The sequence below is a fragment of the Streptomyces sp. NPDC088733 genome (assembly GCF_044751185.1).
In the GTDB taxonomy this organism is placed as follows: domain Bacteria; phylum Actinomycetota; class Actinomycetes; order Streptomycetales; family Streptomycetaceae; genus Actinacidiphila.
The window spans coordinates 113,166-228,508 of the sequence record NZ_JBIVLH010000013.1 but is presented as its reverse complement, the minus strand read 5'-3'; the positions used below and the strand labels follow the sequence as shown (position 1 = coordinate 228,508).

Here is a 115,343-nt window from a genome sequence, read left to right as displayed (position 1 = left end):
GCCGGGCGGGAGGCGGTCTCCGCCTGGTTCGAGGAGCCGTCCAGCGAGCCCCGGGTGCGCGACGAGTTCTTCATGAAGCTCGCCCTCGCCCCCGCCACGGGAATGGCCGACCAGGTCTCCCTGATCAACAAGCAGCGCCGCCACTACCTCAACCTGATGCGGGCCATGTCGCGGCTCGCCTCGGCGGAGGACCGGGACAACCGCATCGCGCAACTGCTCATCGAGGGCGCGACCCTGCATCTGCAGGCCGACCTCGACTGGCTGGAGCGCTGCCAGGAGGAGCTGGAATGAGACGGGCCGAACCGCCCCTCCCGCAGGCGTCCCACATGCTCCGGGTCGAGGGACTGGTCAAGACGCACCGCGTGGACGGCAACGAGGTCAGGGCGGTGCGCGGGGTCGACCTGGAGGTCCGGCCCGGCGAGTTCGTCGCCGTCACCGGGCCGTCGGGCGCGGGCAAGTCGACCCTGCTGCATCTGCTCGGCGGGCTGGAGCGGCCCGACCGCGGGCGGATATGGCTGGACGGGCAGCGGGTCGACCAGCTCAGCGAGGCGCGCTGGGCGGTGCTGCGGCGGCGCGGCGTCGGCATCGTCTTCCAGTTCTTCAACCTCGTCTCCACCCTCACCGTGGCCGACAATATCGAACTGCCCGCCCTGCTGGCCGGCCGCTCGCCGCGCCAGGTACGCGCCGCCCGGCAGGAGCTGCTGGCCGAACTCGGCCTGGAGGGCAAGGAGGACAGCACCCCCGCCGACCTCTCCGGCGGCGAGCAGCAGCGCGTCGCCCTCGCCCGTGCCCTGGTCAACCGCCCGGCGCTGCTGCTGGCCGACGAGCCCACCGGCAGCCTGGACAGCAGGGGCAGCCGGGAGGTGCTGCGGCTGCTCGCCCGCTGCCACGAACGCGGCCAGACCATCCTGCTGGTCACCCACGACGCCAAGGTGGCCAGCGCCGCGGACCGGGTGATCAGCCTCTTCGACGGCCGGATCGTCGACGACGTCGTCCTCGACGCCCCGTCGGCCGCCGCCCGTCCCTCCCGCGCCGCCGCCGACGTCGTGAAGCTGCAGGGCTGACCGCCGTGCGCGCCACCGTCCGCTGGGCCCTCGCCGATCTGCGCACGCACCGCGGGCAGGCCCTGTCCATCGTCCTGGCCACCACGGGGATCACCGTGGCGCTGCTGCTGTCGGTCGCGCTGCTGGTCTACGCGGCCAACCCCTGGCAGCGGATGTTCGCCGCCACGCAGGGCGCGCACGTGTGGCTGCGCACCGACGGCACGGCCACCGGCACCGCCTCGCTGTCCCGGCTGGACGGCGTGACCGGCGTCTCCGGCCCCTACCGCACGCTCACCGTCACCGCCCAGCACGGCCGGGAGAAGGCCGCCCTGGACCTGCGTGCCGCCGGCCCGACCCCGCCGGAGGTGGGCCGGCCGCTGCTGGACCGCGGCCGCTGGCTCGACGGCGGCGCCGGCGACGGGGTGGTGCTGGAACGGTCGGTGGCCACCGCGCTGTGGGCCGAGCCCGGGGACGAGATCACCGTCACCGGCGGCGGACGGCGCGGCACCGTGCGGGTGGTGGGCGTCGCGGAGACCGCCGAGCCGCACTACACGCCGGGTGACGGGCCGGGCACCGGCTGGGCCTCCTCCGCGCTGGTCGGCGCGCTCGGCCCGGGCGCCGGACGCCCCGGGGAGACGGTCGGGCTGCGGCTCGCCGACCCCGCCGACACGGCCTTCGTCGTGCAACGGGCCGTCACCGCCGTGGGCTCGGACCATGTGCTGACGGTCTCCACCTGGCGCGAGGCGCGCGCCGACGCCGAGGGCGACAACCACCTTCTCGGGCTGCTGCTCGGGCTGTTCGGCCTCGCCGCGCTGCTGGCCGCGGCGATCGCGGTGACCGGCGGCATCGGCACCCGTGTGCTGGCCTACGTGCGCGACATCGCGGTGCTCAAGGCTGTCGGCTTCACCCCGGCGCAGGTCGTGCGGATGTTCCTGGTCCAGCATGCCGTGCTCGCCACCGCCGGGGTGCTGCTCGGCGCGGTGGCGGCGGAGACCCTGGCACCGGGCATCCCCGGCCCGATGGGCGAGGCCGTGGCACTGTGGCGGGGGCTGCCGCAGCACACCTGGGCGCTGCCCGGCACGGCCGCGGCGACCGTGCTGGTCATCGCCCTGGCCACCGTGCTCGCCGCGTGGCGGGCCGGCCAGGTGCCGCCGATTCCCGCCGCGCGCGGGGCCGTTCCCGGGCGGCGGCGGATGTCGGGTGCGGCCAGGGCCGCGCTGCGGCTGCGCACCCCGCCCGCCCTCGTCCTGGGCTGCCGCGGGGTGCTGCACCGTCCGCTGCGCTCCGCGGTCGCGGTCGCCCGGCTCGCGCTGCCGGTACTGATGATCACCGTCGCGCTGGGGACCTGGGCCACCCTGGACCGGTTCGAGCGCCACCCCGAACAGGTCGGCCAGGCCGGGGCGTTGACCGCCCGGCCGAACGGGCTGACCGACGCGGCCGCGCGCCGGCTGCTGGCCGCGGACCCGGCGGTCGGCGCCGTCCACCCGGGCGCGGAACTCACCGCGCTGGCGCCCGGCCAGTCGCAGTCCGTCACGCTGCGCGGCATCGGCACCGCCGCGGACCCCTACCCGTTCGCCGTCGTCGAGGGCCGCCGCCCCACCGGGCCGGACGAGGCCGTCGCGGGGCAGGGACTGCTCGACGCGCTGCACGCGGGCGTCGGCCAGTGGGTGCGGGTGACGGTCGGCGGGACCCCGCACATCCTGCACATCGTCGGGCGCAGCATCGAGACCGCGCACGGCGGCCGGGTGATCTCGGCGCCGCTGGACGTGCTGCGCGCCCAGGACGACACGATCCGCCCGGAGTACTACAGCCTGGCCCTGCGGCCGGGCGCGGACCGGACGTCGGTGCGCACCCGGCTGTCGGAGGCCTCGGGCGGCGCGCTGGAGGTCCGCGAGGTCGCCGGCCCCGGCGCCGAACTCTCCCCGGTGCGGGGGGTCGTCATCGGCCTGGTGACCGTGCTGGCGCTGATCGCGCTGGCCGAGCTCTCCACGGCGGTCGGCACCGGCATCCGCGACCACGCCCGCGACATGCGCGCCTACCGCGCGGTGGGCCTGACGCCCCAGCAGACCGTGGCGACGGTGGTGACGGGCATCGGGCTGACCGCGCTGACGGCCGCGGTCGCCGGTGTCACGGCCGGGGTGTACGCGTCGGACTGGCTGATCGACCTCCAGGGCCGCTCCAGCGGCGTCGGCGCGGGCATCGCCCAGTCGCCGCCGTGGACCGCGCTCCTGCTGGTCGGCTTCGTGTGCGTGGCGGTCGCCGTGACGGCCGCGCTCCTCCCGGCCGCCCGCGCGGCGGGCGACCGGAGTGCGCGGCTGCTGCTGCACACCGGCTGAGGGGCGAACACCCCGCCGTGCGGCGCCCACCGGGAAGATCCCTGGTAAGAATGGACGCGGCCGGCCGGGCTGTGCGGTCCTTGACCGCCCTGTCCGCGGTCGCCGATGCTTGCGGTGCGATATGCGCGTTGTGTGCCGCGTCGAGAAACGTCCGTCCCAGGATCAGCAGCAGCCGAGGAGTGCCCCATGGCCCACCAGGTCCGTGCCGTCGTCGCCCGGGAGAAGGGTTCCCCCGTCAGCCTGGAAACGATCGTCGTGCCCGACCCGGGGCCGGGCGAGGCGCTGGTCCGCGTCCAGGCGTGCGGGGTGTGCCACACCGACCTGCACTACCGCGAGGGCGGCATCAACGACGACTTCCCCTTCCTCCTCGGCCACGAGGCGGCCGGTGTCGTGGAGTCCGTCGGCGAGGGCGTGACCGACGTGGCCCCCGGCGACTTCGTCGTCCTCAACTGGCGCGCGGTCTGCGGCCAGTGCCGCGCCTGTCTGCGCGGCCGCCCCTGGTACTGCTTCAACACCCACAACGCCAAGCAGAAGATGACCCTGCTGGACGGCACCGAGCTGTCCCCGGCCCTGGGCATCGGCGCCTTCGCCGAGAAGACCCTGGTCCACGCGGGTCAGTGCACCAAGGTCGACCCCGCCGCCAGCCCGGCCGTCGCCGGACTGCTCGGCTGCGGCGTCATGGCCGGCTTCGGCGCCGCAATCAACACCGGCGCCGTCGGCCGCGGGGACAGCGTCGCCGTCATCGGCTGCGGCGGCGTCGGCGGTGCGGCCGTCATGGGCGCGCGGCTGGCGGGCGCGTCGAAGATCATCGCCGTCGACATCGACGCGCGGAAGCTGGAGACGGCCAGGAAGCTCGGGGCCACCCACACCGTCAACTCCAAGGAGACCGACCCGGTCGAGGCGATCCGCGAGCTGACCGGCGGCTTCGGCGCCGACGTCGTCATCGAGGCGGTCGGCCGCCCCGAGACGTACAAGCAGGCATTCTACGCCCGCGACCTGGCCGGCACGGTCGTGCTGGTCGGCGTCCCCACCCCGGAGATGAAGCTGGAGCTCCCGCTGCTGGACGTCTTCGGCCGCGGCGGCGCCCTGAAGTCCTCGTGGTACGGCGACTGCCTGCCCTCCCGCGACTTCCCCATGCTGATCGACCTGTACCAGCAGGGCCGGCTCGACCTGGCGGCCTTCGTCACCGAGACCATCGCCCTGGACGAGGTGGAGAAGGCGTTCGAGCGCATGCACGGCGGCGACGTCCTGCGTTCGGTGGTGGTCCTCTGATGGCCGCCCGCGTGGACCACCTCGTCACCTCCGGCACGTTCTCCCTCGACGGCGGCACCTGGGACGTCGACAACAACGTCTGGATCGTCGGCGACGACAGCGAGGCGATCGTCATCGACGCCGCCCACGACGCCGAGGCCATCGCCCGCGCGCTCGGCGGACGGCGCCTGCTCGCCATCGTCAGCACCCATGCGCACAACGACCACATCGACGCGGCACCCGCGCTCGCGTTGCTGACGGGGGCACCGGTCCTGCTGCACGGCGACGACCTGCCGCTGTGGAAGCACACCCACCCCGACCGCGCCCCCGACGGCGAGTTGACGGACGGTCAGGAGATCGCCGTCGCCGGCACCGGCCTCACCGTCCTGCACACCCCGGGCCACGCCCCGGGCGCCGTCTGCCTGTACGCGCCCGGGCTCGGCACGGTCTTCACCGGCGACACCCTCTTCCAGGGCGGCCCGGGCGCCACCGGGCGGTCCTTCTCGGACTTCCCCACCATCGTCGACTCGATCCGCGACCGCCTGCTGACGCTGCCGCCGGAGACGGTCGTCCGCACCGGGCACGGGGACAGCACGACGATCGGCGCCGAGGCGCCGCATCTCGACGAGTGGATCGCCCGCGGCCACTGAACCGCACACGGCGGGGGAGGACCGGTCGCCGGTCCTCCCCCGAGCCGTGTCCCGCCCGCTGTCAGGACGTCAGCACCCGCAGCGGCGTCCCGTCGCGGAAGGCCGCGATGTTCTCGGCGGCCTGACGGTAGAAGACGTCGTACGTGGCCTCCGTGACATAGCCGAGGTGCGGGGTGAGCAGGGTGTTGCGCAGGGTGCGCAGCTCGTCCCGCGGGGGCAGCGGCTCGGTGTCGTACACGTCCAGCGCCGCGCCCGCGATCTGGCCCTCGCGCAGCGCGGCGACCAGCGCGGGAGTGTCGACGAGCGGACCGCGGGAGGTGTTCACCAGCAGTGCGGACGGCTTCATCCGGGCCAGTTCCGCTGCACCGACCAGGCCCGTGCTGCGCTCGCTCAGCTTGTAGTGGACGGTGACGACGTCGGAGGCCGAGAACAGCTCCGCCTTGTCCACCGCCACGGCGCCGTGCTCGGCCGCCCGGTCCGGGTCGAGGTGGGTGCTCCACGCCAGCACCCGCATGCCGAAGGCACTGCCGATCGCCGCGACACGCGCCCCGAGCCGGCCGAGGCCCACGACGCCGAGGGTGCGGCCGTACAGGTCCCCGCCGATGCTGTGCTGCCACTCGCCGCGCCGCATCCCGGCCGCCTCCTGGTGGATGTGCCGGGTGAGCGACAGGATCAGCCCCCACGTCAGCTCCGCCGTGGCGTGCGAGGGGCTGTCGGTGCCGCAGACCGTCACCCCGTGCCGCCGGGCCGCCTCCAGGTCGATGGACGCGTTGGCCATGCCCGTCGTCACCAGCAGCCGCAGCGCGGGCAGCGCCGCGAAGCGCTCGGCGGTGAACGGGGTGCGCTCCCGCATGGCCACCACGACGTCGAACCCGTCCAGCGCCGCGGCCAGCGCCTCGGTGGTGTCGAGGTGGTCCTGGCGGAAGACGACCTCCGCGCCCAGGGCCTTCCAGTCGGCGAAGCGGTGGGCCGCCCTCTGGTAGTCGTCCAGCACTGCGATGCGCATCGCTCGGCTCCTTGGCTCGGGACCGGTGCTGCGCCGGCCGGTTCTTGATCGCTGCCGCCGAGGGTAATCCGCCCGGTCGCGCCGCCCGCCTCAGGGTTCGCGCAGCGTGTCCGGAGCCGGGATGGCCTGCTCGGTCCAGATGCTCTTCCCGTACGGGGTGTAGCGGGTGCCCCACCGCAGGCAGAGCGCGGCGACCAGCTGCAGCCCGCGGCCGCCCTCGTCGCTGGGGGCGGCGTGCCGGATGCGCGGGGTGGTGAGGCTGCCGTCCGAAACCTCGCACACCAGGGACCGGCTGCGGATCAGCCGCAGCACCACCGGCCCCCGCGCGTGCCGGACGACGTTGCCGACCAGCTCGCTGGCGATCAGTTCCGTGGTGGTGACCAGGTCGTCGAGGCCCCACCGCTCCAGCTGCCGCCGCACGTGGTCGCGGGCCTCGCCGGCGGCGACCGGGTCCTCGGGCAGCGACCACGAGGCCATGTCCCCGGGGGCCAGCGCGTGGGTGCGGGCGATCAGCAGCGCCGCGTCGTCGCCGGCGTGCTCCTTGCCGATGTCGAGGGCCGCGGAGACCTCCTCGCACAGCCGCTCCAGACGGTCCACCTCCTCCCGCCGCTCGTCGTGCCGGCCGCCGCCGGACGGGGCGGGCGCCTGCGCGAGGGCCCCGGTCAGGGCAGCGGCGAGCTCGGCCATGCCGGTGTCGATGTCCCGCTGCGAGGACTCGACCAGGCCGTCGGAGTACAGGGCCAGCAGACTCCGGTCCGGCACTGCGAACTCCACGAGGGCGAAGGGCGGGGTGGCCGCCCCCAGCGGGGGGTCGGGCGGGCCGCCGACGAAGTGGACGGTGCCGTCGGGACGGACCAGCGCGGGCGGCGGATGGCCCGCCCGCGTCAGGGCGCAGCGCCCCGCCGCGGGGTCGTACACGGCGTACAGGCAGGTCGCGTAGAAGTCGTCGCCGAGATCGCTGACCAGGTCGTTGAGATGCGCCATCAGCTCGTCCGGCGGCAGTTCGAGACCCGCCAGGGTGTGCACGGCGGTGCGCAGCCGGCCCATCGTGACGGCCTCGGAGATCCCGTGGCCCATCACGTCGCCGATGACCAGCGCGGTGCGGTCGGCGGAGAGCGGGATGACGTCGTACCAGTCGCCGCCGGCCGTCGTCCCCTCGGTGGCCGGCAGGTAGCGCGCGGCGGCGGTGACCGCGGGCAGCACCGGCAGCGTACGGGGGAGCAGGCCGCGCTGCAGTTCCTGGGCCCTGCCGTGCTCGGCGTCGTACAGCCGGGCGCGCTCCAGCGCCTGGGCGATCAGCCCGGCGAGCGCGGTGAGCAGGGTCCGCTCCTCCTCGGCGAAGGGGCGCGGCTCGGAGAAGGAGACGACGCAGCAGCCGACCGGCTTGCCGGAGACGATCAGCGGCAGGAACGCCCAGGCGTGCTTCTGCGCCCACTCGCGCAGTTCGGCACGGGCCGGGTAGAGGGAGTCGTACTCGCGGGCCGAGGTGATGTAGAGCGGCACCCGGCCGCGGAGGGCGTCGGCGCCGGGGGTTCCGGGGTCGAGCCGCTCCAGTCCGGTGCGCCGCAGGAGGTCCGGGGGGTAGCCCACGAAGCCGACGGCGTGCAGGAGGTCGCCCTCCAGGGTCTGCACGATCAGCCCGGTCGCGTCGAACAGCGGCAGCACGCGCTCGGCGACGGCGTGCACGACGTCGTTCACGGTCACCGCCTCGGCGAGCGCCGTGGTCAGCCGTCCGATGTGCGCGGCGCGGTCGGCGGCGGCCTGCGCGGCCTTGGCCCGCGCCTCCTCGGCCCGGCGCTGCTCGGACACGTCGGTGAGGTAGACGGTCAGTCCGTCGGGCACGGGCATCACCCGCACCCGGTACCTGCGGTGCGCGCCGTCCCAGGCGATGTCGCCGCTGACCGGGTGCCCGGAGTCGGCGGCCTCCCGGCAGCGGGCCTCCAGCCCCGAGGGGCGGACCCCGGGCAGGTCCCACAGGATCCGGCCGCCGGTCCTGCCGTGGACGCCGAGCAGCCGCTCGGCCTGGGCGTTGGCGAAGACGATCCGCCCGTCCGGGGCGAGGGCGAGGAAGCCGTCGCTCATGTGCCGCAGCGCGCGTCCCACGGTGTCCATCGCGACCCTGGTCTCGGTGCTGTCCCACAGCACCCCGCGCAGCAGCAGCGGCCTGCCGTCGTCGCCGTGCACGCTGCGCCCGCGCGCCTGGACCCAGCGGAAGCCGCCGTCGGGGCGCCGGACCCGGTACTCGGAGGCGTAGCCGCCGACCGCCCGGGCGGCGTCCTCGGCGTCGGCGATCACCCAGGGCAGGTCCTCGGGGTGGACGAGTTCCACCCAGGTCTCGATACGCCCGTCGTACATGTCGGGGGACATGCCGAAGACGTGCTGGGCGGTGTCGTCGAGGAAGGCCTCGCCCGTGCGGACGTTCCACTCCCAGGTGCCCACGCCCACGTCGGTGGCGGTGCTGGGGAGCCGGGTGCCGGGCCTGCGTTCGGCCAGCCGCCAGCGCTCGCGCGACTCGGCCGGTTCGGGACGCCCGAGCCGGTCGGCCACCCAGGCCGCGATCCGTTCGAGCAGGTCCCACTGGCTGTCGGTGGGCGGCAGATCGCCGGTCGTCACCACGGACAGCGCGCCGAGCGGACCCTCGGGGCCGGGCAGCGGGACCGCCGCGACGCCGGAGCGGGGCGGGAGGGGGCCGGGGGTCACCGCGGTCGTGGGCAGCCACAGCCGGGTGTTCTCCGCGGTGGCCCGGCCGGGTGCGGTGCGGTCGTGGTCGGCGAGGTAGACCCAGCCGCGGGTGAGATTGCGGGGGAGCCCGATGCTGGTGGCCAGTCGCAGCGGGATCCCGCCGCGGGCCTGCCGTCCGCGCAGGTGCACCAGCCCGCCCAGCCCTGCCAGGGCGCCCACCGCCTGTTGCAGCCCCAGCCGCAGCGCATCGCGTTCGCCCTGGTCGTCGCCCGTGGACAGGAGCAGCCGCAGCCTGTCCTCTCCGGGCTGCTCCGATGGCGCTCGCGGTTCCTGGGCGGAGGCTTCGTTCGGGATCATGCCCTCATTCCGTCGGATGTTCCTCCGGAGGCCAACATAGCGCCGAGCGCGCGCGCCGTCAGTGCGAGGCCGCCGTGCGCGGCGGGGCTCGTGTGACATGGGCCGCAGCAGGCCCGCCTTAACTTGAATCTCAGATGCGCATTATCTAGCCTCGACGTATGCGCCTCACCAAGTCCACCGACCTCGCGCTCCGCGCGGTGATGGCCCTCGCCGTCAAGGGCGAGCCGTCCACCGCGCGGGACGTCGCCGACGCGGTACGGGTCCCGTACTCGCACCTCGCCAAGGTCGTGGCCCGGCTCCAGCACCTCGGGATGGTCGAGACCCGGCGCGGCCGCGGCGGGGGCCTGACCCTCACCGCCGCCGGGCGCACGGCCTCGATCGGCGCCCTGGTGCGGGAGCTGGAGGGGGCCGGGGACGTGGTGGACTGCGAGGGGGAGGTGCCGTGCCCGCTGGCCGGCGCCTGCCGGCTGCGCGGGGCGCTGCGCCGCGCGCAGGAGGCCTTCTATGCCTCCCTCGACCCGCTCACGGTCGAGGACCTGACGGCCGCGCCGACGGGGCCGCTCCTGGTCGGGCTGGTCGGGCGGGGTCCGTCCGGTCCCGGCGCCTGAGGCGGTCCGTTCCGCGTCCCCTTCGCCAATGCATCGAGGGCGGGCCTTCGCGCGCCCTTTAATGCGAATGTCATATGCCTATTAAGGAGCCGTCCATGCTCAGCGAGAAGTCCGCCACGATCGTCCGCGCCACCCTGCCCGCCGTCGGCGCGGCGATCAACGAGATCTCCGAGCGCTTCTACGACCGGCTCTTCACCGCCCACCCCGAGCTGCTGCGCGACCTGTTCAACCGCGGCAACCAGGCCGACGGCACCCAGCGGCAGGCGCTCGCGGCGGCCATCGCCCACTTCGCCACCGCCCTCGTCGAGCACCCCGAGCAGCGGCCGGACGCCATGCTGGCCCGCATCGCGCACAAGCACGCCTCCCTCGGCATCAGCCCCGGCCAGTACGAGATCGTCCACACGCACCTGTTCGCCGGCATCGCCGAGGTCCTGGGCGACGCCGTCACCGAGGAGGTCGCGGCCGCCTGGGGCGAGGTCTACTGGCTCATGGCGAACGCCCTCATCGCCATCGAGGAGCGCCTGTACGCCGAGAAGGGCGTCCTCCTCGGCGACACCTGGCGGCCGTGGGAGGTCGTCGAGCGGGTCCGCGAGACCGAGGACGTCGTCACCTTCCGGGTGCGCCCCGCCGACGGCCGCCCCCTGCCCGACTTCGGACCCGGCCAGTACGTGTCCGTGCGCGTCGAACTCCCCGACGGCGCCCGGCAGATCCGCCAGTACAGCCTGTCCGGGGCCCCGGGCGAGGCCACCCGCCGGTTCAGCGTCAAGCGGGTGCGCGGTGACGCCGGCAACCCCGCGGGCGAGGTCTCGGGGCACCTCCACGACCACGTGGCCGAGGGCGCGCGGCTCGAACTGTCCGCCCCCTACGGCGACGTCGTCCTGCGCGACGAGGGCGCCCCGCTGCTGCTGGCGTCCGCCGGCATCGGCTGCACCCCGATGCTCGCGATGCTCCACCGGCTCGCCGGGACCGGCTACGAGGCGCCCGTCGCCGTCGTCCACGGCGACCGCTCGCCGGCCGACCACGCACTGGCCGACGACCACCGCGCCCTGACCGGCAAGCTGCCCCGGGGCAGCGCCCACTTCTGGTACGAGGACCTCCAGGGGGCCCTGTCCGGGGACCGGAGCGGCCGGGTGGACGTCGGCGACGTCCCGCTGCCCGACGGGCTCCAGGCATACCTCTGCGGCCCGCTGCCGTTCCTGCGCGCCGTCCGCACCCAGCTGCTGGAGCGCGGAGTCCCCGCCTCCGCCGTGCACTACGAGGTCTTCGGCCCCGACCTGTGGCTGGGCCGGGACTGACCGGCCAGACTGGTCGGATGACAGCAGCGGGGAAGGCCGGCGGCAAGGCGGTCAAGCGCAGCGCGGGAATCCTGCTCTTCCGTGGCACCCCGGGCCCCGGGCCCGAGGTGCTGCTGGGGCACATGGGCGGCCCCTTCTGGGCGTCGAAGGACGTCGGGGGATGGACCATCCCCAAGGGCGAGTACGAGCCGGACGAGACCGCCGAGGCGGCCGCCCGGCGCGAGTTCCTGGAGGAGCTGGGCCTGCCCGTCCCGGACGGCGAGCTGCTGCCGCTGGGGGAGACCACCCAGCCCAACGGCAAGATCGTCACTATCTGGGCCCTGGAGGGCGACCTCGACACCGCCCTCGTCGTACCCGGCACCTTCACCATGGAGTGGCCCCGGGGCTCGGGGAACCTCCGGGAGTTCCCCGAGGTCGACCGCGCCGAGTGGTTCGCCCTCGACGTGGCCGCCGACCGCATCCTGCCCGCGCAGCGCACCTTCCTCGACCGGCTCGGCGGGTTCCTCGCGGGGGACGGCGGGGCCGTCGTCATCTGAGCTCCGCCGGTCGCGGTGCGTCGCGGGGCGGGGGGTCGTTCCCGGGCGGGCGCGGTCGGACGATGCGCCGCGCGGTCCCTCCCCCAGCGTGGCCGGGGGAGTTGCGAGTCGGGGGCACCTCCCCGGTGGCGGTGCGGGGTCTCGACCGGCTCCGCGGGTTCCTCGCGGGGGACGGCGGGGGCGTCGTCATCCGAGCTCCGCCGGTCCGGTGTGTCCCGCGGCGGGTCGGGCTGCCCGGACGACGCGGCGTGGGGGCACCGCGGCCCGGGCGGTGCCGCTGGGAGGTGCCGGCGCCCGGAGGGCGGGACTCGCGGCCGCCGGCGTCGCGGGGCGGGGAGTCGGCCCGCGGCCGGTCGGGCTGCCCGGACCACGCGACGACGCGGCGTGGGGTCCCGGCGGTGGTGCCGGGTCCGGCCCGGCCACGCGCGGCCGGGGAAGCCTCAAAGATCCCCGCCCGGGCCCCCATTGCCGCGCTGGGAGGAGTAGATCGACTCGATCTGCGTCGCGTACTCACGCAGGATCGCCTCCCGGCGCAGCTTCAGGGACGGCGTGAGCAGTCCGTTGGCCACGGAGAACTCCTCCGGCAGGACGCGGAACGCGCGGATGGACTCGGCGCGCGAGACGGCGGCGTTGGCGACCGACACCGCGCGCTGGAGCTCGGCCCGCAAGTCGCGCTCGGCCATGTTCGCCCCGAATTGCGCGGCGTCCCGGTCCAGCGTGATCAGCGCGGCGATGAACGGGCGGTTGTCGCCGATGACGACGCACTGCGAGACGAACGGGTGCGCCCGCAGCCGCTCCTCCAGCACCAGCGGGGCGACGCTCTTCCCGCTGCTGGTGATGATGATGTCCTTCTTGCGCCCGGTGATCGTGAGATAGCCGTCCGGGTCGAGCCGCCCCACGTCGCCGGTGGCCATCCAGCCGCCGGGCCGCCAGACGGCCTGGTTCGCCGCCGGGTTGGCGTGGTACCCGGCGAAGACCGTGCTCCCGCGCACCAGCACCTCGCCGTCCGGGGCGATCCGCACGCTGCAGCCCGGCAGGGCGCGGCCCACCGTGCCGAAGCGCACCCGGCCCAGCGGCTGGGCGGTGACGGCCGCCGTCGTCTCGGTCAGCCCGTAGCCGTCGGAGATCGTCAGCCCCGCGCCCGCGAACAGCAGGGCCAGCTCGCGGCTGAGCGGGGAGCCGCCGGAGACGGTGTAGTGCACCCGGCCGCCCAGGATCTCGCGGATGCGGCTGTAGACCATGCGCTCGAAGGCCGAGTGCGCGGCCCGCAGCAGCGGACCGGGGCCGGGCCCGCCGTCCACGGCGTGCCGCTCCACGGCCTCGGCCCAGCGCACGGCGACGTCGGCGGCCCGGTCGAACAGCTGCGCCTTGCCGGCCCCCTCGGCGGCCCGGCGGGCCCCCTGGAGGACCTTCTCGAAGATGTACGGGACGGCCAGGACGATCGTCGGCCGGAAGGTCGCGAACGCCGGCAGCAAGGCGCGCGGGGACAGGTCCGGCTGATGGCCCAGCAGCACACCGCCGCGCAGTGCGCAGACCGAGATCATCAGGCCGTAGATGTGCGACATGGGGAGGAAGGCCAGGACCGACGGCCGCCGCCCGGGCGGCGCGAACAGGGAGCCGTAGCCCGCCAGCAGGGTGTCGCACTCGGCGGCCAGGTTGGCGTGCGTGATCAGGCAGCCCTTGGGCGGCCCGGTGGTGCCCGAGGTGTACGCCACGACCGCGACCGACTGCGGCTCCACCTCCCAGCGGCGCTGCTCCACCAGCACCGAGGGAACCGCCCCGCCGAGTGCCCCGAGCCACCGCACGCAGTCTGCGTCGAGCTGCCAGATGCGGCGCAGCGCGGGCAGGGTGCCGATGACGGCGCCCACGGTCATGGCGTGGTCCTCGTGCTCCACCACGACGGCCACGGCCCCGGAGTCGGCGAGGATCCAGCGGACCTGCTCGGCCGACGACGTCGGGTAGACCGGCACGATCCGTGCGCCCACCGACCAGAGGGCGTAGGCGAACAGCGTCCACTCGTACCGGGTCCTGGCCATCACCGCGACCGGGTCGCCGAACCTGATCCCCTCGGCGAGCAGCCCCTTCGCGAGGTCGACCACCTCGTCGCGGAAGCCGGCCGCGGAGACCTCGTGCCAGACCTGGCCGTCCGGTGCGTCGCGCCGGGCGAGGGCGGACGCGCCGGGCCGCTTCCAGGCCGCCTCGTAGACCGATTCCGCCAGTCCCCCCGACCGCAGCGGCTCCGCCAGGGGCGGAAGGCCGAATTCGCGCAAGGTGCCCCCTTCCCCGAGCCCGTGCCACGCCGCACCCGGATCCGGCGTGGACGGAAGATATCCGGCCAATGGGCCACCTGCCTAGAGGTGGGGCGGAAGCGGCGGTCCCGGTGCGAAGGGGGAACCTCCGGTCGGCGCGGACGTCCGACCGGGGGGCCACCCGGCGGGGGCCGGGGGCCCCGGCCCCCGCGCCCCGACGCCGCCTCAGGCGGGCAGCCCGTCCAACCAGTCGGTCAGGATCCGGTTGACCTCGTCCGGCCGTTCCTGCTGGACCCAGTGGCCGCAGTCGTCGAGGAGGTGGGAGGCGGCCAGGCCGGGCAGGGTGTCGGGGAAGGCGCTGATGGCGTCGGCCAGCCACGCGACGGAGGCGTCCTGGGCACCGGCGACGAAGAGCGACGGCTGGACGAGGGGAGCGCCGTCGAAGGCGGCGAGGTCCTCCCAGTCGCGGTCCATGTTCCGGTAGCGGTTCAGCGCCCCGGTCGTCCCGGTTCGCTCGAACTCCCCGGCGCAGACGTCGAGCCCTTCCTCGCCGAGCCACGCCGGAAGCGGTCCGGCGGGAAACCGGTCGCGGAGCGTGCCGCCGCTGCCGACGAAGTACGGGCTCGCGGCACCCGGCGGCGGCATGGTGCCGGCGGACAGCGCCGCGTAGAAGCCGGCCAGCCAGCCCCGTACGTCGGGTTCGATCTCGGCCTCCGCGCGGCCCGGCTCCTGGAAGTACGAGACGTAGAACTCCTCCTGCCCGGCGTCCCCGCCCATCCGCGCGAAGACCTCGGCGGGCCGTGGTCCGCCGCGTGGGGTGTAGGGGACGCCGAGCATGCCCACCGCGCGGAAGACGTCCGGTTCGGCCAGCGCGGAGTTGGCGGCGATGGCCGAACCCCAGTCGTGGCCGACCACCACGGCGCTCTCCTCGCCCAAAGCCCGTACCACCGCCACGTTGTCGGCCACCAGGTCGAGCATCCGGTAGGCCGCCACGGCGTCCGGCCGGGAGGACCGGCCGTAGCCGCGGACGTCGACGGCGACCGCGCGGTACCCGGCCGCCGCGAGTGCCGGCAACTGGTGGCGCCAGGAGTACCAGCCCTCCGGGAAGCCGTGCACGAGCAGCACCAGCGGCCCCTCGCCCTGCTCCACGAGATGGGTCCGGCCCGCCGGCGACGGGACCAGACGATGCCTTGCGGAACCGCCCTGTTGCGTCATACATCCTCCACGACCACTGATCCGGAATGTCCTGGCACGCGGCCCTTCGGCCGTTGCGTGCCCAGGGCCGATCATGTGCGGAGTCCCGTGCGGCGGGCGAGTTTTCTTGCCGTTCCCGCAAGAGAAGGGGCGCGGGGGGCGCCCGCTGACCGGTGCCCGCTCCGGCGTACCATGGGAGCGCCCTTGACCTGCAATCACGCGGGCAGGGAGCCGAGTCCGGGAGTATCGCGATGCTGCGCACCATGTTCAAGTCCAAGATCCACCGTGCCACGGTGACCGAGGCCGATCTCCACTATGTCGGATCCGTCACCATTGACGCCGAGTTGATGGAGGCCGCGGACCTTCTCCCCGGTGAGCTCGTCCACATCGTCGATGTCACCAACGGTGCACGGCTGGAGACCTACGTCATCGAGGGCCGGCGCGGTTCCGGGGTCATCGGGATCAACGGTGCCGCTGCCCATCTGGTGCACCCGGGCGATCTGGTGATCCTCATCAGCTACGCGCAGGTGGACGACGCGGAGGCCCGTGACCTGCGGCCCAAGGTCGTTCATGTCGACACGGGCAACCGCGTGGTGGGCCTCGGGGACGACCTCGCGGAGCCCGTTCCGGGGGGTGGCGCCACGGCGAGTCCGCACGTGGCGTATGGGGCCTGAGGGGGTCATGTGAAGGCTGTGCTATTGTCCGCTCAACTTCGAGGTATCCGTCTCGGTACAGCCCGTGACCACGGGCGGTACACCGGTGGGGGAGCACGGCCGGCGGCCGTACCCGCACAGCACGCCTCGGGCCTGACGTACCAGCAGCTCTCCGTGCCCCGGTGAACCGGCTGGGCGCACACGGAATCCTCGTGCCCGGGCCCGGACACCGCCATCCGCGTGAGCGGGTGGCGGAGCACCGTTTTGTTCGGCCCGAAAGGAACTGAGTCCCATGCACGCTGGCAGAGCTGCCAGACTGCGCACCGCGATATTCGTGGTCCTCACTCTCACCGCGTCGACCGCCGTCACGGCCTGCGGCGGCGGGTCGGGGAGCGACGGGGGCCCTGTCACGGTGGGCATCGCGCTTCCCACCAAGAAGCAGACGCGGTGGATCGCCGACGGCCAGAATATGGTCAAGCAGTTCGAGGCGAAGGGGTACAAGACCGACCTCCAATTCGCCGATGACAACGTTGACACGCAGGTCGAGCAGATCCAGAAGATGGTCGACGCGGGCGACAAGGTCCTCGTCATCGGCGCGGTCGACGGCTTCGAGCTGGGCGAGGTCCTGCAGCAGGCCCACCGGGCCGGTGTCAAGGTCATCGCCTACGACCGCCTGCTGCTCGGCACCGGCAACGTGGACTACTACGCCAGCTTCAACAACGACAAGGTCGGCCAGCTCCAGGCCGACTACATCGTCGACAAGCTCGGTCTCAAGCAGCACCCGGATAACACGTACAATCTCGAGATCTTCGCCGGTGACACCGACGACAACAACGCGCAGTTCTTCTTCAACGGCGCGATGAACGTCCTCCAGCCGTACATCAAGAACGGCCAGCTGGTCATCAAGAGCGACCAGGCCCGGCTCAGCCAGGTCGCCACGCTCAAGTGGGACGCCGACATCGCCACCGAGACGATGACGACCCGGCTCCACAACTACTACAAGTCGGCCACCGTCGACGCCATCCTCGCGCCCAACGACGGTCTCGCGCGCGGTGTCATCAAGTCCCTCAAGGCGGACGGCTACGGGACCGACTCCAAGCCGATGCCGGTCATCACCGGTCAGGACGCCGAGGTCGAGTCCGTCCAGGCGATCATCGACGGCGACCAGTCGATGACCGTCTACAAGGACACCCGCAAGCTCGCGGCCCGTGCCGTCGAGATGGCCGGCGCGGTCCTCTCCGGTGCGAAGCCGGAGATCAACAACGACACGGACTACGACAACGGCAACAAGGTCGTGCCCGCGTACCTGCTCACCCCGGTCAGCGTCGACAAGTCCAACTACAAGAAGCTGCTTGTCGACAGCCACTACATCAAGACCTCCGACTTGAAGTGAACCCACGACGCGGGGCCGGGCGGAACACAATGTTCCGCCCGGCCCTCGTTGTTTTTGCCGTGGACGAGTGTCAGAAGATCACGTTGAGCAGACCGAAGTTCGAGAAGCCGCGGCCGTAGCCGAAGCCACCGCCGTAGCCGCCACCGTGGCCGCCGAACTTGTGGCCCTTGCCGCCACCGTGGCCACCACGGCCACCGCGGCCGCCCTCGCCGAAGCCGCCGCCGAAGCCGCGGCCGCCCTCACCGAAGCCGAAGCCGCGACCCAGGCCGAACCCGCCGAGGCCGTAACCGCCCAGGCCGTAGCCGCCGAAGCCGAAGCCGCGACCCAGGCCGAACCCGCCGAGGCCGTAGCCGCCGAAGCCACGGCCCAGGCCGTAGCCGCCGAAGCCGAACCCGCGGCCGAAGCCGCCGCCAAAGCCATAGTCGTCAATCCGGATCACGCTGTACCCGAAGCCGTTGTTCCGGCCGCCGTGCCCGTTCCGCCCGTGACCACCGCCCTTTCCGAAGCCGCCGCCGAAGCCGCCGCCGAAGTTGCCGCTGCCGATGTTGCCCCGGCCGAAGTTGCCGCTGCCGATGTTGCCGCGACCGAAGTTGCCGCTGCCGATGTTGCCCCGGCCGAAGTTGCCGCTCCCGATGTTGCCGCCGCCGAAGCCGCCTTCGCCGCCGAACCCACCGCCGAAGCCGCCGCCGCCGAAGCCGCCACCGCCGAAGCCGCCTTCGCCACCGCCGAAGCCGCCGCCACCGAAGCCACCGCCGTTGCCACGGCCGCCTTCGCCGCCGCCGAAGCCGCCACCGTTGCCGCCGCCGAAGCCGCCGCTGTTGCCGCCGAAGCCTTCGCCGCCGCCGCCGAAGCCGCCGCTGTTGCCGCCGAAGCCCTCGCCGCCTTCGCCGCCGAGGCCGCCGCCGTCGCGGGCGCCGAGGTCGTCGCCGCCGTTGTCACCGAAGTTGTCGTCGGCGCCGTTGTCGGCCGGGTCGTCCGCGGGGTCGACAGCCGCGTTGTCCGCGGGGTCGGCGGCCGGGTCGACGGCCGCGTTGTCCGCGGGGTCGGCGGCGGGGTCGACGGCCGCGTTGTTCGCGGGGTCCGCGGCCATGTTGCCGGCCGGGTCCGCGGCGGGGTCGACGGCCGCGTTGTCGGCGGGGTCGAGGTTGCCGCCGTTGTCGGCCGCGTCGTCGGCCGGGTCGAGGTTGCCGCCGTTGTTGGCCGGGTCGGCCGCCGGGTCGATGTTCCCGCCGTTGTCGGCCGCGTTGTCGGCGGCGTTGTCGTTCCCGCCGTTGTTGTCATCCTCGTCGAGCAGCCGCGTCTGGCTGCTGCTGTCGCGGAGCACCGTGTGGCCGGCGGCGGCGGCCGAGCCGGCGCTCGCGGCGATCAGGCCGGTGGCCAGGAGTCCGGTGGCGACACCGAGAGCGGTGCGGCGCGTCAGACTGGTTCGCATGAGGGTCCTCTCCTCGGACGCGTGGTCGGCGGCGGTCGCCGCCTCTGCGATCAGTCGTACGTCCCCCCGCCGGAGCCCGCCCGTCGAGCGAAGCGTCCGGGCGACAACGTGGCCAAGGAAGTGACGCGCTGCCACGAAGTGATCAGGGCGTTCCTGACTCGGCGACAGGGCGTCCCGGCGGCCCACCGGCCCCCGTCGTGCGGCCGTGGGATCGTGTCCAACTGCGCTTCAATCCAAGGGAACTGGCCCTCCGTGACCCGGTCCTGGACCTCGGTACCCGTGACCGCGGCGGCCCGGTCCGCGGGTCGTCCGGGAGGTGCGCCCGCCTCCCCGTCCAGCCGTATGAGGGACCGTCCGGCACATTCATCCCCGTCGCCGCGCGCCGCGCCGAAGCCGTCCGCCGATGGCCCGGGCCCGCCGGTGCAGCCGGGCAGGCATTCCCTTCGAGGAGGGCGCGGCGGCGACCAACTGCTCGGACAGCCAACGGGAGCGCTGTTCGAGGTCCAGCTCGTTCAGCAGCCGGTCGATGTTCGCCAGCAGTGCCCCGTACAGGTCCCAGTTCTCCCAGCGCCGTTCGGTCTCCGACCGGAGCAGCACCGCGATCCGGTCGCGCTCCTCGCGGCCGCGCCGCAGGGCGTCCGCCAGCCGTGCCTCCGCCTGCTCGGCGCCCGCGGTCACCTGCGCCGCGATCAGCCGGCCGTAGCTGTCCACGGCATCGGCCATGTCGGCGAAGAGCTCGTCCATCCCGTCCGCGAGCTCCCGGGAGAAGAGCGGTTCCCCTGGCCCGCGCTCGCGCTCCATCTCCGTCAGGGACCGGCACAGCGTGCGCAGCAGGACGGTGGAGACCTCCAGGGTGTCCAGGCCGCTGCGCAGGATCAGCCGGGCCATCGCCCCCTCCGCCGGCCTCACCCGCGGATTGAGCCGGGTGCCCTCCTCCGCCCGGCGCAACGACGCGTCGAAGCGGGCGATCTCGTTGTCCAGCCGCCGGGCCTCCATCAGCCATGCGCGGGCCCGTTCGGCGGTCGCGCCGGCGCGCAGCTCGCCCCCCATACGGATCATCAGCAGCCGCATGTGCTCGGCCAGCTCCCGCACCGCCTCACCCGCCGGCTCGACGAACGCCGGCGGGGGCACGACCACGTTCAGCAGCACGCCCACGGCCGCGCCGACCAGCGTCTCCATGACGCGGTCCACGGCCTCCCCGGACGGCGCCGGCACCGCCAGGATCAGCATCGCGCTGATCGCCACCTCGGCGACGAACTCGTCCACCCGGATGAAATGCCCCGTCACCAGCGAGGCCAGGATGATGAGCCCGAGGCTCCACCAGGTGAGCCCGATCAGCTCACTGAACCCCACCGCGATGAGCACGCCCGCCACCACGCTGAGCACCCGGCGGATTCCCGTCGTCACCGTCGTGAAGAGGGTGACCTGGACGACCAGCAACGCCGTCAGCGGGGCCGTCAACGGCGCCGGGTTGGGCAGCACCCAGACGGCGACGGCGTAGGACAGGACCGCGGCCACCGTCGAGCGCACCGTCTGCACGGCGATCGGGTCGCTGTTGAGCCGCACGAGGTCGGCGAGGCGTGGGGGGAGGCCACCGGACACACAGTCACTATCCCCGGCCGTGCTGCCGGGGGAGCGGACCGCGGGCGGTGCGCCAGGCGTGTTGCCGAACGTGCCCGGGCGCGGGCACCGCGCGGTGGCGCGAGGCCGGGTCGTCACATCGCCGGGAGGTGCCCCCGGGCACGGCACTCACGCAGCCCTCGGCCCGGGGGAGTGGTCGCATCGTCCGAGCGGCCTGGCCACGCCGATCGTGAGACGACTCCGCGCCTTGGGACGCACCGCACTTGGGGACACCTCCGGCGGTAGCCGGGAGCTCATGCGACGACACGGCCCGGCTAGCCCGCCGGTGTGAATCCCTTGCCCGACACGCCCCGGGAGCCGGGTCGCCCGCCCCGGCTCGGCGCTTCATGGTGCGGCGCGGAATTTGTCCGGTCCCGGCGAGCGAGGTGCCCATGGCGCGAGCGGTACAGCCCGTGCGCGGGAGCGGAGTCCCCGCCGACGGGTGGGAGTCGGGTGGCGCGGGGGCCCGGTGCGGGACCGGGGCGGCCGGCCGCGCCGCCGTACGGTGAGGATGGGCGGGCCGCCTCCGCTGCCCGGGCCACTGGCCGGGCTGGCGCCGCTCCTGGACGACTACGGCTACCTGGCGGTCGGCGTGCTCGTGCTGCTCGACAACTGCGGTATCCCCGTGCCGGGCCAGACGGTCCTGGTCGTTGCCGCCGCCTACGCCGGCACCGGCCGCATGGACCTCGCCGGTGTCGTCGCGGTCGCCCTGGCCGCCGCCGTGCTGGGCAACAGCCTCGGCTACCTCATCGGGCGCAGCGGCGGGCGGGCCTTCGTGCACCGCTGGGGCCGCTACGTGCTGCTGACCCCGGCACGCTTCGCGCGCGGGGAGGCGTTCTTCGCCCGCCGCGCCGACCTCGTGATCGTCTTCGCGCGTTTCGTGGACGTCCTGCGGCAGACGAACGGCATCATCGCCGGCACCGCGCGCATGCCCTGGTGGCGGTTCCTCGCCTGCACGACGCTGGGGGCGCTGCTGTGGGTCGGGGCCTGGGCGGCGGTCGGCTACGCGGCGGGCACCCGGCTGGGCTCGGTCTACTCCTGGGTCACCCGTTCGCAGCTGTACCTGCTGATCGCCCTCGGCGTGCTGGTCGCGGCACTCGTGGCCCGGCACCTCCTCCGGCGCCGCCGTCGCGACGGCGGCGCCCGGTGAACTCCCCGCTACCGCAGGGAAGTCGAGCTCCGTGCCCCGGCCGGTTCAGGCGACGCAGAACTCGTTGCCCTCGGGGTCCCGCAGCACCACCCCGTAGTGGTCGATGTCCGGTGTGGAGAGCACCCGCAGCCGGGAGGCACCCGCCGCGAGCAGGCGTTCCCCCTCCGCGTCGACACGCTCCTTGCGGACCGGCAGCGGTACGTCCTCCCGCCGGCCGCCCACCTTCACGTCCAGATGCAGGCGGTTCTTGACGGACTTGCCCTCGGGCACCTGCTGGAACCAGATCCGCGGGCCCGCCCCCTCCGGGTCCACGATGGAGTCGCAGCAGTCGGAGTCGCCCAGCTCCTCCTCGGGAACACCGATGCTCAGCCAGTACTCCCGCCAGGTGGGGAAACCGCCGGGTGCCTCCTCCGGCGTGTACCGCAGCGCCGCGGCCCAGAAGCGCACCTGCGCCGCCGGATCCGCGCAGTCGACCGTCAGCTGGAACGCGACCATGGGCAGTCCCTCCCGGGGATACGGCCGGCCCGAGGCGGTGCCGGTGACCGCCATGCTCCCCCACGGCACCGACAACGGCCGCGGCCGTCACGTCCGCCGCCGGATCAGCCGGCGGACTCCAGGCGGAAACCGACCTTCAGCCCGACCTGGTAGTGGCCGACCTGCCCGTTCTCGAAGTGGCCGCGGACCTGGGTGACCTCGAACCAGTCCAGGTTGCGCAGGGTCTCCGACGCGCGGGCGAGCCCGTTGCGAATGGCCGCGTCGATGCTCTCCTCCGACGAGCCGACGATCTCGGTCACCCGGTAGGTGTGGTCGGTCATGGCGGTCTCCTTGGGCCGTGGGGCGGATCGCTCCCTCCACCGTGCCTCACGGCCCGTCCCCCCGCGAGGGGAGGCGACAGCCGCGGCGCGTTAGCGGGCGGCGGTCGCCGGGAAGGCGTCCTTCATGGCCAGGGCCAACGACGAGGTCGAAGCCCTGCTCCATGAGTACGCCGACCTCATCCGGATCACCGGGGGCGACGCCTTCAAGGCGCGCGCCTACGAGAAGGCCGCCCGCGCCATCGGAGGCCACCACCAGGACGTCTCGCGGCTCGACGGCAAGGCGCTGCGCGAGATCCCCGGCGTCGGCAGGTCCGTCGCCGAGAAGGTCGCCGAGTACCTGGGCACCGGTGCGGTCTCGGCCGTCGAGGAGCTGCGGGCCAGGATCCCGCCGGGCGTCCGGGAGATGACCGCGATCCCCAGCCTCGGTCCCAGACGCACGATGACGCTCTACAAGGAGCTGCACATCGCCTCCGTGCGCGAACTGGCCGTCGCCATCGAGCAGGAGCGGCCGCGTGACCTGCCCGGCTTCGGCCCCAGGACCGAGGAGAACATCCTGCACGGCATCGGCCTGATGCAGTCCTCCGGCGGCCGGGTCCCCCTGAACGTGGCCACCGAGGTCGCCGAGGAGGTCGTCGCCGCCCTGTCGGAGGTCACCGGCTGCCGGCGCTGCGCCTTCGCGGGGTCCCTGCGCCGGATGCGGGAGACGATCGGCGACGTCGACGTCCTCGTCGCCGCCGCGCGGTCCGCCCCGTTCATGGAGGCGTTCACCCGACTGCCGTACGCCGCCGAGACCGTCGTGCGCGGTGAGAAGAAGACCTCGATCCGTACGACCAAGGGCCTCCAGGTGGACCTGCGGGTGGTGCCGCCGGACTCCTGGGGTGCCGCGCTGCAGTACTTCACCGGCTCCAAGGCGCACAACATCCGCACCCGAGAACTGGCCGTCCACCACAAGCTCAAGCTCTCCGAGTACGGACTCTTCGACGCCGGGACCGGGGAGCTGATCGTCTCCCGCACCGAGGAGGAGGTGTACGCGCGGCTCGGCCTGCCGTGGATACCGCCGACGCTGCGCGAGGACCGCGGGGAGATCCAGGAGGGGCTGGCGGGTGGACTCCCGGAGCCGGTGGACATCCGCGACGTCCGCGGCGACCTGCACACCCACACCGACCTCACCGACGGTCTCGCCGGCCTGGAGGAGATGGTCGAGGCCGCCGCGGCCCGCGGCTACACCTACTACGCCGTCACCGACCACGCGCCCGACCTGGCCATGCAGCGGATGACGGACGAGAAGATCCTCGCCCAGCGCGAACGCGTCCGGGCCCTGGACCGCGCCCACCGCGGTATGCGCGTCCTGCACGGCACCGAGCTCAACATCGGCCCGGACGGCGGCCTCGACTGGCCCGACGACTTCCTGGCGGGCTTCGACCTGTGCGTCGCCTCGATCCACTCGCACTTCCGGCAGAGCCGCGAAGCCCTCACCCGGCGCCTGGTGCGGGCCGCGGAGAACCCGCACGTCAACATCATCGGCCACCCCACCACCCGGCTGCTCGGCAGGCGCCCCGCCGTCGACGCCGACTTCGACGAGGTCTTCGCCGCCTGCGCCCGCACCGGCACCGCGCTGGAGGTCAACGCCCAGCCCGACCGGCTGGACCTCGGTGACGAGCTGATCCTGCGCGCCCGCCGGCACGGCGTGCGGTTCGCCGTGGACAGCGACGCGCACTCCACGCTCCACCTGGACTTCATGCGCTACGGCGTCGGCACCGCCCAGCGCGGCCGGCTCACCAAGGACGACGTGATCAACACCTGGCCCCTCACCCGCCTGCGCCGTTTCCTGCGCAAGGAGGGCGGGACGCATCCGTGACCCCGCTCGGGGTAGGCGAGCGACAACGGACCAGATTCACGGCCAGGACATCGAGGAGAGCACGATGCTGCTGCTGGGACTTCTGCTCATGGGCGCGACAGCCGCCTTCACCGGGCTCCTGATCTCGGACAACCTTTCCGGAGGGCCCGACTACACGGTGACGATGTTCGGAACCGACATCGCCACCCTCAACACCCTCGGCGTCTTCCTCGCCGGCATCGCCCTCGGCCTGGTGTTCTGCCTGGCCGCGGGCATGGCGATGGCGGGCGCCGGGCGCTCGCGCAGCCGCCATGCCGAGCTGCGCGCCCTGCGCCGGCGGGCACGGGCACACGAGGCCGCCACCGCCGCCACCGCGGCCCCTGCCGACACCACCACCGGCGACCGGACCGCCGACACCACCACGACCACCACCGGGAAGACCACCGCCACCGTCCCCTCGCGCCGCAGTCGCATGCACCTGTTCGGACACTGAACCGCCTGCGCCGCGCGCGCGGCCGCTTCGGCCGTCCCCGTGCGGCGGACCCGTCGAAGATGCCCACCTGACCCACTGCCCCCATCCTTGGAACGGGCGAGGATCAAGGAGGCCAGGACGTGTCCACCACGAAGATCTGCTGCGTGGCCGGCGCACCCTGCTGGGTCAGTCTGATGGCGCGCGACCTGGACGTGGCGAAAGCGTTCTACGGGCCGCTGCTCGGCTGGACCTTCGAACCGGGCCCGTCGCGCTGGGGTGCGTACGAACGGGCGATGATCAACGGCACCGAGGTCGCGGGCATCGGTGCCATCGCCCGCGACTGGGAGACCTCCGTCGCCTGGACGACCTACTTCGGCGTGGAGAGCGCCGACGCGACCGCCTCCGACATCCGCGACCGCGGCGGCACGGTCGCCGTGGGCCCGCTGGACTTCGACGCCGGGCGCCTGGCGCTCGTCGCCGACTCCATGGGCGCGGCTTTCGGCATCTGGGAGGGCGAGCAGGGCCCGCCGCGCAAACTGCGCATGCACGGGGCACCCACCTGGATCGAACTGCGCACCCGTGACGCCTTCGCCGCCGCCCTGTTCTACGGCGAGGTCTTCCACTGGGACCGGCGCGGCCCCCGCTACATGGTGGAGTGGGAGAACGACCGTGTCGTGCTCTACGTGGACGGGCACAGCGTGGCGGGTATCCGGGGCGGCGGGGTCGAGGCCGCGGCCGACCCGAAGGTGCGGCCGCGCTGGCATGTGTTCTTCGCCGTCGACGACGTCGACGCGGCCGTCACCCGCGCCAAGGAACTGGGCGCCGAGATCACCGGCGAGCCCATCGACAGCGCCTACGGGCGCGTCGCCGGCATCCGCGATCCCGAGGGCGGGCTGCTGTCGCTGGTCAGCGATCACCCCTGACCGGCCGGGAGCGCCATGGAGTGGTTCACGGCCCCCGAGTACTGGCTGAGCCGCGTCGTCATCCAGCGCGGCCTCGCAGTGCTGTACTTCGTCGCCTTCACCGGCGCCGCGCACCAGTTCCGCGCCCTCATCGGCGAGCACGGGCTGCTGCCCGTGCCCCGGTTCACCGCCCGCGTCCCCTTCTCTCAGGCGCCCAGCCTCTTCCACTGGCGCTACTCCGACCGCCTCTTCGCGTCCGTCGCCTGGGGTGGCGCCGCGCTGTCCGCCGCCGTCGCCGCGGGGGCCGCCGACATGGTCCCGCTGTGGGCGGCGATGCTGATGTGGACTGCGCTGTGGCTGCTCTACCTGTCCGTCGTCAACGTCGGCCAGACCTGGTACGCGTTCGGCTGGGAGTCCCTGCTGCTGGAGGCCGGCTTCCTCGCCGTCTTCCTCGGCAACGACGACACCGGGCCCCCGGTGCTCGTCCTGTGGCTGATGCGCTGGCTGCTGTTCCGTGTGGAGTTCGGCGCGGGACTGATCAAGATGCGCGGCGACGCGTGCTGGCGCGACCTGACCTGCCTGGACTACCACCACGAGACGCAGCCCATGCCCGGCCCGCTCAGCTGGTTCTTCCACCGGCTGCCCCGGCCGGTGCACCGTGTGGAGACGGCGGCCAACCACTTCGCGCAACTCGTCGTCCCCATCGCACTGTTCACACCGCAGCCGGTCGCGAGCATCGCCGCCGCGATCGTGATCGTCACCCAGCTGTGGCTGGTCCTGTCCGGCAACTTCGCCTGGCTGAACTGGCTCACCATCGTGCTCGCCGTCTCCGCGTTCGACGGCTCCCTGCTCGCCGCGCCCCCGGCGCGGGCGGCCGCCCCGGCGCCCGGCTGGTACGAGGGACTGGTGCTCGCCGCCACCGCGCTGGTCGTCGTGCTCAGCTGGTGGCCGGCACGCAACCTGGTCTCGCGCGGCCAGATGATGAACGTCTCCTTCAACCGGCTGCACCTGGTGAACTCCTACGGCGCCTTCGGCAGCGTCAACCGCGTGCGCATGGAGGTCGTCGTCGAGGGCACCGACGCCGCAGAACCCGGGCCCGGTGCCGTCTGGAAGGAGTACGGCTTCAAGGGCAAACCCACCGACCCCCGCCGGCTGCCCCGCCAGTTCGCCCCTTTCCACCTGCGCCTGGACTGGCTCATGTGGTTCGCCGCCATCTCCTCCTCCTACGCCTGGCCCTGGTTCCTGCCGTTCGTCGGCAAGCTCCTCGACAACGACCCGGCGACCCTGCGGCTGCTGCGCGGCAATCCGTTCCCGCAGGCGCCGCCCACGCATGTGCGGGCGCGGTTGTACCAGTACCGCTTCACCGATTGGCGCACCCTGCGCAGCACCGGTGCCTGGTGGGACCGCACCTTGGTGCGCGATTTCCTCCCGCCGGTCGACCGCGACAGCTTGGGCCGCCACGGGTAGGGCAACCCCATGGCGGGTGTCAGCGGATCCGTACGCCCGCGCGGAAGACGGCGCGTATGTCGCGGAGCGAGGTGAGCCCGGCGAGCGGGTCGCCGTCGATCACGAGGAAGTCGGCGTCCGCACCGGCGCCGATGCGGCCCTTGCGGCCCCCGGCCCCGCACGCGGCCGCCGCCTGGCTGGTGACGGCTTTCAGCGCCGTCAGCGGGGACACACCGAGTGCCGCCAGCTCCATCGCGGCGTCCGGCAGGGTGCCGTGCGGTCGGTCGGGCGCCGTGCCCGCGTCCGACCCCACCGTGATCCGGGCGCCGAGCCGGGCCAGGGCCCGGTACGCGGTGTGGACGCCGTCGGCGTACGCCCCCGCCTCCCGGACCGGCGTCATGCCGACGAAGGTGCCGCTGCCCGCGATCAGGGCCTGGAGCCTCAGTTCCTCGACCGTCCCCCGGCCGCCGAGGAACGACGCGTGCTCCAGGCTGTCCGCCCCCGCGGCCAGCGCGTCCGCGATCGCCTCGGTGGCGTGGGCGTGGGCCGCCACCGGGAGGCCGAGGCGATGGGCCTCGGAGACCACGGTCCGCAGCTCCTCGCGCGTGTACTGGGCCCGGGACGGGTCCGAGCCCGGCGTGCGGGCGTCGCCGCTCGCCATGATCGTCACCAGGGAGCAGCCCCGGGCGTGCCGCTCCCGTACGGCGCCGACCAGCGCGCGCGTACCGGCCGCCGCGCCGCCCAGGAGATGACCGTGCCCTCCGGGTGTGGTGATCGGCGGCCCCGAGGCGAGGATCTCGGGCCCCAGACCGGGATCGGCGGCGGTCTCACGCGCGAGGGCCGCAGCGAGGAAGCCGCGGTCCCCGGCGTCCCTGACCGTGGTGATCCCCGCGCGCAGGGCCGTGCGGGCGGCGACACGCATGCGCGCGAGGAGCCGCTCGTCGTCCGCCGCGAGGAGCGCGCCCGCGGTGTCCGGCCCCGCGTCGAGGGCCAGATGGGCGCGGACGTCCACCAGCCCGGGCAGCAGGCACGCGTCGTCGCCCAGATCGACCAGCGGTACGCCCGGCGGGATCGTCCCCGTCCGGTCCACGGCGACGATTCGGCCGCGCCTGACGTGCACGGTCGCCGCGCCGGACAGGGTGAAGCCGTCGAACATCCGGCCCGCGCGCAGCGCGCAGGTGCCGTCGTCCGTGCCGGTTCCGGCGACGGACCGGGGCCGCGCGGGGGAGAGGGTCATGTCGCCCCCTGCGTGCGGTGGTTCATCGGGAGGGGGCCTCGCTTGCCTCGTGCGGGTGCGGATCGTGGTCGCGTGCCCTGCCGAGGCTGACAGGGGAACACACCGGCGGGCATCGGGAGGATGCCCGATCTTCCGCCGGGACACGGGCGCCCGGCGGGCCGCGGCTCGGGAGAAGTACCGAGCACCGCGCGGAAATCCCCTGGAGCGCGCCGCCCGGATCACCGAGGATGGCCCGCGAGCGGCCACGACCGGACGACCGAGGAGGCCACGGTGACGACGGGTCCCGTCCTGGAGATCGCCTGCGACGAGTCCGGGTCGGACGGCGAGAACCTCATCGGCGGCAACACCGACGTGTTCGCCCACGCCGGCGTGCGGATGGACCCCGCCGACGCGGACGCCTGCCTGCGCGAGATGCGCGACCGGATCCGCTCACCGGCCCAGGAGTACAAGGCCAACCACCTGCTCCGCGAGAAGCACCGGCCGGTCCTGGAGTGGTTCCTCGGCCCGTCGGGGCCGCTCCCGCCCGACGCCCGGGTCCACCTCACCGACAAGGCGTTCCTCGTCGTGCGCCGCGTCGCCGAGGTGCTGCTGGACGACCGGGCCGAGGCCGCACCGCTCTACCGAGAGGGCCGGGCCGCCCTCCCGGCCGCGCAGTGGCGCCGCTTCCTTGAGTCGGCCAACGACCTCGTCCGCACCCGCAACCGCGACGCCGGACCGGCGCCCGTCGACGCCTTCTTCCGCACGCTCGACGCGCTGCCCGGCACGCCTCTCGCGGCGCGCCTGCGGCACACCCGGCCCCGCGCCGAGGCGTTCCGGGCCCGCGTCGCGGACGGGCCGCCGCCGCTGCCGGAGCTCGACCCGCTGCTCCCGTCCCTGGCCCGCACCATCGGCCACTTCGGCCGCGACGGACACCCCGTCTCCGTCGTCCACGACCGGCAGAACACGCTCACCGAGGAACGCGTCCACCGGCTGGAGGCGATCCTGCCGCCGCCGTCCCGGCTCGCGTCGCTCACCCTCGTCGAGTCCCGGTCCGATCCCCGGGTGCAGCTCGCGGACTTCCTCGCCGGGGTGGCCCGCAAGATCGCCTCGGACGCCCTGGGCGGCCGCGCCGACACCCCGCTCACCGCTCTGCTCCGCCCGCACGTGGACCCGCACTCCCTGTGGGCCGACGAGCCCAGCCGGAAACTGCTGCTCAGCCCCGCCACGGAGTCGGGCGGACCTCGAAACCCGTGAGGCCCTCGGGCTCCTCCTCGCGGACGGTGACCCGGTCCACGATCGACAGGGGAGACCCCTCGTGCGCCCATTCCACCATCCGGCCGACCGCGTCGGCGGGGCCCTCGAAGACCGATTCCACCGTGCCGTCGGGCAGGTTGCGGACCCAGCCGCTCACCCCCTCCTCCAGCGCCGTCTGCCGGCAGGTGTCACGGAAGTACACGCCCTGCACGTCACCGGAGACGAGCACACTGCGCCGGATCACGACGGCCTCACCCCGCGGACCGCCGCGGTGAAGGCGTCGGCGTCCAGGACGGCCGCGCCGCCCGGGTCGTTGTTGAAGTAGACGAACACGTCGGAGTCCTTCGGCCAGGTGTCCGCGATGCGGTGGGCCCACGTGGTGAGCGCCCGCGCACCGTACCGCGGCCAGGGACGGGCGATGCCCTCATGGAACCGCACGTAGCCCCAGTCCGCCGTGCGCCACAGCGGGGTCGCGGGGCGGGCCCGCCGGTCGGCCCAGCACAGCGCGACACCGCGCCGCTCCAGCAGGGCCCGGATCTCCGGCGTCCACCACGAGGGGTGCCGGGGCTCGACCGCCACCCGCACCTCGCGCGGGAAGCACCGCAGGCACCCGTCGAGCACGCGCCCGTCCGCGCGCAGGTTGGGCGGCAGCTGGAGCAGCACCGGACCGAGCCGGTCGCCGAGCCCCTCGGCGTGCGTCAGCAGCCGGCGCACCGGCTCCTCGGGATCGCGCAGCCGCTTCATGTGCGTCAGGTACCGGCTGGCCTTGACCGCCACGACGAACCCGTCGGGGGTGTGCTCGCGCCACGCGGCGAAGGTGTCCCGCGACGGGAGGCGGTAGAACGCGTTGTTGCTCTCCACCGTCGGGAAGTGCCGGGCGTACTCCTCCAGCCACAGCCGCTGCGGGACCTCCGGCGGGTACAGGACCTCTCGCCAGTCCTTGTACTGCCACCCGGACGTTCCGACGAGCACGGGCATCGCGCGGTCCCTGCCGTTTGCTTGCTGGACATATTCAGGGTAGGCCGTAAGGAGTCCCGCATGTCCCGCCCGCGGGGGTGAACCATGCACTTCACAGATCGCGCGGATGCCGGACGGCAGCTGGCCGGGAGGCTGCGGCATCTGGAGGACCACAACCCCGTCGTGCTCGGCCTGCCACGCGGCGGCGTCGTCGTCGCCTACGAGGTGGCCCAGGCCCTGCACGCGCCCCTGGACGTCATCGTGGTCCGCAAACTCGGCGTCCCCTACCACCGCGAACTCGGCTTCGGCGCCATCGGCGAGGGCGGCGCCCGGGTGCTCAGTGACGACATCGTGCGGATGAGCCATGTCTCCCCGGACGACATCGACACCGTCGAGCGGCACGAGGAGGCCGAGCTGTCCCGGCAGGCGCACCGCTTCCGCGACGGGCGGCCGGGCACGGAACTGGCCGGCCGCACGGTCGTCGTCGTGGACGACGGCGTCGCCACGGGTGCCACCGCGCTGGCCGCCTGCGCCGTGGCCCGCACCCGCGGCGCCGCACGCGTCGTGCTGGCCGTGCCGGTGGCCGCGTCGCAGGCGATGCCCGCGCTGCGCGCCGCGGCCGACGACGTGGTGTGCCTGTCGGTGCCGCCCGTGTTCTTCGCGGTCGGGGAGTGGTACCACGACTTCTCGCAGACCCAGGACGACGAGGTCTCGGGCCTGCTGAAGCAGGCCGTGGCCCGCGGCCCCCGGACCACCGACGTCGAGGTGGAGACCGCCGGGGTGCGGCTGGCCGGCACGCTCACCATGCCCGCCGACGCGCGCGCCGTGGTGGTCTTCGCCCACGGAACGGGCAGCGGCCGGCACAGCCCCCGCAACCGCGCCGTGGCCGCCGCCCTGAACCAGACCGGGCTGGGCACGCTCCTGTTCGACCTGCTGACCCCCGCGGAGGAGACCGACCGGGCCAATGTCTTCGACGTGGAACTGCTGGCCGAACGCCTCACCGGCGTCACCCGCTGGGCCCGCCGGGAGAACCTGCCCGTCGCCTACTTCGGCGCGAGCACCGGCGCCGCCGCCGCGCTGCGGGCCGCCGCCGACCCCGGGGCCGAGGTCTCCTCCGTGGTCTCCCGCGGCGGCCGCCCGGATCTCACCGGCCCCGGGCTCCGCACGGTGCGCGCCCCCACCCTGCTCATCGTGGGCGGCCGCGACGACACCGTCCTGGAACTGAACCGCCGCGCCCAGGCGGAGCTCACCTGCCCCAGCCTGCTGCATGTCGTCCCGGGAGCCACGCATCTGTTCGAGGAACCCGGCGCACTCGACGAGGTCGCACACCTGGCGCGTGACTGGTTCTCCGGACACCTTCCTGCGACGCCCGGCCCGTGACCGTACCCTGAGGTCAAAGGGCTCGGACGGCACGGGAGGACGTTCATGAGCAGTACGGTGACCATGCTGGACTCATTGCCGCTGCACCACCGACGGGTCTTCCTGGAGCACGCCAAGCGGGTGAGTTTTCCGCAGAACTGGCGGATCTTCGACGAGGGCAGGTTCGCCGACCGCTTCTGGGTCGTGGAGTCCGGCGCCGTCTCCCTCGACATGGACGTGCCCGGCCGCGGCCCGGTCTCCGTGGACACTCTCGGCCCGGGCGAACTGGTCGGCTGGTCCTGGCTGTTCCCGCCCTACCGCTGGCAGCTCGCCGCGCACGCGCTGGGCACGGTGGGCGCGTACGAGTTCGTCGCGGCCGAGGTCCGCGAGCTGTTCAAGGACGATCCCGTGCTCGGCCAGGCCGTGGTGCTCGCCGCCGCCCAGACGATCGCGCAGCGGCTCGGCGCGGCGCGCGCCCGGATGGTCGACCTGTACGGGCCCCGTCTGCAGGAGCACTCCTAGCCCCTGCGGGCCACCACACAGAGGACAATCCGGACGGGCGGGCCGCGCCGCGGCTGCATAGCCTGACAGCGTGAGCCGCCACGAGCCCCCCGTTCCCCGCCCCGTCCTCGGGCCGGCACGGGGCTGGCTGCACGCCCTCGGCGTCGTCGTCGCCGGTTTCGCCGTCATGCTGGTCGTCGCCGCCCTCGGGCTCTGGCTCGCGGGCGCCTCGGAACTGCCGCAGGGCGCCTTCGTCCCCGTCATAGCCGCGACCGTGGTCATGGCCGTCGGCGGACGGGTCGCCCTGGACGGCGGCGCGGGCTTCATCGCCGAGACGCAGGCGGGCATCACCGCCGTCCCGCTCTCCGTGGCGCTGGCGGGGGCCCTCGTGACCGCCTACGCGTTCCTGCGGCCCCTGCGGTCCCACGCCGCGTTGTCGGGCGGCCACCTGCTGTGGCTCGTCCTGCGAACCGCCCTGCTGTGGATCGTCGCCCTGCTGCTGATCGCCTTCGGCGCCCGGCACAGCTTCGCCCTCACCGCGGGTAACGAGTACCTCGACGAGATCGCCCAATTGCTGGGCACCACCCCGACCGTCGGCTTCCACGCCCTCGTCGGCACCACCGTGGGACTGGGCCTGCTGTGGCTGGTCGTCGTCCTCCTGCTGGCCCTCGCCGTGTCCCGGCGCGTCCCGCTGCCGCCCCGGCTCGGGCCGCCCCACGCCGCGGTGCGGCCCGCCGCCCGCGCGATGACCGCGGTGCTCCTGGCGTACGTCGTCGCGGCGCTGATCGCCGCCCTGGTCACGGCCGACACCCGGACGGACGCGGGCGAGACCCTCGCCGTCGTCTTCCTCGGACTGCCCAACCTCGCCTGGCTCGCCTTCGGACTGGGCCTCGGCGCGAGCTGGCACGGCCATGTGAAGGGCGCCCTCGGACTACCGGTGCCCGAGCCGCTCGCCCGGGTCCTGCGCACCGGCGGCGACGGCGACGTCACCCTCGACCTCGCCTCCCTCACCCGGCAGGACGGCCGCGCCTGGTGGCTCCTCGTGGCCGCCGCCGTCGCCATGCTCGCCGCCGGCTGGGCCTCCGCCCGCCGCGCCCCTCCGGGCGCGGGGCACCTCCGCAACGCCGTCCGCCTGGCGCTGGCCGCCGCGGCCGCCATGCTGCTGGTCGGCCTCCTCACCTGGATCGACGCCCACTACGGCCTCTCCCTCTTCGGCATCGGCGACCCCTCGGACACCGGCGGCCTCGGCGGCTCCGTCGTCCTCGTCCCCGACCTGGCCGCCGCGGTCGGCCTAGCCGCGGCATGGGGCGCGGTGACCGGCTTCCTCGGCAGCCTCGCCGCGCGAGCGCGGCGCGACCGGAGACCTCGCCCCCCGCGGTGACGGGCTTGCGTGCGCCTGGCGGCCTTCCCCTGCCGGCACGGCGTCGGGGGTGCCCCGGGCACTGGCGGCTCCGTCGTCGGCGGTTGACCTTGCTGCGGTGTGGGGTGCCGTCACCGCCGTGCGGGCGTGGCGCCGCCGGGGGGCCCGCCCGCCCGGGCCAATACCTGCGTATGACGGCTGGCTTCTGCGGGCGCGGCACGGGCGACGCCTCGGGCACCGCTGGCCTCGGCGGTTTCGTGATCCGCGTCCTCGACCTGGGGGCCGCGTTCGGCGTTGCCGGGGCGTGAGGTGTCGTGACCGGTCTTCTCGGCAGCCTCGCCGTGCGGGGCGCGCCGCAGGGCCGGATAGCGGGGCATGGATGGGGGCCCGTCCGCCGAGGTGGCAGGTCGTCGGGCGTGTCTGCGCACGGCGGCCGGCTTCTGCCGCCCCGGCCTCGGCGGCTCCGTCGGCGGTTGGCCGTGCTGCGGTGTGGGGTGCCGTCACCGTCGTGCGGGCGTGGCGCCGCCGGGGCGGATCGAGGGACGGCCGGGGCCGCCTGCTCAGGCTTACCCGCGTATGGCTGCTTGCCTCTGCCGACGCGGCACCCGCGACCCCTCTGGCACCGGCGGCTCCGTCGTTTGTGGTCGGCCCTGCGGCGGGGCCCGATCGCAGCACGCCGAGGCGCACCGCCCACCGCGGTGACGGGCCTACCTGCGCCGGGCGGCCTTCGCCTGCCGGTGCGGCATCCGGGACGCCTCGGGCACCGCCGGTCTCGGCGGTTTCGTGATCCGCGTCCTCGACCTGGGGGCCGCGTTCGGCGTTGCCGGGGCGTGAGGTGTCGCGACCGGTCTTCTCGGCAGCCTCGCCGTGCGGGGCGCGGCGCACGGCGGCCGGCTTCTGCCGCCCCGGCCTTGGCGGCTCCGTCGTTTGTGGTCGGCCCTGCGGCGGGGCCCGATCGCAGCACGTCGAGGGGCTGGCCCACAGCGGTGACGGGCCTACCTGTGCCGGGCGGCCTTCGCCTGCCGGTGCGGCATCCGGGACGCCTCGGGCACCGCCGTGCGGGCGCAGTGCCGGCCCGCCGGATCCCGGGGCGGGAGACCCCGCCCGCCGGGGCGGACGGGCCGACGGCCTACCGGCGCATCACGGTCGGCTCCTGGCGGCGCAGGAGGCGGGCGACGACGAAGGCCATGACGACCGACAGGGCGGCCATCGCGCCCATGTCCAGGGCCCACACCCAGGGGTCGGGCCGGAACAGCGGGTCGGAGGTGATGCGGCCCGGGACCAGGGCGCCCAGATCGAGCGTCGCGGCCATCGCCGCGAGTCCCCAGCGCGCGGGCACCAGCCAGGAGAACTGCTCCAGCCCCGGCACCCCGTGCAGTTTCAGCAGCGCGCCGCAGAAGACAACCTGCACGAGGGCGACGAGCACCAGCAGCGGCATGGTCACCTCCTCCTTGCGCACCAGCGCCGAGACGACCAGGCCGAGCATCATCGACGTGAAGGCCAGTAGTGCCGCGGCCGCCGTGATCTCCAGCAGCGGGCTGGTGAAGACCCCGCTGCCGCCGCCCGGTCTGAGCCGGGCCCCGACGAGCGCGACCATCGTCAGGACGACCGCCTGGACGACCGTGATCAGCCCCAGCACCGCGATCTTGGAGCAGAGATAGGCCGACCGGGACAGGCCGACCGCCCGCTCCCGCCGGTAGATCACCCGTTCCTTGACCAGTTCGCGCACCGCGTTGGCGGCGCCCGTGAGCACCGCGCCGACACACAGGATCAGCAGCACGTTGAGCGTGTTCTGCTGCGTCAGCGCGCCGCCGGCCAGGGCGCGGGCCATGCCCCCCATGACGAACGGCAGCGCGACCATGATCGCCAGGAAGGTGCGGTCGGCCGCGAGCGACGCCGTGTAGCGGCGCACCAGCGTCCACCACTGGCCGCCCCAGTGCTGGGGCTTGGGCGGTGCCACGGCCGGGCGGGAGGTGGGGCCGGGCGGCTCCATCTGCTCCATCGCGTCGGTGACGTACTCGTCGTGCAGCGTGGAGGACTCGTACTGGCCCGCCCAGTCCCGCCGCCGTTCGTTCTCGAACGCCTCGAAGGCCTCCGGCCACTGCCGGAAGCCGAAGAACGGCAGTGTCTCGTCCGGCGGTCCGTAGTACGCCATGCGTCCGCCCGGCGCCATGACGAGCAGCCGGTCGCAGACCTCCAGGCTGAGCACGCTGTGGGTCACCACGACCACCGTGCGGCCGTCGTCGGCGAGCCCGCGCAGCATCGTCATCACCGAGCGGTCCATGCCCGGGTCCAGCCCCGAGGTCGGCTCGTCCAGGAAGAGCAGGGACGGCTTGGTCAGCAGTTCCAGCGCCACGCTCACGCGCTTGCGCTGGCCGCCGGAGAGGGTGTGGACGGGCTGGCCGGCACGGGCCCGCAACCCGAGTTCGGCGATCACCTCGTCGACCCGGGCCTCCCGTTCCTCCCGGGCGGTGTCACCGGGGAAGCGCAGCTCGGCGGCGTACAACAGGGCGCGACGGACGGGCAGTTGGAGATGCAGGATGTCGTCCTGCGGCACGAGGCCGATGCGCTGGCGCAGATCGGCGTACTCGCGGTACAGATCGCGGCCGTCGTAGAGCACCGTGCCCCGGTCCGCCGGGCGCAGCCCCGTCAGCGCGTTGAGCAGCGTCGACTTGCCGGAACCGCTGGGGCCCACGACGGCGAGCAGGCTCTTCTCGCCGACGGGGAAGGAGATGTTGTCCAGCAGCGTCCTGCTGCCGCCCTCCACCGTCACCGACAGGTCGCGGACGCACAGCGACACCTCGCCGGTGTCGGTGAACTGCTGGAGCTTGTCGCCCACCAGCCGGAAGACCGCGTGGCCGACGTCGATGATGTCGCCCTGGTGCACCGTCGCCCGCTCCACGGGCTGGCCGTCCAGATAGGTGCCGTTGTGGCTGTGCAGGTCGACGATCTCGTAGCCGCCGCCGGCCAGCGCCCGCAGTTCCGCGTGGTGCTGGGAGACCAGCAGGTCCTCGACGACCAGGTCGTTGTCGGGCGCACGCCCGATGTGGATCGTGTCGTCGGGCAGCGGCCGCACCGACGTCGGCTGCCGGAACGTGCCGGTCGCCAGCGGCGAGGCGATCGGGGGCGGCCGGTAGACCGGTGCGGCCGAGGCCCGGGTCAGCCGGGCCCACGGCCCGGTCAGCGGATGGCCGAAGCGGACGACACTGCCCGCGCCCACACCCCACTGGCGGACGTACCTGCCGTCCGCGAAGGTGCCGTTGGAACTCCCGGCGTCCTCCAGGACCCACTGCCCGGCGACCGTGCGCAGGACGGCGTGGTGCCACGAGACACGGGGGTCGTCGAGGACGATGTCGCTGTCCGGATCACGGCCGACGCGGTACATCCTGCCCGGGACCAGGACCAGGGTGTCCCCGGCGGTCTCCAGCACGAGTTCGGGCGCGGACGGCGCGAGTCGGCGCTCAGCCACACCGTCGATCGTAGTCGCGCGCCGCCCGTCCCGCCCGGCCGCGCGGCCTCACCACTCGGTCGGCGCGTAGTCCTTGAGGAAGACCCCGTGCAGGTCCTCGCCCAGTTCGCCGCGGACGATCGGGTCGTAGACCCGGGCCGCGCCGTCGATGAGGTCGAGCGGGGCGTGGAAGCCCTCGTCGGCGAGCCGGGACTTCTCCGGGTGCGGCCGCTCGTCGGTGATCCAGCCGGTGTCGACGCTGGTCATCAGGATGCCGTCGGTCTCCAGCATCTCCCGCGCGCTGGTGCGGGTCAGCATGTTAAGGGACGCCTTGGCCATGTTGGTGTGCGGGTGGCCGGGGCCCTTGTAGCCGCGGCTGAACTTGCCCTCCATGGCGGAGACGTTCACCACGTAGGTGCGGCGCGCGGGTGAGGCGGCCATGGCAGGGCGCAACCGGCTGACCAGGATGAACGGGGCGGTCTCGTTGCACAGCTGCACTTCGAGCATCTCGACCGGGTCGACCTCGCCGACCGCGCGGCTCCAGCTGTTCTCCGCGTCCAGGTCGGGGATCAGGCCGCCGGCGTCGATCGCGGTGCCCGCCTCGATCCGGGCGAGCGAGGCCGAACCGCTGACCAGCGCCAGCTCCGTGACCTCCTGGGCGCGCGCCGCGCCGTCCCGGCGCGGGCCGGGCAGGGCCGGCTGGGCGCCGCTCCCGAACGTGCCGAGGACCTCGGAGACGGGCAGTTCACCGGCGGGCAGCGGCGCCGACTCGGCGGCCACCAGCTCGGCGTACGCCTGCGGGGAACGGCGCACGGTCTGCGCCGCGTTGTTGATCAGGACGTCGAGCGGGCCCTCGGCGGCGACCGAGTCGGCCAGTGCCACGACCTGGGCCGGGTCGCGCAGGTCGATGCCGACGATCTTCAGCCGGCTGATCCACTCGTCGCTGTCGGGCATCGCCTTGAAGCGGCGGATCGCGTCGGCCGGGAAGCGCGTGGTGATCGTCGTGTGCGCGCCGTCACGCAGCAGGCGCAGCGCGATGTACATGCCGATCTTCGCCCGGCCGCCGGTCAGCAGCGCGCGCCGGCCGGTCAGGTCGGTGCGGGCGTCGCGGCGGGCGCGGTTGAAGGCGGCGCACGACTGGCACAGCTGGTGGTAGAAGGCGTCCACCTCGACGTAGCGCTGCTTGCACACGTAGCAGGAGCGCGGCCGCTGCAGCACGCCCGCGATCTCGCCCAGCGTCGACGAGGAGGGCAGCAGCCCCTGGGTCTCGTCGTCGATGCGCTCCGCCGAGCCGGTCGCGGTGGCCTCGGTGACGAACTTGTCGTGGGCGGTCTTGGACGCCCGCCGCTCCTGGCGGCGGCGCTGCTTCACGGTCCGGTAGATGCCCGCCGTGGCCTTGCGGACGGTGATCGCGTCCGGGTGGTCCACCGGCAGGTCGTCCAGTTCCCGCAGGACGCCGAGGCACAGCTCCAGACGCTCCGGGTCGATGCCGGGGACGCCCTCCCACGTCGTTGCCGTGCCCTGCTCGTTCTCGGTCGCCGTCATGCCCGCCGTCGTCCCCGGTTCGTGTGTTCCCGCTGCTTCCTGGGGAACTGTACGAAACGCGGCGGCGGACGGCCAAAAACTCGGCGGCCTTGAGGACTTTGGTCCCGTGCTCCCACGCCGCGCGGTCGCTCCGCGTGACCGCTCACGTGACGTGACGGCCGCCGGGCGCGGGATCACTCGAGGGGCGCGGTGGCCTCGCTCTCGTACGCGTAGTCCCAGGGCTCGTCGGCCATGTGCTCCAGGCGCTTGTAGAAGGCCGCACTGTCGGGCCACGCCTGGTGCAGCCCGGCGTCCTGCACGGTGATCGCCATCGGGTCGTACAGGATGCCCTCGGGGGGCGGGCCCCCGGCTACCAGGGCGATGCCGAGTGTGAGACCGTCCCCGGGGCCGCCGTGGAGTCGGATCCTGGTGGTCATGGAGTCACCTCCTGATCCCATGATCTCTCGGGATCGCCCGTGGGGGGAGGTTTGGTGAAGAAGCCCCGTCCCGCCCGGCCTCGGCCGGACAGTGCGTGAGAGATCGGTTACGTTACGCTCCCGGCCCGCTCCAACCCCACGAGGAGCACGTGTGCGTGCCTTCAGTCTGCCCGCACTGGTCCCCGCGACCCATGTCGGCGGGCTCGCCGACGTCGTGTTCGAGGACGCGGCGCGGGTGCCGGACGAGGTGCGGATGGGCCGCAAGGAGGACGGCCGGTGGCAGGACGTGACCGCCGCCACGTTCCGTGACGAGGTCATGGCGCTGGCGCGGGGGCTGCTCGCGCACGGCGTGCGCTTCGGCGACCGGGTCGCGATCATGTCGCGGACCCGGTACGAGTGGACCCTCTTCGACTTCGCCCTGTGGACGATCGGGGCCCAGCCGGTGCCGGTCTACCCGACCTCCTCGGCCGGGCAGCTGCGCTGGATCCTGCACGACACCGGTGCGGTCGGCTGCGTGCTGGAGCACGAGGACCACGCCATGACCCTCGGCTCGGTGATCGAGCACCTGCCCGCCGTGACGCGGGTCTGGCAGCTGGACAACGGGGCCGTCAAGCAGCTCATGGCGGACGGCGAGCGGATCGGCGAGGACGTGGTGCACCGGCACCGGCTGGCGGTCACCCCCGACGCCGTCGCCACCGTGATCTACACCTCGGGGACCACCGGCCGCCCGCGCGGCTGCGTGCTCACCCACGGCAACTTCATGGCCGAGTGCGACAACGTCATCGCCCACTGGCGGACGATCTTCGAGACCGGCACCGCGGAGCCGCCCTCGGTGCTGCTCTTCCTGCCGCTGTCGCACGTCTTCGGCCGCATGATCCAGATCTGCGCGGTCCGGGCCGGGGTGCGGCTGGGCCACCAGCCGGACATGTCGGCGGCCGCGCTGCTGCCCGATCTCGCCGACTTCCGGCCGACGTTCATGCTCGCCGTCCCGTACGTCTTCGAGAAGGTCTTCAACGCCGCGCGGTCCAAGGCCGAGGAAGGCGGCAACCTCGGCGTCTTCGACCGGGCCGCCGACGTCGCGGTGCGCTTCGCCGAGGCCCGCGAGCGACGCGCCTTCGGCACCGGCCCCGGGCCGAGCGCGGCGCTGCGCGTCCTGCACCGGATCTACGACCGGCTGGTGTACGCCAGGGTGCGCGAGGCCCTGGGCGGCCGGGTCCGCAACGCGGTCAGCGGCGGCTCGACGATGGGGCGCCGGCTGGGGCTGTTCTTCGAGGGCGCGGGCGTGACGGTCTACGAGGGGTACGGACTGACCGAGTCCACCTCCGCCGCCACCGCCAACCCACCCGGCAAGGTGCGCTACGGCACGGTCGGGCACCCCGTGCCCGGCACCTCGGTGCTGATCTCCGAGCAGGACGAGATCCTGCTGCGCGGCCCGACGGTCTTCTCCGGCTACCTCGGCGACCCGCAGGGAACCGCCGAGGCGCTGCGCGAGGGCTGGCTCGCCACCGGCGACCTCGGTTTCCTGGACGAGCAGGGGTATCTGACCATCACCGGCCGCAAGAAGGAGATCATCGTCACGACCAGCGGCAAGAACCTCTCGCCCGCGGTCCTGGAGGAACGCGTCCGCGAGCACCCGCTGATCGAGCACTGCCTGGTCATAGGCAACGACCGGCCCTACGTCACCGCGCTGGTGACCCTCGACGGCGAGGCCGCCGCACGCTGGCTGCGGCTGCGCGGCAGGCCCCCGGCCGGGCTGCGCGAGCTGGTGCGCGACCCGGAGGTGGAGGCGGAGGTGCGGCGCGCGGTGTCGGCGGCCAACACGCGGGTGTCGAAGGCGGAGTCGATCCGTGCCTTCCGCGTGCTGGCCGCCTCCTTCACCGAGGAGGAGGGTCTGGTCACCCCGTCGCGCAAGCTCGTCCGCCGGGCCGTCGAGGAGGCCTACGCTGCCGAGATCGACGCGATGTACGGGCGCTGAGCGGCGCCGGGGGCGTCACGGCTTGGGGAGCGTGCACCCCGCCAGGCCGAGATTGAACTGGTTCCCGGTGGTCACGCACGCGCCGATCCCGTACGTCTCCTCGGCGTAGTTGATGCCCTGGCGGACCGTGACCGTGCCGTTCTGGTCCACCTCGCAGGGGTTGTTGAGGGTGCAGCGGCCGCCGTCCTCGTTGCCCGTGTTGTTGATCGCCACGACCTTGCCGGTCGAGGTGTCGATCACCGGTGAACCGGAGGTGCCGCCGATGGTGTTGCACGCGGAGGTGTAGCGGACCGAGTCCTTCCAGGTCCAGTCGCCCTCCTTGAGCCGGTAGACGAAGCCGTCGATGTTGCAGGTGTAGATGGTCTTCCAGTAGCCGGAGACCACCTTGATCGCGGCGCCTTGCACGGGATGGGCGGCCGAGAGCTCCAGCGCGGAGATGCCGTAGGAGGACTGGATCTGCGCGTAGGTGCGGTTGAGTTGGTACACCGAGATGTCGGTGTCGGTCATCGTCGCGTAGGCGAGCTTGGTGGCCCGCAGCGTGGCGACGTTGCGGCCCGAGGCGTTGAGCAGCCCGAAGGTGCGGGTCGAGGACTGGTTGAGCAGCACCTCGCCGGGGTCCAGGAAGCCGCTGGTGAGGCAGTGGCCGTTGGAGAGCACCAGAGCGGGGTCGGTGGACGCCGAGGCCGGGAAGCGGATGAGTGAGCCGGAGCAGTTGCTGAGCGACACCGTGCCGGCGAAGTTCACGGTGACCGCGGCGGGCGCGGCCGGCGCGGCGTTGCGCACACCGGTGGCGTCCCGGCTCGTGGCCGAGGCGGGCGCGGTGGACAACCCGAGGCAGGCGACTGCCGCGAGGGCGGTCAGAACGGCCGCCAGGGCACCTCTGAGAGGTCGTTTCATGTGGGGGGTCCTCTCGAGACCGAAGTTCTTTCGGTTTTGGCATGGACATTGTCATGACTCGAGAGGGACCGGACAAGAGGGCATGGCGCAGCCCCAACCCGGGGGCCGGCGGCGGCCGTTGCGCACGACGCGACGGTGCCCGTCCCCCCGGGGGCGGGGACGGGCACCGTGGGATTCGCGGGCGCTGGGCGTCAGGGGAGGCTCGCGGCCGGCTCGGCCGCTTGCACGACGGGGGACGGGATGACGACCGGCGGCGCCACCTCGACGACCTCGATCACCTCGGCCGACGCCGGTACCGGTACCGGCAGCAGCTCGGGCTGCCGTGCGGCGGGCACCTCGACCCGGTGCGCCGCCCGGTCCGCCGCGAGGGCGAGGGCGCGGCGGTCGGGCCACGTGCCCGCGGGGATCGCGGGGAGCACCGACACCTCGGCGTTCAGCCCGCGGCCCGCCACCACCCGGTGCACCGAGTCCATCAGCGTGTCCTCCCCGACGAACGCCGGGGCCATGCTGCGCGACCCGTCCGCCAGCCGGTAGTGGATCCGGATGGGCTGCACGTCGGCACCCGCGTCCACCGCCGCCTGGAACAGCGCACGGCGGTAGCGGCCCTCCTCACGGCCGCACCAGGTGCTGCCCTCCGGGAAGGCGACGACCGTGGCCCCGCCGCGCAGCGCCTCCCGCACTTCGCCGACGGTGTCCGGCAGGGTCCGGAACCGCTCGCGGTCGATGAAGATCGTCCGGCCGAGCACGCACAGCGGGCCGAGCACAGGCCAGCCCCGGATCTCCGACTTGGCGACGTTGCGTCCCGGGAGGACGGAGGCGATCAGCAGGATGTCCATCCAGGACACGTGGTTGGCGACCACCAGCAGCCCCCGGCCGCGCTCGCGCGCCGCCGGTGGGACCGGCACCCGGACCTCCATGCCGAAGGCCGTCACCACCGACCGCATCCACGTGCGGACCAGGGAGTCGCGCAGCGCCGGAGGGCAGAGCACGGCCACCGGGACGGCCAGGACGATCCCGATCAGCAGCACCACGGCCACGGTGACGTAGCGCACCGTCCGGCGCAGCCGGCCCACCAGGGGACCTTCGCCGGTCACGCAGGCCTGCGGGGTGCAGGGCGAGACCGGCGACCACCATGTCGCGGCCATCAGGAGCTTCCGAGGGAGCCGAGCGAACCGATTGCGCCGAAGTGGCGCAGGTAGCGCTCGTCCGTGCGCTCCAGCGACAGCAGGATGAACAGGTCGGCGACACCGAACTCCGGGTCGTAGGCGGGCTCGCCGCAGATCCAGGCGCCCAGCCGCAGGTAGCCGCGGAGCAGCGCGGGCAGCGCGGCACGGGCCGGGCGGGTCAGGCCCGTCGGGTCCCAAGGGCGGTGCGGGGTGACCCGGTACTCCTCGGGGGCCATGTACTTGGCCGAGACCCGGTCCCAGACGCCGGCCGCTGTCGAGCCGCCGTCGGCGAGCGGCACCGAGCAGCAGCCGGCCAGCCAGTTGTGGCCGGTGGTCGCCATGTAGCGGGTGATGCCGCCCCACATCAGCGCGACGACGGCACCGTCGCGGTGGTCGGGGTGCACGCAGGAGCGGCCGACCTCGACGAGGTCGTGCTGGATCGGGGCGAGCCGGGCGAGGTCGAACTCGCTCTCGGAGTAGGTGCGCCCCGCGCGGCGGGCGTTGGCGGGGGTCAGCAGCCGGTAGGTGCCCACCACGTCGCCGGTGTGGTCGTCCTTCACCAGCAGGTGGTCGCAGAAGGCGTCGAGGGCGTCGACGTCCAGGCCCGGTTCGGGCGTGTCCAGCACGGCGCCCATTTCCCCGGCGAACACCTGGTGCCGCAGACGCTGCGCGGCCCGCACCTCGGCCTCGTCCTGGGCGAGGCTCACCGAATAGCGGGGGCGTTCGACGACGTTGTCGACAACGGGAGCGAGTTCGTACGAAGCGGTCATGGCGCGATTCCCTGGTCAGGGGGACGGGGACACCCCTATCTGTCCCGTCGGCGCCTTGCCTTGGCATGTCCTTTGCGGAGAGTGGAGATGTGCGCTCGCTGAATCACTGGGGGCGCGGTGCCGTTCGGTGCCGCTTCACCCGGAAAGCGCGCCCAAGCGGCCTTCGAGCAGCAGCAGCAGTTCGCCGAGGATTTCGGCCAGCTCGTGGCGCCGTCCGTCCGGCAGCCCGGACAGCAGACCCTCCTCGTACGCGAGCTGCTCCGGGAGCAGGCGGTCCACCAGCGCCAGGCCGGTGGGGGTCAGCCGCAGGTGCGAGACCCGGCGGTCGCGGTCGTCCGGCCGGCGCCCGATCAGGCCGCGCTCCTCCAGCACCTTGATCCGCTTGGTGACCGCCGCCCCCGACGCGAAGGTTTCACGTGCCAGACGTCCGGGCGTCAGTTCGCCGCCGACGCGGCGCAGCGCGCAGAGGATGTCGTACTCCGGTCGGGTGAGGCCTTCGCGGTTCAGTGGCGCGTCGACGGCGAGTTGCAGGAGCGCGGTACTCCGGTTCAGGCGCCCGATCACGGCGACGGGCGCGAAGTCCAGCTCCGGGTGCACGCCCTGCCACTGGCGCAGCACCGTCGCGACGGCGTCCTCCACGCGCGATGTCCTTCCCTCGTACGCCGGCGGCTCCGGCGGCGTCCGCATGATCGTACGCGTCGTCAAGCAGCGGTGACGGACCGGCCACCGCGGCGGCCCGCCAGCGCGAGGTGCCCGCGCCGCTCCGCGTCGGTGATCCGCTCCTCGGGCAGGGGGCCGCTCCACCACTCGCCGGAGGCGGTGTCGGCCGCCTCGCGCAGCTCCAGCAGGGCCGCGGTGAGCCGGGGCTCCCGCGGCAGCGGGGCGGCGAGCTCGTCCTCCAGTCGGTCCAGGGCGGTGCCGACCCGCCGTCCGGCGCGCCGGTTCGGAACCGCGAAGCACACCACGAGCCCGGCGGCCGCGCCCACGACGGTGTCCAGCCAGCGATCGGCGACCAGCCGGCCCGCGGGCTGCATGCCGGCGAACTCGGTCATGATCATGGCCATCGGCGTCACGAACGCGCTGGCCAGCCAGTAGTTGCGGGCGATGGTGGCCTCCGCCGCGAAGTTGCACGCCAGCGCGGTCACGACCAGGGCACCCGCGCCGGCGGCCGTGAAGGGCACGAGCGCGGTGAACAGCAGCACGCCCAGCAGATTGCCCACGACGCGCTGGAGCGCCCGCCGCCAGGACAGGGCGGTGTTGGCGGCCAGCACGGCGGCGGCGGTCACGACGGCCCAGTACGGACGGTCCACGCCGAGCGCCGCCGACACCCAGCCCGCCGCCGCGCTGCCGAGGCCGACCCGCAGGCCGATCGGGGCCAGGTGCCGCATCGAGGGGCCGTGGAACGGCGCCGGCGGCGGCCCGGTGCGGGCTTCCCTGTCCGTCGCGACGCCCGCGGCCCCCGGCAAGGCCCGTGCCGTGCGCAGTTCCCGGGCCCAGGTGGCGAGTCGTCGCGCCCCCGCGGGGCCGGTGGCATCGGCGCGGGCCAGCAGCCGCTCCAGCCCCGCGCGGTGGGCGCCCGGCGCGGCGGCCCGCAGCGTGTGCCACGCGGCGTTCACGGCCGCGGTCGCCTCGTGCCGGGCCCGCGCCGCGCTCCCGTCGTCGGCCAGGACCCGCGCCCGGGCCTCCAGCGCCCGCGCCACGGCGGCGCGCTCGGGACCGTGCGGGCGCACCAGCGCCGGCGCCATGCCCACCAGCCAGGCGACGGCCCCGCCCAGCACCATCAGCCCCACGTGCGCGGGCACCTGCGCCGGGGTCTGCGGCACGAACGCGGCGCTCGCCGCGACGAAGGTGAAGATCACGTTCCCCGGCGGCCCGATCCGCGTCGCGTCGCACACCACCTTGTGCGCCGCGGCAAGCGCCGCCGCGACGGCGACCCGCACCGCCGTCACCTCCGTCAGCGCGGCCGTTGTCAGCGCGACCGCGCCGCCGGCCGCCATGCCCAGCACGACCAGCGCGAGCGTCCGCGCCCGCGCGGCGTACGGCAGCCCGTGCCCGTACAGCGCGCACAGCCCACCGCCCGCCGCATAGAGCACCAGGTCCAGCCGCCCCAGGGCCAGCAGCACCCCCTCCACGATCCCCACGGCGACGACCACGCTGACGGCCCGCTGATGCCAGAGGTCCTGGACCGTGCGCAGCCGCAGGGCGTCGCGGAGGGGGTGGAAGAGGTTCGGCATGCCTACAAGCTTAACAGGTGTTTTACTCGTGAAATAATCCTCGAAGGCTGCACGCGGGCCGGTCGTTCAGGTGAGCAGGCCTCGAAGGACCACCTCGGCCAAGGCGGCGGTCTTTTGCCGCCACTCGTCGGTCGATGAATCTCCCGCTTCATTCATGCGGTGCACGAGTTGTCTTTGGGTCATGACGACCGCGGGCCCGGTGAGTGCACTGAACAGGACGTCCATACTCATGGCCGGCATTCGGCCCGAAGTCATGAGTCGCTGAGCGAGTGGTTCGAGCTTTGCCATGAATCGGCCGGTGTACTCGCTGTAGAGATAGTTCAGCCGGTCGGACGCGAAAACGGACTCGTCGGAGATGATGCGGTTCGCGTGGGGCATGTTCGCGGCCAGGGAGTGGAAGGTTCTGACGGCGCACGTGAACTTCTCGACGTCCTCGAGGTCGCCGTCGAGGATGGTGATGAGCTGCTGGATCGGTGCCCTGAGGGCGTGGTCGAGCGCCGCGCGCCAGAATTTTTCCTTCGATCCGAAGCGGTCGTTGATGAAGTTGTGGTTGACGCCCATGCGCTTGGCCAGTTCGCGGACGGACGCGCCCGAGTAGCCCAATTCGGCGAATGCTTCAAGACCGCGCTGAAGGATCTCGGAATCGTCGAGGTCGACCTGCGGCGCTCTCGTCCGGCGGTGGTGGTCCGACCTGTCGTCCATCGCGCCCTGTTGCGCCACTGAAACCCCAACTCATCCTTCTGATTTCTTACGGGCCGAGCGGCGGAATGCCGGAGGACACCGTAAGTTCCTTCACTTTCCACATGGTTCGCGACGGCCCTCTTCCCGGCGACGAGATGCGGCGTCCGATCGGAAGATTACCGCCGCCCCTTGACGGGGGCAGGTAGCGGTCCGGTCAGGTGTGCTGCGGATCGGGGTGGGACCCCCGCTCCTGACAGCTGTCAGGAGCGGCTGGTCTGACAGCTGTCAGGCGCCGGGGTCGACCGCGCCTGTTTCCCTTATGAGGAGTCCTGGGTGAGCCTTCCCATGCCGCAGATAGACACCGACGACCCTCGCTGGACGAAACGTGGAGCCATCCACGTGCCCGCCGGCGAAGGCATCACCAAGTGGGTGTCCGACAACGTCTACTCCGTCAAGGTCCACACCGACATCACCGACGGGCACTTGGGTTTCGTCGAGGCGGATGTACCGCCCGGCGCGGGGCCGGTGGCACATGTCCACAACCGCAACAGCGAAGCCTTCTACCTGCTGGACGGTGAACTCGAGTTCCTCAACGGGGACGAGAAGATCATCGCGCGGTCGGGGGACTTCCTCTACGTCCCGCCGGGCATCCGGCACCGCTTCCTGAACAAGAGCACCCGTCACGCCAAGATGCTCTTCCTGTTCACCCCCGGCGGCCCCGAGGTCCTCTTCATGCGGGGCGACGAGCCCGTACCCGGCGTGCCGGCGCCCCTGTGGGACGGCGAGCGGTTCGCCGCGTACGGCGCATCGCTCGCCGACCTGGACGTCGACTCACCCGTGATGCCGGAGAGCTGACCTGGTGTCCGCGACGGCTGCATCTCCGTGAGGTGCAGTAGGCGACCAGTCGCCTACAGGTCGTATCGATGTCGCGCCCCGCAAGAGCGAGTGGTGGCAGCACTACCGCGGCCCGCGCGCGGACGTGGACCGGATCAGCCGGCCCCAGGGCCCCGATCCGGTCCGCGTCCCGTGTTCAGTGTTGGGGGACGTCGGGTGACGTCGGGTGACGTCGGGGATCTCCAAAAGTTCGGGCACCGTAAACCCGCCGATGATCTTGTGCTCGCCGGTGTGTTCCGTTTGGTGAAAAAATGGGCGAACCATTGAGGTTGGATTGCGATCCGGCCGTCGCGGTCGTCGCGACCTTCCTCGAGATTCCCGGATTCGCGCTCTCGACCCCTGATGTCCCAGGTCCACTGATCTACCGAAACCTCCTATGCGATTTCCAGGACGAAAGCCCCGCCTGCAACTGCCGCGGCAGTTCTACGGCGTCTGGGCCGCCGTGACCGTCTCCAGTCTGGGTGACGGCATGCGGCAGGTTGCCCTTCCCCTGCTCACCGCCGACCTCACCGACGACGCCCGGCAGGTCGCCCTGGTGGCTTTCGCGGGACAACTTCCGTGGCTCCTGGTCAGTTTGCTGTCCGGTGTCCTCGCGGACAGGCTCGAGCGCCGTCGTGTGCTGTGGCTCGTCGACATGGCGCGGGCAGCGACCATGGCCGGTGTCGCTCTGCTCACGGTGTTCGACGCCCTGTCGATCCCCTTGCTGGCAGGGGTCGCCTTTCTGCTCGGCTGCGGCCACACGCTCTACAGCGGCTCCTGGGCCGGCCTCGTGCCCTCCTTGGTGGCGCCCGAATCGCTGACCAAGGCGAACGCCCGCCTCCAGGCGAGCTGGTTGATCGCCGGGAGCCTGCTGGGCGCCCCGGTGGGAGCGGTGCTCTACGAGATCACACCGGCACTCCCGCTCGGCATTGACACCTTGTCATTCATGGCATCCGCGGGATTCATTCTGCTGATGACGGGCGGCCCTCCGGCCAGGCCCGGAGACGCTCCTTCCGAGCGGCGGTCCCTGCGTGAGGACGCCCTGAACGGTCTCGGCTGGTTGTGGCGGCACGCTCTGCTGCGTCGTGTGTGCGCCATGTCCGCTCTGGTCAATCTCGTGGTGGCCGGCCTGATGTCCGTTCTGGTGCTGTACGCGCGGCAGACCCTGGAACTGGGAAGCTCCGGCTACGCCCTGCTGGTGTCGGTGTTCGCGGTGGGCGGGATCGCGGGTGTGCCGCTCGCGTCCTACCTGGGGATCCGGCTCGGCCCGGTCCGCGTGCTGTGGCTCGGCTCGTTGATCATGGGGGGCATCTGCGCCGGCCTCGGCCTGGCCGGGTCCGCCACCGCAGCGGTGCTGTTCGTCGCCTGCTACGGGGCGGTGAGCCTGGTGTGGAACGTCACCGCGGCCACACTCCGCCAGTCGCAGGTTCCGGAGGGTCTGCTGGGCCGGGTCTCCATGACCTTCCAGATGGTCAATGTGGGCTCCGGCGCCCTGGGGGTCCTGCTGACAGGGCTGGTCTACTACGGCATCGGCCCCCGGGCTTCCTTCCTCGCCGGAGCGATCCTGCTGTGCCTGGCCAGTGCCATTCTCATCGGCTCCCGTGTCGAGGTCCCCGTTGACGAGCCCGCCGGGGCGCCGGCCGGCTGAGTGCGCGCTGAGAACCGCGGCCTCCGGTAGCCAGTGCCCATGGCGCGGATTCCGCCCGGCAGACCAATCCGCGCGCTTGTCGGCCCTCGTGGACACAGCTCGGTCGTTCCTGGGCGGCGTGGGCACGGTCAGCACCTGCGATGCCACCATCCCGATTCCGGGTCCGCCGTCGGCTCGTTGTGCGTTCGTGCGAGCAGTACGACGTCCAAGCGCTCCACCTGCGCCCGGAGTTCGGCGGCGGCCCTTGGCGGAAGCATGAACAAAGCCTCTTGCAGCTTGTCCCGCGCCCAGCCCCCGCCGCAACACCGGCAGACGAACTCAGCCTCCCAAGGCCTCCACCGCCGACTGGTGCCGTGCACGCGCACGGACCACACGCTCAGCGCCACTGCCACGATGCCAGGAGACAACCGCTCCCGCTCGAGTACACGAATGGCGGCGTTCGACGCTCCGGACAGGCCAGAGACGTCGCGATACCGCATCCAGGGTCTTCCCCGGCCGCGTTCCCGCGACCGCAGCGCAGCTGGTGTTCTACGCGGCACGGCCCCTTCGGATGCACGTCATGGACGGCATCCTCCCACGACTCAGGACCGGCCGACCAGAACCTCGGACGTGGCGCGGTACGCGGTCGATCGGTGCCTTCGATGGGCACGCCGTGTGACGCGGGGCCCACGCGCGAGATCGCGCGTGGGCCCCAGTGTTCACTGCGGACGCCGCGCCAGGGCGGCGGCCAGTACCGTCCCCACCTGACGCAGGGGCTCGGGCTTGGTCATGTCGTTGTGCGCGGCGGCGACGGGATGGATGTGCAGGCGCCCGGTGAAGTGCGGCGCCCACCGCTGGAGGACCTCTTCCTGGGGGTAGCCGGTCCCGGTCGCCGGGAAGTGGACGATGTCGCCGGCGAAGTGTCCCGGCGTCGTCTGCCGGACCATCCGCCAGTTGTCGCGGGTGTTCTGGACAACCCCGCGGACGTGGTCCTCGGTCAACTCCTCCAGGTCGGCGATCTCTTCCTTGATGATCCTCAGCGTCCCGGGCACGGTGAGCGGGTGGTCCGCGGTGTCCACCGGGCGTCCCAGGGCACGCAGGAGCTGGACCAGGACGGTGTGGTCGTCGGCCTCTTCATGGACGGCGTCGGCGTCCGGCGGGTAGGCGTCCATCATGGCCAGCAGGGCCACCTCCTGCCCGGCCTGCTGGAGCCGTACCGCGACGGCGTGCGCGAGGTTGCCGCCCATGGACCAGCCGAGCAGGTGGTACGGGCCGCTCGGCTGGACGCCCGTGATGTGGTCGACGTACCAGGTGACCAGCGCGTCGAGGTCGGACGGGGCCGACTCCGCCCGGGTGACGCCCGGAGCCTGCAGTCCGTACACGGGCCGGTCGGCGTCCAGGTGCCGCACCAGACCCACGTAGGGCAGGCCGAAACCACTGGCGGGCGGCAGGCAGAACAGCGGCGGCCGGTCGCCGTGCCCGCGCAGCGCGACCACCGGCTGGAAGAGGTCCTCCTCGGTGCCAGCGCCGAGCAGCGACGCCAGGCCCGCCACGGTCGGGTTCTGGAACACGCTCACGAGGGACAGCTGGATGCCGGTGGCGTTGCGGATCTCACCCAACAGCCGCACGGCGAGCAGTGAGTGCCCACCGAGTTCGAAGAAGTTGTCGTCCACGCCGACCGCGGGAAGGCCGAGGACGTCGGCGAATATCTCGCGGAGCAGGTGTTCTTCGGTAGTGCGCGGTTGCCAGGTCGTGTGCCCGGTGGAGTGCTCCGGGGCCGGAAGCGCGGTGCGGTCGAGCTTGCCGTTCACCGTGACCGGCAGTTCGTCCAGGACGACGATGGCGGAGGGGACCATGTAGTCCGGCAGTACGGCTGTCAGGCCGGCGCGGACCTCCGCGGTGTCCACATCGCCGTCCGTGCCGCTCGTCGGCACGAGGTAGGCGGTGAGGCGTTGGTCGCCGGGTTGGTCCTCGCGGACGATGACGGTGGCGTGGGCGATGGCGGGGTGGGTGAGGAGCGCGGTCTCGATTTCGCCGAGTTCGATGCGGAAGCCGCGGATTTTGACTTGGTGGTCGGTGCGGCCGAGGTATTCGAGTTGTCCGTTGGTGTTCCAGCGGGCGAGGTCGCCGGTGCGGTACATGCGTGCGCCGGGTGTGCTGCTGTGGGGGTTGGCGACGAAGCGTTCGGCGGTGAGTGCGGGTCGGTTGAGGTAGCCGCGGGCGAGTTGGCTGCCTGCGAGATACAGCTCTCCTGCGACGCCGGGGGGTACGGGTTGGAGTGCGGCGTTCAGGATGTAGGTCTGGGTGTTCCAGATGGGGCGGCCGATCGGTACGACGCTGGTCGTGTGGGGTTCGCAGGTGTGGGCGGTGACGTCGATGGACGCTTCGGTCGGCCCGTAGAGATTGTGCAGCGGGATCGGCAGCACGGCGTGGAACTGGTCGCGCAACGACGCTGCCAACGCCTCGCCGCTGCAGACCACGGCGCGCAGAGATGTGCACTCGCGGGCCGCGGGTTCGGCGACGAAGACCTGGAGCATGGAGGGGACGAAGTGGGCGATGGTGACGTGCTGGCGCTGGATGAGTTCGGCGAGGTAGTCGGGGTCGCGGTGGCCGCCGGGGCGGGCGACGACGAGGGTGGCGCCTTCCAGGAGGGGCCAGAAGAACTCCCACACGGACACGTCGAAGCCGAACGGGGTCTTCTGTACGACGCGGTCGCTGGGGGTGAGTTGGTAGGCGTGCTGCATCCAGGCGAGTCGGTTGACGACGCCTGCGTGGGGGAGGGTGACGCCCTTGGGTCGTCCAGTGGAGCCTGAGGTGTAGATGACGTAGGCGGGGTGGGCCGGCAGCGGCATCTGGTCGGGGTCGGTGTCGGCCTGCGTCGTCAGATCGGTCGCGGGGTCGTCCAGCACCACCCGTGCCGCGCCCTCGGGCAGTGCGCCCTGGAACTGGCGGGTCGTCACCACCAGGGTCGGCGCGGCGTCGCCCAGCACGTAGGCCACGCGTTCCGCCGGGTACTCGGGGTCGATCGGTACGTACGCGGCGCCGGACTTGAGGACGGCGAGCAGCGTGACGACGAGGTCCGGCGAGCGGTCCATCATCACCGCGACCCGCTGCTCCGGGCCCGCGCCATGCGCCGTCAGCAGTCGTGCCAGCCGGTTCGCCCGGGCGTTGAGGTCCGCGTAGGACAGCGTGGTGTCCTCGAACACCACCGCGGTCGCGTCCGGCGTGCGGGCCACCTGGGCCTGGAACAGCTCGGGGAGCGTGGCCGGAGGAACAGCACGCGCGGTGTCGTTCCACTCGGTCAGGATCCGCTCCCGCTCGTCGGATTCCAGCACCCCGACCTGGTCGAGCGCGGTCGACGGTGCCGTCTCCAGTGCCGTCACGATGGCCTCGGCGGCCGTGGTCACCATCGCGGCAAGGGCGCCCGGATCGATCAGGGACACGGCCTGCGCCTTCACGACGAAGCCCTCACCGGTGTCGTCGATGCTGACGGCGACGGGGTAGTTGGTGCGCTCGCGCGCCTGGAGCAGAGCGACACGGTCAAGCCCGGCGCCGGCGGCGGCAGCCTCGCTGTGGCGGTAGTTGAACAGCGAGGTGAACAGCGGCGTCTGGGCGGGCACCTTGCTGGCCTGCTGCGCCACCGCCAGCGGGGCGTGCTCGTGCACCAGCAGCTCCGCGAGCTGCCGCTGCATCCCCCGCACTGCCTCCAGCACACCCCCGGCACTCGCGTCCATCCGGACGGGAAGGGTGTTCATGAACAGTCCCGGCACCCGGTCCGAGCCGGTTCCGGCGTTCATGCGGCCGAACAGCACGGTGCCGAAGACCACGTCGTCACGGCCCGAGGTGGCCGACACGACCCGCGCCCAGGCGACGTGGAACAGCGTCGCCGGGGTGACACCCAGGTGCCGGGCCTGCTCCCGCAGCCGCACCGCGAGGCAGGCGTCCAGCGGCGTCCGCGCCTCGGTCACGTCACGGCCGTCCCCGAACACGTCCAGCAGGCCGTACGGAGCGGTCGGCTCGCTCACGTCACCGAGCAGCGCAGTGAAGAACGCCTCGTGCTCCCGGGCGGACACTCCGAGCCTGGCCTGCCCGACGAACTCACGGAACGGCAGCGGCTCGGGCAGGCTGTCCTGCCGCCCGTCGAGGAAGGCGGCCACTTCACCCATGACCACGTCCAGCGCGGTGTGGTCCTGGATCAGGTGATGGACCTGGAGGACCACCGTCCAGTGGTCCCCGCCCGGCTGCCGGGCCACATGGGCGCGCAGCAACGGGCCCTGGGAGAGGTCCATGCTCGGCGGACAGGCCGCGAGGAGTCGTTCCACCGTGTCCGGGCCGTCATGGTCCGTCTCCGCCGCGAGGTCGACCTCGCGCACGGTGAGCGTCGCCCGGCGCGCCACCACCTGGACCGGCTCGCGCAGCCCCTCCCAGGCGAAGGAGGTGCGCAGGATGTCGTGCCGGTCGACGACCCGCTGCACCGCGGCAAGGAACGCGTCCACCCGTGCCCGGGAGTCGAAGCGCAGCGCGATCGGCAGGACGTAGGGGTCGCTGTCGTTGTCGCCCTCCATCAGGGAGTGGAAGAAGATGCCCTCCTGCAGCGGGGCCAGCGGGTAGATGTCCGCGACGTTGGCTGCCCCTCCCGGAACGGCGGCGGCGATCCGGTCGATCTCCTCAGCGGTGAGGTCGATCAGCGTCACCATCTCCGGCGTGATCGCCGTGGCGCCCTCGGGGATGCCGTTCGGCGGGACGGTCACCTGCCCGGCCGTCGGTTTCACGGCTGCGGCCAGTGCCGCCACCGTCGGGCTGACGAACAGCGAGCGGACATCCACGGCGATGCCCCGCTCGCGAGCCCGCTCCACCAGTGTCACCGCGAGGAGGGAGTGCCCGCCGAGTTCGAAGAAGTTGTCGTCGACCCCGACCCGGGGCAGGTTGAGCACGTCGGCGAACACCGCGCACAGGATCTCCTCCTGGGCGTTGGCCGGGGTCCGGCCGGTGGAACCGGCACCGTAGTCGGGGGCGGGGAGGGCCTTGCGGTCCAGTTTGCGGTTCGCGGTGAGCGGGAGGGCGTCGAGGACGACCACGGCTGAGGGCACCATGTAGTCGGGCAGCTTGGCGGCGACGTGGGAACGCAGTTCTGCGCCGTCCGTGTCGGTACCCGTGACGACGTAGCCGACGAGGCGCTTGTCGCCGGGCTGGTCCTCGCGCACCACCACTGCCGCTTGGGCGACGGACGGGTGCGAGGCCAAGGCTGCCTCGACCTCGCCGGGTTCGATGCGGAAGCCGCGGATCTTGACCTGGTGGTCGGTGCGGCCGAGGTACTCGAGTTGCCCGTCGGCGTTCCAGCGGGCGAGGTCGCCGGTGCGGTACATGCGCTCGCCGGGCGTGCCGTACGGGTTGGCGACGAACCGCTCCGCGGTCAGCTCGGGCCGGTTGACGTATCCCCGGGCCAACTGCACGCCCGCCAGGTACAACTCGCCCGCGACGCCGGGGGGTACCGGTCGCAGAGCGGAGTCCAGCACGTATGCGCGCATGTTCCACAGGGGCGCGCCGATGGGGGGAACGCCGGCGCCGGACAGGGGGGTGCTGGCCAGCGAGGCGACCGTCGCTTCCGTCGGCCCGTAGATGTTCAGCATGAGCCGGTCGCGGGACCACCGCTCCGCGGTCTCCGGCGGGCACACGTCACCGGCGACCACCAGCGTCATCCCCTCCGGGAGACCGCCCGCGGAGGCGAGCAGCGGCAGTGTCGCGGGCGGCAGGGTCGCGTGGGTGACGCGCTGGCGGGCGACCAGGTGCGCCAGCGGCGCGCCGGGGGACATGTCGTCCGCCGAAGCCAGCACCACGGCCGCACCCGCCAGCCACGCCGGCCACATGTCGGCCACGGAGGCGTCGAAGCTGGGCGAGGCGAACTGGAGCAGCCGGCTGTCCGGGCCGATCCGGAGGCGTTCGATGTGGTCGGCGGCCAGGTTCGGCACCCCTCGGTGGGTGACCAGGACGCCCTTGGGAGTGCCGGTCGAGCCGGAGGTGTAGATGACGTAGGCGGGGTGGCCGAGCAGCAGCGGGCCGTGGCGTTCGGCGTCGGTCACATCGTGGCCGGGTCGGGCCGCCAGGTCTTCCCGCAGCTGCGCGTCCTCCAGCGACAGCTGCACGACGTCGGTGGGCGGCAGTTCGGCCTCCGTTGCCTGACCGGTGACGAGAACCGCCGGTCGGGCGTCGGTGAGCATGTGGGCGATCCGGTCCGCGGGATAGCGCGGATCGATCGGCAGGTAGGCGCCCCCGGCCTTCATCACCGCCAGGATGGCGACAACGAGGTCGATCGACCGTGGCAGTGCCAGAGCGACGATGTCCTCAGGCCGCACGCCGCGGTCGACGAGCAGGCGGGCAAGTCGGTTGGCCCGGGTGTTGAGTTCCGCGAAGGACAGTGCGGTGTCCTCGAACACCACCGCGGTCGCGTCCGGGGTACGGGCGACCTGCGACTGGAACAGCTCGGGAAGCGTCGCGAGCGGAACGTCGCGGGCGGTGTCGTTCCATCGGACCAGGATCCGGTCCCGCTCGGCGGCGTCCATGACCTCCGTGCGGTTGACCGGCATTGACGGATGCGCGGTGACGGTGTGCAGGACCCGGGTCAAGCGTTCGGCGAGGGCGGCGGCGGTGTGGTGGTCGAACAGGTCGGTGGCGTAGGTGATCGCGCCGTGGAGGCCGGCGGGCTTGCTGTCGTCGGTGAGGTGTTCGTTGAGCTGGAGGTCGAGGTCGAACTTGGCGGGGCTGTCGCCGGTGGGCAGGGCCTCGATGGCCAGGCCGGGCAGGTCCAGCGTGGCTTGCGTGTTGTTCTGGAGGGTGAGCATGACCTGGAACAGGGGGTGGCGGGCCATCGACCGGGTGGGCGAGAGCTCTTCCACGAGGCGTTCGAAGGGCACGTCCTGGTGTGCGTAGGCGTGGAGTGCGTGCTCACGGACGCGTTCGAGGAGTTGGGTGAAGTCGGGGTTGCCGGACAGGTCGGTGCGCAGGACGAGGGTGTTGACGAAGAATCCGACGAGGTCGTCGAGTGCCTGGTCGGTGCGTCCGGCGATGGGGGTGCCGATGGGGATGTCGTCGCCGGCGCCGAGGCGGTGCAGGAGGGTGGCCAGTGCCGCTTGGACGACCATGAAGACGGTCACGCCGTGTGCGCGCGCCAGGTCCACGACGGCTTGGTGGATGTCGGCGTCGATGTGGAGGTCGACGGTGGCGCCGCGGTGGGAGGCCATGGGGGGCCGGGGCCGGTCGGTGGGCAGTGCCAGTTCTTCGGGGGCTCCGTGGAGGGCGTTGTGCCAGTGGGTGAGTTGCTCGGTCAGGAGGCTGCTGGGATCGGACGCGTCGCCGAGGAGTTCGCGCTGCCAGAGGGCGTAGTCGGCGTACTGGACGGGCAGGGGCTCCCAGGTGGGTGCGGTGCCGGTGGTGCGGGCGGTGTAGGCGGTCGACACGTCGTGTGCCAGCGGGCCCAGGGACCATCCGTCGCCCGCGATGTGGTGGAGCACCACGACCAGCACATGCTCATCGGGACCGATCTCGGCCAGCGACATGCGCACGGGGATGTCGGTGGCCAGGTCGAACCGGTGCCTGGCGGCCTCGCTCACCCACGCTCGCAGAGCGTCCTCCGTCACCGGGGTGACGCTGAGCAGGTCACCGACCGCGTCGGCGGGAGTGATCCGCTGGTGGGGCCGGCCGTCGACGGTGGTGATCACGGTGCGGAGGACTTCGTGCCGGGCCACGACGTCACGGAGTGCGGCGTGCAGGGCGTCGGTGTCGAGTGCGCCGGTCAGCCGCAGGGCCATGGGGATGTTGTAGGTGGGGGAGGGGCCTTCGAGTTCGTTCAGGAACCACAGGCGCTGCTGGGCGAAGGACAGCGGCAGGAGGTCCGGTCGCTGTGCCGGGACCAAGGCAGGCCGTGACGGGCTGGTGGCCGTGAGGCGGTGTGCGAGTTCGCGGAGGGTGGGTGCCTCGAACAGGGTCCGGATGGGGACCTCGACGGCGAATGTTGATCGGATGCGGCTGATCAGGCGGGTGGCGAGGAGGGAGTGGCCGCCGAGTTCGAAGAAGTTGTCGTCGATTCCGACGGTTGGCAGGCCGAGTGTCTCGGCGGCCAGGGCGCACAGGATTTCTTCCTGGGCGTTGGCCGGGCCTCGGCTGGTGGCCGTGGTGGTGTAGTCGGGGGCGGGGAGGGCTTTGCGGTCGAGTTTGCGGTTCGCGGTGAGCGGGAGGGCGTCGAGTGCGACGATCGCCGCGGGCACCATGTAGTCGGGCAGCATGCTGGCGACGTGGGCGCGCAGTTCGGTGTTGTCGGTGTTGGTGGTCGGGACGATGTAGCCGACGAGGCGTTTGTCGCCGGGCTGGTCCTCGCGCACGACCACCGCCGCCTGGGCGACGGACGGGTGGGCGGCCAAGGCGGCCTCGATCTCGCCGAGTTCGATGCGGAAGCCGCGGATCTTGACCTGGTCGTCGGTACGGCCCAGGTATTCGAGCTGCCCGTCGGCGGTCCACCGGACCAGGTCCCCGGTGCGGTACATCCGCTCGCCCGCACCGCCGTAGGGGTTGGCGACGAAGCGTTCCGCGGTCAGGCCCGGCCGGTCGAGGTATCCCCGGGCCAGGCCGGCCCCGGACACGTACAGCTCTCCGGCCACGCCGGCCGGCACCGGCCGAAGGGCCGCGTCGAGCACGAACACCCGGGTGTTGGCGATCGGTTGTCCGATGTACGGGACCGCGCTGTCGTCGGCCAGCACCGCCATCGTTGTGCAGACGGTGGACTCCGTCGGACCGTACGCGTTGACGAGGCGCCGCCCAGCCGTCCACCGGCCGACCAGGTCCGGCCGCAGCGCCTCGCCGGCGGTCACCAAGGTCGTCACCGTGGGCAGGCTGTCCGCCGCGAGCCCCGCCAGCATGACGGGCGGCAGGGTCACGTGCGTCACCTTGGCGGCGGCGAGGAGGCGGGTCAGCGCCCGCTCGTCCACCAGGTGGTCCTGGGCTGCGAGGACGAGGCAGGCTCCGCTGCCGAGGGTGACGGTGAGTTCGGCGATGGCGGCGTCGAAGCTGGGTGAGGCGAATTGGAGGATGCGGCTGGCGGGTGTGATGGCGAGGGTTTCCGTTTGGGCGGTGATCAGGCTTGCCAGGCCGTGGTGGGTGACGGTGACGCCCTTGGGGCGGCCGGTGGAGCCGGAGGTGTAGATGACGTAGGCGGGGTGCGCGGTCAGCAGGGGACCGTGTCGTTCGGTGTCCGTGAGGTCGTGGTCGGGCAGGGCCGCCAGGGTCTGACCCAACCGGGAGTCCAGGGAAAGGTGCGTGGCGTCGGCTGCGGGCAGCTTGTCCTGGGTGGTTTCGCTGCTGATGACGAGTGCGGGCCGGGCATCGCCGAGCAGGTAGGTGATGCGGTCGGCGGGGTAGGCGGGGTCGATGGGCAGGTAGGCGCCACCGGCCTTGGTCACGGCCAGGAGGGCGACGACGAGGTCGACGGATCGCGGCAGTACCACGGCGACGAGTCGTTCGGGTCCGACGCCGTGTCCGGCGAGGTGGCGGGCGAGCCGGTTGGCGCGGGCGTTGAGTTCGGCGTAGGTCACCTCGACGTCCTCGAACACGACCGCGGTCGCGTCCGGCGTACGGGCGGCCTGCCCCTCGAAAAGCTCGGGCAGCGTCACCGCCCGCACGTCCCGCGCCGTGTCGTTCCACTCCACCAGGACACGCCGGCGCTCATCCGCACCCAGCACATCGAGGTGGTCAACAGGAAGGTCCGGATCGGCCGTTGCCGCTTCCAGCACCTGGACGAGTCGTGCGACGAGCACGTCGACGGTCGCCTGGTCGAAGAGATCCGCGGCGTAGGTGACGATTCCGTTCACACCGGCCGCATCGCCCCCGGTGTCGAAGGCCTCCGCGACGACGAAGGACAGGTCGAAGACGGGGTTGTCGCCGACCTCGATCCTCTCGATGTCCAGGCCGGGCACGTCGAGCGTGGCCGGTGCGACGTTCTGCAGCACGAGCATCGTCTGGAAGAGCGGGTGCCGGCCCGTGGACCGCGCGGGGGCGAGGTCCTCCACCAGGCGTTCGAACGGCAGGTCCTGGTGGGCGAGGGCGCCCAGGCTCTCGTCGCGGACGCGGTGGAGCACGTCGCGGAAGCCGGGGTCGCCGGACAGGTCGGTGCGGACGACGAGGGTGTTGATGAAGAAGCCGACGAGCTGGTCGAGGTTCTCGTCGGTGCGTCCGGCGACGGGGGTGCCGATGGGGATGTCGGTGCCCGCGCCGAGGCGGGAGAACAGGGTCGCCAGCGCGGCGTTGAGCACCATGAACATGGTGACGCCCTCGGCCTGGGCCAGGGCGGTCATCCGCTGGTGCAGGGCGGCGTCGATGTGCAGGGCGGCGGTGCCGCCCCGGTAGGTGGCCGTACGGGGCCGGGGGCGGTCGACGGGCAGGGCGAGTTCTTCCGGCAGCCCCGCCAGTCTCTCCCGCCAGTGGGCCAGTTGGGCGCTGTGCAGGCTCGCGGGGTCGTCGGGGGCACCGAGGAGGTCGCGCTGCCAGAGGGTGTAGTCGGCGTACTGCACGGGCAGCGGTGCCCAGGCGGGAACGTGGCCTGCCGAACGGGCGGCGTAGGCGGCCGACACGTCCCTCGCCAGGGGGCCCAACGACCAGGCGTCGGCGGCGATGTGGTGCACCACGATCACCAGCACGTGCTCCTGCGGGCGCAGCCTGAAGAGCCGGGCGCGCAGCGGGATGTCGGTGCGCAGCTCGAACGCGGAGCGCGAGACCCGCTCGATACGGTCCCGAAGGTCCTCCTCGGCGATGTCGACGAGCGGCATGTCGAAGGCCAAGGATTCCGGCGCGAGGACCGACTGCCGCGGTGTGCCGTCGGGGGCCGGGAACACGGTCCGCAGCACTTCGTGCCGTACGAGGACGTCGCGCAGGGCGTCACGCATCGCCTCGGCGTCCAGGGCGCCCGTCAGGCGCAGGACCACCGGGATGTTGTAGTTGGCGTTTTCGCCCTCCAGTTGACGCAGGAACCACAGCCGGGTCTGGGCGAAGGACGGCGGGAGGACGTCCGGCCGCGGCCTGGGTGTGATCCGGGGCCGTGCCTCGCCCGCGTCGCCCAGCCTAGCCGCGAGCCCGGCGACCGTGGGGCTCTCGAACAGGGCCCGGATGGGGACCTCGACCCCGAGAACCGTGCGGATGCGGCTGACCAGCCGTACGGCGAGCAGCGAATGGCCGCCGAATGCGAAGAAGTTGTCGTCCACCCCGACGTGCGGCAGGCCGAGGATGCCCGCGAACACCTGGCACAGCAGCTGCTCCTGGAGGGTCCGCGGCTCCCGGCTCTCCTCGGTCGTCCCGTACGCGGGTGCGGGGAGCGCGCGGCGGTCGAGCTTGCCGTTCGAGGTGAGCGGCAGCGCGTCCAGGACCACGACCGCCGACGGCACCATGTAGTCGGGCAGCATTCCGGCGACGTGGGCGCGCAGTTCGGCGGCGTCCAGGTCGGTTTCCGCGACGACGTAGCCGACGAGGCGCTTGTCCCCGGGCTGGTCCTCACGGACGATCAAGGCGGCCTGGGCGACGGCGGGATGGGAGGTGAGGGCGGCCTCGATCTCGCCGGGCTCGATGCGGAAGCCGCGGATCTTGACCTGGTCGTCGGCGCGGCCGAGGTATTCGAGCCGGCCGTCGGTGTTCCAGCGGGCGAGGTCGCCGGTGCGGTACATGCGCTCGCCGGGCGTGCCGTGGGGGTTGGCGACGAAGCGCTCGGCGGTGAGCGCGGGGCGGTGCAGGTATCCGCGGGCGAGCTGGGCGCCGGCGACGTACAGCTCGCCGGGGACACCGGGGGGAACCGGCCGCAGGGCCGTGTCGAGTACGTAGGTCCGGGTGTTCCACATGGGGCGGCCGATGGGCGTGATCCCCCGGCCGGCGTCGCCGGCGGCGAGGTCGACGGGGTGGTCGGTGCAGCCGACGGTGGTCTCCGTCGGTCCGTAGTGGTTGACGACGGGCACGTCCGGGTGGTCCCGGTGCCATTGCTGGAGTTGCGCCGTGCGCAGCGGTTCCCCGCCGAGCATGAGCTGCCCGGTGGGCGCCCAGTCGCCGGGGAGGGTCTGGAGGAACGCCAGGTGGCTGGGGGTGGCCTTGAGGAAGGTGATCTCGTGGCCGGCGAGGGTGGCGGGGAGCGTCTCGTCCCAGGTGGCGATGTGGAGGCGTCCACCGCTGGTGAGTGCGCCGTACAGGGCCGTGACGCCGAGGTCGAAGGCGATGGACGCGTGCAGCAGGGTGCTTCCGCCGAGGTGCGGATAGGCGTCCCAGGTGCGGGCGATGTAGTTGACCACGCCCTGGTGGGTGATGGTCACGCCCTTCGGCCGTCCTGTGGAGCCGGAGGTGTAGATGACGTACGCCGGGTGCGCGGGCAGCAGCGGGCCGTGCCGTTCGCCGTCGTCGAGGTCGCCGGCGGGCAGGCCGTCGAGGACGCCCGCGGTGTCCGGGTCGTCGAGGACGACCTGCGGCACGTTCCCCTGCGGGTTGACGGCCTCCGTGGTGACCAGGAGCGCCGGCCGCGCGTCGGTGAGCAGGTGGGCGATGCGGTCGGCGGGGTGGTCGGGGTCGACGGGCAGGTAGGCGGCGCCCGTTTTCAGTACGGCGAGCAGCGCGACGATGAGATGGGTCGAGCGGGGGAGCGCCAGGGCGACGAGCTGTTCCGGTCCGGCGCCCTGTGCGGCCAGGAGGCGGGCGAGCCGGTTGGCGCGCGCGTTGAGGTCGGCGTAGGACACCTCCGTGTCCTCGAACACCACGGCGGTGGCGTCCGGCGTGCGGGCCACCTGCGCCTGGAACAGCTCCGGGAGCGAGGACGCCGGTACTTCGTGGGCCGTGTCGTTCCACTCCACGAGGACCTGGCGGCGCTCGGCCGCGCTGAGCAGGTCGATGCCGGTGACGGGCCGCTCGGCGTCGGCGGCCACGGCGTCGAGGAGCCGGACGAGCCGTTCGACGAGCGTGGCGACCGTGCTGTGGTCGAACAGATCGGCCGCGTAAGTGATGACGCCGGTCAGGCCGTTCGGCCCGCCGTGGGGGGCGAAGGTCTCCTGGAGCTGGACGTCGAGGTCGAACTTGGCCGGCTGCTCGCCGGCCGGTAGCGGGGCGGTGCCGAGCCCGGGCAGGTCGAGGACGGGCGTGGCGGTGTTCTGCAGCCCCAGCATGACCTGGAACAGCGGGTGGCGGGCCATGGACCGGGCGGGGGCGAGGTCTTCCACCAGCCGCTCGAACGGCACGTCCTGGCGGGCGAGGGCACCCAGGTTCTGCTCGCGGACGCGGCGCAGCATCTCGCGGAAGGACGGGTCGCCCGACACGTCGGTACGGAGCACCAGGGTGTTCACGAAGAACCCGACGAGCTCGTCCAGGCTCTCGTCGGTGCGGCCGGCGACCGACGTGCCGATCGGGATGTCGGTGCCCGCGCCGAGGCGGGACAGCAGGGTCGCCAGCGCGGCGTTGAGCACCATGAACATGGTGACGCCCTCGGCACGGGCCAGGGCGGCGAGCCGCCGGTGCAGGTCGGCCTCGACGCGCAGGTGCGCGGTGCCGCCGCGGTGGGTGGCCACGGGGGGCCGGGGGCGGTCGCCGGGCAGGGCCAGCTCCTCCGGCAGACCGGCCAGTGCATCGCGCCAGTAGGCGAGTTGGGCGCTGTGCAGGCTCTCGGGATCGTCGGGGTCACCGAGGAGCCGGCGCTGCCAGAGGGTGTAGTCGGCGTACTGGACCGGGAGCGGTTCCCAGGTGGGGGCGTGGCCGCCCGAGCGGGCCGTGTACGCGGTGGAGATGTCGCGCGCCAGCGGGGCGAGCGACCAGCCGTCGCCGGCGACGTGGTGCAGGACCAGGAGCAGGACGTGGTCCCGCGGCGCCACCGCGAACAGCCGTGCCCGCACCGGGATGTCACGGGCGAGGTCGAAGGCGCGGTGGGACTCCTCGGCCACCGCCCGCTCCAACTCGCCTTCCGGTACCTCGGCCGTGGTCAGCGGGAGTTCGATCCCGTCCGGGCCGAGGATGTGCTGCTCCGGCGTGCCGTCGACGCTCCGGAAGACGGTACGGAGCGCCTCGTGCCGGGCGACGACGTCGGTGAGGGCGGCCCGGAGCGCGGCGCGGTCGAGGCCGCCGGTGAGGCGGAGGGCGATGGGGATGTTGTAGAGCCCGGAGGGTCCTTCGAGTTCGCCGAGGAACCACAGGCGCTGCTGGGCGAAGGACAGCGGCACCGTCGCGGGGCGCGGCCCGGCGGTCAGCCTCTGGCACGCCGTCCCGGTGTCCGTCACGCGCTGCGCGAGTCCGGCCACGGTAGGGGTCTCGAACAGGGCCCGGATCGGGATCTCGGCACCGAGGGCGGCGCGGACGCGGCTGACCAGCCGGGTGGCCAGCAGGGAGTGGCCGCCGAGGTCGAAGAAGTTGTCGTCGATTCCGACGTGCGGGAGGCCGAGGACGTCCGCGAACGCCTGGCTGAGCAGCTGTTCCTGGAGGGTGCGGGCTTCCCGGCCCGGGCTCGTGGCGGTGTGGTCGGGGGCGGGCAGGGCCTTGCGGTCCAGCTTGCCGTTCACCGTGAGGGGGAGCGCGTCCAGGACCACCACGGCCGAGGGCACCATGTAGTCGGGCAGCAGCCGGGACATGTACTCCCGGACCTCCCCGCCGTCGACAGCGGTCTTAGGGACGACGTAGCCGACGAGGCGCTTGTCGCCGGGCTGGTCCTCGCGGACGGCGACGGCGGCGTGGGCGACGGCGGGGTGGGAGGTGAGGACGGTCTCGATCTCGGCGGGTTCGATGCGGAAGCCGCGGATCTTGATCTGGTGGTCGGTGCGGGCGAGGTATTCGAGCTGTCCGCCGGCGGTCCAGCGGACCAGGTCGCCGGTGCGGTACATCCGCTCGCCCGGCCCGTCGTAGGGGTTGGCGACGAACCGCTCCGCGGTCAGCTCCGGCCGGTTGACGTATCCCTGGGCCAGGCCGGCCCCGGACACGTACAACTCGCCGGCCACGCCCGGCGGTACCGGCCGCAGGGCGCCGTCCAGGACGTACAGCCGGCTGCCGGAGACCGGTCCGCCGATCGGCACGGAACCGCCCTCGACCCGCTCCACCGGCTGCCAGGTCGCGAACGTCGTCGTCTCCGTCGGCCCGTACACGTGCAGCAGGCGCTTCGGGGCGCCGAGTTCCAGCAGCCGCCGCACGCTCGCGGGGTCGACCGCCTCGCCGCCGAACAGCAGGTGCCGCAGGCGGCCGAGCCCCTCCGGGGACTCCGCCACCAGGCGGTTGAAGAGCGCGGTGGTGACGAACATCGCGGTGATCCCGTCGCGTTCGATCTGCGCGGTGAGCCGTTCGGGCGCCAGCAGCACCTCCCGGTCGACGCCCACCAGCGTCGCGCCGTTGACCAGCGCACCCCAGATCTCGAACGTGGCCGCGTCGAACGACACCGACGACGCCTGGGCGACGACGTCGTCCGCGCCCAACGCCACGTAGTTCGCGTGCCGGACGAGACGGACGACCGCCTGCTGCGCGACGAGCACCCCCTTGGGACGCCCCGTCGAACCGGAGGTGTAGATCACGTACGCCGGGTGGGCGGACAGCAGGCGCCCGCCGCGCTCCGCGTCCGACAGGTCCTCCCCGCCGAGCTCCTCCAGCGCGGAGGCCGTGGGGGGATCGTCCACCACCACGTGCTCGCCGGGGATGTCCGCACGGACCTGGGCCTGCTGAGTGACCAGCAGGGACGGCTCGGCGTCCGCCAGCATGAAGGCGATCCGGTCCGCCGGATAGGCCGGGTCGACCGGCACGTACGCCGCCCCCGCCTTGACCGCCGCCAGCAGGGCGACCACCAGATCGGCCGAGCGGTCCATCATCACCGCCACCCGGTCCTGCGGCCGCACGCCGCGGGAGACCAGGAGCCGCGCCAGACGGTTCGCCCGCGCGTTCAGCTCCGCGTAGGACAGCGTGACGCCGTCGAACTCGACCGCCGTGGCGTCCTGCCGGCGGGCCACCTGGGCCTCGAACAACTCCGCCAGTGTGGCGTGCGGCGTCTCGCGGCCGGTGTCGTTCCACTCGGTGAGCAGCCGCTTGCGTTCGGCTTCGCCGAGGAGGTCGATGCGGGTGACCGGAAGTGCCGGGTCCGTGGTCACGGCGTCGAGCACCCGGACGAACCGCCGGACGAGCGTCTCCACGGTGGCGTGGTCGTACAGGTCGGCCGCGTAGGTGAGGGTGCCGGACAGGCCCGCGGGCCGGCCGTCGGCGTGGGTCTCGCGGAGCTGGAGGTCGAGGTCGAACTTGGCGGGCAGGTCCCCGTTGCCCAGCAGACGGCTGTCCAGGCCGGGCAGGTCGAGTGCCGGGTCGGCGGTGTTCTGCAGGGCGAGCATGACCTGGAACAGGGGGTGCCGGGCCATGGACCGGGCGGGCGCGAGGTCCTCCACCAGCCGTTCGAACGGCACGTCCTGGTGGGCGAGCGCGCCCACACTCTGCTCGCGGACGCGCCGCAGCAGCTCTCGGAAGGACGGGTCGCGCGACAGGTCGGTGCGGATCACCAGGGTGTTGACGAAGAACCCGACGAGGTCGTGCAGGCTCTCGTCCGTCCGTCCGGCGACGGGGGTGCCGATCGGGATGTCGGTGCCCGCGCCGAGGCGGCTCAGGAGGGTGGCCAGCGCGGCGTTGAGCACCATGAACGTGGTGACTCCCTCGGCGCGGGCCAGCGCGGTCAGCCGTCCGTGCAGGTCCGCGTTGATGCGGACGGCGGCCGTGGCGCCGCGGTGGGACGCCACCGGCGGCCGGGGGCGGTCGACGGGCAGGGTCAGCTCCTCCGGCAGGCCGGCGAGGGCCTCACGCCAGTGGGCCAGTTGCGTGCTGTGCGGGCTCGCGGGGTCGTCCTCGCCCCCGAGGAGGTCGCGCTGCCAGAGCGTGTAGTCGGCGTACTGGACCGGCAGGGGCTCCCAGGCGGGGATCCGGTTCTCGACCCGGGCGGCGTACGCGGTGGAGATGTCCCGCGCCAGCGGTGCCAGTGACCACCCGTCACCGGCGATGTGGTGGACGACCACCACCAGGACGTGGTCCCGCGGCGTCACCGCGAACAGCCGCGCTCGCAACGGGATGTCGCGCGCGAGGTCGAAGGCGCGGGCGGCTTCCGCGCTGACGGTCTGGGCGATCCCGCCCTCGGACAGGTCGATAACGGGCAGTTGGAGGTCGATCGCATCGTGGCCGAGGACGCGCTGGCTGGGCGAGCCGTCGACGCTCGGGAAGACGGTGCGCAGGACTTCGTGCCGGGCGACGACGTCGTGCACGGCGGCACGAAGGGCCGCACGGTCGAGGTCGCCGGTGAGCCGGAGGGCGACGGGGATGTTGTACAGCCCGGAGGGGCCGTCGAGTTCGCTGAGGAACCACAGCCGCTGCTGGGCGAACGACAGCGGGACGACCTCGGGGCGCGCCCCGGCGGTCAGCCTGCGGCGGGCCGTCCCGACATCGGCCAGACGGCCGGCGAGCCCGGCGACGGTGGGTGTCTCGAACAGGGCCCGGATCGGGAGTTCCGTCCCCAGGGCGGAGCGGACCCGGCCGACCAGTCGTGTCGCCAGCAGCGAGTGCCCGCCGAGTGCGAAGAAGTTGTCATCCACCCCGACCTTCGGCAGGCCGAGGACGTCGGCGAACATCTCGCACAAGAGCTGTTCCTGCGGGGTTCGCGGTTCCCGGCCCTCTTCGGCCGTCGCGTACGCGGGTGCGGGCAGGGCCTTGCGGTCGAGCTTGCCGTTCATGCTCAGCGGGAGGGCGTCGAGGACGACCACGGCTGAGGGCACCATGTAGTCGGGCAGCTTGGCGGCGACGTGGGTGCGCAGCTCGGTGCCGTCCGCGTCGGTGTGCGTGACGACGTAGCCGACGAGGCGCTTGTCGCCGGGCTGGTCCTCACGAATGATGACGGCGGCCTGGGTGACGGACGGGTGCGAGGCCAAGGCGGCTTCGATCTCGCCGGGTTCGATGCGGAAGCCGCGGATCTTGACCTGGTCGTCGGTGCGGCCGAGGTATTCGAGTTGCCCGTCGGTGTTCCAGCGGGCGAGGTCGCCTGTGCGGTACATGCGCTCGCCGGGCGTGCCGTACGGGTTGGCGACGAAGCGTTCGGCGGTCAGCTCGGGCCGGTTGACGTATCCCCGGGCCAGTCCGGCGCCGGAGACATAGAGCTCTCCGGGCACGCCGATCGGTGCCGGGCGGAGCGACGCGTCCAGCACGAACACTTGGGTGTTGGTGATGGGAGCGCCGATGTGGACGTCAGCCGGAGGGGTCAGCCGGGCGATGGTGGCGCAGACCGTGGTTTCGGTGGGTCCATAGGCGTTGATGAGGGTGCGGCCGGACGCCCAGGGGACGACCTGGTGGGCGGGGAGGGCCTCGCCCGCGGTGATGAGGGTGGTGAGGTCGGGGAGTTCGCGGGGATCGAGGTGGGGGAGGACGGCCGGCGGGAGGGTGGCGTGGGTGACGTTCCGGCCGTTGACCAGACGGGTCAGTGCCGGGCCGGGGACGAGGTCGTCCTGGGCTGCGAGGACGAGGCAGGCTCCGTTGCCGAGGGTGACGGTGAGTTCGGCGATGGCGGCGTCGAAGCTGGGTGAGGCGAATTGGAGGATGCGGCTGGCGGGTGTGATGGCGAAGGTTTCCGTTTGGGCGGTGATCAGGCTTGCCAGGCCGTGGTGGGTGACGGTGACGCCCTTGGGGTGGCCGGTGGAGCCGGAGGTGTAGATGACGTAGGCGGGGTGCGCGGTCAGCAGGGGACTGTGCCGTTCGGCGTCCGTGAGGTCGTGGTCGGGCAAGGCCGCCAGGGCCTGACCCAACTGGACGTCATCCAACACCAGTTGTACGGAGTCGGCTGCGGGCAGCTTGCCGTGCGTTGCTTCGTCGGTGATGACGAGTGCGGGCCGGGCATCGGCGAGCAGGTAGGCGATGCGGTCGGCGGGGTAGGCCGGGTCGATGGGCAGGTAGGCGCCCCCGGCCTTGGCCACGGCCAGGAGGGCGACGACGAGGTCGACGGATCGGGGCAGTGCGACGGCGACGAGTCGTTCGGGTCCGACGCCGTGTCCGGCGAGGTGGCGGGCGAGCCGGTTGGCGCGGGCGTTGAGTTCGGCGTAGGTCACCTCGACGTCCTCGAACACGACCGCGGTCGCGTCCGGCGTACGGGCGGCCTGCCCCTCGAACAGCTCGGGCAGCGTCACCGCCCGCACGTCCCGCGCCGTGCCGTTCCACTCCACCAGGACACGCCGGCGCTCATCCGTACCCAGCACATCGATGTCGCCGAGCGGCGCGTCCGGCGCCGCCTCCAGCGCTGCGACCACCCCTTCGCCGACGGTCTCCATCATGGCGCACAGGACATCGGGCGACCCGGGCGCGACGACCTGGGCGGTGAGCACGAACTCGTCCCCCGTGTCGTCGACGATCATGCCGACGGGGTAGTTCGTCCGCTCCTGCATGAACAGCACGTCCACGCCCGGGAGCCCGGCACGCGCCTGCTCGGAATCGGCCCTGCTGTGGCGGTAGTTCAGGAGCGAGGTGAAGAGCGGGGCGTCCCCGCGTATGCCGCTTGTCCGCTGGGCCATCGCCAGCGGCGCGTGTTCGTGCAGCAGCAACTCGGCCAGCTGGGCCTGAACGGCGCGTACGACGTCACGAGCGCCCGCGCCGCCGGTGCGGACACGGACCGGGAGGGTGTTGATGAACAGGCCCACGACCCGTTCGGCGCCCGTGCCCATCCGGCCGAACAGGATGGTCCCGAAGACCACGTCGTCGCGGCCCGAGGTCGCGGCCAGCACACGGGCCCAGATGACGTGGAACAACGTCGCCGGGCTCACGCCGAGGCGCCGCGCCTGCTCACGGAGCCGCCCTGCGAGCCGCGGGTCCATCCGGGCGGTGGACTCGGTGGCCCCCGTGCCGTCCCCGTGGACGTCCACCAGCCCGAACGAGGCGGTCGGCTCGGTGACGTCGCCGAGCAGGCGGCCGAAGTACGCCTCGTGCTCCTGCCGGGACACCTGGCCCCGTGCCTGGGCGACGACGTCGCGGTACGGCGCGGGCGCGGGCAGTTCGTCGTCGCGCCCCTCGATGAACGCGTGCACCTCGCCCAGAATGACGTCGAGCGCGGTGTGGTCCTGGATCAGGTGGTGCACCTGCACCAGCGCGAGCCACTGCTCGCCGCCCGGCTGCGCGGCCACGTGCACACGGATGAGGGGGGCGCTGCTGACGGTCATGGACGCGGGGCACGCGGCCAGCAGCCGGGCGACCAGGTCGTGGTCGTCGGCCGCGGCACCGGCGTCGCCGGTCAGCACGACTTCGTCCACCGGCAGTTCGGCGCGCCGGAGCACCACCTGCACCGGTTCGGGCAGCCCTTCCCACAGGAAGGCCGTTCTCAAGTTCTCGTGCCGGTCCACCACCTTCCGCAGGGCGGCCACGAACGCGTCGAGTCTGCCGCGGGAGTCGAAGCGGAGAACGGTGGGCAGGACGTACACGTCCTCGTCCGCGGTCCCGCCGCCCATGAGGTGGTGGAAGAGGATGCCCTCCTGCAGCGGGGCGAGCGGGTAGACGTCCGCCACATTCGCGGCGCCGCCGGGGACGCGGGCGGTGATCTCCGCGATGTGCCCGGCGTCCAGGTCGACCAGCGGAAGCATGTCCGGCGTGATCACCTGCGCCCCGGCCGGGATGCGGTTCGCGGGCACCTCCACCTCGGTCCGGCCGGTGGTCGCCGCCAGACCGGCCACGGTGGGCGTGGTGAACAGGGACCGTACGTTGATCGACAGGCCACGGGCGCGCAGCCGCTCGACCAGCGTCACCGCCAGCAGCGAGTGGCCGCCGAGGTCGAAGAAGTTGTCGTCGACCCCGACGTGCGGCCGGCCGAGGATCTCGGCGAAGGCGTCGCACAGGATCTCCTCGCGGGCGGTGCGCGGCCCTCGGCCGGCCTGCCCGGAGGTGTACTCGGGCGTGGGCAGGGCCTTGCGGTCCAACTTGCCGTTGACCGTGACGGGGAGGGCGTCCAGGACGACCACGGCCGAGGGCACCATGTAGTCGGGCAGCAGGCCGCCGACGTGGGCGCGGACGCCGGCGCCGTCGACGTCCGCCTTCGGGACGACGTAGCCGACGAGGCGCTTGCCGCCGGGCTGGTCCTCGCGGACGACGACGGCGGCCTGGGCGACGGCCGGGTGGGCGGCCAAGGCGGCCTCGACCTCGCCGAGTTCGATGCGGAAGCCGCGGATCTTGACCTGGTCGTCGGTGCGGCCCAGGTACTCCAGCTGTCCGTCCGCGGTCCAGCGCACGAGGTCGCCGGTGCGGTACATCCGCTCGCCGGGCCGACCGTACGGGTTGGCGACGAAGCGCTCCGCGGTGAGGCCGGGGCGCCGGAGGTAGCCGCGGGCGAGCTGGGCGCCGGCGAGGTAGAGCTCGCCGGGGACACCGGGCGGAACGGGCCGCAAGGAGGCGTCGAGGACGTAGGTGCGGGTGTTCCACACCGGTCGGCCGATCGGGACGGTCGGGTCGTCGACGGTGAGGTGCGAGGCGTGCGTGACGTCGATGGACGCCTCGGTGGGGCCGTAGAGGTTGTGCAGCGGAGCGTCGAGCGTGCGGAGGAACTGGTCGCGCAGCTCGGGGGTGAGTGCCTCGCCGCTGCACAGGACCGCGCGCAGGGTGGTGCAGTCGGCCGCCGACGGTTCGGTGAGGAAGGCCTTCAGCATGGAGGGCACGAAGTGGCTCACGGTGACCTGCCGCGCCCGGACGAGGCCGGCCAGGTAGCCGGGGTCGCGGTGTCCGCCGGGGCGGGCCACGACCAGGACGGCGCCCTGGAGGAGGGGCCAGAAGAACTCCCAGACGGACACGTCGAATCCGAACGGGGTCTTCTGCAGCACCCGGTCCGAGGCCCCGATCGGGTACTGGTGCTGCATCCACTCCAGCCGGTTGACCACGCCCTGGTGCGGTACGGCGACCCCCTTGGGCCGTCCGGTGGAGCCGGAGGTGTAGATCACGTACGCCGGGTGCGCGGGCAGCAGCACACCGCCGCGGTCACCGTCGCCGAGGTCGGCCGGGGACAGGCCGTCGAGGGCGAGCGCCGTGTCCGGGTCGTCCAGGACGAGGTGCCGCACCTCCCCGCCGTCGGGAAGACGCGGGTGGAGGGCGCCGGTGGTGACGACGACGGCGGGCCGGGCGTCGGAGAGCAGGTGGGCGACCCGGTCGGCGGGGTGGTCGGGGTCGATCGGGAGGTAGGCGCCGCCGGCCTTCACCACCGCGAGGAGGGTGGCGGCCAGATCGGCGGAGCGTTCGAGATGCACCCCGACGAGGCTTTCCGGGCCGACGCCGTGGCCCGCCAGGTGCCGGGCGAGCCGGTTGGCGCGGGCGTTGAGGTCGGCGTACGACACCTCGACGTCCTCGAACACCACCGCCGTCGCGTCGGGGGTGCGGACCACCTGCGCCTCGAACAGTTCCGGCAGCGTCGCCGCCGGGACCTCGTGCGCGGTGTCGTTCCAGCCGGCCAGGACCTGCCGGCGTTCGTCCTTGCCGAGCAGGTCGATGGCGTCGACGGGCCGCGCCGGGTCGGCGGTCACCGCGTCGAGCACCCGGACGAGCCGCTCGGCCAGCGACTCCACGGTGCCGTGGTCGAACAGGTCCGCCGCGTAGCCGATCCCGCCCCTGAGACCGGCCGGGACACCGCCCGGGCCGAAGGTCTCCCTGATGGAGACGGCGAGGTCGGCCCTGGCCGGCGCCTCCCTGCTCGCGAGCACGGTGACGTCGAGGCCGGGCAGCGCGAGGGCCGGTTCGACGTTGTCCTGCAACGCCAGCATGACCTGGAACAACGGCTGGCGGGCCAGCGACCGGGCGGGCGCGAGGTCCTCCACCAGCCGCTCGAAGGGCAGTTCCTGATGGGTGAGCGCGTCCAGGTTCCGCTCGTGCACCCGGGCCAGAACGTCACGGAACGACGGGCGTCCCGACAGGTCGCCCCGGATCACCAGGGTGTTCACGAAGAAGCCGATGAGCTCGTTCAGATCGACTTCGGTACGCCCGGCCACCGGAGTGCCGATGGGGATGTCGGTGCCGGCGCCGAGACGGGAGAGCGTCGTGGCGAGCGCGGCATGGAGCACCGCGAACAGGGTGACGCCCTCGGCCCGGGCCAGGGCGGCGATCCGCCGGTGCAGATCGGCCGTGATGTCGAGGGCCGCGCTGCCGTCGCGGTGGCTCGGCACGGACGGGCGCGGGCGGTCGAACGGCAGGGGCAGTTCCTCCGGCAGATCGGCCAAGGCCTCCCGCCAGTACGCCAGTTCCCCGTTCAGGAAGCTAGCCGGGTCGTCCTCGCCGCCGAGGAGGTCGCGCTGCCAGAGCGCGTAGTCGGCGTACTGGACCGGCAGGGGCTCCCAGTCGGGGGCCCGGTCGCCGACCCGGGCGGTGTACGCCGTGGAGACGTCCCGAGCCAAAGGCGCCAGGGACCATCCGTCGTTGGCGATGTGATGGGCCACCAGGACCAGCACATGGTCCCGCGGGGCCACCGCGAGAAGGCACGCCCGCAAGGGGATCTCGCGGGAGAGGTCGAAGGGACGCACGGACTCCTCTGCCACCACCCGGGCGATCTCGTCCTCCGTCACCTCGATCACCGGCAGGCGCAGCCCGGCGTCCTCCGGCGTGAGGATCCGCTGCTGGGGGACGCCGTCGTCCGTCGCGATCAGCGTGCGCAGCGCCTCGTGCCGCTCGATCAGGTCCACCAGTGCCGCGTGCAGGGCCTCGTGGTTCAGGTCACCGGCAAGCCGCAGGGTGATCGGGATGTTGTACATCCCGTTGGGTCCTTGCAGTTCGCCGAGGAACCACAACCGCTGCTGAGCAAAGGACAGAGGAATCATCGGGGGCTCTCTACGACAGATGACGGACTGAACAGGTGGAACCGCGTGGGGACGCGAGGGGTGGGGCTCTAGCGCTGCCGGGGACGCAGCGCGGGCCGGCTGTGCTTCTCCGGTCCCAGCCGCTTGGCCAGTCCGGCGGGGGTGGGCGTTTCGAAGATCGCGCGGATCGGGACGTCCCTGTTGAGGGCGGCGCGGATGTGGCCGGCGAGCTGGGTGGCGAGGAGGGAATGCCCGCCGAGATCGAAGAAGTTGTCGTCCACTCCGAAGTCGGGGAGGCCCAGCACCTTGGCGAAGATGCTGCAGAGAGCGGCCTCTTCGGGTGTGGCGGGTTCCCTGCTCCCGCCCTGACCTGCGTAATCGGGCGCCGGGAGGGCGGAACGGTTCAGCTTGCCGTTCACCGTGACCGGCAGCTCGTCCAGGACGACGATCGCGGAGGGGACCATGTAGTCCGGCAGGAGGGTGGCGACATGGGTCCGCAGCACGCCGCTTGCCGCCGCCCGGAAGGCGCTGACGTCCTCGGCGGACACCTCGGGGGACGGTACGAGGTAGGCGGTGAGGCGTTGGTCGCCGGGTTGGTCCTCGCGGACGATGACGGTGGCGTGGGCGACGGCGGGGTGGGTGAGGAGTGCGGTCTCGATTTCGCCGAGTTCGATGCGGAAGCCGCGGATTTTGACCTGGTGGTCGGTGCGGCCGAGGTATTCGAGCTCTCCGTTGGTGTTCCAGCGGGCGAGGTCGCCGGTGCGGTACATGCGTGCGCCGGGCGTGCTGCTGTGGGGGTTGGCGACGAAGCGTTCGGCGGTGAGTGCGGGTCGGTTGAGGTAGCCGCGGGCGAGTTGGCTGCCTGCGAGGTAGAGCTCGCCTGTGACGCCGGGGGGTACGGGTTGGAGTGCGGCGTCCAGGATGTAGGTCTGGGTGTTCCAGATGGGTCGGCCGATGGGGACGACGCTGGTGGTGTGGGGTTCGCAGGTGTGGGCGGTGACGTCGATGGACGCCTCGGTCGGGCCGTACAGGTTGTGCAGGGGAATGCCGAAGGATGCGGCGAAGCGGTCGCGCAGTTCGGCGGGGAGGGCCTCGCCGCTGGCCATGACGGCGCGCAGGGACGGCATCGTCCACTGCGCCGTCTCAGCCGCCGCCGTGAACACCTGGAGCATGGAGGGGACGAAGTGGGCGATGGTGACGCGCTGACGCTGGATGAGTTCGGCGAGGTAGCCGGGGTCGCGGTGGCCGCCGGGGCGGGCGACGACGAGGGTGGCGCCTTCGAGGAGGGGCCAGAAGAACTCCCACACGGATACGTCGAATCCGAACGGGGTTTTCTGCACGACGCGGTCGCCCGGGGTGAGTTGGTAGGCGTGCTGCATCCAGGCGAGTCGGTTGACCACACCGGTGTGCGGGACGGTGACGCCCTTGGGGCGTCCGGTGGAGCCTGAGGTGTAGATGACGTAGGCGGGGTGGGCCAGGAGCGGCAGCTGGTCGGGGTCGGTGTCGGCCTGACTGTGCAGTTCGGTCGCGGGGTCGTCCAGCACCAGCCGCGTCACGCCCTCGGGCAGCACGTTCTCGAACTGGCGGGTGGTCACCACCAGCGCCGGCGTGGCGTCGCGCAGCACGTAGGCCACACGCTCGGCCGGGTATTCGGGGTCGATCGGTACGTACGCCGCGCCGGACTTGAGGACGGCGAGCAGTGTGACGACGAGGTCCGGGGAGCGGTCCATCATGACCGCGACCCGCTGCTCCGGGCCTGCGCCACGCGCCGTCAGCAGTCGTGCCAGCCGGTTCGCCCGGGCGTTGAGGTCCGCGTAGGACAGCGTGGTGTCCTCGAAGACCACCGCGGTCGCGTCCGGCGTGCGGGCCACCCGGGCCTGGAACAGCTCGGGGAGCGTGGCCGGAGGGACAGCACGCGCGGTGTCGTTCCATTCCACCAGCAGCCGGCGTTCCTTGTCGTCCAGGACGTGGATCGCACGCAGCGGTCGCTCGGGCTCCTCCTCCAGCGCCGTGACGAGGTCCGCGACCGCGGTGTGCATGAAGGCGCCCAGCGACCGCGGCTCGACCGGGGCCACCGCCTGGATGGTGAAGGTGAAGTGGGGGTCCTGGTCGTTGACGGCGAATTCCAGCGGGTAGTTGGTGCGCTCGTGCCCGTGCAGCAGTTCCATCCCGTCGGGGCCCGGTGCCGCCGTGTCCTCGGCGTGCCGGTAGTTGAACAGCGACGTGAACAGCGGTGTCCGGGCGGGAAGGGCGCTGGCCCGCTGGGCCAGGATGAGCGGCGCGTGCTCGTGCACCAGCAGGTCCGCGAGCTGCCGCCGCATCGCGTACACGGCCTCACGCACGCTCACGGAGCCGATGTCGAGGCGGGCGGGCAGCGTGTTGACGAACAGGCCGGGTACCCGGTCGGCTCCGGCGCCCGCGTTCATCCGGCCGAACAGCACCGTGCCGAACACCACGTCGTCCCGGCCCGAGGTGGCCGCCACGACCCGCGCCCAGGCGACGTGGAACAGCGTCGCCGGGCTGACACCCAGGCTCCGCGCCTGCTCCCTGAGCCGCTGCGCCACATCGGGACCGAGGGGCATGCGCACCTCGGACACGCCGCGGCCGTCACCGTGCACGTCCAGCAGGCCGTACGGAGCGGTCGGCTCGCTCACGTCACCCACAAGCCCCGCGAAGAACCGCTCGTGCTCCTCCGCCGGGATCGTGAGCCGTGCCCGCGCGACGAACTCGCGGAACGGCAGCGGCGCGGGCAGTGTTTCCGCGCCTCCGGAGAGAATCGCGCGGATCTCGTCGAAGACCAGGGCGAGGGACGTACGGTCCTGCACCAGGTGGTGCACCTCCAGCAGCACGACCCACCGCCCGTCGCCGGGGTCCTGCGCGACCGCGGCCTGCAGCAGGGGCGCGCGCCGGACGTCCATCGGCTCCGTGCGCGTGGCCAGCAGGCCGCCGACGACGTCCGCGCCCTCCAGCCGGAGCGTCCTGACCGCGACGGGGGCCGTGCGCAGGACGACCTGGACGGGCTCCCGGAGCCCTTCCCACAGGAAGGCCGTACGCAGGATGTCGTGCCGGTCGACCACCTGCTGCACGGCGGCGAGAACGGCGTCCACCCGCTCCCGGGAGTCGAAGCGGAGGACGTACGGCAGCGTGTACAGGTCGCTGCCGTTCTCGCCCTCCAGCAGGTGGTGGAAGAGGATGCCCTCCTGCAGCGGAGCCAGCGGGTAGATGTCGGCGATGTCGGCCGCGCCGCCTGGCACCTCCGCGGTGACGACGGCGATCTCCTCCGCCGTGAGGTCGGCCAGCGTCACCATCTCCGGCGTGATCGCCGTGGCACCCGCGGGGATGCCGTTGTCGGGCAGCACCACCTTCGGAGCGCCCTCCAGCGCCGCGAGACCGGCCACGGTCGGGCTGGTGAACAGCGTCCGCACATCCACCGCGACACCCGCCGCCCGGGCCCGCTCCACCAGCGTCACAGCCAGCAGGGAGTGCCCACCCAGCTCGAAGAAGTCGTCGTCGACACCGACGGAGGGCAGGCCGAGCACCTCGGCGAACAGCGCGCACAGGATCTCCTCCTGCACCGTCGACGGCCCGCGCCCGGTGACCGCGGCGGCGTGGTCCGGAGCCGGCAGCGCCCTGCGGTCGAGCTTGCCGTTGACCGTCAACGGCAGTGCGTCCAGCACCAGGATCGCGGCCGGGACCATGTACTCGGGCAGCACCTGCGCCAGGCGCGCGCGCATCTGCACGACGTCCGCGTCACCGGCCGCCACCACGTACCCGGTCAGGCGCTTGTCTCCCGGGCGGTCCTCGCGGACCACCACGGCCGCCTGCGTGACGGACGGGTGGGCGAGCAGCGCGGCCTCGATCTCGCCGAGTTCGATGCGGAACCCGCGGATCTTCACCTGGTCGTCGGTGCGGCCCAGGTACTCCAGCTGCCCGTCGGTGTTCCAGCGGGCCAGGTCGCCCGTGCGGTACATCCGTTCGCCGGGTGCGCCGTACGGGTTGGCGACGAACCGCTCGGCGGTGAGCCCCGGCCGGTCCAGGTAGCCGCGGGCCAGCTGCACACCGGCCAGATAGAGTTCGCCGGCCACCCCGGCAGGCACCGGCCGCAACGCCGTGTCCAGCACGAACACCCGGGTGTTCCAGACGGGGCGCCCGATCGGCACCCCACCGCCGGCGTCCGCCCCCGGCTCACAGGTGAAGGCGGTGACGTCGATGGCCGCCTCGGTCGGGCCGTACAGGTTGTGCAGCGGGATCGGCAGCACGGCGTGGAACTGGTCGCGCAACGAGGCCGGCAGCGCCTCGCCGCTGCAGACCACGGCCCGCAGGGAGACGCACTCGCGGGCGGCGGCTTCAGCGACGAACACCTGGAGCATCGACGGGACGAAGTGGGCGACGGTGACCTGCTCGCGCCGGATCAGTCCGGCCAGGTACCCCGGGTCGCGGTGACCGCCCGGACGGGCCGCCACCAGCGTCGCGCCCTCGATCAGCGGCCAGAAGAACTCCCACACCGACACGTCGAACCCGAACGGGGTCTTCTGCACGACGCGGTCATCGGGGGTCAGCCGGTAGGCGTCCTGCATCCACGCCAACCGGTTGACCAGGCCCCGGTGGGTGATCGTCACGCCCTTGGGACGCCCGGTGGACCCGGAGGTGTAGATGACGTACGCGGGGTGATCGACCAGAAGGCCACGGGTGCGGTCGCCGTCGTCGAGGTCGGCCGGGGACAGGCCGTCGAGGACAAGCGCCGTTTCCGGTTCGTCGAGGACGAGGCGGGGGAGCTGCCCGCTGTCCGCCGGGTTCAGGGCAGCGGTGGTGACCAGGAGTACGGGACCGGCGTCGGCGAGGAGACCGGCGATGCGGTCCGCCGGGTGGTCGGGGTCGACCGGGAGGTAGGCGGCGCCCGTCTTGAGGACGGCCAGCAGGGTGACGACGAGATCGGCGGAGCGCTCCAGGTCGACCGCGACAAGAGTTTCGGGTCCGGCGCCGCGTCCGGCCATGAGCCGGGCGAGCCGGTTGGCACGCGCGTTGAGATCGGCGTAGGACAGCCGCTCGTCCTCGAAGACCACGGCGGTGGCGTCGGGGGTGCGCGCGGCCTGTGCCTGGAAGAGGTCCGGCAGCGTCGCCGCCGGAACCTCGTGCGCGGTGTCGTTCCACGTCGTCAGCACGGTATGACGCTCGTCCGGGCCGAGCAGGTCGATGTCGGTGACGGGGCGTGCGGGGTCGGCGGTCGCGATGTCGAGGACACGGACGAACCGCTCGGCCAGCGACTCAGCCGTGCCGTGGTCGAACAGGTCGGCGGCATAGGTGAGGGAGCCGCTCAGGCCGCCGGTTTCGGTCTCGCGGAGCTGGACGTCGAGGTCGAACTTGGCGGGCAGGTCACCCGTGTTCAGGACGTGGGTCTCGACGCCGGGGAGGGCGAGGTCGGCCGGAGCGGCGTTCTGCAGCGCCAGCATGACCTGGAAGAGCGGATGGCGGGCCATGGACCGGGCGGGGGCCAGGTCCTCCACCAGCCGTTCGAACGGCACGTCCTGGTGGGCGAAGGCGTCCAGACCCCGTTCGCGCACGCGGTGCAGCAGTTCCCGGAAGGACGGTTCCCCCGAGACGTCGGTGCGGATGACCAGGGTGTTGACGAAGAAGCCGACCAACTCGTCCAGGTTCTCGTCGGTGCGGCCCGCCAGCGAGGTCCCGATGGGGATGTCGGCACCCGCGCCGAGGCGGAAGAGCAGCGTGGCGAGGGCGGCTTGCAGCACCATGAACACGGTGACGCCCTCGGCACGGGCCAAGCCCGTGATCCGCTCGTGGAGTTCGCCGTCGATGCGCAGGCCGACGGTCCCGCCGCGGTGTGAGGCCACCGGCGGCCGGGGCCGGTCGGTGGGCAGGGCGAGTTCCTCCGGCAGACCGGTGAGGGCCTCGCGCCAGTAGTGCAGTTGGCGGTTGAGGACGCTCGCCGCGTCGTGGTCCTCGCCCAGGAGCTCGCGCTGCCAGAGGGCGTAGTCCGTGTACTGGACCGGGAGCGGTTCCCACGCCGGAGCCCGGCCGCCCGCGCGGGCGGCGCAGGCGGTGGAGAGGTCGCGGGCGAGAGGCGCGAGCGACCAGCCGTCACCGGCGATGTGGTGCAGCACCAGGACCAGCACGTGTTCCTGCGGGGCGATGGCGAACAGCCGTGCCCGCAGGGGGAGTTCGTCGGAGAGGTGGAAGGGGCGACGCGCCTCCTCGGCCATGGCCCGCGCCACCTCGCCCTCCGGCATCTCCTCCTGGAGGAACGGCAGATCGATCGCCTGAGGAGCGAGGACGCGCTGCTCGGGTGCGCCGTCGACATGCGCGAAGACGGTGCGGAGCACTTCGTGGCGGGCGACGACGTCGGCGAGCGCGGCCCGGAGGACGTCGGGATCGACGTCGCCGGTGAGGCGGAGGGCGATGGGGATGTTGTAGAGCGCGGACGGCCCTTCCAACTGCTCCAGGAACCACAGGCGCTGCTGGGCGTACGACAGCGGCACCGTCGCGGGCCGCGGCCGGGCGGTCAGCGGCAGACGCGCGGTGTCGGCGCCGGTCTGGGCGAGGCGGAGGGCGAGCCCGGCGACCGTGGGCGTCTCGAACAGGGCCCGGACCGGGACCTCGGCCCCAAGGGCGGTGCGGATACGGCTGACCAGACGGGTGGCCAGGAGGGAGTGTCCGCCGAGGTCGAAGAAGTTGTCGTCCACCCCGACGTGCGGGAGACCGAGGACGTCGGCGAACGCCTGGCCGAGGAGCTGCTCCTGGAGGGTCCGCGGTTCCCGCCCCGGGCCCGTGGTGCCGTAGTCGGGGGCGGGCAGGGCCTTGCGGTCCAGCTTGCGGTTCACCGTGAGCGGGAGGGCGTCGAGCTCGACGATCGCCGACGGCAGCATGTAGTCCGGCAGTACGGCCGACAGGCCGGCACGGACGTCCACGACGTCCATGCCGCTCGCCGGGACGATGTATCCGACGAGGCGCTTGTCGCCGGGCTGGTCCTCGCGCACCACCACCGCCGCCTGGGCGACGGACGGCTGGGCGAGCAGAGCGGCCTGGATCTCGCCGAGTTCGATGCGGAAGCTGCGGACCTTGACCTGGTCGTCGGTGCGGCCGAGGTACTCCAGCAGCCCGTCGGAGTTCCACCGGACCAAGTCGCCGGTCCGGTACATCCGCTCGCCGGGTGCGCCGTAGGGGTCGGCGACGAACCGCTCCGCCGTCAGGCCGGGCCGGTTGACGTATCCCCGGGCCACCTGCACGCCCGCCAGGTACAACTCCCCTGCCACCCCTGGAGCCACCGGCCGCAACGCCGCGTCCAGCACAAAGGCCCGGACATTCGGCAGCGGACGGCCGATGGGCGGAGTCCGGTCCCACGACCGCGCGCCGCACCGCATCAGCGTGGCCCCGATGGTCGTCTCCGTCGGCCCGTAGCTGTTGTAGAACTCCCGGTCGGTAGTGACCCACCGGTTGACGAGACCCGCGTCCGGCGCCTCACCGCCCACGATGAGCGTCCGCAGCTCCGGCAGGCGCGCCGGGTCCAGCTGCCGCGCGACCCCCGGTGTCACGTGCGCCACGGACACGTTCTGCGCGCGCATCAAGTCCTGCAGGCGTTCGAGGTCGACCCGGTCCTCATCGGCGGCCAGCACGAAGGCCGCACCGGAGACCAGGGTGACGAAGAGGTCCTGCACCGACACGTCGAAGCTGAACGCCGTCGCCCCCAGCATCCGTGCACCCTCGCCGATCCCGTACTCGGCTGCGGCGGCGGCGATGTTGTTGGCGAGCGAGCGATGCGTGACCGCGACGCCCTTGGGACGCCCCGTGGAGCCCGAGGTGTAGATGACGTACGCGCGGTGGTCGGGCAGCAGCGGGCCGCGCCGGTCCGCGTCGGACAGGTCATGCGCGGCGCGGCCCGACAGGTCGTCGAGGGACGGACGAGTGACGTCGACGCCCGGCAGGCCCTCCCACGTCGCGTCGCCTCCGATGAGGACCGAGGGCCGTGCCTCGGCGAGCAGATACGCGATGCGCTCGACCGGGTGCCCGGGATCGACGGGGAGGTAGGCGGCCCCGGTTTTGAGAGTGGCCAGGATGGCGACGACGAGATCGACGGACCGGGGAAGGGCCAGGGCGACCAACTGCTCTGGTTTCGCGCCGTGTTCGATCAGCAGCCGGGCGAGCTGGTTGGCACGGGTGTTGAGTTCGGCGTAGGACACGTCCATGCCTTCGAACACCAGGGCAGGCGCCGAGGGAGTACGTGCGACCTGGGCCTCGAACAGCTCGGTGACCGTGGTCTGCGGCAGCTGCCGGGTGGTGTTGTTCCACTCCACCAGGACGCGGTGGTGCTCGGCCGGGCTGAGCACGTCGATCCGGTCCACGGGGACGGACGGATGCGCGGTGACGGTGTGCAGGACCCGGGTGAAGCGTTCGGCGAGGGCGGCGGCGGTGTGGTGGTCGAACAGGTCGGTGGCGTAGGTGATCGCGCCGTGGAGGCCGGCGGGCTTGCCGTTGTCGGTGAGGTGTTCGTTGAGCTGGAGGTCGAGGTCGAACTTGGCGGGACCGTTGCCCGTGGGCAGAGCCTCGGCGGACAGGCCGGGCAGTTCGAGAACGGCCTGCGTGTTGTTCTGGAGGGTGAGCATGACCTGGAACAGCGGGTGGCGGGCCATCGACCGGGTCGGCGAGAGCTCTTCCACCAGGCGCTCGAACGGGATGTCCTGGTGGGCGTAGGCGTTGAGTGCGTGCTCGCGGACGCGTTCGAGGAGCTGGATGAAGTCGGGGTCGCCTGACAGGTCGGTGCGCAGGACGAGGGTGTTGACGAAGAATCCGACGAGGTCGTCGACTGCTTGGTCGGTGCGTCCGGCGATGGGGGTGCCGATGGGGATGTCGTCGCCGGCGCCGAGGCGGTTCAGCAGTACGGCGAGTGCGGCTTCCGCCACCATGAACACGGTCACACCCTGGGCCCGTGCCAGATCCACGACGGCCTGGTGGACGTCGGCGTCGATGCGGAGGTCGACGGTGGCGCCGCGGTGGGAGGCCACCGGGGGACGGGGTCGGTCGGTCGGCAGCGCCAGTTCTTCGGGGGCGTCATCGAGTGCGTGCTGCCAGTAGGCGAGTTGCTCGGCCAGGAGGCTGCCGGGGTCGGAGGCGTCACCGAGCAACTCCTGTTGCCAGATGCTGTAGTCGGCGTACTGGACGGGCAGGGGTGCCCAGGTGGGGGCGGTGCCGGTGGTGCGGGCGGTGTAGGCGGTGGAGACGTCGTGGGCCAGGGGGCCGAGGGACCATCCGTCACCGGCGATGTGGTGGAGGACGACGACCAGCACATGCTCATCGGGACCGGTCCGGATCAGGCGGGCCCGCAGCGGGATCTCGCTCGCCAGATCGAAGGGTTGTGCCGCCGCCTCGGCCCCGGCCTGCGGTGCCTGTTCGGCGTCGATGACGGTGAAGAGGTCACCGATGTCGTCGGCGTCGATGATGCGCTGGTGGGGCCGGCCGTCGACGGTGGTGATGACGGTGCGGAGGACTTCGTGGCGGGCGACGACGTCGCGGAGTGCGGCGTTGAGGGCGTCGGTGTCGAGGGTGCCGGTCAGCCGCAGCGCCATGGGGATGTTGTAGGTGGGGGACGGTCCTTCGAGTTCGCTGAGGAACCACAGGCGCTGCTGGGCGAACGACAACGGCACCAGTTCCGGCCGCTGCGCCGGGACCAAGGCAGGCCGCGAGGCGCTGGTGGTGGTCAGCCGGTCCGCGAGTTCGCGGAGCGTGGGTGCCTCGAACAGCGTACGAATCGGGACCTCTACCCCGAATGCTGATCGGATGCGGCTGATCAGGCGCGTCGCGAGGAGGGAATGGCCGCCGAGTTCGAAGAAGTTGTCGTCGATGCCGACGGACGGCAGGCCGAGTGTCTCGGCGGCCAGGGCGCACAGGATTTCTTCCTGGGCGTTGGCCGGGCCTCGGCTGGTGGCCGTGGTGGTGTAGTCGGGGGCGGGGAGGGCTTTGCGGTCGAGTTTGCGGTTCGCGGTGAGCGGGAGGGCGTCGAGTGCGACGATCGCCGCAGGCACCATGTAGTCGGGCAGCAGGCCGGTGACGTGGGCGCGCAGTTCGGCGCCGTCCACGGTTGCTCCCGTGACGATGTAGCCGACGAGGCGCTTGTCGCTGGGCTGGTCCTCACGCACCACCACTGCCGCCTGGGCGACGGACGGGTGGGTGGCCAAGGCGGCTTCGACCTCGCCGAGTTCGATGCGGAACCCGCGGATCTTGACCTGGTCGTCGGTGCGGCCCAGGTATTCGAGTTGCCCGTCGGCGGTCCATCGGACCAGGTCCCCGGTGCGGTACATGCGCTCGCCCGCACCGCCGTAGGGGTTGGCGACGAACCGTTCCGCGGTCAGCGCGGGCCGGGCGAGGTATCCGCGGGCCAGGCCGGCTCCGGAGATGTACAGCTCTCCGGCCACGCCGGCCGGCACCGGGCGAAGAGCCGCGTCCAGCGCGAACACCCGGGTGTTCCAGATGGGCTGCCCGATGGGTACACGGGTGCCCTGTCCAGGATGCAGGGCCACCAGCGTCGACCACACGGTGGTCTCCGTCGGGCCGTAGAGGTTGGTCACCGACACTGCCGCTGCCGTCAACTGCTCAGCGAGCGCCGGAGGCAGTGCCTCACCGCCGACCAGCGCCCGGAGCCCGCTGATCGCGTCCGGTGCCTCCACGGCCAGGGCCTGCCACACCGCGGGCGTCGCCTGCAGCACCGTGGCGCCCGACCGGTGGATCAGTTCGGCCAGGGCCTGCGGGTCCCGGGCGGTGTCGCGGTCGGCGAGCACCACGCGGGCGCCGGACACCAGGGGTACGAAGACCTCCAGTGTGTGGATGTCGAACGCCACTGTGGTCACGGCGACGAGGGCGTCGTCGGTGTCCAGGGCCAGGTACTCGCGCAGGGCGGCCACGAAGTTGCCGAGCGCGTGGTGGGAGACCACGGTCCCCTTCGGCCGGCCCGTGGAGCCCGAGGTGTAGATCACGTACGCGGGGTGGGCGGGCAGCAGTGCCACGCCGCGTTCGGCGCCGGTCAGGTCCCCGCCCTCACGACGTGAGATCGCTTCGGCGGTCTCCGGGGCGTCCACGACCAGCCGCGCCGTGCCCTCCGGCAGCACCGACTCCACCGCACGGGTCGTCACCACCAGCGCGGGCCGGGCGTCCGCCATCACATAGGCGATGCGATCGACCGGGTGGCCGGGATCGATGGGGAGGTAGGCGGCGCCTGTCTTGAGCGTGGCCATGATGGCGACGACGAGGTCGACGGACCGGGGAAGGGCCAGCGCGACCAGTTGTTCGGGCCGTGCCCCGTGCTCGGCCAGCAGCCGGGCGAGCCGGTTGGCGCGGGCGTCGAGTTCCGCGTAGGACACGGCGATGCCCTCGAACACCACGGCGGTGGCGTCCGGGGTGCGTGCGGCCTGTACCTGGAACGACTCCACCACCGTCGCCGGCGGCGCCTCCCTGACGGTGTCGTTCCACTCCTCCAGGATGCGGTGGTGCTCGGCCGGGCCGAGGACGTCGATCCGGCTCACGCGGACCGACGGTTCGGCGGCCACCGTTTCCAGGACCCGGACGAGACGTTCGCCGATGCCGGCGGCGGTGTCGTGGTCGAACAGGTCGGTGGCGTAGGTGATCGCGCCGTGCAGGCCCGCGGGCTCGCCCGCGTCGGTGAGGTGTTCGCCGAGCTGGACGTCCAGGTCGAACTTGGCCGGCACCTCGCCGGTGGGCAGGATCTCGACGTCCAGGCCGGGCAGTTCGAGATCCGGGGTGGTGTTGTTCTGGAGGGTGAGCATGACCTGGAACAGGGGGTGGCGGGCCATCGACCGGGCCGGGGTGAGCTGTTCCACCAGCCGTTCGAACGGCACGTCCTGATGCGCGTACGCGCCCAGAGCCGTCTCACGCGCCTGACCCAGCATGTCCAGGAACGTCGGGTCGCCGGACACGTCGGTGCGCAGGACGAGGGTGTTGACGAAGAATCCGACGAGGTCCTCCACCGCCTCGTCGGTGCGTCCGGCGATGGGGGTGCCGATGGGGATGTCGTCGCCGGCGCCGAGGCGGTGCAGAAGGACGGCCAGTGCCGCCTGCGTCACCATGAACAGGGTGACACCGTGTGCGCGGGCCAGCTCGGCCAGTGCCTGGTGGACCTCGGCGCCGATGTGGAGGTCGACGGCAGCGCCGCGGTGGGTGGCCACCGGGGGCCGGGGCCGGTCGGTGGGCAGTGCCAGTTCCTCGGGCGCGCCGTCCAGCGCGTGGCGCCAGTACGCGAGTTGCTCCGACAGCAGGCTCGCGGAGTCGGTCGCGTCACCCAGCAGTTCGCGCTGCCAGAGGCCGTAGTCGGCGTACTGCACCGGCAACGTGCCCCATGCGGGGAGTTCACCGGTGGAGCGGGCGGCGTACGCGGCCGACAGGTCACGCGCCAGCGGGGCCAGCGACCAGCCGTCGCCCGCGATGTGGTGCAGCACCATGACCAGCACGTGCTCGTCCGGCCCCACCTCGGCCAGCGACATGCGGACGGGGATGTCGGTGGCCAGGTCGAACCGGTGCCCCGCGGCCTCGCTCAGCCAGGACGGCAGGGCGCCTTCCGTCACCGGGCTGACCGGCAGCACGGCACGGGCTTCCTCGGACGGCAGGATCCGCTGGTAGGGCACGCCGTCCACGGTGGTGAAGACCGTCCGCAGGACTTCGTGCCGGCCCACGACGTCGTGCAGCGCGGCGCGCAGGGCGTCGGTGTCCAGCCTGCCGGTCAGCCGCAGCGCCATGGGGATGTTGTAGGTGGCCGAGGGGCCTTCCAGCTCGCTGAGGAACCACAGCCGCTGCTGGGCGAACGACAGCGGCACCAGCTCCGGTCGCCGCGCGGGCGCCAACGGGGGCCGGGACGCGCCGGAGGCGGTCAGCCGGCCCGCCAGTTCACGGAGCGTGGGTGCCTCGAACAGCGTCCGGATGGGCACCTCCACCCCGAACACCGACCGGATGCGGCTGACCAGCCGGGTCGCGAGCAGGGAGTGCCCGCCCACCTCGAAGAAGTTGTCGTCCACCCCCACGGAGGGCAGGTTGAGCACGTCGGCGGCCAGCGCGCACAGGATCTCCTCCTGTGCCGTCGCCGGACGCCGGGCGCCGCTGTCCGCGTCGTGACGCGGAGCCGGCAGCGACTTGCGGTCCAGCTTGCCGTTGACCGTGAGCGGCAGTGCGTCCAGTGCGACGATCGCCGTCGGCAGCATGTAGCCGGGCAGCACGGCTGAGAGAGCGGCACGGACGTCGGCGATGTCGACGCCGTCCGCACCACTCGCGGGGACGACGTAGCCGACGAGGCGCCGGTCGCCGGGCTGGTCCTCACGTACGACCACCGCGGCTTGGCCCACGGACGGATGCGCCGTCAGCGCGGCCTCGACCTCACCGGGCTCGATCCGGAAACCGCGGATCTTCACCTGGTCGTCCGCCCGGCCCAGGTACTCCAGATGACCGTCGGCGCCCCATCGCACCAGGTCACCGGTCCGGTACATCCGCTCGCCCGCCGTGAACGGGCTGGCCACGAACCGCTGCGCGCTCAGGGCGGGGCGGTCAAGGTATCCCCGCGCCAACTGCACGCCGGCGACGTACAGCTCACCCGCGACACCTGGGGGCACCGGCCGCAGCGCACCGTCGAGCACGTACGCCCGGGTGTTCCACACCGGGCGGCCGATGGGCACGGTCGAGTGCCCGCGGTCCGCCGCGCTCCACCGTCCGTACGTGACCTGGATGGTCGTCTCGGTCGGCCCGTACAGATTGATCAACGGAACGCCCCACGCCCCGGCGACCCGCGCCGCCAAGGGCGCGGGAAGCGCCTCGCCACCGGACAGGACGAGCCGGAGGCGACCCGCGTCCTCCAGCGGAAGGGTGTCCAGCACCGAGGGAACGAGCTGCGCCACCGTGACGCCGTGGCGCACGATGTGCGCCATCAGCCTCTGCGGGTCCCGGGCCTCCTCGCTGGACACCAGGGACATCGCGGCACCGCTGACCAGCGGCAGCCACACCTCGCAGCCGGCCGCGTCGAAGCTGGCGGACGTACGGGCCAGCACGACGTCGCCGGCTTTCGTGCCGCTTGCCTCGCGCAGGCACAGCAACTGGTTCACGAGCCCCGCGTGCGGCACCGCGACACCCTTGGGCCGGCCGGTGGACCCGGAGGTGTAGATCACGTACGCCGGATGCGCGGACCGCAGCACCGCGCACCGCTCGGCGTCGGCCAGGTCGGCGTCACCCAGGTCCTCAAGCGCCGCGACGGTGCCCGGGGCATCGATCGCCAGAGCCGTCACCTCGTCCGGCAGCCCCTCCTGTGCCGCCTCGGTGGTGAGCACGAGGCCGGGCCGGGCGTCCCGGAGCATGTAAGCGATCCGGTCGGCGGGGTAGGCGGGGTCCACGGGTACGTACGCCGCCCCCGCCTTCACCACCGCCAGCAGGGCGACCACCAGGTCGGCCGAGCGGTCCATCAGCACCGCCACCCGGTCCTCCGGCCCCGCACCCCTGATGACCAGCAGCCGCGCCAGACGGTTCGCCCGGGCGTTCAGCTCCGCGTACGTCAGCTGGGTGTCCCCGGACACCACCGCGGTCGCGTCCGGCGTGCGCGCGACCTGCGACTGGAACAGTTCGGGAAGCGTTGTGAGGGGGACCTCCCGCTCGGTGTGGTTCCACTCCACCAGCACGCGGTGCTGTTCGACGGGGGTGGCCAGGTCCAGCCGGGCGAGCGGCGCACCGGGCTCCAGGCCGGCCAGTGCGGTGAGCAGATACAGGAACCGCGCCTGGTGGGCGGCGTTCTCCTCCTCGGTGTAGAGCGCGGGGTTGGCCAGGAAGTCCAGCCGCAGACCCGTGTCCCGCTCGTAGATGAGGATCGTCAGGTCGTCCACCGCGCCGTTCGCGAGGTAGGTGCGCGCGGTGGTCTCGCACTGCCCGAACCGGGGCATCGTCCGGTCGTCGGGGAGGAAGTTGATCGCGGGACCGAACATGCGGCCGCCCGTACGGGCGAGTTTGAGGTCGCGGTACAGATCCTCGTACCGGTAGCGCTGGTGCTGCAGAACCCCCCGGCTCCGCGCGGACGCCTCCCTGGCCAGGTCACGCACGCTCATGTCCGCCGCGATGCGCATGCGCAGCGGCAGCACCTGGGCCATGCTCGCCACCGACCCCTGCACCCGCGACCCCTTGCGCGCCGTGACGGTCAGCCCCATCACGACGTCCTGCGCCTGCGCCACCCGATGCGCGTACAGCCCGGCGGCCCCGATCAGCAGGGCGGGCAGGGCGACGCCGGACGCGCGGGCCACCTGCCGAAGCGACTGCGCGACCTCGGCCGAGACCTCGGCGGTGCGGCGGTGAGCACGGTGGGACGCCGACGCCGACGCCGACGCCGACGCCGAGGCCAGGCTCACGGCCTCGGGCGCGTCCTCCATCCGCTCGGCCCAGTAGGCGCGGTCCCGCGTGAACTGCTCGCTCCCGCGGTACGACTCGTCGTCGGCCAGGATCTCCTCGAGCGTCGCGAATGGCGTGAACGGGCAGTCGCGCCCCTCTTCGAGGGCGGTGTAGATCTCCGTCACCCGGTTCAGCCACACCGCGTAGCCGACGGCGTCCACCGCGATGTGATGGGCCCGCAGATACACCACGGTCCTGTCCTCGCCCACCATGAGCGCGGTGAAGGTGATGATCCGGCCGTGTTCGAGATCGGCGGGACGCGCCGCGTCGGCCCGCATCCATGCCTCCGCGGCCGCCACCGGTCCGGGCTCCGCGCGCAGGTCGACCACGGGCAACCGGTAGTCGGGCAGGGGTTCGACCACCTGCCACGGGCCGTCTTCGTTTTGCCCGAACCGCCGGTGCGACACCTCGGCCTCGGCCAGCGCCTGGCCGAACGCCGCCTCCAGCAGGCCGAGTTGCAGGGGGCCGGCGATGTCCAGGTACTCCACCATGTTCTGGGCCGGGCTCTCCGGATTCAGTGCCTGGGCGTACCAAATGCCCTTCTGAGCCGCGGTCAGGGCCTTTTTGGCATGGTTAGGCATATTGAATACCCCGTGTACTTGATATCCGGCGAGAAGTCAGCGCAAAATCCTGTGCCACGCGGACTCGTCATCTGCCGGCGACAGATTTCCTGCCTGTCGAAGTCCGGCCGCGAGCGCGGTGCAATGCAGGACCCCCCGGGGTGGCGACCGGCGAAGCCCTTTAATCTTTTTTGAAGGTCCGGTGTGTTCTCGCCGATATCAGAAGAACGAAGTGGCCGACGTGAATGCGGCCGGGGCGAACATTTCGGCGCCTGTCAGGTCGTGTGTGCTTCATTTCCGGCCCCCGGGGTGGCGTGCCGGGGGAGCGGCCTCGGCGTCAGGAGGCGGCGGGGACGCGCGGCGCGTGCGACGGCCGCTGCCCGCCTGCCGGGCCCCGAGTACGGTCCGCTGCGACGCAACGGACCGCAGGCCCAGGTGCTTTCAGTTGCCGCCCATGGCATCGACCAGGCTCTGGGGCCGCATGTCGGTCCATGTACGTTCAACGTAGTCAAGGCAGTCCTGGCGCGAAGCCTCGCCGAATGCGATCTCCCAGCCCTCGGGGACATCGACAAAAGTCGGCCACAGGGAATGCTGCTTCTCTGCATTGACCAGCACCAGATAGCTGGCTTCCTGGTCCTCAAACGGGTTCGTCATGTCCGGCGCCTTCTGATATTCGTTCAAATTACTCGTGCTTTACCAACTTTACGCAAACGGAACCTATTCATCGCAAGCAAACACGGAGTTACCTCCGGCTGGCACCCGCATGATCTTGCGGTGGCAGTGGGGTCGCGTCGGATTCCCTGGATTGCCCGGGTGGGGCAGGTTTATTGCTTTTGTGTGCGGATCCCGGGCGCCGTGAGGGCCGGGCGTGCGACGTGCGGCAGACGCCGCTGCCGGTGAGGAGGCGCTTCGACGGTCACTGCTCGGAGTCGGACCAAGTCGCCACGAGTGCCTGCCAATCCGGAAAGCGCGGGCCGGAGACCGTCTCCCGCACGGGTTCACCGTTGAGCCAGCACACCTGCTCGGGGGCGCCGTCGCCGGTGTCGAACAGGCAGCACACTCCTCCGCAGGCCGCGGTGAGGTCGGTGAACGCCTGTCTGACGTTGGCCGATTGCGCGAACAAGCGGCTCATCCCCGACGACGCGGCCCAGCACTCCACCGACGTGTAGCCAGGGTGCAGTACGGACGCGAACCGGATCGTCGCGTAGATGTACCCGATCCGCATGCGCCCGTCCGCCTCGGGTTCGGAGCCTCTCGCCTGCGCGTACTGACGCAGTGCGTCATCGACGTCGAACAGGAGGGACATGTCGAGTTCGAGCGTGCTGCTCGTGGAGCAGTCGACCGGCTCGCTCGCCAAATGCGACGTGAACGGGAGAAGGAGCCGCTCACCGCCGGGCAAGGTGACATCGAGCGGCGGCGCGGCAGGTGCCCGTGGTGCCGCCAGCGCGGCGAGACGGGTCAACACCCTGGCGACATTCCCAGGACGCAGATAGATGTCGTAGCCATAGATCAGGCCCACTTCTCCCCCCGCCCCGGATCGAACCGCACCCTCTCACGACTCGCCCCTCGGGCGCTTGCCGGTTTCCTGGGCACCGGTTTCGGCACCGGCAACCCGCCGGAGGCGGACACGCGTGAGGCGGCGGCCCGGTGCTCGGCGCAGCGGGCCGCCGCCTCAGGGCGCGGGGATGCCAATGGTCGTCGTGCAGTTCACCGCACGGGCCTTCACCCCAGGGACGGATAGTCGCCCGCGGCGAGGTCGTCGATCAGGCTTGGGTGGGTGGGCTTCCAGCCGAACCTTTCCTGGGTCAGTGCGCCCGACGATGCCATGTCGAGGGCGAACATGCGCCCGATGACGCCGAAGCGCTCGGCCGGCACGGACTCGACGGGCACTGACAGGACGCCGCCGATGGTCTCGGCAAGCGACTTCATGGTGTCGCCCTCGTCCGCCACCGCGTGCAGGGCCGTGCCGGGTGCGGCGTCCTCGAGCGCGATGCGGAACAGCGGGGCGGCGTCGAGCAGGTTGACCGCGGGCCATCGCTGCGTGCCGTCGCCGACGTACGCGGACACGCCAGTTTTCTGGGCGGTGGCGATCAGCACCGAGCAGAAGCCGTATGCCGAGGCGCGCCGGTGCACGGAGCGGGGCAGCCGCACGACGGAGGAGCGGATGCCCTGGGCGGCCAGGGCCAGGATCTCCTGTGAGGTGCGGCCGCGGCCGCCGGTCGGGCCGTCGGTGGTGTCGGGGTCCTCCTCGGTGGAGGTGTGGCCGGGCATCATCGGTGTGAGGCCGGCGTGCACGAACGGCTTGCCGCTGCCGGCGAGGGCGGCCGCGAGGGTCTTCACGGCGCGCGCTTCCTCCTCGATGCCCTGGTCCATGTTGTTCCAGTCGTTGCTGAAGGCCAGGTTGACGACACCGTCGGCTTGTGCGGCGCCGGTGCGGAGGCTGTCGAGGTCGGTGAGGCCGCCGCGGAGCGGCGTCCCGCCGGCGGCGGTGACGGTCTTGGCCGCGGCATCGGATCGGACGAGGCCGATGACTTCGTGTCCAGCGGCGATGAGGTCGGGAACGACAACTGAACCGATGCTGCCGCTGGCGCCGGTGACGAATACACGCATGGGAGGCTCCAGATGACTGCTGCGACGTTGCGTCGCAGGACGGGCATGTCGGGGGTCAGGCCGGGTGGTTGCAGGTGTGCGGATCGGCGGGTCGCCTGGACTTGGGAAGCCCGGCGACCACGAGACGGTAGGAGTCGGTGACGAGTTCCTCCACCAGCTTGTCGTCGATGGTGTCCCCGCCCTGGACCGTGATCCAGTGTGTTTTGTTCATGTGGTAGCCGGGGGTGATGTCCGGGTACCGCTCACGCAGGGCTGTGGCGTCGTCCGGATCGGCTTTCAGGATCAGCACGGGACGGCCCGGCATGTCGGTCATGAGCATGAAGACCTTGCCGGCCACCTTGTGGAGCTCCCAGTCGGGGTCCAAGCGATGCTCCTGGTCGGTGCCGGGCAGTTCCGCGGTGACATCGCGCGCGATCTTCTGCAGTTCCTCTCCGTCCAAGATGATCAGCTCCTCTGTCGTTCGAGTCCCTGGCGTATGCCGGGCCGTCCACCGCCTACGGGAGGACGCGGATGACTGTCTTCCCGCGGCGTCGCGTGGTCGGGTTGAGGGCTCCGACAGCATCGTCGAGACTCGCGACGTCACCAATGTTGGTCCGCAGCCGTCCGTCCCGCACCCGCTGCACGATCTCACCGAGGCCGGCGCGATCGGCCTCGACGACGAAGTCCATGGCCAGGCCGTCGGCGGGCCGTGCCTCGACCGGGCCGACGACGGACACCAGCGCTCCTCCGGCCCTGATCAGGGCGGCGGACTGCTTCTGAACGTCGCCACCGATGACATCGAAGACCAGGTCGACGCCGCCGACGTCCTTCAGCGCGTCGCTGCCGAGGTCGACGAACTCGTGCGCCCCGAAGTCGAGCGCCTTCTCGCGGTCGGCGGCTCGTCCGGTGCCGATGACGTAGGCGCCCGCCTCACGGGCGAGCTGGGTCACCATCGTCCCGACGGCCCCGGCTGCGCCGTGGGCGAGGACGGTCTGGCCGGCCTGGAGGCGGCCGTGCTGGAACAGGCCCTGCCACGCGGTCAGGCCTGAGATCGGCAGGGACGCGGCTGTCGTGAAGTCGACGTCGCCCGGCAGCGGTGCGAGGTTGCGTGCCTCGATCGCCACGTACTCCGCGAGGGTGCCGTCGCGGTGCCAGTCGGCGAGGCCGAACACGCGCTGCCCGACCGAGAGCCCCGCCGTGCCGTAGCCGAGAGCGGTGACCACGCCGGCCAGCTCGTGGCCGGGGATCGACGGAGTCTTGTCGCGGCCGGCGCGGTCGGCCCAGGTGGACGGCCACTCCATCTCCGTGGGGACGAAGCCTGCTGCATGGATCCGAACGATGACGTCGTTGATCGCCGCGAGCGGCTCAGGCCGCTCCGTCAGCGTCATTCCGGCTGTTCCCGCGGCCTGGTCGGTGACCACAATGGCTTTCATTGGTATGGCTCTTCCTGGTAGGGGTGGAGGGTTTTGTCTCCGGGTGGGTGCTCAGACGAAGGTGAACAGCTCGTCCGCGTCGAAGCGCGAGATCGGGGTGGGGTACACCCGCTCCGGGTCGGGGTAGCCGAGGGCCAGCAGCACCGTCGTGGTGTGACCGCCTTCCCGGATCTTGAAGGCCTTGTCGACACTGGTCGGGTCGAAGCCCTCCAGCGGAGTGGCCTCCACGCCGAGCTCGGCGGCCGCCATCATGGTCAGGCCCACCGCCATGTAGGTCTGCTTCTCCATCCAGTGGTTCAGGTCCTTGTACCCGTAGGTGCGAAGGTCGAGGAAGTTCCGGGTCATGGATTCCCACAGCTCCTGCTTTGACAGATCGGGGAACCGGCCATCGGCCCTCTCCTTGGCGAACACCGCCTCCAGATGGGCGTCGGGCAGATCCGCCCGGGTGGTGAGAATGATCGTGTGCGACGCGTTGAGGACCTTCTCGGCGTTGTCCCGGAACCGTTCGCCCAGGTTGTCGGCGAGCCGTTCCTTGCCCTCCGTCGTGGCGAGGACGTAGAAGTGGTTGGGCTGTACGTTCACCGATGTCGGCGTGGAACGCAGGAACCGCAGCAGCTGCTGGAGGGTTTCCCCCGGAATGGTCCTGCTGGGATCGAAATACCTGGTGAGATGCTTGTTCATGAGCTTTTCAAGATTCACGTGAATCTGCCTCTCTCGTGCGACGAATGGGTTGGGGTTATGTCGTTCGGCGGGCGATCAGCTCGTTGATGCGTTCGAAGCCGGTTCCTGTCGTCGCGCTGCGCAGGTCACCCGCGACGAGAGCCTTGATGGCCTGGTCGAGTGCCTGCATCGCGTGGGTGTAGAGCGCCGGACCCACGCTGATGCGCTTGACGCCGGCCTTCTGCAGTTCGGCGACGGTCAGCACCTTGTCCGCCGGCGAGATGAGGACGTTCACCGGTGTCGGCGCCACGGCGGCGACGATCGCGACGAGTGCGTCGAGGTCGGGCGGGAAAGGGGCGTAGAGCACATCCGCGCCGGCCTCCGCGAAGGCCGTCAGACGCCGGATGGTGTCGTCGAGGTCGGGCCGCCCCTGGAGGAAGTTGTCGGTGCGGCCGGTGACGACGATGCGCCCCTTGGCCGCCTTCACGGCGCTGCGGATGCGGTCGACCGCCTCGTCGAAGTCGCGGATCGGCTGATCGGGACGGCCCGAGGTGTCCTCGATCCCGATACCGGCCAGGCCGGACTCGACGGCGGCCTCCACGGTCGCGGCGACGTCCTCAGGCGTGTCGCCGTAGCCGTCCTCGAAGTCCCCGTTGACAGGCAGCCCGGTGAGACGGCCGAGCAGCCGCGCATGCTCAAGGTGCTCATCACGCGTGACTTCGTGACGTCCGTCGGGCCGGCCGAGTGTGGTGGCGAGTGCCGCCGACGACGTCGCGATCGCCTCGAAGCCGGCATCGGCCAGCATCAGAGCCGAGAGGCCGTCCCACGCGTTCGGCATGACGAGGCCGCCGTCGCGGGTGTGCAGCGCCATGAATTTTTCATAGAGCTCGGAGCCCGGCATATCGAACCTTTCCCTGGTGATCGTTTTTGGGTGGTGAGGGGATTCCCGACACAGGGGACGCCTTCCCCCAACGTACCGCAGATCGGCCACTGTATAGGACTAAATGGTCCTCGAATTTCAGACCTTGTGTCCGACATCTGTGCAGGTAAATTCCCGCTCTGCAGCGAGGGGGGCCCGTAAATGGATGGACTAAAACGTCCTTCAGCGGTCAGGTGCTCCGTGAGCCGTGTCGTGACCGGAGAGCTACGCCAAGTCGTGCTCGATTGCGGTGAGCTCGTCGTCGTGGCGGCCTGCCACGGGCTCGTGCTTGACGAAGGCGCCGGCACCGGGATGGACCGTGTCGATGAGGTCGGCGTACTCGGGGTTGCGGTCGATGAACTCACCCACCACCGGGCACATGACGGTGATCTTCTTCCCGCTCGCGCGGACTTCGTCCAGCACGCGGGAGATGAGCTCGGAGGCCACCCGGTTCTTGCGGTAGGCGGGGTCGACCCAGGTCGTCAGGAGTACGACGCGGCCGCCTACGAACCGGTACGAGAGTTCGGCGATCCCATCGTCACCGAGAGCGGCGATCCAGCGACCGTGCTCCGCGTCGTGGACGACATCGAGCACCCACCTGGACTCCGCCTCGCCGGGAATTACCTCGTCCAAGGCGGCGATGAGCGCGGCATTGTTCTCTTGACGGGCGGACGCCTCCGCCCCGAAATCGAACGTCATTGTCGTACTTTCTGTCGAGGGACCGGATCAGTGGGTTCGGTCAAACGGGCGTGGCCGGGAGCCGGCGCGGTTCGTCGTGATTACTCGTGTCGGTGTGCGGATCGCGAGCGGCGAGGACGCTGAAGAGGGTTGCGACAAGAGCGAACACGGCGTATCCGAGGGTGATCCGCGGCAGCGAGAGGGCGTTCGAGAGCTGGCCGGAGACAAGGCTGGGGAAGGCGGCGCCGCTGTAGCAGAGCAGGTAGACGGCGCTGAAGATCGGCGCCCGGTCGGCGAGGGTGCTGCCGTGGAGCAGACCGCGGGTGGCGGAGCTGATGGCGATCCCTTGACCGGTGCCGGCGATGACGGTCGCGGCGACGAACAGTGCCAGCGTGCCGATGGCGATCGCGGTGATGATGCCGATCCATCCGGCCAGGAAGACGACCATGCCGATTCGCTGGGCCGCGGCCGAGGTGAACCGGCCCCCGATGGGAGCACCGAGAACGCTGGGGGCCATGTAGAGGGCGAAGACCAGTCCGAGCGTGAGGGCGCTGCGGGTGTGGAATCGGTCCGCGACCAGCGCCGGCATGAAGGCCTGGTAGAAAGCCCCGGTCGCCCACGTCGCGAGGAACACTGCCGCGGCCACCGGGAGCAGGTTCCTGACCCGCGCCGGTACGCGGACCCGGGGCAGCAGGGACTGCCAGGCACCCGGTGTCGGCTTCGCGGTTTCCGGGCTGATGACGACGAGCACGGCGGACAGCGCGAGGAAACCGGCGCACGCCAGGTAGATGAGGTGGCGTGGCCAGGGGCCGAACTGGACCAGGGCACCGGAGGCGATGGCACCGAGGGTGAGGCCGAGCATGGGTCCCTGGCTGGAGGCGACGGATGCCAGCCATTCCGGTCTGCTGGGTGCGGTGTCGACGATGTAGGAGGTGAGGCTGCTGCCGGCCACCCCCGTACCGACACCCATCAGGAGCCGGCCCGACAGCAGGGTCCCGATGTCGTGCACGTTCAGCAGGAGCAGGCAGCCCAGCAGGAGCAGGCTGAGACTGACGATCGCGGTGGGCCGTCGGCCCAGGTGATGGGAGAGTCGTCCCAGCACGAGCAGTCCGGCGATGGTGCCGACGGCATTGCTGACGATGGCCAGCGAGATGCCGGCGTTGGTGAACCCGTCCTCGGCCCGGTAGGTGTTGAACAAGGGGATCGGTGCGGCCGACGCGGCGAACGAGGCCACCAGGGCGACCACCGCGGCGGAGAAGGCCAACTGGAGCGTTCTGCCCCGGCGGGTCAGGTTGATCACTGGTGCCAGGTCCTGCATCGAGCAGTGCCTTTCCATGAGTCGGTACGTCAGGTCCCGATGCGGGGCTGTGGTCTGTCTGCATGTGGCCGGCACCTGTGCGGCCGACCGTGCCGGCGGCCGTACCGGCGCCGATTCGGCCGGGTCAGGTGCCAGGGGCGATCGCGCAGGCCGAGACGCAGACCCAATTGCCGTCACGCTTCTGGTAGGTGTCCGTGTAGAGGGCTTCCTGATGCGCGCCGTCGGCGAGCAGGGTGTAGGTGGCACGGGCGTGGATCAGGGCGACGTCACTGAGGATGCGGATTTTGACGTCGTGCACAGCGAGATCCTTGAAGGGTCGCGGCTCGGCGATGTATTCGAGGAACTCGGCACGGTTGCGTGTGACGCCTGGAGTCTGAACGACGAAGTCCTCGGCGAGGAACTCGCTGAAGCGCTGCACGTCGTTGAACTGGTCGGAGTGGACATAGTCGTTGTTGAGCTGGTCGAGGATCGCCAGGTCTTCGGTGGTCTGCTTGGTGTGGTTCATGTGTCTGTTCCTTCTCTGCGTGGTGTGGCGTTCACTGCAGGTCGGATCGACGCGGCGAATGTGGCCGTAAGGGGGGGAGGCCCGCAATGGGGGATGCCTCACGTTCGCTGTGGAATGCGGCCGTCGCGCTATGGAGGGCTCCGGACAAAAGCCACTGCTTGCGACGAACTCTCTTCAGCGTCTCAAAGACAAAACGGGACTGTCAAGTCCTCTTGTATTTGGTATTGCTGATCAATGTCCCGGAAACGTGCAGGTCAATGGCTTAATGCCTCAGATTGACGCCATGGCGTATGGACTGCGTAACTCTTTGTGGCGGCGTGCCAGTGGTCGCCGCATCAGACCTGCAAATGCAGCGGTTTGCCGGTCAGCGCGAGAGTTGCCTCACCGAGCGCCTCGCCCTGCGTCGGGTACGCGTGGATGAGGCCGGCGACGTCCTGAGGACGCGCTTCCCAGTTGTAGATGAGCTGCGCTTCGCCGATCTGCTCACTGATCCGGTCGCCGATCATGTGCACCCCGACGACTGCCCCGTCCTTCCTCCGGACGACCTTGACGTGGCCTTCCGTTCTCAGCGTTCGGCTGCGGGCGTTGGTCGCGAGATCGTAGACGACGGAGTCGATGTTCTCGGCCCCGTGCACCTGCTCGGCCTTGGCTTCCGTCAGGCCGACCGACGCGATCTCGGGGCGGGAGAACGTGACGCGCGGGACGCCGTCGTAGTCGATCGGTACGGCACGCTGCCCGGCCACGCGGTCGGCGACGAGGATGCCCTCGGCGAAGCCGACGTGTGCGAGCTGCGGCGTGGGGACCAGGTCTCCGATGGCCGAGATGGTGGGGACGCTGGTGCGCATGTACTCGTCCACCAGCACGTGTCCCCTGTGCATGGCGACGCCCGCCTCCTCGAATCCCAGGCCCTGGGAGACCGGGCCTCGTCCGACGGCCACGAGCAGGAGGTCCGCTTCCAGCGTCCTGCCGTCGGCCAGCCGGACGCGGATACCGTCCTCCGTGTACTCGCTCCCGGCGAAGGGGACACCGAGGTGAAGGGTGATGCCGCGCTTGAGGAACTCGGCCTCCAAGCGGCCGGAGACGGTCTCGTCCTCCGCCGGGACAAGGTGCGGCAGGGCTTCGACAACCGCGACCCGGGCTCCGAACGACGACCACGCGGACGCGAACTCGACGCCGATGACGCCGCCGCCGAGCACGATCACGGACGCGGGGACATAGTCGAGGGCGAGAGCGTGGTCCGACGAGATCACGCGCCGTCCGTCGATCTCGAGTCCGGGCAGGGTCCTCGGAACGGACCCGGTGGCGAGCACGACGTGGCGGCCCGTGAGCCGTCGGCCGCCGACATCGACGGAGGTCGCCGACGACAGCCGGCCCTCCCCCTCCACGTAGGTGATGCCGCGTGCGTCGACGAGGCCGGTGAGCCCCTTGCAGAGGCTCGAGACCACGCCGTCCTTGTAGGCGTGCAGGGCCTCCATGTCGATGCCTCGAAAGGACGAGTGCACTCCCACGTCACGGCCATGGCGCGCCTGATCGGCCAGTTCCGCCGCGTGCAGCATGGCTTTGGTGGGGATGCAGCCGTTGTGGAGGCATGTGCCGCCGAGCTTGTGGCGTTCGACCAGGGCGACGCTGAGCCCGAGTTGGGCCCCGCGCAATGCGGCCGCGTACCCGGCGCTGCCGGCCCCGAAAACGACCATGTCGTAGGGCTCTTCGTTGTCGCTCATGTCCTTGTTCCTTTGGGGTCTGCCGCGCGGTTTTCCGTTCGGCGCGTGTGCTGTCCGTAGGGGTCGTGAGATGCGGCGCGCACGGGCCTCGTGCGCCGCGTATCAGTCCACGGTGTAGGTCTTCACGTGTGCCAGGGCCATGTCCATGGCGACGCGCATCGGTTCGACGTCACGTGCCACCTGGGCCAGCACGTAACTTCCTTGCAGCGCGGCCATCACGGACACAGCGAGCTTCGCGGGATCGACGTGCTTCTTGAGCGAGCCGTTCTCCTGCATCCGGCGCAGGCCGGCCGCGATCAACTCCTGCCATTCGCCGAACTTCTCGGCGAGCAGGTTCCGGGCCGCGGGATCGTGAGGCGCGCGGGATGCGACGAGTGCACCCAGAGCGCACCCGTAGGCCCCGTCCCGCAGCGAGTTGAGGCGGATGATCGACTCGTTCCAGTGTTCCAGGGCGCCAAAGGAACTCATCCGCTCCTGGTGCTGCTGGTCGCGTTCGAGGATCTGCTGGGCACGCAACTCGATGACACTGTGCACAAGCTCGTCCTTGTCCGCGATACAGCGGTTGAACTGGGACTCGGTCAGCCCGCTCGCTGCCCGCACGTCCTCCAAGGTCACCGAGTTGACACCCTTGACGTAAAAGAGGTCTGCGGCGGCCTGGACCAGGCGAGCACGCGCCATGGCTTCGCCGGCGATCGCCATTCTCTGCCCTTCTGAACGATTCGCCTCAGTTGCGGGCGTCGTCGACGGCCTGCGGGCCGAGGTCGAGGTCCTCGCGGAACCGGGGGTACCTCTCGATGAAGCGGTCGATGACGGGGCACCGGTTGGTGACCGCCGCCTGTTCCTGCACCAGATCGAACAGCGCTTCGCGGATCAACGCGGTCCCCAGACCGCGGCCGCGGAAACCGTCCTGGACGTAGGTGTGCGTCAGGCTGTACTGGGTGCCCTTGCGCTCGTAGGCGAGCAGGCCCGCGTAGTTGCCGTCCTCTTGAACCTCGTAGAACCTGTTGTCCTCGTCCTTGAGGACCCTGATCGAGCCGCTCGTGTCAGTCCACAGCACCTTGGTCATGGCCGTTCCTGTATCTGTGCCGGCCCCGCCTGGATGACGGGGCACCCCTGTCGATCACCGGGCGGAGCGGATCGCTCGGCCGGGAACGTGGATGAGCCCTCAGCGGACGCGGATGATGGTCTTTCCCTTGACCCGCTCGGCCGGATTGAAGGCCGCGACGGCGTCATCGAGCGTCGCGACATTGCCGATGGCCGTGCGGAGCCGTCCGTCCCGCACCCGCTGGACCACCTCGCGCAGTTGGGCGCGATCGGACTCGACGACGAAGTCGACGGCCAGACCGTCCGCGGGTCGCGCCTCCGGCGGGCCGGCGATGGTCACCAGGGTTCCTCCGGCGCGAATCAGGCCCGTGGACCGCTTCCCGATGTCGCCGCCGATCACGTCGAACACCAGGTCAACTCCGCCGGCGTCCTCCAGCGTGTCGTTGTCCAGGTCGACGAACTCCGCCGCGCCGAAGTCGAGCGCCGTCCGGCGATCGGCGGCACGTCCGGTGCCGATGACGTAGGCACCCGCCTCGCGTGCGAGCTGCGTCACCATCGATCCGACCCCGCCGGCGGCGCCGTGCACGAGGACGCTCTGCCCCGGCTGAAGCCGACCGTGCTGGAACAGCCCCTGCCACGCCGTCAGGCCCGAGATCGGAAGGCTCGCGCCGACCGTGAAGTCGACATCGCCGGGCAGCGGCGCGAGGTTGCGTGCTTCGACGGCCGCGTACTCCGCCAGCGTGCCGTCGCGCGTCCAGTCCGTGAGGCCGAAGACGCGCTGTCCCACGGACAGGCCTGTCGTGCCGTAGCCGAGGGCGCTGACCACTCCGGCGAGCTCATGGCCGGGGATCGACGGCGTGCGGTCGCGGCCGAGGCGGTCCGTCCAGTTCGAGGGCCACGTCAGCTCCCCCGGAGTGAATCCGGACGCGTGAACCTCAACAAGCACATCGTTCCCCGCAGCCTCAGGCGTGGGGCGCTCCGCCAACCTCATTCCGGCCGTCCCCGCGGCCTGATCGGTCACCACTATCGCCTTCATCGGGTACCTCCCTGGAACCGTCGCCGTCCGCGCGCCGCGCACGGTCGGCTGCAAGCCCTCCGAAGTGAACTAAACAGTCCACAACTGTGATCCGACCTGCACTCTAACAGGTCACTTAAGTCGAGGACTGGTCGAGATGGTCCTTTTTCTAGATGTGCTGCGATCCGTCTCGGGACCCCGCGGCGGGCGGGCGACCGGTCACCGGGGCCGGTACCCTCCTGGGAACCCTGCAGGGGTCGACTTGCCGCAGATGGGGCGCGAGCGCGCCACACGCACCAGTCTCCGGGCTCAGGCCTTGATGGGCACCTTGAGGCTCCTGCGCTCCGCCCCTGGCGCCGCCGAAGGGACGGTGTCGTCCAGCGTCCGCACCGCGCCCACAAGGACCGGCCGTCGCGCAGCGAAGTCGCGTCCAGGCTTGAGGGTTCCCCGCTGCGCGTCCAGCGATGTGCGGAGGTGGTCCGCGCGGCAGGCATGTCACGCGCACCCGCGAGGAGTCGCACCTCGTGCGGCTCGCCCCAGTCCGGAGGGCGGACGGGCACTCGGCACCGCTCTCGGGCTCTTCCGTGGACCGGTGATCGCCCGTAGTAATATCGGGCACATGTCCGTCGACGATGCTCCCAGGCAGGAGCGGCGCCTGACCTCACGCGGGGCTGTCACCCGCGACCGAATTGTTCAGGCCGCTGCCGAGCTTTTCCATGTCAGGGGCGTCAACGCGGTCTCACTCGACGACGTACGAGCGACGAGCGGGACGAGTAAATCCCAGCTCTACCGCCACTTCGCGGACAAGGACGAGCTGGTCCACAGTGTCATCGAGTTGCGGACCGGTCAGGTCCTGAACCGTGATCGGCAAATGCTGGAGCGGATGAATTCCCTCCGCGCGCTCGAACGGTGGAGCGACAAGCTCATCCAGCTCAACTCCTTGCAGAACGGTGCCTACGGGTGCGCACTGGGCTCGCTCGTCAGCGCGCGGGCGGCGCAGGACCCCACGTCGAGGAACAAGCTCGCCGACACGTTCGCGGAGTGGCAGCAACTCATCTCGGCAGGCTTGAAGCGCATGCAGGCCAACGGCTCGCTGCGTGAGGAGGCGGACCCGGAACAGCTCGCCACCGCCGTCATGGCTGCCCTGCAGGGCGGCTATCTGCTGGCCCAGACCGCCCAGGACGTCGAGCCGATGCGCGTCTCCATGCAGATGGCGCTGGCCCACGTACGCTCCTACGTCGTGGACTGAGCCGGATTCTCAGCTCGAAGTCGAGACCCAGGTGCCCGAATGCTTGGCGTCGACCAGGCCGATGTACTCGGGATTCCTGCGCATGAACCGCTCGACCACCGGGCAGTAGTTCGAAATGGTGTTTCCGTGGACGCACAGAAAGTCCAGGATGCCCTTGATGAGGACATTGGAGAGACCGCGCCCCCGGTATGCGTCGTAGATGACCGTGTGCATCAGTACGCGTCGGGTGCCGATTGCCCGGTACCCCATGTGGCCGGCCGTTTCACCGGCTACGGATATCTCGTAGCGATGCTCTTTCTCATTGTTGCTCACTGTCACAGCCGATTCCGTGTCTGAATACAGCACGTCGGACATCCCGGTCCTCCAGTTCTTCGTGCGCGGCGCGTCGCAGCCTAGATTAAGAGGACTAAAAGGTCCAGTCCGGGTCGAGGGTGCACCGTTCCGGAGCCTCACGGGGAAGGCGCGACCTGCTCCGCGGCGGATAGGATTGTCAGGTCTATCGGGGTCATAGCGCTCGATGACGGTCAGGGAGCGGCAGATGGACGCCTCGGACGAACTCCTGCAGCGGGACACACCGTCGGCTCTTCTGACCCTGGACGGTGTTGTCCGCCGTCTCAACGCCGCCATGGCCACGGCGCTGGGCAGGCCCGCGGACCAGTGCGTGGGCCGCGGCTTCAGTGATCTGCTGTCCGAGGACCAGCGCAGGTCGGCGAGGAGCCTGCTGGCGCACGGCGCCACGACGAAGCGGCTCGCCATGCGGGTGCTGGAATTCCCCGGGTCGGGCGAGGCGTCCGTGGTCTGCCTGGTCGAGGCGCGGCCGGTGACGGACCCCGCGGGTGGCGAGCGGCTTGTGTGGGTGCATTCCTTGGACGCCCGCCATGACCTGGGCGCCCTGCTGATCCCGTTCGACCTGGCGGCCAAGGCCGCCGGCCTCGGCCTCTGCATGTGTTCACCCGATGAGCACCGGATCGAGTGGCTGGGGGGCGAGCCCGCCCTGGCCACGCTCTTCCCGCAGGCGTCGATGTCCCTGCCCATGGTGATGCGGCGCGTGCACCCCGAGGACCGGAAGGACGTGCAGCGGCTTGTGCGCTCGTCCGTGGCCCAGTCCCCGTGGTTCAGGGCGCGGTTCCACACCGAGCACGACGGATGGCGCACGCTGGCCGGCCAGTCCCGCCGCGTCAGGCTGGGGTACGGCGGTCCCGAACGGGTCTTCGGGGTGATCCGCGACGAGTCCGCGACGGACACGCCCCGCGAGGCCATGCTGGCCGCGGTGAGTGCGGAGCGGCAGCGCGCCGACGAGATCGCCGCGTTCTCCTCAGCCCTGTTCACCGCCGCCGACGAGCAGGATCTCCAGCAGGTCGTCCTGACCCGGCTCGCCGCGGCGTTCGGCGGTTTCGGCGCCCTCTTCGCGCTCGTCGACGGCGGACGTCTGCGGGTCTCCTCGGACGCCGGGATTCCCACCTGGCAGGCCGACGCCCTGCTCGGTCTGTCGCTGGGGGAGGACCGGCCGCTGCCTTGTGCCATCCGTACCGGTGAGCCGCAGTTCATCGCCAACCAGGAGGAATTCGCTCGGTGCTGGCCGAGCGACGCCGCTGGGTCGCAGGCACCGCCCGGCCCCGATGTCGCGATGTCGATCACTCCTCTCGGCCCGCCGGGCGACCGGCCCCTGGGCGCCTGGGCGGTGACGCACGACTGCGAGGACCCCCCGTCCCCGGAGAAGCTCGCCTTCATGACCACGCTGGCCGACCTGGCGGGCCAGGCCCTGAGGCGCATTCGTCTGCAGCAGGCCCACGTCGATCTGTCCACGGCGGTCCAGCAGAGCTTGCTCCCCATGCTGCCCGAGCACCTCCCGGGCCTCGAGGTCGCCGTCCGCTACCAGCCCAGCCGCGACGGGCTGGACATCGGCGGCGACTGGTACGACGCGTTCTTCCTGCCCGACGGTGCGGTGGCGCTGGAGATCGGCGACGCCCAGGGGCACGACGTGGACGCCGCGGTCTTCATGGGTCAGGTGCGCTCGTCCATGCGCGCGATCGCCGCCCACGAGCCCGAGCCGGCAACGGTGCTGACACGCACCAACGAGTTGCTCACCGCGATGGACGCACCACGCTTCGCCAGTTGCACCATGCTGCATGTCGATCCGCGCGACGGTCGGGTCATCGGCACCAGCGCCGGCCACGTCCCCCTGCTCCACGCCCGCGACGACGGCAGCCACCGCATCCGCACCCTACCCGGTGGGCCCGTCCTGGGCGTCCTGCCCGACATCGACTACCGGGAGGAGACCTTCACCCTGGAACAGGGCACCGCGCTGGTCATGGTCACCGACGGCCTGGTCGAGGGGCCGGGCCTGACGCTGGAGGCCGGACTGGAGCGAGCGGGAACGCTCGCCGGCCAGGCCCTCCACGACGGGCTCGACGTCCAGGCGACAGCGGATCTCCTCCTCGACGCCGTCGTCGCCGTGGACCACCTCGACGACGTCGCCGTCCTCGTCATCCGCCGCACCTGAGGGCTGTCCTGTGCGGCAGCGTGGATCTACCCAGCCGGGGAGACGGGCGGGGCCCTTGTTATCGTGCGCCAATGTCAACGATCAAGCAGTTCCAAGTGACCTTCGACTGCGCGGAACCTGCGCGCCTCGCTGCCTTTTGGTGCGAGGTGCTGGGGTACGTCGTGCCGACAGTCCCGGAGGGCTTTGCCACGTGGGAGGAGTACCACCACTCGCTGCCTCCTGAGGATGAGATCTATTTGGGGTGCACTGATCCCTCAGGTGTGGGCCCGCGGGTGCTCTTCCAGCGAGTTCCCGAGGGCAAGGTCGTCAAGAACCGGGTGCATCTTGATGTGCGGGTCGGCGCCGGGCTCGTGGGGGATGAGCGACTGGCCGCACTCGAGGCCGAATGCGCACGGCTGATGGCGCTCGGCGCGAAGCACGTGCTGACGCAGCGCGCCGACGGCGTCAACGAGTCGTGCATCACGATGCAGGACATCGAGGGAAACGAGTTCTGCCTCGCGTGAATCGCCTCCGGGACGCGAGGAGGCAGCCAGGAACTCGTGAGGTCGGCGTGTCATGATCCCCGAGGTCGCGGGACGGCATCGTCAGGCAGGCCGTCCAGGATCATCGCGACCGTCGCTGCCGTACCGTCCACCTCCTGGACCCGGCCGTCTGCGAAGGTCACCTCGAACCGGCCGTTGCCGAGCGAGCCTTCAGGGGTTCTACAGCCTGACGCCCGAGGCTGCAGATGAACTGGCGGAGGTCGTCAGCGGTTCTGCCCCTTGGTATTGGCCGGTGGGTGAGGCATCAGTACTCATTTCACCGCTATCGGCGGCAGTTGTAGAAGGTCGAACACGAGTGCACTCCGCCGCCTCCCGAAGCGGTGAGCATTCACTGTACGTTCTCGGGCTCTGGCTCAACTTCCGTGACGCGTGCATGCTGAGTGACAGCTGTGGTTTCCTGGGTGCTTTGGGGGGTTGCCCGAACACGAACTGTGGCCAGGGTTGTTGGGCCAACAGTTCGGGCACGTGGAAGGGGTCGTGCGCCGGCTGAAGAAGCTGCTGGCACCGCCCGGAATCGTTGGTCATACATGTTCGAGGAGGTAGTACCGATGCCGCTCCGCCGTCCACGCCCTGCAATGCGGGACCTGTTGTATCTGTCCGAGTCGAAGATGGAGGTCTTGGTGCCTCAGCTCCCGGGGCGGGTCCGTGAGCGACTCGGTCTCGAAGCGGGTCTCAATGCGGGTGTGTTGTCGCTGAAGGCATCATTGTCCAGTGATAGCCGGACGTCACTCGTCGGAGCGTTGAACGCGGTGGTGAAGATGATCGAGCGGAAGCACGGTCATCGGCAAAGAACCGACCAAGGATTAGCGGTCGGCAGCTGGATTGAGTTCGAGGAGGAATTCAGGTTCGGTAGCGCATGGCCTGGCAGTGGTGATGGCCGTGACCGTCCAGTGGTCGACGGGCTTGTCTATTTCGCCGCCGCTCAATACCCGCAGCACCCACCGTTTGCGCTGGTCGGATCGTTGGCCCATCTTCTGGACCGTCGGCGACCGACGAGCGATGGGGACTCGGACAGCCAACAAGTCGGTCACCTTTACATCGAAGCTATCCGTGCCTACGCCCAGGCTGTGCAGGAACTTCCCGACCGCGCGGCGATCGGAGACCTCTCAACGCTCGGCTCCACTGACCATGCCCTATCTGCCGTAACACTTTTGTGCGAGGTCGACGCGCCGCATCTCGAAGGGTGGAAACCACCAGTACGACTCGCCGGAGTTGCACGGATCCTCGCAGTCAACGACTTCGGCAGCATTCTGGCGACCCCTCTCTATGTCGAGTACGCATCGCGCTGACCGCTGGAACCTGTAGGCAGCGAGGTGCACGCCCCCCGACTCAGCCTTCTGATTTCAGCAACGGTCGCCCAGCAAGCACAGGTTGTTTCAGAACCTGGGTGGTGGTTCCGGTTCAGTTTCTGGATGCTGTTTCTCTCCGTCACACCAGGAGGACTCGTTTGTGGAGGAGTTGGAACCCTGCACGGCCGAACATCTGGCGCTTGAGCATCTTGATCCGGTTGACATGGCCTTCGACGACACCTGAGTTCCAGGGCAGGGTGAGGACGGCGATGACGGCGTCCCGGTCTCGGTCGATGCCGGCGGCGAGGGTGTGGAGGCTGGACAGGTCGTCCTGCCGGACAGCATCGAGCCAGTCCGGGCGACGCTCACCCTGCCGCTCGGTGAGCATGACCGCGAAGAAGCGGACGTGGCGGGTGAGAGCGTCGAGTTCGGGGCAGTGCGTCCGGACGGCCTTGAGCTGGAGCTGCTCGGACTCGGCGAGGGTGTCCGGGTGTCCGGGTGTCGGAGGATCCATCCGGCGACGGCACGGGGTGAGGGTGGCCGGGCGGTCACCGGTCGTGGTGAGGTCCGCTTCTCGCGCAGGTAAGCGCGAACGCGCTGGTAGCTGCCTTTGTAGCCGAGCGGCACGATCTCCTCCCACAGCTTCCACGCATTGGTGGAGCCCTCGTTCCAGAGGTCGTCCAAGTACGGCTTGTAGTCGTCGAGGACCGAGGACCGGTTTTGCCACTGGCCGGTGAACAGGTCCTCCGGCTTCGCAGCATCGGCGAACCGCCTGACGGTGTGCCAGGCCATGCCGAGCTGTCGCTGGACCGAGCGCAGGCTGTGGCCTGCCTCCAACAAGGCGTGGACGGCTACGTGCCGGGCGCGGGTCCGGTCGGCGAAGCGGTGGCCTGTCGGCCATGGCGACGCGGACGGGTCCGGGGCCGCGGCGGTCTCGGGTTCGGGCTGAGTAGGTGCGGGTGTCAGGACACGCAGGCAGCGGCGGTGCTGGGCGACACTCCGCTCGGCGGCCTCGCTCAGGTTGTGCCAGAGATGCCACCTGTCGGCGACCTGCACCGCCTGCGGCGCTCCGGCAGCGGTGCCTTCGGCGAAGAACGGCGCGCGGTCCCGGCAGACGACCTCGACACCGGGTCGCTGGGCGAGCCAGGCGGCCGGACTCGATGCCTCTCGGCCCGGGAGCAGATCGATCGGCCGGCGGGTTTCGACGTCCACCAGCACGGTGCCGTAGTGGCGTCCCTTGCGGGTGGCGTACTCATGGACGCCGACCACCCGCGGCGCAGGCACCTCCGGCTCGGGCAGTGCGTCGACCAGGCGCAGGACCGTGCTCCGGCTGACGGACATGCCGAGGACGGCGGCCAGCCGGGCGCCGGCCCGTCCGGCCAGGGCAAGACCGACAGCGGTCAGAGCGGAGCGCAGCCGCTCGGTGCGCTGGCCGTACCTGCGGGTGAGGCCGGGTACCTGTTCCACGAAGGTCCGCCGAGCGCACACGGTGTCGCGGCAGCGGAACCGCCGAACCCGTAACCGGAGCACGACCCTTCGTCCTGCGCTCGGTGCGTCAGCGGGAAACCGCAGGTAGGAGCTGTGCACCCGGTCGACCAGGCTCCGCACCCTGGGCAGGCGGCACCGACCGTAGTGCACTGCACGTCAACGCGCACTATGTCGATATCCACGTCTACCGACAGCACCTCGATGTCCGCGACCGCCGGGAACAACAGCTCCTTCAGCCGGAGCACGACCTCTTCCACGGCCGGGACTTTCAGCCCAACCACCCTCGTGGCGGCCGATTTTCGGGCGACTTCCGAAGCCGTCCCAGAGACGCCCGGACGTCACTCAGAGTGGTCGCTGCACGGAAGCTGAGCCAGAACCCGTTCTCATGAACAAACCCAACTGTGGGTTGTCTTGTGACCGCGCAGGAGTTTCAGGCGAGGCCCTTGATGAAGTCCGAGAGCGCGGTGAGCAGGATCTCGGGCTGTTCCAGGTGCAGGTCGTGGCCGGTGCCGGGGATGCTCATGGCCATGGTGGCGGGTCGCTGCCGGAACATCTCGTCGGCTTCTTGCACGGGGATGAAGCTGGATTGGGCCAGGACGGCCAGGGTGGGGCACGCGACTTGCCCCCACTCGTGCCGGAAGGAACGCCGGGCGTTCTCCGCGAGCGAGCGGACCATCACGTCCCGGTCGAAGCGAGGCCACCATCCGCCCTCGCGTTCTTCCAGCCCGGCGGCCCAGCCTGCGCCGACCGGTCCGCCGCCGAGGAACGCGGCTGCCGCTTCGCGTGAGGGGAACGGTGTCGGCCATGAGTCGAGCCATCCACCGATGTCCGCAGGGCCGTCCGGGTTCGGGCCGCCGGAGCCGGCCTCGACGAGCACGAGTGCGCGGACGAGCCCGGGATGAGCGGCGGCGGTGAGCATGGCCGTGTGCCCGCCCAGCGACTGGCCGACCAGGACAGGCTGATGCAGCACCAGCTGATCGACGACGGCGATGACGTCGGCGACGTAGGCGGCGCGGGAGACGTCCCGGGGGTGGCGCTCGCTGGCGCCGTGCCCGCGCTGGTCCACCGCGACGACTCGATACCGGGAGCTCAAATTCTCGGCCAGCACGTCCCATTCACCCGCGTGGCCGGCCAGGCCGTGCAGCAGCACGATGGGCTGTCCCGGCCCGCCCCAGTCCCGGCAGGCAAGCCGGACGCCGTCTCGAACCACCAGGTGTTCAGACCATGCCACGTCGGCCCCCAGGTAATCGGCTGGCCTCGATCATGCCGCAGCCGCCTCCGACCGCTCGACGAGTCGGCTGCAGTCGCCGGACGACTGACCCTCCCCGCACGGCGAAGGGCTGTACGCGAGGTCCGGGTGTGTCCTACGGGGTGAACCGCCACTTCTGGTGTGGAGTGGCGCCCTTGGCCGTGAGGACCGGACGTGGCGACGAGTGGTGGGTCAGGTATGCGAGGCCGAGGACCAGTTCGCGATCGTTCCAGGGCGAGATGTACCCGTCGCTGCTGACCCAACCGCACGGGCCGGGAGTTCGGCCTGTTGCCTCCATCTGCAGCGGACGCTGGTCCCTTGAGGTCGCGGTACTCCCGATGCAGTAGCCCCTCCGCGACGGCAGCCTTGAAGAAGGCTGCGTCCGGGAATAACTCACCCCACCGGCTTTGTGTCACCGCGCTCCAAACTCCGGTGCCGACGCGTGGGTCAGGCGAGCGCGCTTCCCCCTCGCCGCATGGTTGTTGAGTGCTGCGCTTGCCCGGAGGGCGGGCATGCGCGAGGCGGCGGCCCGGTGCTCGGGGCATCGGACCGCCGCCTTGGGTCGCGGGGATCAGGCCGGGAAGGCCAGGGAGAGGGCGAAGCGCGACTCGGGGTCGGTCCACCAGTGCTGGAGGGCGAGACCCGCGGCGGCGAGTTCGGCGCGTACGCCTTCCTCGCGGAACTTGGCGGAGACCTCGGTGCGCATCTCCTCGCCGCGCGCGAAGTCGACCGTCAGGTCGAGCGCCGGGACCTTGACGGTGACGTTCCCGCGGGCCCGCAACCGCATCTCGATCCACTCGTTCTCGCGGTCCCAGAGCGCCACGTGCTCGAAGTCGGCCACGTCGAAGTCGGCGCCGAGCTCCCGGTCGACGACCGACAGCACGTTCTTGTTGAACGCCGCCGTGACGCCCTGGGCGTCGTCGTAGGCGGCCACGAGGGTCGCCTCGTCCTTGACCAGGTCCGTGCCGAGCAGCAGCGCGTCGCCGCGCGAGAGCAGGGCACGGACGGAGCCGAGGAAGCGGCCGCGCTCGTCGGGCAGGAGGTTGCCGATGGTGCCGCCGAGGAACGCCACCAGGCGCGGCCCGGGGGACTCCGGCAACGCGAGGCCGTGCTGGAAGTCGGCGACCAGGGCGTGCACGCTCAGGCCGGGATGGTCGGCGAGCAGGGCCTCCCCGGCGCCGCGGAGCGCCGACTCGCTGACGTCGACGGGCACGTAGGTCAGGGGTGTGCCCAGGGCGCCGATGAGCAGGCGGGTCTTCTCCGACGAGCCGGAACCCAGCTCGACCAGGGTGCGGGCCCCGGTCGCCCGGGCGATCTCGGCCGCTCTGGCGGTCAGGATCTCCCGTTCGGCACGGGTCGGGTAGTACTCCGGCAGCTGGGTGATCTGCTCGAACAGCTCGCTGCCGTGGGCGTCGTAGAACCACTTGGGCGGGAGCTGCTTGGGGCTGCGGTTCAGTCCGTAGGCCACGTCGGAGCGCAGGGCTGCGGCCGTGGCGTCCGCGGGCAGGGTGCGAGTGAGAGTGAAGGGGCTCACAGGTGCGGCTCCTTGAGCGGGATCAGCAGGACCTCGGTGGGATCGCCGTACAGCAGATGGCGGTCGGGGACCTCGGTCCAGCGGGGACTGTCGTCGTACGGTTCTGAGGCCACGACGACGCTGCGGCCGGGTTCCGCCAGATACCAGAGGGTGTCGCCCCAGGCGGTGGCGGCGATGGAACGGCCGTCGCTGAGAAGGAAATTCAGCCGGGATTCGGGGGTCAGGGCGGCGAGCCGGCCGACGGTTCCGGCCAGGGCCTCGTCGGGGGGCGCGCCGGCCTTCAACTGGTGCAGGGTGAGGGCCCAGGCCAGCGCCGAGTCGCAGCGCGCCTCCAGGGTCAGCAACTCCTCGGCCGGCAGCGACCGGGCGGCCTCGGCCACCGACTGCGGCCAGCCGCGCAGGGCGCCGTTGTGGCTGAACAGCCAGGGGCCCGCCGTGTACGGGGCGGCGGCGGACTCGTCGGCGGCCGACCCCTCCGTGATGTCGCGGACCGCGCCGAGCAGCGCGCCGGAGCGCGTCACCCGGCACACGTCGGCGAAGGACGGGTCGTCCCAGATCGGCCCGGACCGCCGGTAGCGCGCCGGGACCGGGTCGTCCGGCGCGTACCAGCCGAGGCCGAAGCCGTCGGCGTTGACGGTGCCGTACTTCTGCCGGCGCGGCGCCCACGACTGCCGGTACAGCGAGTGCGGGGGGTCGATCACGATGTCCCGCAGCGCCACCGGCGGCCCGATGTAGGCGAGATGGCGGCACATCAGCGGGCCGCCCCTTCGACGGGGGCCGTCATGCCGTCTCCGGACGCGCGTCGCGGGCCGTGCGGAAGCCCGAGAAGATCTGCCGGCGGATCGGGTAGTCCCAGTTGCGGAACGTGCCCCGGACGGCGACCTTGTCGACGGCGAACGAACCGCCGCGCAGCACCTTGTGGTCGGAGCCGAAGAAGACCTCCGAGTACTCCTTGTACGGGAACGGCGCGAAGCCCGGGTACGGCAGGAAGTCGCTGGCCGTCCACTCCCACACGTCGCCGATCATCTGCCGCACGCCGAGCGGCGAGGCACCGGCCGGGTAGCTGCCCACGGGGGCGGGCTGGAGGTGGCGCTGGCCCAGGTTGGCGTGTTCCGGCGACGGATCCGCGTCGCCCCACGGGTAGCGGCGCGAGCGGCCGGTCGCGGGGTCGTGCCGGGCGGCCTTCTCCCACTCGGTCTCCGTCGGCAGCCGGCGTCCGGCCCAGCGGGCGTAGGCGTCCGCCTCGTACCAGCACACGTGCAGCACGGGCTCCGCGGCCGGCACCGGCTCGGTCGCCCCGAAGCGGCGGCGCAGCCACACCCCGCCCTCGCGGCGCCAGAACAGCGGCGCGGACAGGCCGTGCTCGCGTACGTGCGCCCAGCCGGCCGGGGTCCACCAGCGCTCGTCGTCGTAGCCGCCGTCCTCGATGAAGGCGGTGTAGGCGCCGTTGCTCACCGGCACCGTGTCGATGAAGAACGGCGGCACGTCCCGGGTGTGCGCGGGGCGCTCGTTGTCCAGCGCCCAGGGCTCGGCGGAGGTGCCCATCGTGAAGGGGCCGCCGGGGACGAGGACTTCCGCGGGCAGCAGCGCCGCGTCCGCGGGCGCCGGGGCCGGCGGGGGAGAGGTCAGCGCGACGGGCCCGCGCCGCAGCTGGTGGGTGATGAGCATCGTCTCGTCGTGCTGCTGCTCGTGCTGGGCGATCATGCCGAAAACGAACGCCGCGTCGGTCAGCCGGCTGCCGTGCAGCGGCGCGCGCTCCAGGATCTCCAGGACCCGGCCGCGTACGTCCGAGGCGTACGCGTGCGCCTCCGCGGGCGGCAGCAGCGGCAGAGTGGGCCGTTCGGATCGCGGGTGCTCGAAGGCGTCGTAGATGGGGTCGATGTCGGGGCGCAGCGCCTCACGGCCGCCGACGTTGCGCAGCAGCCACTGCTCCTCCTGGTTGCCGATGTGCGCAAGGTCCCACACCAGCGGCGACATCAGGGGGGAGTGCTGCGCGGTGAGCTCGTGCTCGTCGACGCAGGTGGTCAGCCCGCGGGTGCGCTCACGGGCGGTGACGAGCGCGTCGATCGCCCGGCGTCGCAGCGCCTCGGTGTCGAGAGCGGGTGCGGTCACGACTGGTACTCCTTGCGTCGGAAGGCGTCGAGCAGATCGTCGGCGGGACATCGGCCGCGCAGGACGAAACGCTCGGTGAAGTCGGCCACCACGGCCTGCACGGCGTCGCTCGCCCCGAGCCGGGGCAGGGCCTCGCGGGCCGCGGCGAAGCAGGTGACGGCGGTGGCGTGGAGTTCGGGGTCGGCCAGCGCGTGGCGGGCGGCGCGCTGCCACAGCGGGTTGCGCGGCGCGGGACCGGGACCGGCCGCGTCGGCGAGCGGCTTGACCGCGCGATAGGCGATCTCGGAGGCGGCGGCGTCGTCGAAGAGCGCCGTCGCGACGGCCAGCGGCACGATCCAGCCGTCCCGGCCGGACTGCGCGTCGATCATGCGCAGTTCCAGGTAGCCGCGCGGCCGCACGGGCGGGAACAGCGTGGAGAGGTGGTAGTCGAGGTCCGCGGTCGTGGGCGGCCGGTACGCGCCGCTGCGGATCCACTGCCGGAAGGTGAGATCCTCCGGCACCGTCCACGGCCCCTCGTCGCCGCGGATGCACAGCACCGGTGCGTCGAGGGCGTACGCGGTCCACGCCGCCCGCGGGTCGGGCCCCGGCGCGGGCGCCAGGGTGCGGCCCGGGTCGATCGCTCCCCAGACCGCCTGCCGCGTGGACTTCCACCCGGTGGGACGGCCGCCGCTGAGCGGCGAATTGGCGAAGGCGGCGACCAGGACGGCGCCCAGCAGATGCGACAGCAGCCAGCGTCTGCCGAGCCCGAAGGGCCCGGGTTCCGCCGTGCCCGAGTCCAGGCAGACCTGCACCGAGGCGGTGGAGCACATCATGGACCGGCCGGCGGGCCCGGTGCGGTCGAAGTAGGCCTCCATGGCCGCGTACCGGGGCTCGTCGAGCAGCCGGCGCGGCCGCCGCCACGGGTCGTGGCCGTGCCCGGCCAGGGCCAGGCCGTCCTGGCGGAGCCGGTGGCGTACGGAGTCGAGATCCGCGGCCGCGGCGTTCACGCACGCGGTCAGCGAGGTGGCGGGCAGCGAGCTGAGCTCCAGCTGTCCGCCTGGCTCGGTGGTGAGCCGGGAACGGAGGAAGAGGGTCCGCAGTCCGTCCACTGCGGTGGTGAGCCGAGCGGGGTCGACCGGTCGGGCCGGATCGAGGGGGTCGTGAAGGAACCATTCCAGTTCCACGCCTATGTGGCGAGGCGGGCCGGTCTTGAAACAGATGCCCTGGATGTGGTCCTCCGCCGTCGTTTCGGTGATCGGTTCGGAAGTCCCCAGGTGGTGACTGGTGGCGGGCATGGCCTGTACCTCCCGTCGAAGGTGGTGGTGTGTACCACGCGTCTACCGCGTGTCCGTACCACCTAAGCCGTTCGGCGCACACCGCTCAAGAGCGCCCCGTCGAACGTCCGAGATACGTAAGGTTCGCCCGCGCCAGTGGGCGTTCCCGTGTCCCGGTCATCAACAAGGGTGGACCGCACCCCCGGTCCGCGCATCCGGAGCGGGTATACGTGCAGGTCACAGCGGTGTGCTCGGGATCGCGGCGACGGCCCGCAGGAAGCGGGCCCCACCGGTCCCGGTCACCCGGGCGGCCCGCGCGGTCACGCGTGGTCACTCTCGGTGATCGGTACGGTGGGCCCCGCCTGACGGGGCCGATCCCGGTTTTCCGTGGCCGGAGGGCTCTTCCCCCGGGAAGACGGGGGCGAGAACCGGCCACGTTCCCACGGGGCACGGACAACGCGACAGCGTGGCCGGGCCGGCGGCCGCGGGGAGCGGTCGCCGGCCCAAGGGATCACGGCTGCACGGCCATGGCGCGCCCGCTGTGGGGCGACCATGGCTGACATTCAGTCAGGTGTCAGGACTTCGGGGCGGATTCACCCTCGGCGATGGACTTGCGGACCTCGTCCATGTCCAGCGCGCGGGCCTGCTTGATCAGGTCCTCGAGAGCCGGGGCGGGCAGTGCGCCCGGCTGGGCGAAGACCGCCACCTTGTCGCGGATGATCATCAGGGTCGGGATCGACTGGATCTGGAACGCGGCGGCCAGCTCCTGCTGGGCCTCCGTGTCGACCTTGCCGAAGACCAGGTCGGTGTTCTCCTTCGCCGCGGCCTCGTAGACCGGGGCGAACATCCGGCACGGGCCGCACCAGGACGCCCAGAAGTCGATCAGCACGAAGTCGTTGGCGGAGACGACCTCGTCGAAGTTGTCCTTGGTCAGCTCAACAGTGGCCATGCTTCCCTTACCTGCTTCCGGGGCACCGTCCGTCGGAACCCACTGACCCTAACCGAAGCGGTGAGGCCGCTATTCCGTACGACGCGCCCGCCCCCGCCGCGCGCACGGGCCCGGCAGGTGCAGCGGCCCGCGCCGGCGCGCGCCGGTGGCGGTGCGTACGGCATCCGTCACCACGGGCGAACCCATGGGGCGTGCGGCGGACGCGAGCGGGAAGGGCGAAGCTCAGGGAACGACCGTCACCGGCCAGCGGCCGGCCTTGACCAGGCGCACCGCCACCGACCCGATGATCCGGTGACCCGCCTTCTCGGA

71 protein-coding genes and 1 pseudogene (2 of these 72 cut by a window edge) are annotated in these 115,343 nt (G+C 71.8%); 26 read left to right on the top strand and 46 right to left on the bottom strand.

Annotated features, from left to right (window positions below):
* The 5 genes from ACIP64_RS24605 to ACIP64_RS24585 all read left to right on the top strand — a co-directional run.
* Positions 1 to 291: the 3' portion of a PadR family transcriptional regulator gene (locus tag ACIP64_RS24605; protein ID WP_360899707.1), read on the top strand. 216 nt of this gene lie to the left of the window's left edge; the window shows 291 of its 507 coding nt (coding positions 217–507); its start codon lies off the left edge, out of view; it ends in the stop codon at positions 289 to 291.
* On the top strand, positions 288 to 1,064 hold the full coding sequence (locus tag ACIP64_RS24600) for an ABC transporter ATP-binding protein (RefSeq protein ID WP_401590560.1): 777 nt from the start codon (positions 288 to 290) through the stop codon (positions 1,062 to 1,064). Before ACIP64_RS24605 ends, ACIP64_RS24600 begins: the two co-directional genes overlap by 4 nt.
* Positions 1,065 to 1,069: 5 nt before the next feature.
* Entirely contained in the window at positions 1,070 to 3,379 is a 2,310-nt protein-coding gene (locus ACIP64_RS24595; RefSeq protein WP_401590557.1) for an FtsX-like permease family protein, read from the top strand.
* A 186-nt stretch (positions 3,380 to 3,565) separates the two neighbouring features.
* On the top strand, positions 3,566 to 4,651 hold the full coding sequence (locus ACIP64_RS24590; RefSeq protein ID WP_401590555.1) for an S-(hydroxymethyl)mycothiol dehydrogenase: 1,086 nt from the start codon (positions 3,566 to 3,568) through the stop codon (positions 4,649 to 4,651).
* Positions 4,651 to 5,280 carry an MBL fold metallo-hydrolase gene (locus tag ACIP64_RS24585; RefSeq protein WP_401590552.1) on the top strand — a complete coding sequence of 210 codons (630 nt, stop codon included), beginning with the start codon at positions 4,651 to 4,653 and terminating at the stop codon, positions 5,278 to 5,280. Before ACIP64_RS24590 ends, ACIP64_RS24585 begins: the two co-directional genes overlap by 1 nt.
* Before the next feature lie 61 nt (positions 5,281 to 5,341).
* Here ACIP64_RS24585 and ACIP64_RS24580 read toward each other — a convergent pair whose 3' ends face one another.
* Positions 5,342 to 6,286: a D-2-hydroxyacid dehydrogenase family protein gene (locus ACIP64_RS24580; protein ID WP_401590549.1), complete on the bottom strand. Its 945-nt coding sequence runs from the start codon at positions 6,284 to 6,286 to the stop codon at positions 5,342 to 5,344.
* A gap of 90 nt (positions 6,287 to 6,376) precedes the next feature.
* On the bottom strand, positions 6,377 to 9,325 hold the full coding sequence (locus ACIP64_RS24575; RefSeq protein WP_401590547.1) for a SpoIIE family protein phosphatase: 2,949 nt from the start codon (positions 9,323 to 9,325) through the stop codon (positions 6,377 to 6,379).
* A 158-nt stretch (positions 9,326 to 9,483) separates the two neighbouring features.
* Between ACIP64_RS24575 and ACIP64_RS24570 the strand changes: the two genes are divergently transcribed.
* The 3 genes from ACIP64_RS24570 to ACIP64_RS24560 all read left to right on the top strand — a co-directional run bounded on the left by ACIP64_RS24570 (position 9,484) and on the right by ACIP64_RS24560 (position 11,764).
* A complete protein-coding gene (locus ACIP64_RS24570) occupies positions 9,484 to 9,933 on the top strand; it encodes an RrF2 family transcriptional regulator (RefSeq protein WP_401590544.1) in 450 nt (149 codons plus the stop codon).
* A 95-nt stretch (positions 9,934 to 10,028) separates the two neighbouring features.
* Positions 10,029 to 11,228, top strand: coding sequence for a globin domain-containing protein (locus ACIP64_RS24565; RefSeq protein ID WP_401590542.1), 1,200 nt, complete (start codon positions 10,029 to 10,031; stop codon positions 11,226 to 11,228).
* 17 nt (positions 11,229 to 11,245) lie between these two features.
* On the top strand, positions 11,246 to 11,764 hold the full coding sequence (locus tag ACIP64_RS24560) for an NUDIX domain-containing protein (RefSeq protein ID WP_401590540.1): 519 nt from the start codon (positions 11,246 to 11,248) through the stop codon (positions 11,762 to 11,764).
* 440 nt (positions 11,765 to 12,204) lie between these two features.
* Here the strand turns inward: ACIP64_RS24560 and ACIP64_RS24555 are convergent, their stop codons facing one another.
* Together ACIP64_RS24555 and ACIP64_RS24550 are read right to left on the bottom strand one after the other, a co-directional pair.
* Entirely contained in the window at positions 12,205 to 14,034 is a 1,830-nt protein-coding gene (locus ACIP64_RS24555; RefSeq protein WP_401590537.1) for an AMP-dependent synthetase/ligase, read from the bottom strand.
* Positions 14,035 to 14,238: 204 nt separating this feature from the next.
* Positions 14,239 to 15,228: an alpha/beta fold hydrolase gene (locus tag ACIP64_RS24550; RefSeq protein WP_401590534.1), complete on the bottom strand. Its 990-nt coding sequence runs from the start codon at positions 15,226 to 15,228 to the stop codon at positions 14,239 to 14,241.
* A gap of 230 nt (positions 15,229 to 15,458) precedes the next feature.
* On the opposite strand from ACIP64_RS24550, the gene panD reads away from it, so the two are divergent.
* Positions 15,459 to 15,881 carry an aspartate 1-decarboxylase gene (panD, locus tag ACIP64_RS24545; RefSeq protein ID WP_401590532.1) on the top strand — a complete coding sequence of 141 codons (423 nt, stop codon included), beginning with the start codon at positions 15,459 to 15,461 and terminating at the stop codon, positions 15,879 to 15,881.
* Positions 15,882 to 16,152: 271 nt separating this feature from the next.
* The gene (chvE, locus tag ACIP64_RS24540; protein ID WP_401590529.1) at positions 16,153 to 17,253 is read left to right on the top strand and encodes a multiple monosaccharide ABC transporter substrate-binding protein; all 1,101 of its coding nucleotides are present in this window, start codon (positions 16,153 to 16,155) and stop codon (positions 17,251 to 17,253) included.
* Positions 17,254 to 17,323: 70 nt separating this feature from the next.
* Here the strand turns inward: chvE and ACIP64_RS24535 are convergent, their stop codons facing one another.
* Both ACIP64_RS24535 and ACIP64_RS24530 read right to left on the bottom strand, forming a co-directional pair.
* Positions 17,324 to 18,685, bottom strand: a complete 1,362-nt coding sequence (locus tag ACIP64_RS24535) for a hypothetical protein (protein ID WP_401590526.1) — start codon at positions 18,683 to 18,685, stop codon at positions 17,324 to 17,326.
* 363 nt (positions 18,686 to 19,048) lie between these two features.
* On the bottom strand, positions 19,049 to 20,287 hold the full coding sequence (locus ACIP64_RS24530; protein WP_401590524.1) for an aromatic acid exporter family protein: 1,239 nt from the start codon (positions 20,285 to 20,287) through the stop codon (positions 19,049 to 19,051).
* A 529-nt stretch (positions 20,288 to 20,816) separates the two neighbouring features.
* Here ACIP64_RS24530 and ACIP64_RS24525 point away from each other — a divergent pair.
* A complete protein-coding gene (locus ACIP64_RS24525) occupies positions 20,817 to 21,455 on the top strand; it encodes a DedA family protein (RefSeq protein ID WP_401590522.1) in 639 nt (212 codons plus the stop codon).
* A gap of 45 nt (positions 21,456 to 21,500) precedes the next feature.
* Here the strand turns inward: ACIP64_RS24525 and ACIP64_RS24520 are convergent, their stop codons facing one another.
* Together ACIP64_RS24520 and ACIP64_RS24515 are read right to left on the bottom strand one after the other, a co-directional pair.
* Positions 21,501 to 21,950: a VOC family protein gene (locus ACIP64_RS24520; RefSeq protein ID WP_401590630.1), complete on the bottom strand. Its 450-nt coding sequence runs from the start codon at positions 21,948 to 21,950 to the stop codon at positions 21,501 to 21,503.
* A gap of 104 nt (positions 21,951 to 22,054) precedes the next feature.
* Positions 22,055 to 22,270 carry a dodecin gene (locus ACIP64_RS24515; RefSeq protein WP_360899761.1) on the bottom strand — a complete coding sequence of 72 codons (216 nt, stop codon included), beginning with the start codon at positions 22,268 to 22,270 and terminating at the stop codon, positions 22,055 to 22,057.
* Between the two features lie 124 nt (positions 22,271 to 22,394).
* On the opposite strand from ACIP64_RS24515, the gene polX reads away from it, so the two are divergent.
* The 4 genes from polX (at position 22,395) to ACIP64_RS24495 (ending at position 26,948) form a co-directional block, all read left to right on the top strand.
* On the top strand, positions 22,395 to 24,128 hold the full coding sequence (gene polX / locus ACIP64_RS24510) for a DNA polymerase/3'-5' exonuclease PolX (RefSeq protein ID WP_401590519.1): 1,734 nt from the start codon (positions 22,395 to 22,397) through the stop codon (positions 24,126 to 24,128).
* Between the two features lie 64 nt (positions 24,129 to 24,192).
* The gene (locus ACIP64_RS24505; protein WP_401590516.1) at positions 24,193 to 24,600 is read left to right on the top strand and encodes a hypothetical protein; all 408 of its coding nucleotides are present in this window, start codon (positions 24,193 to 24,195) and stop codon (positions 24,598 to 24,600) included.
* A gap of 119 nt (positions 24,601 to 24,719) precedes the next feature.
* Positions 24,720 to 25,502 carry a VOC family protein gene (locus tag ACIP64_RS24500; RefSeq protein WP_401590514.1) on the top strand — a complete coding sequence of 261 codons (783 nt, stop codon included), beginning with the start codon at positions 24,720 to 24,722 and terminating at the stop codon, positions 25,500 to 25,502.
* Positions 25,503 to 25,517: 15 nt separating this feature from the next.
* Positions 25,518 to 26,948, top strand: coding sequence for a lipase maturation factor family protein (locus ACIP64_RS24495; protein WP_401590511.1), 1,431 nt, complete (start codon positions 25,518 to 25,520; stop codon positions 26,946 to 26,948).
* A 19-nt stretch (positions 26,949 to 26,967) separates the two neighbouring features.
* Here ACIP64_RS24495 and ACIP64_RS24490 read toward each other — a convergent pair whose 3' ends face one another.
* Complete coding sequence (locus tag ACIP64_RS24490) at positions 26,968 to 28,164, bottom strand: amidohydrolase family protein (RefSeq protein ID WP_401590509.1); 1,197 nt, start codon at positions 28,162 to 28,164, stop codon at positions 26,968 to 26,970.
* Between the two features lie 270 nt (positions 28,165 to 28,434).
* On the opposite strand from ACIP64_RS24490, the gene ACIP64_RS24485 reads away from it, so the two are divergent.
* On the top strand, positions 28,435 to 29,397 hold the full coding sequence (locus ACIP64_RS24485) for a DUF3800 domain-containing protein (RefSeq protein WP_401590506.1): 963 nt from the start codon (positions 28,435 to 28,437) through the stop codon (positions 29,395 to 29,397).
* Here ACIP64_RS24485 and ACIP64_RS24480 read toward each other — a convergent pair.
* Positions 29,357 to 29,641, bottom strand: a complete 285-nt coding sequence (locus tag ACIP64_RS24480) for an acylphosphatase (protein WP_401590503.1) — start codon at positions 29,639 to 29,641, stop codon at positions 29,357 to 29,359. The two genes, ACIP64_RS24485 and ACIP64_RS24480, sit on opposite strands and share 41 nt — an antisense overlap.
* Positions 29,638 to 30,375, bottom strand: a complete 738-nt coding sequence (locus ACIP64_RS24475) for a DUF72 domain-containing protein (RefSeq protein ID WP_401590501.1) — start codon at positions 30,373 to 30,375, stop codon at positions 29,638 to 29,640. Before ACIP64_RS24475 ends, ACIP64_RS24480 begins: the two co-directional genes overlap by 4 nt.
* An 84-nt stretch (positions 30,376 to 30,459) precedes the next feature.
* Here ACIP64_RS24475 and ACIP64_RS24470 point away from each other — a divergent pair, with 84 nt between their 5' ends.
* The 3 genes from ACIP64_RS24470 to ACIP64_RS24460 all read left to right on the top strand — a co-directional run bounded on the left by ACIP64_RS24470 (position 30,460) and on the right by ACIP64_RS24460 (position 33,595).
* A complete protein-coding gene (locus tag ACIP64_RS24470; protein ID WP_401590498.1) occupies positions 30,460 to 31,734 on the top strand; it encodes an alpha/beta family hydrolase in 1,275 nt (424 codons plus the stop codon).
* A 45-nt stretch (positions 31,735 to 31,779) separates the two neighbouring features.
* Complete coding sequence (locus ACIP64_RS24465; RefSeq protein ID WP_360899791.1) at positions 31,780 to 32,235, top strand: cyclic nucleotide-binding domain-containing protein; 456 nt, start codon at positions 31,780 to 31,782, stop codon at positions 32,233 to 32,235.
* A 70-nt stretch (positions 32,236 to 32,305) separates the two neighbouring features.
* A complete protein-coding gene (locus ACIP64_RS24460) occupies positions 32,306 to 33,595 on the top strand; it encodes a streptophobe family protein (RefSeq protein WP_401590493.1) in 1,290 nt (429 codons plus the stop codon).
* Between the two features lie 1,108 nt (positions 33,596 to 34,703).
* Here ACIP64_RS24460 and ACIP64_RS24455 read toward each other — a convergent pair.
* The 3 genes from ACIP64_RS24455 to ACIP64_RS24445 form a co-directional block, all read right to left on the bottom strand.
* The gene (locus tag ACIP64_RS24455) at positions 34,704 to 37,043 is read right to left on the bottom strand and encodes an FHA domain-containing protein (protein WP_401590491.1); all 2,340 of its coding nucleotides are present in this window, start codon (positions 37,041 to 37,043) and stop codon (positions 34,704 to 34,706) included.
* Positions 37,044 to 37,091: 48 nt separating this feature from the next.
* Positions 37,092 to 38,567: an SDR family NAD(P)-dependent oxidoreductase gene (locus ACIP64_RS24450; protein ID WP_401590488.1), complete on the bottom strand. Its 1,476-nt coding sequence runs from the start codon at positions 38,565 to 38,567 to the stop codon at positions 37,092 to 37,094.
* Positions 38,568 to 38,740: 173 nt separating this feature from the next.
* Positions 38,741 to 38,983: a hypothetical protein gene (locus ACIP64_RS24445; protein WP_360899803.1), complete on the bottom strand. Its 243-nt coding sequence runs from the start codon at positions 38,981 to 38,983 to the stop codon at positions 38,741 to 38,743.
* Between the two features lie 151 nt (positions 38,984 to 39,134).
* On the opposite strand from ACIP64_RS24445, the gene ACIP64_RS24440 reads away from it, so the two are divergent.
* Positions 39,135 to 40,958 carry an AMP-dependent synthetase/ligase gene (locus ACIP64_RS24440; protein ID WP_401590485.1) on the top strand — a complete coding sequence of 608 codons (1,824 nt, stop codon included), beginning with the start codon at positions 39,135 to 39,137 and terminating at the stop codon, positions 40,956 to 40,958.
* A gap of 15 nt (positions 40,959 to 40,973) precedes the next feature.
* On the opposite strand, the gene ACIP64_RS24435 is transcribed toward ACIP64_RS24440, so the two are convergent.
* From ACIP64_RS24435 to ACIP64_RS24410, 6 genes are all read right to left on the bottom strand, one after another.
* Positions 40,974 to 41,855: a serine protease gene (locus tag ACIP64_RS24435; protein WP_401590482.1), complete on the bottom strand. Its 882-nt coding sequence runs from the start codon at positions 41,853 to 41,855 to the stop codon at positions 40,974 to 40,976.
* A gap of 191 nt (positions 41,856 to 42,046) precedes the next feature.
* Positions 42,047 to 43,000 carry a lysophospholipid acyltransferase family protein gene (locus ACIP64_RS24430; RefSeq protein ID WP_401590479.1) on the bottom strand — a complete coding sequence of 318 codons (954 nt, stop codon included), beginning with the start codon at positions 42,998 to 43,000 and terminating at the stop codon, positions 42,047 to 42,049.
* On the bottom strand, positions 43,000 to 43,791 hold the full coding sequence (locus tag ACIP64_RS24425; protein WP_401590476.1) for a GNAT family N-acetyltransferase: 792 nt from the start codon (positions 43,789 to 43,791) through the stop codon (positions 43,000 to 43,002). The genes ACIP64_RS24430 and ACIP64_RS24425 overlap by 1 nt, the downstream gene beginning before the upstream one ends.
* A 135-nt stretch (positions 43,792 to 43,926) precedes the next feature.
* Entirely contained in the window at positions 43,927 to 44,478 is a 552-nt protein-coding gene (locus ACIP64_RS24420; protein WP_401590473.1) for a MarR family winged helix-turn-helix transcriptional regulator, read from the bottom strand.
* A gap of 14 nt (positions 44,479 to 44,492) precedes the next feature.
* Positions 44,493 to 46,025, bottom strand: coding sequence for an FUSC family protein (locus tag ACIP64_RS24415; protein ID WP_401590470.1), 1,533 nt, complete (start codon positions 46,023 to 46,025; stop codon positions 44,493 to 44,495).
* Between the two features lie 66 nt (positions 46,026 to 46,091).
* On the bottom strand, positions 46,092 to 46,745 hold the full coding sequence (locus ACIP64_RS24410; RefSeq protein WP_401590467.1) for a TetR/AcrR family transcriptional regulator: 654 nt from the start codon (positions 46,743 to 46,745) through the stop codon (positions 46,092 to 46,094).
* A 294-nt stretch (positions 46,746 to 47,039) separates the two neighbouring features.
* On the opposite strand from ACIP64_RS24410, the gene ACIP64_RS24405 reads away from it, so the two are divergent.
* Both ACIP64_RS24405 and ACIP64_RS24400 read left to right on the top strand, forming a co-directional pair.
* The gene (locus ACIP64_RS24405; protein WP_401590464.1) at positions 47,040 to 47,561 is read left to right on the top strand and encodes a cupin domain-containing protein; all 522 of its coding nucleotides are present in this window, start codon (positions 47,040 to 47,042) and stop codon (positions 47,559 to 47,561) included.
* Between the two features lie 415 nt (positions 47,562 to 47,976).
* Positions 47,977 to 49,227, top strand: a complete 1,251-nt coding sequence (locus ACIP64_RS24400; protein WP_401590462.1) for an MFS transporter — start codon at positions 47,977 to 47,979, stop codon at positions 49,225 to 49,227.
* A gap of 698 nt (positions 49,228 to 49,925) precedes the next feature.
* Here ACIP64_RS24400 and ACIP64_RS24395 read toward each other — a convergent pair.
* From ACIP64_RS24395 to ACIP64_RS24320, 16 genes are all read right to left on the bottom strand, one after another.
* Positions 49,926 to 73,019 (bottom strand): non-ribosomal peptide synthase/polyketide synthase, encoded by a 23,094-nt coding sequence (locus tag ACIP64_RS24395; RefSeq protein ID WP_401590459.1) that lies wholly within the window; start codon positions 73,017 to 73,019, stop codon positions 49,926 to 49,928.
* A 68-nt stretch (positions 73,020 to 73,087) separates the two neighbouring features.
* On the bottom strand, positions 73,088 to 89,005 hold the full coding sequence (locus tag ACIP64_RS24390) for a non-ribosomal peptide synthase/polyketide synthase (protein WP_401590456.1): 15,918 nt from the start codon (positions 89,003 to 89,005) through the stop codon (positions 73,088 to 73,090).
* A gap of 420 nt (positions 89,006 to 89,425) precedes the next feature.
* A complete protein-coding gene (locus tag ACIP64_RS24385) occupies positions 89,426 to 89,638 on the bottom strand; it encodes an MbtH family protein (RefSeq protein WP_401590627.1) in 213 nt (70 codons plus the stop codon).
* A gap of 262 nt (positions 89,639 to 89,900) precedes the next feature.
* On the bottom strand, positions 89,901 to 90,503 hold the full coding sequence (locus ACIP64_RS24380; protein ID WP_401590453.1) for a hypothetical protein: 603 nt from the start codon (positions 90,501 to 90,503) through the stop codon (positions 89,901 to 89,903).
* A 203-nt stretch (positions 90,504 to 90,706) separates the two neighbouring features.
* A complete protein-coding gene (locus ACIP64_RS24375; RefSeq protein WP_401590450.1) occupies positions 90,707 to 91,594 on the bottom strand; it encodes an SDR family oxidoreductase in 888 nt (295 codons plus the stop codon).
* Positions 91,595 to 91,649: 55 nt separating this feature from the next.
* Complete coding sequence (locus tag ACIP64_RS24370) at positions 91,650 to 92,033, bottom strand: MmcQ/YjbR family DNA-binding protein (RefSeq protein ID WP_401590447.1); 384 nt, start codon at positions 92,031 to 92,033, stop codon at positions 91,650 to 91,652.
* A 55-nt stretch (positions 92,034 to 92,088) separates the two neighbouring features.
* Positions 92,089 to 93,006: an NADP-dependent oxidoreductase gene (locus tag ACIP64_RS24365; protein WP_401590445.1), complete on the bottom strand. Its 918-nt coding sequence runs from the start codon at positions 93,004 to 93,006 to the stop codon at positions 92,089 to 92,091.
* A gap of 51 nt (positions 93,007 to 93,057) precedes the next feature.
* A complete protein-coding gene (locus ACIP64_RS24360) occupies positions 93,058 to 93,687 on the bottom strand; it encodes a nitroreductase family protein (RefSeq protein WP_401590442.1) in 630 nt (209 codons plus the stop codon).
* A gap of 55 nt (positions 93,688 to 93,742) precedes the next feature.
* Positions 93,743 to 94,657, bottom strand: coding sequence for an isocitrate lyase/phosphoenolpyruvate mutase family protein (locus ACIP64_RS24355; RefSeq protein WP_401590440.1), 915 nt, complete (start codon positions 94,655 to 94,657; stop codon positions 93,743 to 93,745).
* Between the two features lie 153 nt (positions 94,658 to 94,810).
* On the bottom strand, positions 94,811 to 95,284 hold the full coding sequence (locus tag ACIP64_RS24350) for a GNAT family N-acetyltransferase (protein ID WP_401590437.1): 474 nt from the start codon (positions 95,282 to 95,284) through the stop codon (positions 94,811 to 94,813).
* Between the two features lie 40 nt (positions 95,285 to 95,324).
* Entirely contained in the window at positions 95,325 to 96,599 is a 1,275-nt protein-coding gene (locus ACIP64_RS24345; RefSeq protein ID WP_401590435.1) for an MFS transporter, read from the bottom strand.
* A 106-nt stretch (positions 96,600 to 96,705) separates the two neighbouring features.
* Positions 96,706 to 97,086: a nuclear transport factor 2 family protein gene (locus tag ACIP64_RS24340; RefSeq protein WP_401590433.1), complete on the bottom strand. Its 381-nt coding sequence runs from the start codon at positions 97,084 to 97,086 to the stop codon at positions 96,706 to 96,708.
* A 335-nt stretch (positions 97,087 to 97,421) separates the two neighbouring features.
* Positions 97,422 to 98,807: a dihydrolipoyl dehydrogenase gene (gene lpdA, locus ACIP64_RS24335; protein ID WP_401590430.1), complete on the bottom strand. Its 1,386-nt coding sequence runs from the start codon at positions 98,805 to 98,807 to the stop codon at positions 97,422 to 97,424.
* Positions 98,808 to 98,909: 102 nt separating this feature from the next.
* A complete protein-coding gene (locus tag ACIP64_RS24330) occupies positions 98,910 to 99,506 on the bottom strand; it encodes a TetR/AcrR family transcriptional regulator (RefSeq protein ID WP_401590427.1) in 597 nt (198 codons plus the stop codon).
* Between the two features lie 25 nt (positions 99,507 to 99,531).
* Positions 99,532 to 99,873 (bottom strand): GNAT family N-acetyltransferase, encoded by a 342-nt coding sequence (locus ACIP64_RS24325; RefSeq protein ID WP_401590425.1) that lies wholly within the window; start codon positions 99,871 to 99,873, stop codon positions 99,532 to 99,534.
* A gap of 99 nt (positions 99,874 to 99,972) precedes the next feature.
* Positions 99,973 to 100,887, bottom strand: a complete 915-nt coding sequence (locus tag ACIP64_RS24320; RefSeq protein WP_401590422.1) for an NADP-dependent oxidoreductase — start codon at positions 100,885 to 100,887, stop codon at positions 99,973 to 99,975.
* Positions 100,888 to 101,485: 598 nt separating this feature from the next.
* Here ACIP64_RS24320 and ACIP64_RS24315 point away from each other — a divergent pair.
* Complete coding sequence (locus ACIP64_RS24315; protein WP_319660767.1) at positions 101,486 to 102,115, top strand: TetR/AcrR family transcriptional regulator; 630 nt, start codon at positions 101,486 to 101,488, stop codon at positions 102,113 to 102,115.
* A 9-nt stretch (positions 102,116 to 102,124) separates the two neighbouring features.
* On the opposite strand, the gene ACIP64_RS24310 is transcribed toward ACIP64_RS24315, so the two are convergent.
* Positions 102,125 to 102,469, bottom strand: a complete 345-nt coding sequence (locus ACIP64_RS24310; protein WP_401590418.1) for a GNAT family N-acetyltransferase — start codon at positions 102,467 to 102,469, stop codon at positions 102,125 to 102,127.
* A gap of 184 nt (positions 102,470 to 102,653) precedes the next feature.
* On the opposite strand from ACIP64_RS24310, the gene ACIP64_RS24305 reads away from it, so the two are divergent.
* The 3 genes from ACIP64_RS24305 to ACIP64_RS24295 all read left to right on the top strand — a co-directional run bounded on the left by ACIP64_RS24305 (position 102,654) and on the right by ACIP64_RS24295 (position 106,449).
* Positions 102,654 to 104,618 carry a SpoIIE family protein phosphatase gene (locus tag ACIP64_RS24305; protein WP_401590415.1) on the top strand — a complete coding sequence of 655 codons (1,965 nt, stop codon included), beginning with the start codon at positions 102,654 to 102,656 and terminating at the stop codon, positions 104,616 to 104,618.
* A 71-nt stretch (positions 104,619 to 104,689) separates the two neighbouring features.
* Positions 104,690 to 105,121, top strand: coding sequence for a VOC family protein (locus ACIP64_RS24300; RefSeq protein WP_401590412.1), 432 nt, complete (start codon positions 104,690 to 104,692; stop codon positions 105,119 to 105,121).
* 566 nt (positions 105,122 to 105,687) lie between these two features.
* Complete coding sequence (locus ACIP64_RS24295; protein ID WP_401590411.1) at positions 105,688 to 106,449, top strand: SAVMC3_10250 family protein; 762 nt, start codon at positions 105,688 to 105,690, stop codon at positions 106,447 to 106,449.
* 139 nt (positions 106,450 to 106,588) lie between these two features.
* Here the strand turns inward: ACIP64_RS24295 and ACIP64_RS24290 are convergent, their stop codons facing one another.
* The 9 genes and pseudogenes from ACIP64_RS24290 to ACIP64_RS24250 all read right to left on the bottom strand — a co-directional run.
* Complete coding sequence (locus ACIP64_RS24290) at positions 106,589 to 106,963, bottom strand: transposase (protein WP_401590408.1); 375 nt, start codon at positions 106,961 to 106,963, stop codon at positions 106,589 to 106,591.
* Between the two features lie 518 nt (positions 106,964 to 107,481).
* Positions 107,482 to 108,036, bottom strand: a pseudogene (locus ACIP64_RS24285) (ISL3 family transposase); the annotation flags it as partial.
* Between the two features lie 331 nt (positions 108,037 to 108,367).
* The gene (locus ACIP64_RS24280) at positions 108,368 to 109,168 is read right to left on the bottom strand and encodes an alpha/beta fold hydrolase (RefSeq protein WP_401590405.1); all 801 of its coding nucleotides are present in this window, start codon (positions 109,166 to 109,168) and stop codon (positions 108,368 to 108,370) included.
* Positions 109,169 to 109,757: 589 nt separating this feature from the next.
* The gene (gene egtD, locus ACIP64_RS24275; protein WP_401590402.1) at positions 109,758 to 110,720 is read right to left on the bottom strand and encodes an L-histidine N(alpha)-methyltransferase; all 963 of its coding nucleotides are present in this window, start codon (positions 110,718 to 110,720) and stop codon (positions 109,758 to 109,760) included.
* The gene (gene egtC, locus ACIP64_RS24270) at positions 110,717 to 111,472 is read right to left on the bottom strand and encodes an ergothioneine biosynthesis protein EgtC (RefSeq protein ID WP_401590400.1); all 756 of its coding nucleotides are present in this window, start codon (positions 111,470 to 111,472) and stop codon (positions 110,717 to 110,719) included. Before egtC ends, egtD begins: the two co-directional genes overlap by 4 nt.
* 28 nt (positions 111,473 to 111,500) lie before the next feature.
* Positions 111,501 to 112,832 (bottom strand): ergothioneine biosynthesis protein EgtB, encoded by a 1,332-nt coding sequence (egtB, locus tag ACIP64_RS24265; protein WP_401590397.1) that lies wholly within the window; start codon positions 112,830 to 112,832, stop codon positions 111,501 to 111,503.
* Positions 112,829 to 114,106, bottom strand: coding sequence for an ergothioneine biosynthesis glutamate--cysteine ligase EgtA (gene egtA / locus ACIP64_RS24260; RefSeq protein ID WP_401590394.1), 1,278 nt, complete (start codon positions 114,104 to 114,106; stop codon positions 112,829 to 112,831). Before egtA ends, egtB begins: the two co-directional genes overlap by 4 nt.
* 553 nt (positions 114,107 to 114,659) lie before the next feature.
* Positions 114,660 to 115,034: a thioredoxin gene (trxA, locus tag ACIP64_RS24255; RefSeq protein ID WP_319658086.1), complete on the bottom strand. Its 375-nt coding sequence runs from the start codon at positions 115,032 to 115,034 to the stop codon at positions 114,660 to 114,662.
* Between the two features lie 222 nt (positions 115,035 to 115,256).
* On the bottom strand, positions 115,257 to 115,343 hold the end of the coding sequence (locus ACIP64_RS24250) for a universal stress protein (RefSeq protein ID WP_401590391.1). The gene runs 369 nt beyond the window's last position; 87 of the gene's 456 nt are visible here — the last part of the coding sequence; its start codon lies off the right edge, out of view; it ends in the stop codon at positions 115,257 to 115,259.

Coding starts and splice junctions, on each gene's coding strand:
- ACIP64_RS24520 (WP_401590630.1), bottom strand. CDS start 21,950: ATGGTCGCGTTCCAGCTGACGGTCGACTGCGCGGATCCGGCGGCGCAG.
- ACIP64_RS24395 (WP_401590459.1), bottom strand. CDS start 73,019: ATGATTCCTCTGTCCTTTGCTCAGCAGCGGTTGTGGTTCCTCGGCGAA.
- trxA (WP_319658086.1), bottom strand. CDS start 115,034: ATGGCCACTGTTGAGCTGACCAAGGACAACTTCGACGAGGTCGTCTCC.
- ACIP64_RS24345 (WP_401590435.1), bottom strand. CDS start 96,599: ATGGAAAGGCACTGCTCGATGCAGGACCTGGCACCAGTGATCAACCTG.
- ACIP64_RS24535 (WP_401590526.1), bottom strand. CDS start 18,685: ATGCGAACCAGTCTGACGCGCCGCACCGCTCTCGGTGTCGCCACCGGA.
- ACIP64_RS24570 (WP_401590544.1), top strand. CDS start 9,484: ATGCGCCTCACCAAGTCCACCGACCTCGCGCTCCGCGCGGTGATGGCC.
- ACIP64_RS24385 (WP_401590627.1), bottom strand. CDS start 89,638: ATGACGAACCCGTTTGAGGACCAGGAAGCCAGCTATCTGGTGCTGGTC.
- ACIP64_RS24340 (WP_401590433.1), bottom strand. CDS start 97,086: ATGAACCACACCAAGCAGACCACCGAAGACCTGGCGATCCTCGACCAG.
- ACIP64_RS24505 (WP_401590516.1), top strand. CDS start 24,193: ATGCTGCTGCTGGGACTTCTGCTCATGGGCGCGACAGCCGCCTTCACC.
- ACIP64_RS24525 (WP_401590522.1), top strand. CDS start 20,817: ATGGGCGGGCCGCCTCCGCTGCCCGGGCCACTGGCCGGGCTGGCGCCG.
- ACIP64_RS24490 (WP_401590509.1), bottom strand. CDS start 28,164: ATGACCCTCTCCCCCGCGCGGCCCCGGTCCGTCGCCGGAACCGGCACG.
- ACIP64_RS24300 (WP_401590412.1), top strand. CDS start 104,690: ATGTCAACGATCAAGCAGTTCCAAGTGACCTTCGACTGCGCGGAACCT.
- ACIP64_RS24305 (WP_401590415.1), top strand. CDS start 102,654: ATGGACGCCTCGGACGAACTCCTGCAGCGGGACACACCGTCGGCTCTT.
- ACIP64_RS24350 (WP_401590437.1), bottom strand. CDS start 95,284: ATGACGTTCGATTTCGGGGCGGAGGCGTCCGCCCGTCAAGAGAACAAT.
- polX (WP_401590519.1), top strand. CDS start 22,395: ATGGCCAGGGCCAACGACGAGGTCGAAGCCCTGCTCCATGAGTACGCC.
- ACIP64_RS24465 (WP_360899791.1), top strand. CDS start 31,780: ATGAGCAGTACGGTGACCATGCTGGACTCATTGCCGCTGCACCACCGA.
- ACIP64_RS24375 (WP_401590450.1), bottom strand. CDS start 91,594: ATGCGTGTATTCGTCACCGGCGCCAGCGGCAGCATCGGTTCAGTTGTC.
- lpdA (WP_401590430.1), bottom strand. CDS start 98,807: ATGAGCGACAACGAAGAGCCCTACGACATGGTCGTTTTCGGGGCCGGC.
- ACIP64_RS24450 (WP_401590488.1), bottom strand. CDS start 38,567: ATGACGGCGACCGAGAACGAGCAGGGCACGGCAACGACGTGGGAGGGC.
- ACIP64_RS24365 (WP_401590445.1), bottom strand. CDS start 93,006: ATGAAAGCCATTGTGGTCACCGACCAGGCCGCGGGAACAGCCGGAATG.
- ACIP64_RS24400 (WP_401590462.1), top strand. CDS start 47,977: ATGCGATTTCCAGGACGAAAGCCCCGCCTGCAACTGCCGCGGCAGTTC.
- panD (WP_401590532.1), top strand. CDS start 15,459: ATGCTGCGCACCATGTTCAAGTCCAAGATCCACCGTGCCACGGTGACC.
- ACIP64_RS24550 (WP_401590534.1), bottom strand. CDS start 15,228: ATGACGCAACAGGGCGGTTCCGCAAGGCATCGTCTGGTCCCGTCGCCG.
- ACIP64_RS24425 (WP_401590476.1), bottom strand. CDS start 43,791: ATGACCGCTTCGTACGAACTCGCTCCCGTTGTCGACAACGTCGTCGAA.
- ACIP64_RS24415 (WP_401590470.1), bottom strand. CDS start 46,025: ATGCCGAACCTCTTCCACCCCCTCCGCGACGCCCTGCGGCTGCGCACG.
- ACIP64_RS24515 (WP_360899761.1), bottom strand. CDS start 22,270: ATGACCGACCACACCTACCGGGTGACCGAGATCGTCGGCTCGTCGGAG.
- ACIP64_RS24470 (WP_401590498.1), top strand. CDS start 30,460: ATGCACTTCACAGATCGCGCGGATGCCGGACGGCAGCTGGCCGGGAGG.
- ACIP64_RS24330 (WP_401590427.1), bottom strand. CDS start 99,506: ATGGCGATCGCCGGCGAAGCCATGGCGCGTGCTCGCCTGGTCCAGGCC.
- ACIP64_RS24565 (WP_401590542.1), top strand. CDS start 10,029: ATGCTCAGCGAGAAGTCCGCCACGATCGTCCGCGCCACCCTGCCCGCC.
- ACIP64_RS24325 (WP_401590425.1), bottom strand. CDS start 99,873: ATGACCAAGGTGCTGTGGACTGACACGAGCGGCTCGATCAGGGTCCTC.
- ACIP64_RS24575 (WP_401590547.1), bottom strand. CDS start 9,325: ATGATCCCGAACGAAGCCTCCGCCCAGGAACCGCGAGCGCCATCGGAG.
- egtA (WP_401590394.1), bottom strand. CDS start 114,106: ATGCCCGCCACCAGTCACCACCTGGGGACTTCCGAACCGATCACCGAA.
- ACIP64_RS24580 (WP_401590549.1), bottom strand. CDS start 6,286: ATGCGCATCGCAGTGCTGGACGACTACCAGAGGGCGGCCCACCGCTTC.
- ACIP64_RS24475 (WP_401590501.1), bottom strand. CDS start 30,375: ATGCCCGTGCTCGTCGGAACGTCCGGGTGGCAGTACAAGGACTGGCGA.
- ACIP64_RS24590 (WP_401590555.1), top strand. CDS start 3,566: ATGGCCCACCAGGTCCGTGCCGTCGTCGCCCGGGAGAAGGGTTCCCCC.
- ACIP64_RS24600 (WP_401590560.1), top strand. CDS start 288: ATGAGACGGGCCGAACCGCCCCTCCCGCAGGCGTCCCACATGCTCCGG.
- ACIP64_RS24390 (WP_401590456.1), bottom strand. CDS start 89,005: ATGCCTAACCATGCCAAAAAGGCCCTGACCGCGGCTCAGAAGGGCATT.
- ACIP64_RS24320 (WP_401590422.1), bottom strand. CDS start 100,887: ATGAAGGCGATAGTGGTGACCGATCAGGCCGCGGGGACGGCCGGAATG.
- ACIP64_RS24445 (WP_360899803.1), bottom strand. CDS start 38,983: ATGACCACCAGGATCCGACTCCACGGCGGCCCCGGGGACGGTCTCACA.
- ACIP64_RS24430 (WP_401590479.1), bottom strand. CDS start 43,000: ATGGCCGCGACATGGTGGTCGCCGGTCTCGCCCTGCACCCCGCAGGCC.
- ACIP64_RS24435 (WP_401590482.1), bottom strand. CDS start 41,855: ATGAAACGACCTCTCAGAGGTGCCCTGGCGGCCGTTCTGACCGCCCTC.
- ACIP64_RS24420 (WP_401590473.1), bottom strand. CDS start 44,478: ATGCGGACGCCGCCGGAGCCGCCGGCGTACGAGGGAAGGACATCGCGC.
- ACIP64_RS24585 (WP_401590552.1), top strand. CDS start 4,651: ATGGCCGCCCGCGTGGACCACCTCGTCACCTCCGGCACGTTCTCCCTC.
- ACIP64_RS24315 (WP_319660767.1), top strand. CDS start 101,486: ATGTCCGTCGACGATGCTCCCAGGCAGGAGCGGCGCCTGACCTCACGC.
- ACIP64_RS24495 (WP_401590511.1), top strand. CDS start 25,518: ATGGAGTGGTTCACGGCCCCCGAGTACTGGCTGAGCCGCGTCGTCATC.
- ACIP64_RS24295 (WP_401590411.1), top strand. CDS start 105,688: ATGTTCGAGGAGGTAGTACCGATGCCGCTCCGCCGTCCACGCCCTGCA.
- ACIP64_RS24310 (WP_401590418.1), bottom strand. CDS start 102,469: ATGTCCGACGTGCTGTATTCAGACACGGAATCGGCTGTGACAGTGAGC.
- ACIP64_RS24560 (WP_401590540.1), top strand. CDS start 11,246: ATGACAGCAGCGGGGAAGGCCGGCGGCAAGGCGGTCAAGCGCAGCGCG.
- ACIP64_RS24360 (WP_401590442.1), bottom strand. CDS start 93,687: ATGAACAAGCATCTCACCAGGTATTTCGATCCCAGCAGGACCATTCCG.
- chvE (WP_401590529.1), top strand. CDS start 16,153: ATGCACGCTGGCAGAGCTGCCAGACTGCGCACCGCGATATTCGTGGTC.
- ACIP64_RS24290 (WP_401590408.1), bottom strand. CDS start 106,963: ATGGATCCTCCGACACCCGGACACCCGGACACCCTCGCCGAGTCCGAG.
- egtC (WP_401590400.1), bottom strand. CDS start 111,472: ATGTGCCGCCATCTCGCCTACATCGGGCCGCCGGTGGCGCTGCGGGAC.